The organism is Deltaproteobacteria bacterium HGW-Deltaproteobacteria-6 (genome assembly GCA_002840435.1).
Taxonomy (GTDB): Bacteria; Desulfobacterota; Syntrophia; order Syntrophales; family Smithellaceae; genus UBA8904.
Map to the genome: position 1 here is coordinate 1 of PHAT01000001.1, position 115,343 is coordinate 115,343.

A 115,343-nucleotide genomic window follows, 5' to 3' on the forward strand; every position below is an offset into this window, starting at 1 on the left:
TACGATCAGGCATCCCAGTTGAAAATACGGGAAATTCGCCGCTCCCGCCGCCGCGTATTCCGCAAAACCGAATGTTGCTGTTAAAAGTACTACTGCCGCTGCCGCTACGATGGTTCCTAATGTCTTTTTCATGATCTGTTGCCTCCTGTGTTTGTTTAGGGTTTGCACCCGTTGTATGCAATTGCCTTTATACTAATGAAAAGACCGTGCCATCTTTGAACGGCGTGCAAAAGATATTTGCAAATATCGGATACTCATCATTATTTAACGATTGCCCCACCGGACGCCTCATGCCATAAATCATTTATTTCCATCTTTCTTTCAATGAAATGTTCAATCGGCTTGAACGATATGTAGAAAAATTGGCGGATGATTCACCGTCACAAAAACCGGCTGGAATAAATTTTTCTGACAGGATTTACGATCAGGAATATGTATTTTTGAATGACAGGGATAAACGTTATTGACGCAATACACTAATGCGTCCTGGCCATGACGTCTCTCACTTTACCGGAAAGAGACTTGATGGTGAAAGGTTTCTGTAAGAATTGCACACCTTCCTCCAGCACGCCGTGGCGGGCGATGACGTCAGCCGTATATCCGGACATGAAGAGCACTCTGATATCCGGTCGTATCGCAACCAGTCTTTCTCTCAAGTCTTTTCCGCTGAGACCGGGCATTACCACATCGGTAATCACCAGATCAAAAGCTTTGTCGGCGTTTTTGAAAAGCGATATGGCCTCCAGAGGGCTTGATATAGCCGTTACACCATAGCCGATGGATTCCAGCATTCCTTTGGTGATCTGGAGAACCATGGTATCATCTTCCACCAGCAGGATGTTTCCCTGGCCCGCGATTTCCGGTTCTTCTGCGGCTGCATCCCGGACATTTCCCGCCTCATTGGTATGCGGCAGGTAAAGACTGAAAGTTGTTCCACGTCCCGGTTCACTGTATACATTGATAAATCCGTTGTTTTGTTTGACAATGCCGTAAACGGTAGCCAGGCCCAGCCCCGTGCCTTTCCCCACCTCTTTGGTTGTAAAGAAAGGTTCAAAAATATATTGAACGGTTTCTTTATCCATGCCCATGCCGTTGTCGCTGAAAGACAGGCGGACGTAATGGCCGGGTGTAAAGCCTATGTGATTTCTGCAATAGAGGGCATCAAGAACGAGATTGGCGGTTTCAATGGTCAGTTTGCCTCCGTCAGGCATCGCGTCGCGGGCATTGACCGCCAGATTGATGAGAATCTGCTCAACCTGTGACGGATCGAACTTGATGGCCCAGAGATTCTCGGCCGGATGGAATTTCAACTCGATATCCTCGCCGATCAGGCGGATCAACGCCTTTTGCGTATGAACAATCAGATCATTCAAGTCGATGATTTTAGGTTCGATAATCTGTTTGCGGGAAAAAGCCAAAAGCTGAGTGGTGATGTCGCGGGAGCGGATGGCGGCTTTCTCGATTTCCTCAATATCCTTTAAAACCGGATGCTGTTTCGCCAGACGCAATTTTGCCAGATCCACATAACCCAGGATGACGCCGAGCATGTTGTTGAAATCATGCGCTACACCTCCGGCCAGACGTCCGACGACTTCCATTTTCTGGGCCTGTATCAGCTGAAGTTCCAGCTTGTCTTTTTCTTCTTCGGCCTTTTTCCGCGCCGTGATCTCCCGCCCGGCCATAAGCATGCCATCGGGCCGGCCTTTTTCGTCGCGGGTAAAGGTGGCCGTGACCTCCAGCCAGACTGTGCCGCCGTTTTTATGATACAATTCCTGTTCGATCGTTCTGGATCGATAAGGGTCAACGGGTTCGCCGCTGAATTCACGGGTTATTTCTTCCGCCACTGTGGTCTGAGCCAGCAAAGCGGATTCCGGTGTCAGGATCTGTTCCATGGGAAAGCCTGCAATTTCTTCGGGTGTGTAGCCCAAAACCCACAAACAGGAGGGACTGATATAGGTGTAGTGGAAATTCAAGTCAGTGGTCCAGATAATCTCGTGCATGTTTTCAATAATCATCCGGTAACGCTGCTCGCTTTTTTTCAACTCTTCCTGGGCTTTTCTTTTTTCCGTAATGTTGCGGCTGCTGACCATCACTCCCACCGGTTGGCCGCTTTCATTCCGGTTGAAGGTGGCCGTTAACTCCATCAGGACCGAGCCGCCGTTTTTGTGAATGACTTCCAGCTCCAGCGTCCGGGAGCGGCTGGGATCGATCGGTTTGCCGCTTGCTTCGAGCTCCAATTCTTCCGCCAGGGCTTTTTCCAGCATGGCATAAGATGCAGGTGTCATCCGATCCTTAACCGGCAATTTCATGATTTCTTCCGGCGTATATCCTGTGATCCTGATTTCCGACGGACTGACATAGATGTATTCAAAGTTTAAATCAAAAAGCGAAATGCTGTCGTGGACGTTTTCGACAATCATTCGATACCGCTTTTCGCTTTCGCGCAGAGCCTCTTCAATCTTTTTGCGCGCCACAATGTCTCTGGCGGCCAGCAGGATTTCAACGGCCTCGCCTTTTTCATTCCGGTTAAAAGTGGCCGTGACCTCGATCCAGGCAATCCCCCCGTCTTTCCGGTAAATTTCCAGCTCCATTGTTCTGGCCCGGCGGTGATCTAATGCCAGACCGCTTTGCTCATTGGCCAGTTCTTCCAGAAGTATTTTTTCGGCCCGGGCGTAGGATTCCGGTGTCATGATATCTTTAGGCGGAATGGCCATCATTTCATCCACCGTATAGCCGGTGATGTGCATACTGGAGGGGCTGCGGTATTTGTATTGGAGATTGAAATCCATGATCCAGATGACGTCTTGCATATTCTCGACAATCATCCGGTAGAGTTTTTCACTTTCGGCCAACGCCTGTTCGGCTTTTTTGCGCTGGGTAAAGTTTCTGCCCATGATCAGGATTTCCGTAATTTCGCCTTTATCGTTCCGGTTGAATGTGCCGGTGATTTCCAGCCAGAGGATGCTGCCGTCTTTATGCATGGCCTCAACCTCCAGCGTGATAGCCCTGTTGCGGTCAAATGGTCGACTGCTTCTTTCCAGAGCCAGTTCATCCGCCAGTCTCTGTGATGCGCGAATATAAGATTCTGGTGTGAGCAGTCGGCTCAAGGGAGTTCGTTTCGCTTCTTCCGGCGTATAACCGGTCACCTGGGTGCTGGATTCACTGACGTAGGTAAACTGCATGTCCATATCAATGGTCCAGATGACGTCGTTGACGTTTTCGGCCATGAGCCGGTAGCGTCTTTCATTTTCCGCCAGTGCCATTTCCGCTTTTTTGCGGGCGGTAATATCCCTGCTGGTCGCGATTAAACCGATGGGCTTTCCGTTTTCATCCCGTTGGAAGGTCGTCGTCGATTCTTCCCAGATGGTGCCGCCGTTTTTGTGATAAGCTTCCAGTTCCATAGTTACTGAGCGGTGAGGATCAACGGGTTTGCCGCTTTCTTCCAGTTCAAGCTCCCGGATCAGAGTTTTTTCGGCCAGTTCGTAGGATGCAGGCGTCATCTGATCCTTGAGCGGGATGCGCATAATTTCTTCCGGCGTAAACCCTGTGAGCCTGACTTCCGAAGGGCTTTGATAGGTGTATTGAAAATTTATATCCATGATCGAGATACTGTCGTGCATGTTCTCGACAATCATCCGGTAGCGCGCTTCGCTTTCAGCCAGCGCTTTTTCCATTTGTCTGCGTTCGGTAATATTTCTGCCGACGGCGAGAATTTCCGTCGGTTTGCCGCTTACGTCGCGGTTGAATGTGGTTATGACATCGAATAATAATGTTTTGCCGTCTTTGGTAAAGATTTCCATTTCCAGTTCGCGGGACCGGTTGAGATCGACAGGTTGGCCGCTTTCTTCCGCCAGCAGTTCTTCGGCCAGAATTTGCGCGGCCCGGTTGTAAGAGTCTTTAGACATGAAGTCGCCAAGCGACATGGCCATGATTTCTTCCGTTGTGTAACTGGAAAGACGATCATTGGAGGGACTGACATAGAGAATGCTTAAATCCAGACCAATTCTCCAGACGACATCGTTGGAGTTCTCCACCATGAGCCGGTAGCGTCTTTCGCTTTCCTTCAAAGCGTCTTCGGCCAGCTTCCTTGTCGTAATATCCTGCATGAAATTGAGCAGGGCCGGTTTCCCGCGATAGACAATATCTACGGATGTTACATGGAGATACATCATCGTTTGATCCGGTTTGATGACGCGTATCTCGTGTTTACCGGGCGTCGGTTCTCCCCGGAGCCTCTTTGCGTAATAATATTTTAACATTTTGCTGTCGTCGGGATGCACAAAAACGCCCAGCTCATTTTCTACAAGTTGATTGTCCGGGATGTTCATGGTCCGCAAAAACTGCGGGTTAATATAAACATATTTGCCGTCCTGGACGATGGAGACGCCGTCGCTGGTTGTTTCCAGCGCTTTGCGGTACAAGGTTTCACTTTCCCGCAGGGCTTCTTCAGCTTTCCTGCGTTCGGAAATATCCCGCGTGACCCCGACGATTTCCAGCGGTTTGCCGTTTTCATCCCGGGTGAAGCTGGCGCTGACTTCAACCCAGACCGGCTTTCCCGTTTTGTGCATCATCTGCAGTTCAAGCGTTCTGACATTTGGACCGGAAGGGGCGTCTCCTCTTGCTTCTCTGGCCAGTTCATTAGCCAGCCGGCTTTCAATCTCTTTGAATATATGGGGCGGCAAAATGGCTTTGAGCGGCATGGACATAACTTCTTCCGCTGTGAAACCGGTTAGATGGAAAACGGACGGGCTCAGGTAGGTATAGTTCCAGTTGAAGTCCAGCGTCCAGATGACGTCGCGAATATTGTCCGTGATCAGGCGAAGATGCAGTTCGTTTTCTTTTATTATTCTGCTTGCCATGACCCTTTCGGTTACGTCCCTGCCGAAACCGCCGAAGCCTGTCGGGGTTCCGTCGGATGAACATAGCCGCGAAAAGGTCATATCGAGATAGATGATGGAACCGTCTTTCCTGATCATCTTATGTTCATTGAAATATTGAGTCTTGCCCGTACGGTAGATTTCCTTAAAGGCTTTAACTTGCCAGTTTTCCTGCGGGGAGAGCAGTTTGAAACTGACTCCCTGCAGCTCATCGCGGGAATAGCCAAGCACACGACACAGCGAATCATTAAAGAAGATAAAATTTCCCCGGATATCCATTTCCAGGTAGGTTTCTTCCATGTTTTCAAGAATGTTACGGTATTTCTCTTCACTCTTGCGCAGGGCGGCCTCCGCCTTTTTAAGCTCGGTTACGTCTCTGACGAGCGTGTGAAATCCTTTTGGCCGGCCCGATTCATCATGCATCAGCGCGACATTTTGCTGATGGACCCGGATCGATCCATTCTTCTGAATTACCTCATAGTCAAACATAAACACAGGCGTGTCATTTTTGAGGATGTTGCGATAAATCTCGACCACGCGCTTGGCCGTTTCGGGGGATGAGTAGTGGCTATAATTTCTATTGATGATCTCCTCGCGCGGATAGCCCACAAGTTTACAACCGGCATCGTTCACAAACGTAAGGATGCCGCTGAGGTTTGTTTCAAAATAACCTTCCTGCATGATCTCCAGGATGGTGCGATACTTCTCTTCGCTTAAACGTTTTTCTTCTTCCGCTTTCTTGCGCAAAGAGACATCTCTGATCAGAACCAGGAAGCCGCAGGGTTTTTCCGAGGCGTCGCGTTTCAGGGCGACATTGATCTCATAGGTGATGACTGTTCCGTTCGGGCGCACAAGATTATAATCGACAAGGCGGTCTGGAAGGCCTGTGCGATAGACTCCGCCGAAGACATCCTTCATTTTTTGAGCGACTGCCGGCGTGAGATAATCATTGTAATGCATGCCGATCAACTGTTCGCGCGGATAGCCCATCAGCCGGCAGGCTGCATCGTTGGCAAAGGTTAGGCTGCCTTTCAGGTCCTGCTCGATGTAGCCTTCATCCATGATGTCCAGAATCGTGTGATACTTCTCCTCACTCTGCTGCAGGTCTTTCCGGGCCTTTACGCGCTGCGAGATATCCCGGACTACGCCTCGAAAACCGACAGGTTTGCCTGTGCGGTCGCGCAGCAGGGCAACTGATGATTCCACATCGATTTTCCCTTTATTTTTTTTCAGAATTTCCCAATCAAAGACTTTGACGGATTGTCCGGTCAGAAACACCTGGTGGAAAACTTCGTAGAGCTTTTTAGCATTGGTTTCATCAACAAGATTATGAAAATTAATTCCGCGGAGTTCTTCCTGAGAATAGCCCAGATCCCGGATGACCGTGTCATTTACGAAGTTGATATTACCCTTGAGGTCAACTTCAAAATAGGATTCTTCAATGTTGTCAAGGATATGACGGTAACGCCCGGCATCTTCAGTCAGCCCGGGAGTTGTTTGCAGAGAGGATAGAAGACTTTTTTCTGTTTTTTGCAGAAGCTTATTGACGGCGGCCGCGATGAGGCCGAGATCGTCGTTTTCCGAGGCAAAATCAAGTTTTGCGGAATAATCACCGGCGGCGGCATTTTCAAGGGAATCAAGAATTTTTGCAACGCGATCAGCTTTGCGTTTCGAAGTCATCGTTTGGTCACCTGTTCAACTGTGTTTCAACATTAACTGATTTTCGCCGCCGGACGCAAGCTTTAATTATAATGTGTATCGGCTGAACAAGGCCAAAACATAAACGGCCGATTGCATCCCTTGGCCGGCTGTGGTAAGGCTCCCGCTCCACTTAAAACCGCAAAGGGAAGAATATGATTTCGCTTCGATACGAAAAGATTGCACAGGAACTCGATATTACTGCAAAACAAGTCGCTGATACCGCTCTGATGATTGCCGAAGGAGCTACGGTTCCCTTCATTGCACGCTACCGCAAGGAAGTGACCGGAATGTTGGATGAAGTTGTTATCACAGCCATTCGTGACCGGCTTACCGAACTGGAAGAACTGGAGAACCGGCGTTCAGCCATTGTGAAGTCGCTTACGGAACGCAATTTACTGACGGAAGAACTGGAAGCCAAAATTGTCTCCGCTGAAACAATGTCCGTTTTGGAAGATATTTATTTGCCGTTTCGTCCCAAACGCCGGACGCGCGCGACCATTGCCCGGGAGAAGGGGCTGGAAGAACTTGCTGCTAAAATATTTGCGCAGGAAGACCTTGATGTGGCCGCGGAAGCCGCTTTGTTTGTAAGTGAAGACAAGGGCGTGGCAACGGTGGATGACGCTCTCGCCTACGCCCGCGATATCATTGCGGAGTGGGTGAATGAAGATACAGGCGCCCGGGCTAAAATGCGCGACCTTTTCTGGAATAAAGGTATGATCCGGTCGAAGGTCCTGCCCGATAAATTGGAATCAGGCATTAAGTACAAAGACTATTACGACTGGGAAGAGCCGGTTGCCACCGCGCCTTCCCACCGGGTGCTGGCGATGCGCCGGGGTGAGCGAGAGGAATTTCTGACGCTCTCGATCATGCCGCCGGATGAAGAGGCTCTGCTGATACTGGAAGAGCTGTTTATCCGCGGCGCCAACGAAGCTGCAAATCAGGTGAAACTGGCGGTACGCGACAGTTATAAACGACTGCTTTCACTTTCCATGGAAACAGAGACCCGGATGGAAACGAAGAAACGCGCTGATGAAACCGCCATCCGGGTGTTTGCCGATAACCTGCGTCAGTTGCTCCTGGCACCGCCGATGGGGCAAAAGGCCATCCTGGCGATCGATCCCGGTTTCCGCACCGGATGCAAGACGGTCTGTCTTTCCGCTCAGGGAAAGCTGCTTCATCATGAAACCATCTTTCCGCTCATGTCGGAGAAAACGCGTGACGAAGCGGGGCGGACCGTCGTGGCTTTGTGCAAAAAATTTGAAATTGAAGCCATTGCCGTAGGCAACGGCACAGCCGGGCGCGAGACGGAAAGTTTTTTACGGAGTCTGGATCTGCCCAAAGAAATTCTGGTGGTCATGGTCAATGAAAGCGGAGCGTCGGTTTATTCCGCATCGGATGCGGCAAGGGCCGAATTTCCCGATCAGGATATCACCGTGCGCGGGGCGGTTTCCATTGGCCGCCGTCTGATGGATCCACTGGCGGAGTTGGTGAAAATCGAGCCGAAAGCCATTGGCGTGGGCCAGTATCAGCATGATGTGGATCAGGGTTTGCTGCAGCAGTGCCTGGATGACGTAGTCGTGAGTTGTGTTAATGCGGTGGGTGTAGAAGTGAATACGGCCAGCGTTCAGCTTCTTTCCTATGTGTCCGGTCTGGGTGCAACGCTTGCGGAAAACATCGTCAGTCATCGCAACGAAAACGGTCCGTTTCCGACACGTGATGCGCTCAAAAGCGTGAAGCGCCTTGGTCCGAAGGCCTTTGAACAATCCGCCGGTTTTTTGCGTATTCGTGAAAGCGTGAACCCCCTGGATGCCGCGGCTGTTCATCCGGAGAGTTACGCGATTGTCGAAAAAATGGCAGCGGATCAGGGTTGCTCCGTCGTGGATTTGATGGCGGATGAGGCAAGACGGCAAAAGATAGTTTTGTCCAACTATGTAACCGATAAGGTCGGATTGCCCACTTTAAAAGACATTATGTCGGAGTTGGCCAAGCCGGGGCGCGACCCCCGGCGTCAATTTGAAAATGTTGTTTTCGCCGAAGGCATCAACAAAATAACGGATTTAATTTCCGGCATGAAGCTGACCGGCGTGGTCACGAACATCACGGCATTTGGTGCATTTGTGGATATCGGGGTTCATCAGGACGGTCTGGTTCATTTAAGTGAGATGGCCGACCGGTATGTCAAGACCCCTGCGGATGTGGTGAAGGTCGGCCAGAAAATTGAGGTGACGGTTCTGGCCGTGGATGCACAACGGAAGCGGATTTCCCTTTCTATGAAAAAAGCGCCGGGAGAGAAGAATAAGCCGGAGCATAGCGGCGAGGCGGCAGCCGCCGGAGATCGAAAAATCACGTCCGGACGGCAGGAAAAGAGGCCGGAAAAAAAGAAAGGCAGGGAAGCCCCCAAGCCTTTCAACAATCCTTTTGCCGAAGCGCTGAAAAAGAAGTAATGCTTGTTCTGTCAGTAAAGCCCGGCTCATGCCGGGTTTTGACCCTCTGAATTAAAATTGGTTCATCCGGTTGATGCGTCCTTTTATCTCTTTCACGTACAAACAAATGACTTTCAAAAATCCTGATATTGATGATTTCCATTCGAAAGATCAACGTCGAAGTGAGCCGGAGCAGCGCTCCCGGCGCTGCGATCGGCTTGAGCGACTTTTTTGCCCGATTTATTTGCTTTTTAAGTAGCTTTTGAGATCACTATAATAATTTTCATGAGAGCCGACCATGACAAGTTCTAAATCTTTGTCGGCTTTCCGATATGCCAACAAATATAAATTTGCTTTAAGTTTGAATTTATGGACAAATACGCCCCTCAAATCTCCTTTTTTCTCTTCGCTAATATTCGGCTTCTCGGCAATATTCTTTACCTCACGGTCTAAAGCTTCTTTTTCGGCTTTAGTCATCTTCTTAACTTTTTTCTCAAATAATTTTGATTGATAGATTTTCATTTTAACCTATCCAAACTTGTATTCTGTTTTCTCACCCTGATCCAATTCATCCAGTCCGAACAAGATTTCTTTAATAAGAGAATACGGCAAGTCTGGATTTTCTTCAGCACACTTTCCCAAACGTGCCCAGTGTTCGATTTGACCTGCAAGCGACCTGTGATCGATGCGACTAAATCTCTTCGCCTCATTAACTAGTTCTTCTGAAATTCTAACCGCTGTAGGCATATATTTCCTCCAGAATTCTTTTATGGTGCATAATATATCATAATGCAACATATTGCAATATATTGTTTCACGGGTAATGAAGAAATCAGCCGGAGCGCCGGTAGCGGCGATCGGGTTGAGAGATCTATTTGCTCTTATGGTCGGATTTCCACAAGCGTGCCACTTGGAACCAACTTATATACTTCTTTAATTCCTTTATTTGTAACGGCTATGCAGCCTTTTGTCCAGTCTAACCAAGCGTGAATCAAACCAAACCAACCTAACCCATTTTTAATGCCATGAATCATGATATTTCCACCTGGAGAAACGCCAAGCTCTTTTGCGCGTTTTTATCTTTTTCTGACATTCTGTTTCAGGAAGTATGCAATAACCGGATGAATCTTAAAATTTCATCCCTGCTCCTGAGAAAAGTTAAAATTTATCTTGACACATCATGGCTATTTGGCTATATGGCCAAATACGACAAGGGAGGACGTGCAATGAAAAGTTCCATCAAGCCTCAGTATGAGGCGCGGGCGGCAATCATCAAGGCGATGGCTCACCCCAGCCGTTTATTGATTATCGAAGAACTGAACAAAAACGAGCGTTGCGTTGGTGAATTGACGGATATGATCGGCGCGGACACGTCCACGGTCTCCAAGCACTTGAGCGTGCTGAAAAACGCCGGTCTGGTGACGGATGAAAAAAGGGCCAATTGCATTTACTATTCGCTGCGATGTCCCTGCATCATGAATTTCATCGGCTGTGTGGAAGATGTGTTGACCGCAAAAGCTGAAGATCACAAAATAATTATGAAATCCTGCAGAAAATAGGAGGTTCAAATTGAAAATAGAAATATTGGGAACGGGCTGTGCAAAATGTCATAAGTTGGAAGAGATGGTCAGGGAAGCCGTCAAAGCGGAAGGGATTTCAGCGGACATATCCAAGGTTGACGATATTAAAAAAATCATGGGGTACGGTGTTATGACAACGCCGGCGCTGGTCATTGACGGGAATGTAAAGGTTGCGGGCAAACTCCCATCTTCTGCGGAAATCAAACAACTGCTGGGCAGTAACTGAAAGGATCAATCAAAATGGCTGAGTGTTGCGTCGCGCCTGATAATGACAAGTCCAATAAACGGACGTATATTCCCTTTCTGCTGATACCGCTGGCGATTATCATTTATATCTTTTTGGATCCAGGGGTCGATTATCTGGTTTATAATATTTTGGGTTTGGATAAATCATCGCACTTGACTCAAGCGATTCGGTTTTTCCTTTACGACACGCCCAAAGTCATGATTCTGCTGACGGTCATCGTTTTTGTTGTGGGAATTATCCGGTCTTATTTCTCGCCGGAAAAAACCAGAAAAGCGCTGGAAGGAAAACCGCTTTTTATCGGTAACATCATGGCTGCCTCACTGGGTGTAGTAACGCCCTTTTGCAGCTGTTCTGCCATTCCCCTCTTCATTGGATTTGTAGAAAGCGGCATTCCCCTGGGTGTTACGTTTTCTTTTCTGGTCGCCGCTCCCATGATCAACGAAGTCGCGCTGGTTTTGCTCTTCGGACTTTTCGGCTGGAAAACGGCCCTGCTTTATGCAGGTACCGGTTTGATTATCGCGATTGTTTCCGGCTGGGTGATCGGCAAGCTTAAGGTAGAGCGCTTCGTCGAGGAATGGGTTTATGAAATAAAAGCCGGTGATTTTCAGCTGGCGGAAGAAACAGTCACCTTTCACGACAGAATCCAGGCGGGCTATACGGCTGTGGTGGATATTGTTTCCAAGGTCTGGATTTACATTGTGGCGGGTATTGCGGTCGGCGCTGCTGTTCACGGGTACGTGCCGGAAAACTTCATGGCCTCCTTCATGGGCAAAGACGCCTGGTGGTCGGTTCCTCTGGCCGTCCTCATCGGCGTACCGCTCTATTCCAACGCAGCCGGCATTATCCCGATTCTTCAGGCATTGCTCGGAAAGGGCGCCGCTCTCGGTACCGCGCTGGCCTTTATGATGTCAACCATTGGTCTTTCGCTGCCCGAAATGATTATATTGAAGAAAGTTATCAAACTGCCGCTTATTATTATTTTTGTCAGTGTCGTTGCCACAGGCATTATGATTGTAGGATTTCTGTTTAACTGGATTTATTAGCAAAAATAATCAGCAGGCAGTCTTGCATCATGTTGCCTGGTGAACGTAAAAATAAAAAATGGGGGAGAAAAGATGGGCGGAAAACTTGATATGAAAGATCTATCAGTCGGTTTTATCGGCGGTGGCCGGATCACGCAATTGTTCATGGAAGCATGGAATAATCAGGGTAAACTCCCGAAAAAGGTATGGGTCAGCGACAATAATGCAGCAGTGTTAGAAAGTCTAAAAAAGAAATATTCACATATCGAAACAGCCCTTGCGGATAACAGCAAGCCGTCATCCTGCGATCTGGTGTTTCTGGCGCTGCATCCGCCGGCCATTGCCGCCGTCCTTGATGAAATAAAGGGTAAACTGAAATCCTCCGCTTTTTTTATATCCCTTGCGCCGAAAATATCCATGGAAAAAATGTCATCGGCATTGGGCGGCTTTACCAGAATTGTCCGGATGATTCCCAATGCGCCGTCTGTTATCCATGAGGGGTATAACCCTGTTTGCTTCGCTCCGGCTTTAAGCGAGAATGAGCGAAGCAGTCTTTTACACCTTTTCAAAATATGGGGTGAAAGCCCGGAAGTGGACGAAGAAAAACTCGAAGCCTACGCGATTCTTTCCGCGATGGGGCCGACCTATTTCTGGTTCCAGTTGCAGCAACTACGCACACTTGGCGGTTCTTTCGGTCTGACGCAAAAAGAAACGGATCAGGCGTTGTATGAAATGATCAAAGGGGCTGCAAAGACATTGCTCAAAAGCGGACGTGAGTATGACGAGGTAGTCAATCTTATTCCCGTCAAGCCGCTGGGTGAAGAAGAGCAGGGTATCCGGCAGATTTATGAAACACGCCTGAAGGGTCTGTATTCGAAACTCAAAAGCTGATGGTTGTTGCGGTTTATGGAACGGGTTTGAACCAGCATGATAGAAATGGACTGAAAAAACTTAAGGAGATGATGGATGACTTTGCGTTCAAAAATAATGGGGATCCTGGCGTTGCTGACAATAGCGGCCTTCACTTTCACTGCGCTGGATTACAGCCGGGCTTTTGCTCAGAATAGAACCGGAAAGTCGGCGGCGGCAAAAGCGAGTAATCAGACAGGAGTAAAGGCGGGCAAAGTTTTGGTCACGTTTGTCGAAATCGGAGCCGCCAGGTGCATTCCCTGCAAGGCCATGCAGCCGATTATGAAAGCCGTGGAAGAAGAATATCAAGGGCAGGTTAAGGTTGTTTTTCACGATGTCTGGACGCAGCAAGGGCGGATGGACGCTGAAAAATATCATATTCGCATGATTCCCACGCAGGTTTTTCTGGACAAGGACGGCAAGGAATATTTCCGTCATGAAGGATACTTTCCGAAGGATGATCTCGTCTCGGTTTTGAAAAAGCAGGGAGTCAAGTAAATGATTGTTGATCTTTTCACCTGGTTGTCGCAGGCTTTGACGCAATCACCTGAAATCGCCATCGGTGCGGCTTTTGTATGGGGGGTGCTTTCGGTCATTTTGTCGCCCTGTCATATCGCATGCATTCCCCTGATTGTCGGTTTCATCGACGGGCAGGGCAACATCACCACGCGGCGGGCCTTTGTTCTTTCGCTGCTCTTCGGATTGGGTATTCTGATCACGATTGGCGTTATCGGACTCATTACCGGATTGTTGGGACGAATGATGGGTGATATCGGCGGCTACGGCAATTATTTTGTAGCTGTTATTTTTTTTGCCATTGGTCTTAATTTGCTGGGCATCCTGCCACTTCCTTTTATGGAAGGCGGAGCGAACCCGAAATATCAGCGCAAAGGATTGCTGGCCGCTTTTGCGCTGGGACTTTTATTCGGCATTGCTCTGGGGCCCTGTACATTTGCCTACATGGCCACTATGTTGGGAGTTGTTTTCAGCATGGCGTCCACAAAAATTGTTTTTGCCCTGTCCCTGCTACTGGCCTATGGCATCGGGCACTGCGCGGTTCTGGTTTTTGCCGGAACCTTTACAGAGGCAGTTCAGCACTATCTCCACTGGACGGAAAAATCAAGAGGTGCGGTTATCCTGAAAAAGATTTGCGGTGTTCTTGTGATATTGGGCGGTGTTTATCTGGCTGCACTGAATTGGATTTAAGCGTTAAAGGGGAACATGATGAAAAAAAGGGTCTTGTTTTTATGCAGCGCCAACTCCTGCCGTTCACAAATGGCAGAGGGCATTGCCAACTATTTTTTCGGCGATCGCGTTGAGGCATTTTCCGCGGGTACGCAGGCCTCTTTTGTCAACCCGACGGCGATAGAAGTGCTTAAAGAAATCGGGGTTGATATTTCAAAACATCAATCGAAGAATCTTTCGGTATTCGATGGACATCATTTTGATGACGTGATCACGCTTTGCGGCAGCGCAAATGAAGTCTGCCCGCTGTATATCGGCGGGGCGAAAAAGACGCATATTGGCTTTGACGATCCGGCGAAGGCCTGCGGAACGAAGGAGGAAATCGAAGGTGAGTTCCGTCGTGTCCGCGATGAAATAAAAGATAAGTTGAAGGTCTTATTTTCCGACCAGGCGTGACGCATCTTTTCTACAGGAGTTTGACCATGCAGGCAAAAATTCGACAAATCAGCGTAGGCGGCCGTCTCACGGGTGTCATCGGTCTTGATGAAGCCATCAGCGAAGCGGCCGGGTCCGTAAGGAAGGATGCCGACGAGACCGAAATTGCCCAAGAGATCATCCGGCGCATTGCCGGGAAGAATTATATCCCCGACAAGCTGCTGCCGGCCTATAGCACAGCGGTCATCAGGGAATACAAAAAATATCTGGGGCAGGATGTCGAAGAAGAACACTCCGATGAGTTGCGGGTTGTTATTTTAGGCCCCGGCTGTTACCAGTGCACGTCTCTGGAAAACACTGTGCGGGATATCATGTCCGAGATGAATCTCGCCTGCGACCTGGAGCACATAACCGATGTGCAGGAGATCGCCCGGTACGGCGTCATGGGGCTTCCGGCTCTTGTGATCAACAGGAAAATCGTTTCCACGGGCGTTGTTCCGGACAGGAAAATAATCCGCGAGTGGCTGGCTTTTGCGGCTCAAACTGCAGGGATAAAATAGCAGCCTCATGAGAAAAGAGGCATGGTTTTTTTCTATGCATTGTATTTAAGAAAATATATCATACAGGAAAGGAGAATCAGCAAAAATGAAGCAGCAGAAAATACCCCGATCGGAGCCGAAGCGGTTAAACGTCTTCGAACGATATCTTACCCTGTGGGTGTTGATTTGTATGGTGGTTGGCGTTGCAGTGGGCAAATTAATGCCCGATCTGGTGGGGGCGCTGAGCAAGCTGGAATTCGGCGAAGGATCTCAGGTTAACGTGCCCATTGCCATCCTCATCTGGCTCATGATTTTCCCCATGATGCTGAAGATCGACTTCGGGTCCCTGGGTGGCATCGCGAAAAAGCCCAAAGGACTGCTCGTTACTTTATTTGTTAACTGGCTGGTCAAACCCTTCAGCATGGCCTTGCTGGCTTGGATATTTTTTCATTATGTATTTGCCGCCTGGGTTGATCCGGAAACGGCCAAGAGTTACACCGCCGGTCTCATTATCCTTGCTGCTGCGCCCTGCACGGCCATGGTTTTTGTCTGGTCGTATCTGACCGACGGCGACCCCGCTTACACGCTGGTGCAGGTTGCGGTAAACGATCTGATTATGCTGGTCGCATTTGCGCCGATTGTCATGTTTCTCCTCGGAGTAGCCGATGTTATTGTACCCTCAAAAGTACTGATCACTTCGGTTGTTGTATTTATTGTCATCCCTCTGGCAGCCGGTTATATAACACGCACCGCTTTATTAAAGATCTATGGCAAAGAATGGTTTGAAAATCGATTTCTGCCTTTTTTTCATCCGGTAACCGTTGTTGCGTTGCTCCTGACGCTTTTGCTCATATTTGCATTTCAGGCGGAAAACCTCACGACCAAATGGGTCGCTGTGATCCTGATTGCCATACCCATTATCATTCAGGTCTATTTTAATTCCAGTCTGACTTACCTGCTCATGCGCTTTTTCAAAGTACCCCATAATGTGGCGTCGCCCGGCGCGCTCATTGGGGCGAGCAACTTTTTTGAACTGGCTGTGGCGGTGGCCATCACACTCTTCGGGCCAAGTTCCGGTGCCGCCCTGGCCTGCGTGGTAGGCGTTCTGGTGGAAGTGCCGGTGATGCTCTCGGTCTGTAACATCTGCAACCGTTCACAGGGTTGGTATAATCGGCTGCTGCCCGGAGCATCAGCAAGCGCGTGTGAAAAGTAATAATAAGGAAAGGTGGTTGGCCTGATGAAGAAAAATGAATTGATCATTTATGAGGGAGCCATGTGCTGTTCGACAGGCGTCTGCGGTCCGGAACCGGACCAGACCCTGATAGCGTTCAATGAAACACTGAAACGTCTGCAAACCGAGTATGGCGATCAATTAACGATCATGCGGGCCAGTTTGACGTTCAATAGTCTCATTTTCCTGTCACATCCGGAAATTGCCCGGCTGGTCAAGGAAAGCGGCCCGGAAATTCTGCCGATTACAACTATTAACGGCGACCTCATCGCCAGGCGAAAATACCTGACCTATGCGGAATTGAAAGCGGCTATCGAAGAAAAAATGAACCGCGCAAATTGAGGATTGATAAACAGAAATGATTAAGGATTTAATTAAACCTGACAAAAATCAGGTTAAGTATATATTTTTTAGCGGCAAGGGCGGTGTCGGCAAAAGTACGATGAGCTGTGCCACGGCAGTCTGGCTTGCGAAAGTGGGATATAAAACGCTGCTGGTCACAACCGATCCGGCGCCTAATTTGTCGGATATCTTCAGCCAGCCGATCGGCCATAAGATTTCGCCTGTTCAGGGGATAGACAACCTGCATGCCATGGAGATCAATCCTGATACGGCATCGGAGGAATACCGCGAAAGGATCGTTGCCCCCCTGAAGGAATTGCTGGATGAAAAAAACATGAATGTCATCCGGGAGCAATTGAAGAGTCCCTGCGTGGAGGAAGTTGCGGCCTTCGACAAGTTTATCGAATTTATGGACGATCCCGGCTACGACGTGGTTGTTTTCGACACGGCGCCGACGGGGCATACCATTCGCCTGCTGGAGCTGCCGAGCGGTTGGACAGAGACACTGAACGAAAACGCTGCCACATGCATCGGACCAGGAGCGTCTCTCCAGAGCCAGAAAGCCAAGTACGAAAAGGCGATTTCTTACCTTCAGGATCGCCAACGGACGTCCTTTATATTTGTTCTTAAACCCGAAAATTCATCTCTTCTGGAAACCAAAAGGAGCACGGAAGAACTATCCAAGCTGGACATTGCCACGAGTTTTCTGATTATCAACGGCATCCTGCCTGCGGAAGCCTGCACAGATGACTTTTTCCGGAAGAAAAAGGCGGACGAGGAAGGAATCATCGTGCGGATCGCTGCGGAGTTTCCTGCATTGGAGAAGGTCTTATATCCACTGCGTGACGCCGAGGTGTCGGGAATCGCACTCCTTCACAACGTGGGAAACTTTATTTACGACGGGAAACAGGATGGAAGTCAAAGCCAGGAATCGGTTGTGACAACAAACATGGGGGTCACGCAGTCGTTCTATCGCAAGGCGAATGGCCTTGATTTATTAAAGTCGTTAAACGGTCGGCGGTATATCTTCTTTACCGGCAAAGGCGGTGTGGGCAAGAGCACCATTGCCAGCACGTCCGCCCTGTATCTGGCCGACCACGGGTATAAGACGCTCATTGTCACCACGGACCCGGCGTCCCATTTGCACGATATCTTCGGTCAGGCCATCAACCATGAGCCCTCGAAGATCAATGGCGTGGAAAATCTTTATGCGGCACGGATTGATCAGCGGCAGGCGTTGGAAGAATACAAAGTAAGAATTCTGGAAGCCGTCAAGGGCCAGAGCGAGGAAACAAAAAAATCCATCGAGGAGGATTTGAATTCCCCCTGCGCCGAAGAGATGGCGGCCTTCGAGAAATTCATGAGTTACTTCGAGGCCGGCGGTTACGACATCACTGTTTTCGATACGGCGCCAACGGGACACACCCTGCGTCTCCTCGAGCTTCCCACCGACTGGAAGGGATTTATCGACCTGGGAACGCTCACGAAGCAGACCTCGGAGGCCACGCAGAACAAATATGCCGACGTCATTGAAAAAATGCGCAACCCGAACAAGAGCGCCTTTGTCTTTGTCATGTATCCCGAATACACGCCCATGGTCGAGGCCTGGCGGGCAGCCGAAGATCTGAAAATGCAGGTAGGCATAGATACGGCGGCGTTGGCCGTCAACTATATTCTGCCGAACGACGCAGGACACAATGACTTTTTCGATAAAAGGCGAAAGCAGCAGGAGAGGTATCTTGCCGAGATTGAAGCCCGGTTCCACAAACTGATGATCTTCGTTCCTCTTTTAGATCACGAGCCGAAAGGTGTTGAAAGTCTGAGAAGTCTCGGACGGGATATCTTTCTGCAGATGACAGGAAGTAATGATGACGGATAAAATCATTATCCATGGAGCCGGCAATCGTCCTATCCGCCATCAGGCTCGCGCGGCTGACGGGGACAGAGCTGCTTTTATCAGCGTGGGGAGATATCCGGAAAAACTCAATGAAACGAGAAACAGCCGCAAAGGCAGACGATATTAATCATGAGATTCCATTTGCACGGTGTGAAAACCGGCGAGAAATATGACTCTATTTATTCGGGGAGGTAAATTTATCTGTGGTGAAGATTAAAAAGCTGCCATTATTGATAATCGCTGTTTTGGGATGTTTTGCTGTTTTGCTGACTTTGTCAGGTTCTGTAACAACGGCCTATGGACAAGAGACATTACGCGTGGTTCCGTCTCTGGGGTCGGGCCCCTATGACGTGCTCATGTTTTCCGACTACTTCTGCCCGCCCTGCAAACGCATTGATGCAAAGGCCGAACCGCTGTTTAAAGAGCTGCTTTCCACGGGCAAAGTCAGAATTACATTTATTGACGTGCCGTTTTCACGGGCGACGCCGCTGTATGCCAGGTATTACCTTTATGCGGCGGGCGCCAACGGCGGAGCAAACAATATTTTGTCCGTGAGAAGAAAACTTTTTGAAGCGGCGCAGGTTTCACGCATCCAAACGGAAGAAGCCCTGCTGGGTTATCTCCAGCGGGAAAAGATTGCTCTCAAAATGCTGGATGAAAAAAAAATTTTCCCCCTCATGAACGCGCTCATCAAGGAAAATAAAATAGATGAGACGCCGACCTGTGTCATTACGTATTCCGCGACGGACATGAGAAAATTTGCGGGGGCAGATGAAATCTGGGTCGGATTGAACGCGCTCAAAGCGCATCTGGGTAAGGTGAAAAAATAGCCGGGAGTAGGCACGAGTGGGTTTCCCGTATCATCAAAAAGAATATTCTCGGGTCTTCCATCGCCTCTTCATGGCATGGCAATATAGGTTGACGGGATGATCCTGTCCTTCGAAAAGATTCCGATCCTGCCTTAAATGACGTAATCTTGACCGTGCAAACGGGAATAAAATGTTATAGGATTACAATATCAGTCAAGCAATACCCGCAGACAGGCAATTGCCGGTTTAAGTGATGTGCGGGATGCTTGTTTTATGAACATCATGAAGGAGCGCAGGCATGAAGAGATCATACATCTTAGCACTTGATCAGGGCACAACCAGTTCCCGTGCCATCATTTATGATGACGAAGGGCAAGTCGTCAAGGTTGCGCAGAAGGAGTTTACGCAGATTTACCCCAAGGCCGGCTGGGTGGAACACGACCCGATGGAGATATGGGGATCGCAAAGCGGCGTGGTGAGTGAAATTCTGGCCATGACCGGCATTGCGCCCGAAGAGATAGCCGCCATCGGCATCACCAACCAGCGCGAAACCACCGTTGTGTGGGAAAAGCAAACCGGAAAGCCGGTTTATAATGCGATCGTCTGGCAGTGCCGGCGTACGTCGGCTATCTGCGACGACCTCAAGGCCCGCGGTCTGGAAAGTTATATTCGCGAGAATACGGGATTGGTGCTGGACGCCTATTTTTCGGCAACCAAAGTAAAATGGATCCTGGATCATGTGGAAGGCGCGAGGCAGAAAGCCTCGCAGGGCGAGCTTCTCTTCGGGACGATCGATACCTGGCTGATCTGGAACCTGACCCGGGGCAGGGTGCATGTCACTGATTACAGCAATGCTTCCCGCACCATGCTTTATAATATCAAAGAACTGAAATGGGATGAAAAAATATTAAAGGAACTGGACATTCCGGTATCGATGCTGCCCTGCGTGAAGCCGTCCAGTGCGGTCTATGGCAATACGGATGCCCGGCTCTTTGGAGCGGAGATACCCATTGCCGGGGATGCGGGCGATCAGCAGGCGGCTCTGTTCGGCCAGGCCTGCTATGCGCCGGGGATGGTTAAAAACACGTACGGCACCGGCTGCTTCATGCTGATGCTGACCGGGGAAAAGCTGGTTCATTCGGAAAACGGCCTTTTGACCACGATTGCCTGGGGTGTGAACAATAAAGTGGAATACGCTCTGGAAGGCAGCATTTTTATTGCCGGTGCGGCCGTCCAGTGGCTGCGCGACAGCCTGAAAATTATTTATGACGCCAAAGACAGCGAATATTTTGCAACGAAAGTTGAAGATTCCATGGGCGTGTACGTTGTTCCCGCTTTTGTGGGATTGGGCGCCCCCTACTGGGATATGTATGCCCGCGGCGCCATTCTGGGGCTGACCCGGGGAACGACGAGAAACCACATCATTCGCGCGACGCTGGAATCCATTGCCTACCAGACCCGGGATGTTCTGGAACTGATGCGCAGCGAAGGCGGCATTGACCTGCGTGAACTGCGCGTGGACGGCGGAGCGTGCGCCAATGATTTTCTCATGCAGTTCCAGTCGGATATCATGGGTGTGCCGGTTGAGCGTCCGGAAATTATCGAAACAACGGCTCTGGGAGCTGCCTATCTGGCCGGACTGGCCGTGGGTTTCTGGAAAGATGAATCCATGATCGCCGAACGGCGGAAGGTCGATCGAAGATTCAAACCCGTCATGAGCGATGATAAAAGAGAAAAGCTTTATGCCAAATGGAAAAAGGCGGTGCGCTGCGCCATGCATTGGGAGGGTGAATAAAGCAGGAGCAGATGCACAGAGACACAAAGCGGCAAAGGACAAGAAATAAATGATTAAAACGGACGTGATCATAATCGGCGGCGGGTCCACCGGCTGCGGCATTGCCAGAGATCTGGCGCTGCGCGGCATCCCCCATTGCCTGATTGAAAAGGGCGATTATGCCGCGGGAGCCACCGGCGCCTGCCACGGCCTTTTGCACAGCGGGGGGCGCTATGCGGTTTCCGATCCCATTGCCGCCAGGGAATGCTTTGACGAAAATATGATCCTGCGTAAAATCGGGGAAAAATGCGTGGAACAAACCGGCGGGCTTTTTGTGCGTCTGCCCGGTGATTCCAAACGGTATCGCGATTTATTCCTCAGAAAATGTGATGAAGTCGGCATTCCCACGGAAGTTCTGTCTTCCAGCAAAGCGCTCGAACTTGTGCCGAATCTCAATCCGGAGATTGAAGAAGCGATTAAAGTTCCGGATGCTTCCATTGATCCGTTCCGTTTGTGTATGCTCAACATGATGACCTCCCGGCTCCACGATAACCTCATCCTGACGCGTCACAGGGTGACGGAAATTATTAAATCGCATGGCCGCTGTATCGGGGTCAGGACGATGCATACGGTTACGGGTGAGATCAAAGAAATTTACGGCAACATCATTGTCAATGCCGCAGGCGCGTGGAGCAATCTGGTAGCACGGCTTGCCGGCTGTGAAGTCCCGATCACTTTGTCCAAGGGGTCGCTGGTCATCACCAATCACCGCTTAAGCGATATGGTGCTTAACCGGCTGCGGCCGTCTTCGGACGGCGATATTATCGTGCCGAATGAGGCGGTCTGTCTGGCCGGTACGACATCGTTTGCCGTGGAAGATCCGGATAAGATCAGTGTGCGGGCCGCAGAGGTCGATACCATTATCAGCGAAGCGGGCCGCATGGTGCCGCATTTCAACCAGACCCGCATTATTCGCGCGTTTTCCGGCGTCCGTCCCCTGATCAAGTCAGGGAAAATGGACAGCCGGGAAATATCCCGCGGGTTTCAGATTATCAACCATGAAAACGGCCTGTACAGTATTGTGGGAGGCAAACTGACGACCTACCGGTTGATGGCTGAAAAAATGGTGGATGTCATCATGGAGGCGTTTAATCTCAAAAAGGAATGCGAGACCGCTGAAAAGCCTCTGGACGGACAGGAAGAGCTCAGCGGCTATCCTCTCTCCAAACGCCTGGCGGATATGCAAAACATTATCTGCGAATGCGAGCTTGTCAACAAAAAAGACGTTACACGGACCATCCTGCAAACCGGTACAAAGCATGTCGGCGACATTCAGCACCGGACGCGCCTGGGTATGGGACCCTGTCAGGGCGGGTTCTGCACGTTTCGCGCTCTGGGGATGATGCATGATATGAGCGTTTTGACGCCGGAGGAATCTCTGCAGGGCCTGCGCGAATTTCTTCAGCGGCGGTTTCGCGGCATCCGCGGCGTTCTCTGGGGGGATCAACTGCGGGAAGAGCAGCTCATCGAATATATTTATCTGGGCATTTTCGCCATGGAGAAAAAACCATGAGCGGGATGAAATACGAGCACTGCATCCGCTGCACGATTTGTGTGGAAAATTGTCCCGTATTTCGTGTGAACCCGGCGTTTCCCGGGCCGAAGCAATCGGGGCCGGATGCCCAGCGCTTCCGGTCGGACAGGGAAAAAGCCGGGGATGAGTGGGTGCTTTTGTGCAGCCAGTGCAAGCGCTGCGAAATGGCCTGCCCCTGCGGCGTGGAACCCGCTCAGATTATCCTCCGGGCGCAGCAGCGATACGGGCGGGAACATCCGCATTCGCCGGCGCACCTGCTGTTTGCCAACAACTATTATTTGAGTATGCTGGGTTCTCTCACCGCGCCGCTTGCCAATTGGATTGCCTCCATGAAAGCCGGAAAAAAGATATTCAATGCCCTGGGGATCAGCACGGCTCTTCCTTTCCCGAAATTTCGTTTCCGCGCCTTGCGTCGGGAGAAAAAAATCCGCGGCCGAAGCGTCCGGAAGGTTGCTCTTTTTTACGGTTGCTTTATTAATTTTTACCGTCCGGATATCGGCAGAAAAATTATCGATTTGCTCAGGTCATTTAATCTGGATGTTGTTTTGCCGCCTCAGTGGTGTTGCGGACTGCCGGCGCTGGGCAACGGGAATATTGCACTTGCCAGGCGTTTTGCCGTGAAAAATGCCGCGTCCCTGTCCAACTATATCGATGCCGGATACGATATTCTGTATTCCTGCACATCGTGCGGTCTGTGTCTGCTCAATGATTATCAGGAAATCATGCAAATACCACAGGCCAAAAAAATTGCCGAAAATACCTATGATGTTCATGAATACATTTTAAGGCTCATGGATGACGGTTACATTAAACCGCAGTTTCAGGACGTGAACCGCAAACTGGCTTATCACATTCCCTGTCACCTCCGGGCGTTGGGTATCGGTTATCCGGCGGCAAAGTTGATGGCGTTGATTCCCGGGTTGGAATGTCAAATACTGGATGATGCCTGTTGCGGACTTTCCGGCAGTTATGGTTTTAAAAGGAGCAATGAAAGTACGTCCATGCAACTGGGAAGCAAAGCCGTGTCGTTGATCCGGAAGACAGCCGCGGATGCCATCGTTGCTGATTGCGGTTCCTGCCGCATGCAGTTGGGGAGCCTTTCCGGCATGCCGTCGTTTGACCCGGTGGAGATTCTTTGCGAGTCACTGGGGGTAAATGGCCAGAAAAACGCTAATGCCGATAAACGATAAGGCCTTCTGAACGGTTATCGGGGTTTTTGAAATAACGGGATGTGCATGGAAATCACCCGACAGGCAGTGCGGATGGGTCAAAATAAAACAGCCGGAGCAGTTATCTTTTTGCTCCGGCTGTTTTTTATTCAAAATCCGCTGAAGATATTATTTCTTCTTTGCGGTCTTCTTTACTGCGGGTTTTTTAGCAGCGGCCTTTTTCGGCGCGGCTTTCTTTACGGCAACTTTCTTAACTACCGTCTTTTTGGGTGCTGCTTTCTTTGCTACAATTTTTTTAACCGGTTTTTTGACAGCCGCTTTTTTCGGTGCTGCTTTTTTCACCACGACCTTCTTGGTGACCGATTTGGCTTTGGGTTTGGCAACCGCTGCTTTCTTTACTGCTTTGGCCACAGCCTTTACTGCTTTAACGGCGGCTTTCTTTGCCGGCGCTGCATTTCTTAATGCCGCCTGCGCTGCGGCGAGCCTCGCGATCGGCACCCGGAAGGGTGAGCAGCTGACATAGTTCAAACCGGTCAGATGGCAGAACTCAATGGAGCTCGGATCTCCGCCATGTTCGCCGCAGATGCCGACTTTCAGTTTTGGGTTGACGCCCCGGCCTTTGGCTACGGCCATCTGAACCAGCTGGCCCACGCCGCCGCGGTCCAGGACTCGGAAGGGATCGACCGGCAGGATCTTCTTTGCGATATAGTCGGGCAGGAATTTGCCGGCGTCGTCGCGGCTGTAGCCGAAGGTCATCTGGGTCAGATCGTTGGTGCCGAAGGAGAAGAAAGCCGCTTCGGTCGCGATTTCATCGGCGGTGACGGCTGCGCGCGGCACTTCAATCATGGTGCCGACGGAATAATCGACTTTCACACCGGTTTCTTCCATGACCTTTTTGGCGGTGGCGACGATGATTTCCTTCTGCGAGGCAAGTTCCTTCACGGTGCCGACAAGCGGTACCATGACCTCCGGACGCGCGTCCACGCCTTCTTTGGTCAACTGACAGGCGGCTTCAAAAATGGCGCGCGCCTGCATTTCGGTGATTTCCGGATAGGTGATGCCCAGGCGGCAGCCGCGATGCCCCAGCATCGGGTTAAATTCATGAAGCGCATTGACTTTGGCCTTGACCGCTTCCACGGAGATGCCCATTTCCTCAGCCATTTCGCGCTGGCTTTCTTCTTCATGCGGGACGAATTCGTGCAGCGGCGGATCGAGCAGACGGATGGTGACGCCGTATCCTTCCATGGCTTTGAGAATGCCGTAGAAGTCTTCGCGCTGCATCGGCAGCAGTTTGGCCAGAGCGACTTTGCGGCCTTCCAGATTATCGGCCAGAATCATTTCGCGCACGGCCTTGATGCGGTCGCCTTCAAAAAACATATGTTCGGTGCGGCAAAGGCCGATGCCCTGCGCGCCGAAATTCCGGGCGACCGCCGCATCGTGAGGCGTATCGGCGTTGGTGCGAATGCCCAGTTTTTTGGCTTCGTCAGCCCACTGCATGATGATGCCGAAATTGCCGGAGAGTTCCGCCGGACGTGTTTTCACTTCGCCCAGCATGACTTCGCCGGTGGAACCGTCGATAGAGATGTAGTCTCCTTCTTTGACGAGAGCGGTTTTAAACTTGATTTCCTTCCTGGCATAGCTGATTTCAATGTCACCGCAGCCGGAGACGCAGCATTTGCCCATGCCGCGCGCGACAACGGCCGCGTGTGAGGTCATACCGCCGCGCTGCGTGAGGATGCCCTGCGCCGCCGACATGCCTTTGAGGTCTTCCGGTGAGGTTTCAATACGGACCAGAACGACTTTTTCACCGCGTTTATTCCAGTCATCCGCGTCATCCGCGTTGAAAACCACGCGTCCTGTTCCTGCGCCGGGGGAGGCGGGAAGCCCCTTGGTGATGACGTTGCGGACTGCCTGAGGATCAAAGGTCGGATGGAGCAGCTGGTCGAGCGACGTCGGATCAATGCGTAAGAGAGCCGTCTTCTTGTCGATCAATTTTTCGTTAACCATATCCACCGCGATGGTGACGGCGGCTGCTGCCGTGCGTTTGCCGGTGCGGGTCTGGAGCATCCAGAGTTTATGATCCTGGATGGTGAATTCGATATCCTGCATTTCCTTATAATGATGTTCAAGTTTTGTGTAAGTATAGACCAGGTCTTTATAGGCGGCAGGCATGTATTCTTCGAGAGACGGGAATGATTTTGTCCGATCCTCTTCGCTTATGTTGTTGTCTTTGGCCCAGCGGCGGGATCCTTCCACCGTGACCTGCTGCGGGGTGCGGATACCGGCGACGACATCTTCACCCTGGGCGTTGATCAGGTATTCACCATAGAACAGATTTTCACCCGTAGCCGGATCGCGGGTAAAGGCAACGCCGGTGGCACAGCTTTCACCCCGGTTGCCGAAGACCATCGCCTGAACGTTCACGGCGGTGCCCCATTTATCGTCAAAACCGTTCATCTTACGATAAAGGACGGCGCGCGGTGTGTTCCAGGACATAAATACCGCACCGATGGCGCCCCAGAGCTGTTCTTTGGGATCAGAGGGGAATTCCTTGCCCAGTTTTTCCACGATGAGCTTTTTGAAACGGGCGACCAGTTCCTTTAAATCACCAACCGTCATGTCCAGATCGGCTTTGACGCCCTTTTCGGCTTTGAGCGCGTCCATAACTTCCTCGAAGGGGTCATGCGCGTCTTTGTCTTCCGGTTTGAGCCCCATAACGACGTCGCCGTACATCTGAACAAAGCGCCGGTAGGAATCCCAGCCGAATCGTTCGTTGCCGGATATGCGGATGATGCCTTCGACGGTTTCGTCATTGAGGCCGAGGTTCAGAACGGTGTCCATCATACCCGGCATGGAGACGCGCGCGCCGGAGCGGACGGATAGTAAAAGAGGATTGGACGGATCTCCGAATTGAGCCCCCATGGATTTTTCGACTTTTTTCAGCGCCGCTTCTACGTCTTTTTCGAGTCCTGCGGGGAAGTGCTTATTGTTCTCGTAAAATTCAACGCAGACATCCGCTGTGATTGTGAATCCCGCAGGTACGGGAATTCCCAGATTCGCCATTTCGGCCAGGTTTGCCCCTTTGCCGCCGAGAAGGTTTTTCATGCTGGCAGTGCCTTCATTAATTCCCTTCCCGAATGTGTAAACACGTTTAGCCATATACTTATCTCCTTTAGAAAGAATTTTATAAGTGAGACTCAAATTTCAAAAGCGCCCCGACCTGCTCTGACAAGGTAACACCCTGAAATCATTAAGTCGAACCATGCCGTAAAGCGGAGGGTATTAAAAACACCCGTGGCTGTCATTGAAACAAATAAAGCCTGAAGTTAATAATTGAAATACTGGATGCTGTAAAGTATTTTTTCTCCTCAAAAGCAAAAAAACCCCCGCCGGGGTGGGGCGGGGGCTTTTTACTGCTGGAACTATCTATAGAGGGAAGGGTTTAGCTGATCAGGGTTTTCAGAGCATCGACAACCGGCGCCGTGAAAAGAGCAATCAGAAGCGTATAAAGAGCAAAAGATCCAATTGCTTCACTCAGATATAGTTTGTCATATTTGCGCTTCAAAGAAACAATAATGAGTCCGCCGATAACCAGGCAGCCAAAATGGAAGAAGGGGAAAGCGGCATCTCCGGTAGCGCTGAATTGAGCAAAGCTGAAAGTTGCTGTTGTCAAAACAATAAAGCCAACTAAAAGAGCTGTCTGCATAATTTTTTTCATAATCAAATCCTCCTCAAATTCTGGAAAGACTGTTTGCTTGTCTTTGATTAGATTACAATGAAAAAAATGTGCCAGATATCAAAGCAAAAATAATAATTCTTTAAATAATTAATATTATTAAAATAATAACCATGGTTATCCCGGCCGCTTCCGGATAAGTGTTGTCTAAAACGATAATTGATTGAAAGAAACGTTCAATGCCGATCAGAAAAAGAATAAAACATTTAATCCCGCTAATGCGGGGCAAGTGTCAATTTGCCTCAGCTTGCTGCGAAACGGTTGGCAGAAGGGCTGTATGGAATTGACTGTTTTGTGCCGGATGTTTAGTTTTCGACAAGTGATTGCGGCGATTCATGTGACAGTCGGAGCAACAACAAGGATTCTTCGAAAAAATTTGTAATGGTTTGATATATTAAAAAATATGACCAGGGTGGAGACAATGCGTCAGCCGTAATATGTTTATCAGCTGTTCTTTGTCGAAGCTTTACCATTAATCGGCATTGTGCTAGAAACATGTATAATGAAAGATAAAACGACCTGCAGGAAAATACCACTACGACATAAGCACATGTTATCCGGACGAAAAACAAAACGCCCGGAGTCGTTTTCTTTTATGAAACCGGACATTGCCCAGCCGCTTCGGAGCATTCTGGCGCGGATCGGCAAGCCTGAAGCCGCGCCTTTTGTGCCGGATGAATTTCAGGTGCAGGCGCTTTCCGCCATCAGGCAAAATGATTGTCTGGTGATTGCCCCGACCGGTTCCGGTAAAACCTGGATCGCGCGCGAAGCCATTTTGTCGGTGATGGAAAAAGGCGGACGCGCCTGGTACGCGTCGCCGCTCAAAGCCCTGTCCAATTCCAAATGGGTGGAGTTCGGCCTGCATTTTGATCCCGAAAATGTCGGCATCATCACCGGCGACACCAAAGAAAATACCGAAGCGCCGATCATTGTCGGTACGACGGAAATCCTGCGCAATCAGCTTTATGACGTTATGCATGAGGGACTGGACCTGGATTGCGATCTGGTCATTCTGGACGAAGCACATTTTCTGGGCGACGTTGACCGCGGTGTCGTATGGGAAGAAATTATGATTTACCTGCCGGTACGGGTAAATCTGCTGTTGCTTTCGGCCACCATCGGCAATGGCGATGAGATTGCGTCTTGGCTTTCATCCATCCGCAATAAAACCTGCACGGTGATCCGTGAGGAAAAACGCCCCGTGCCGCTGTATCCGATGTTCCTGCATCCGTCCGGCTGCCTGCATCCTTTTCTGGACGGCAAAAAAGCCGGGCATGCTGTTTGTGAGTTTTTGAAAAAAGAAAAATTCCGGCACCGGGGAAGCCGCCGTCCGCCGGATTACGCCGGTATTATACGGGTGCTGGAGCATTTCAACCTTCTGCCGGCCATCTTCTTTTTAAAATCGCGCGCGGAATGCGACGCGGCGCTTTCCTGCCGGTCGGGACTTGCGCCTCTGAAAGAGAATGACGCGTTCAACGATGATTTATACGATCTTTTAGATCGGTTTCCTTCTCTCGGCTCTCACCGGCAGATCAAGGCGCTCCGGGCCGCAGGACTGGCCGCGCATCACGGCGGGCAGTTGCCGTCCTGGAAACTGCTGGTTGAGGAAATGATGAACCGCGGGCGCCTGCGGGTGATTTTTGCCACCTCCACTATTGCCGCCGGTGTAAATTTCCCCGCGCGAACGATTGTGCTGTTTAATTCCGATCAGTTTAACGGGCATGATTTTGCGGAACTGTCGGCAACGGAGTTTCGCCAGATGACGGGAAGGGCAGGAAGGCGCGGTCAGGACAACATCGGCTTTATGCTGGCGGTTTCCGGCCGGTTTATGGATTTGGGACATATCAGGAAAATGCTGGGAGCTGCTCCGGAAGATATCTTCAGTCAGTTGAAGAATGACTTTGGGATGGTTCTGAATCTGCTTTTGTCACAGACACCGCATGATGTGAAAAAAATATTTGAAAGATCGTTTGCGGCCTGGCAGCAAACGAAAGCGGAAAATCATGGAGCGTCTGCCGCCGATCTGCTGTGGAAGGATTTTTCCCTGCACCTGAATTTTCTTCGTGAAGAGGGATTTGTCGATGCGGCAGGCAGGCTCACCGATGATGGGCACTGGGCGTCACGTCTGAGGCTGGACCATCCGCTTTTGGTTGCCGAATGTCTGCGAAAAGGCGGCTTCCCGGGGGATAATGAAAAACTGCTGGCGGCGGTGGTTGCGGTGTTTGCCTACGACCGTGACGATGAGATACAAATGGTCACCAAAGAACTGCCGCATAAACTGACAGCCGTGCTGCGCAAAATGCTGCTGGTTGTCCGGCCGCTTTCTCGCCGGCTGGAGGAGGCCGGATTTGTCGGCGCCAGGTTGTTTGCCTCGGCCGGGGTGGCGATGTATTACTGGGCGCAGGGGAGGGACTGGGATTTGATGATCAGGATGACCGGCATTGCCGAGGGCGACATGGCCTCGTTGATCCTGCGCACGGCGGACAATCTGCGGCAGATCGCTTCCCTCAAAGATACGCATCCGGAAATAGCGGCATGCGCGGTTCGGGCAAGGGAGGCGATACTGCGCGAACCGGTCCTCTTCCTGTGAGGTTTGGGCCGTTGAAAACCGCCCACCTGCGGCGTTTCCCTCACCCTTCGTCGTTGCGGCGTATGAAAATACGCCTCACTCCTCAGGGCTCGGGGGCCTTGCATCTGGACGGTTTTGAACGGCCCTGAAAAACAATGGTGTATGAATACAAAATTTAGTGAAAATAAAAATTTATAAGGAAATAAATAATTTATTAATCATATGCTGAAAAAGTTATTGATCATTCTATCGCTGATATTTTGTTTTTTGACATCCAATCCGGTTTTGGCAGCCGACACGCGGGTGACGGAGCTTCGCACCGGCAGCTTCCATACCAATCTGCTGCAGGGGATCAGTAAAACTTTCAATATGGATAACGCCGCCGCAGATGCTTATTTCAAGAAGGCCATAGAATTGGAGCCCGAAAATCCGACCGGATATGCCCTGTCCGCGATGCTGCATTTATTCGCTTATGAAATGTGCTATACCCTTGAGCAACGGCAGAAAGAGAAAGAAGCCATTTTGTACTATTCGGAAGAAGCGCTGGCGCGGGGTGAAAAAAGGATTGCCCGGTATCCTAAAGACAGCCGTGCCTATCTGGCCATGGCTCTGGCTAAAATTGCCAAAGTTAACTGGGCCATCAAAGAGAAGAAATATCTGGTCATGGCCCAGGAAACATCCAGTATCTGGGATTATCTGGAAGCCGCCAAATCCGCTGATCCCAATAATTATGATGTTGATTTTTTAATGGGATGGCTCCACTACCATATTGATCATTTTCAGGGGATGACCGGTTTCCTGTCTTCATGGCTGATCGTGGATGGAAACCGGCAAAAGGGGCTGCAGGAAATAAAAACAGCGGCGCAAAAGGGGTATCTTCTTCGTGATATCGCTCAATCCGAGCTGATTTCGGTTTATCTCAACTATGAAAAACAACCATCCAAAGCCCTGCCCATTCTTCAGGATTTAAAAAATAAATTTCCAAATAACTATAACTATTACTTTACACTGGGTATGGCCATGGTGGAGTTGCGCCGGTTTGACGAAGCCGAGGCCATCGCCGCACAAATTGAAAAAAACATCAGCTCCGGGGCGTCGCCCTTTGTTCCGCAGCTTCAGCCGCGCTATAATCAGTTGATGGGACGGATTCATTTTAAACGCGGTGAATACGGAAGAGCCGAATCGTTTTTTCAGAAAGTTGTTCAGGACAAATCTTTCTATAATGCCCGCACGCGGGCCCGGTCTCTGGTCTATCTGGGCATGATTCATGATATTCGTCAGGAACGCAGATATGCAGGGGATTACTACAAGCGGGCGCTGCAAGTTGAAGGCGCCGAGGGATCTGCGAAGATTGATGCGAAAGAATATCTTAAAACGCCTTACCGGGTGAATGGGAAGTGAACAGCAAAAAAGGCGCAAAGCCGCCAAGGGATAAAGATAAATAAAGGAATCATTGAAAAGATGTAAATATTGTTTTGCCTCAGCGCGCTTTTTTCAATACATGCAGCCTCACCCATTTTTCCAAACCGATAATGCAGTAAACGGCAAGGGCAACACCGACAATCAGAAGCCAGTCGTTTGCGCCGATCGGGGCGCTGTGAAACACTTTATTCATAAACGGCGCATAGGTGAAGAGGAGCTGCAGGACGATCATCAGACCGCTGCCCGCCAGCACCCAGGGATTGGACAATAGCCCGATTTTAAACATGGAACGCGTCAGCGACCGGCAGTTGAACAGGTAGGTGAGTTCGATCAGGACAAACATGTTCACCGCAACTGTCCGGGCCGTTTCCGGCGTATAACCGGCGGCTTTCTGCCAGTTGAAGACGGAAAAGACCGCCGCAAGCATCAGCAGGGAAACCAGTAAAATACGTCCGATCAGAATGCCGGACAAGATGGGGCTGTCGGGCTTGCGGGGCGGATACGTCATTAAATCCGTTTCGCCCGGCTCGAAGGCCAGCATCAATCCCAAAAGCACCGCCGTGGTCATGTTGATCCAGAGAATCTGCACCGGGAGAATGGGCAGCGCCACACCGCTCATGACGGCGGCCAGAATCACGAGGCCTTCGCCGCCGTTGGTGGGAAGCGTCCAGGTGATGAATTTGATCAGATTGTCAAAAATGCGGCGTCCTTCATCAACGGCGGCGGTGATGCTGGCGAAATTATCATCGGTGAGCACCATGTCGGCGGCTTCCTTGGAGACGTCCGTACCGGTGATGCCCATGGCAATGCCGATATTGGCCTGCTTGAGGGCGGGGGCGTCATTGACACCGTCGCCGGTCATCGCGACAATGTGATTGCGGGCCTGCAGCGCTTTGACCAGCCGCAGTTTCTGCTCGGGCGCGACGCGCGCGAACACGGATGTCGTTTCCGCTTTTTCAATCATCTCTGCGTCCGAGAGGCTTTCCAGCTGCCTGCCGGTGAGGGTCGCGGGTTTTTCATTTTCCCGGCCGGGAACCAGGCCAATGCCCAGCTGTCTGGCGATTTCCGTCGCGGTGACGGCATGATCGCCCGTGATCATTTTCACGGCAATGCCGGCCTTGCGGCAGACGCCGACGGCGGCAATAGCTTCGGTGCGCGGCGGGTCAATCATGCCCTGCAAGCCCAGGAAGGTCAGGCCCGACAGGCAGTCGTCAACATCCAGCTTGTTTTTATCGATGGTCTTGCTTGCCAGCGCCAGCACGCGCAAACCGCCCGCCGCAAACTCGTCCGACTTTTTGAAGATATCGCCCTTGTCCAGCGGCGCCGGTATTCCGTCCGTCGACAGACTCTCCGAACAGGCCTCCAGAACCTTTTCAATTGCGCCTTTCAGATAGAGTCGGTTGCCCTGCCCGGTTTTGTGCAGGGTGGCCATAAACTGGCGTTCCGATTCAAAGGGAACGATATCCAGGCGGGGCATTGTTTCCAGAGCCTGCCCGGGAAAAAACCCGGCCTTGGCGGCGGCCGTAATCAACGAGCCTTCCGTCGGGTCTCCCTCGACGCGCCAGAGCGAATCCGATTCGACCAGGCGCGAATCGTTGCACAGAAGACCGGCGATGAGCGTCTCGGAAAGCGGCGTGGACAGTTGGCCGGTTACGGACGCGCCATTGGCGAGAATCCGGCCCTCCGGCGCATAGCCGTTGCCTTCCACGTCAAAAAAAACGTTTCCCGCAAAAATGCGGCGGACGGTCATCTGATTTTCGGTTAGTGTGCCGGTTTTATCCGAGCAGATCACGGTCGTGCTGCCCAGGGTTTCCACGGCGGGGAGCTTGCGGATGATGGCCTTGCGTCTGGCCATGCGGCTAACGCCGATGGCCAGTGTAATGGTCACGGCGGCGGGCAGCCCCTCCGGTATGGCGCCCACGGCCAGCGCGACGGCGGCCATGAACATATCGACCGCGCCTTCACCGCGCCAAAGCCCCACGGCAAAGGTCAGCGCCGCCAGCGCCAGGATGGCGATCAACAGCACCTTGCTGAAGGAAGCGATCTTGATGGTAAGGGGTGTGGAAAGGTCCGTCGCCTCGGAGATCATTTCAGAGATGCGCCCCGTTTCGGTTTTGTTGCCGGTGGCGACAACCACCGCCTGCGCCTGTCCGTAAGTGACCAGTGTTCCCGCGTAAGCCATGTTGCGCCGGTCGGCCAGAATCGTTTCGGGGTCCAGCACCTCTTCCTTTTTGATGACGGGTACGGATTCTCCGGTGAGCGCGGATTCGTCCACCTGCAAGTCGCGGCAAGACAGCAGACGGACATCGGCGGGAACCTTATCGCCGGACTGGATGCGGATGATGTCCCCGGCGACCAGATGGATCGAGTCGATCTGCATCCACTTGCCGTCGCGCAAAACCGTAGCCTGCGTGGTCATCATCCGCTTGAGGGATTCAATGGCCTTTTCTGCCTTCGATTCCTGAACAAACCCGATGACGGCGTTGACGATGACGACGCCGAAAATAACGGACGAATCCGCCCATTCCCGCAAAAGCAGTGTGATGAGGGCGGCGGCCAGCAAAATATAGACCAGCGGTTGGCGAAATTGCAGCAGAAACCGGGCGAGCGGCCCTTTCTGCTTTTTGGCCGTGACCATATTGAGGCCGAAACGTTCGATGCGATGTTTTGCTTCAAACAGCGAAAGCCCGCGATCCGGATGCGTGGTTAAAAGTGTTGTGACTTCTTCGGCCGGACAGTGATGCCAGTGTTTGCAGATTAACGACTCCATCGCGTTGACTCCTGAAAAAAAGCAGCTTAAAAAACGAAACGCCCGAATAAACTTTGCTATGTTGAAGAACTTCGAGAGTACTGATGAAAACGATCCATGCCAATGACCTGGACGCCATTGACGGCCTTAATATAAACGAGATAAATGAATTGTCAAACGGAATCGGATCGGCATCAGGCCATCCGTTCATAGAGCGGCGGCGATGCGGATGTCATCCGATGATGCCCGGCAAGACTGTCAACAAGGTCATCCATAAAGCTTCCCGCATTTTGCGCCTAAAATCTTTTTGACACACAAGAGGTCTTCTAATATTATTTCGTGCCACGAAGCAGGTGGAAACAGGAAGATGTTGAAATCAGGTGTATTTCGGCGGGCATTTGGTGTTGCGCTTTACCCGTCAAAGAAGTTGTTGCTTTTTTTGCAACATGCAGGCTTATTGACAGCAATAGAGCTATGGAAACTTTTTCTTTAATTACAGATTTTATCCCGTCGGGCGATCAGCCGCAGGCTATTGATGCATTAACGCAGGGGCTGGCTGACGGCAAAGAACATCAGGTGCTGCTGGGCGTTACCGGCTCCGGAAAAACCTTCACGATTGCCAATGTCATTTTGCGTGCGCAGCGGACGGCGCTGATTATCGCACATAACAAAACACTGGCCGCGCAGCTGTATGAAGAATTCAAAGGCCTCTTTCCCGATAATGCCGTGGAATACTTTGTCAGTTATTATGACTACTACCAGCCCGAAGCTTATCTGCCCACAACGGATACCTATATCGAAAAAGATTCGGCCATCAATGAGGAAATCGACAAACTGCGCCATGCGGCGACTCACGCGCTCCTGACGCGCCGTGACGTCATCATTGTAGCCAGCGTTTCCTGCATTTACGGTCTGGGGTCGCCGGAAGCCTATCTGGGCATGATTGTGCAGCTGGAGGTGGGGAAGGATGTTTCCCGCGAGGACATGCTGCACCGGCTGATTGAAATCCAGTATGAACGAAACGACATTGATTTTCACCGCGGCACATTTCGCGTGCGCGGCGATGTCGTGGAAATCTTTCCGCCTTATGAAGACGAACAGGCCATCCGCGTGGAATTCTTCGGCGATACGATTGAAGCGATTTATCTGATTGACCCGTTGCGCGGGAAGAAGCTTGGCTCGCTTACCAGGACAGCCGTCTATCCGGGCAGCCATTACGTCACCACGCGCGAGAATCTCAAACGGGCGACCGCCGACATCCGCGCGGAACTGGCGCAGACCCTGTCCAGATATAAAGAACAGAATATGCTGCTGGAAGCACAACGGCTGGAACAGCGCACAAATTTTGATCTGGAAATGATGGAAGAGATGGGCTACTGCCAGGGCATTGAAAATTATTCCCGCCATCTGACCGGCCGCAAACCCGGCGAACCGCCGCCGACGCTCATGGAATATCTGCCGAAAGACGCCCTGATTATTATTGATGAGAGCCACGCCACGCTGCCGCAGGTGGCCGGTATGTATCGCGGCGACCGGTCGCGCAAGGAAACGCTTGTGAAATACGGCTTCCGTCTGCCTTCGGCATTGGATAACCGCCCGCTGCGGTTTGAAGAATACGAAGCGCTGCCCAATCAGCGGATTTATATCTCGGCGACGCCGGCCGCCTTTGAAATGGAAAAAGCGCATGGCATCCGCGTGGAACAAATTATCCGTCCGACAGGTCTGATGGATCCGGAAATAGAAATCAAACCCGCCGTGCATCAAGTGGACGACCTGCTGGAAGAAATCCGTCTCCGCGTTAAGAAAGAGGAAAGAATTCTGGTGACCACGCTGACCAAACGCATGGCGGAGAATTTAACAGACTATTACACCGGCCTGGGCATCCGCGTGCGTTATCTGCATTCCGATATTCATACGCTGGAGCGCGTCAGCATCATCCGTGATCTACGCCTGGGAGAGTTCGATGTGCTGGTCGGCGTCAATCTCTTAAGAGAAGGTCTGGATATCCCCGAAGTGTCGCTGGTGGCGATTCTTGACGCGGACAAGGAAGGGTTTTTGCGTTCCGAACGATCACTGATTCAAACCAGCGGCCGCGCCGCGCGCAACGTCGGCGGCAAGGTCATCATGTATGCCGACAAAATAACAAAATCTATTCAGGCCTGTCTTGACGAAACCAGACGCCGCCGGATTATTCAGGCCAAATATAATGAAGAAAACAACATCACCCCCGAAACCATCAAAAAATCGATCAGTAATATCCTGGGTTCAATTTACGAAGCCGACTACATGACCGTACCGATAGATGCCGGAGGCCGGGCCATTCCGGCGAAAGAGGAAGATCTGCCCGCTCTCATTAAAAATCTGACGGCGGAAATGAAGCAGGCCGCGAAAAATCTGGAATTCGAAAAAGCCGCAGCCCTGCGTGATGAAATCAAAGAGCTGAACAAAATTCTCCTGGAGATGGGATAGCAATCAGGCCAGGATGGTTTTTGTTTTGATCACGCAAACCTGCTGCGTCTGATTGGCGGGAAAGCCCAGGATGTGCTGGATAATATCGATGGGACGGACGGAGCCGGTCTGGGCATGGCGCAGGGTCATGGAGACTTTTTTCTCTTCGGCGTTTAACGTCAGCGCCTCGACAAAGGGGCGAATGTCGCGGGTGACGGTCTTTCCTTTGGCTTGCCGGGAAATCGGAAACGAGCTTGCGGCCCAAAAATTTTCCATGTTTTCTTTGATGCTCTTTAGTTTGTCTTCATTCACATCAGGCGGTAGAAGCAGGTCGTAGGCAAAGCCAAAAAGCGCCTGGGCCAACTCTTTTGCGACATAGGAAAGCAATTTGATATCTGTAATCTCCATGCCCGCGGGCAGGGCGGCGTTGATTTCTTTCTTCAGGCGGGGCAGGTCCTGCGGATACTCCAGGGCGGTGACATCCAGATATTCCTCAAGGCTGGCCATTCCCACCGATGTGGCGGTGGCAAACGAAATTTTCGGATGCGGATGAAAGCCTGCCGAGTAGCAAAGTGCAAGAGAACTCCGGCGCAGGGCGCGGGTTAAGGCCATGGCCAGTTCCAGATGGGATAAAAAGCGGGCGCGGCCGGTCTTGGTGAAGCTCAGGCGGTAAACTTTTTCACGGGCTGTCGTTGGTCCGGGTTTTACCGCCTCTGCCGCGTCTCCTGCATCCTTGTCCGAAAAAATATTTCTGGTGTCTGAAAAATCGCAGACCCCGCAGTCCTGACAGGCGTCGTACCGGCAATCCGGTGTGGCCGAATAATGATCGGCCTTTTCTTTTTCCGAAAGCAGGAAGTCACGGCTCACGCCGCAATCGATGTTGTCCCAGGGCAGGGGGTCGGCCGCTGCGCGTTCACGCAGGTAATCGTCGACGTTGATCCCTGTATCCTTTATGGCCTCCTGCCACAGATCAAAGCGGAATAATTCATTCCAGCCGTCAAAGCGGCAGCCTTTTTGATAGGCGCACAAAAGCAGGTCCCCGATTTTGTCATCGCCCCGGGAAAACAGGCCTTCCAGCAGAGACATCCGGGCGTCATGCCATTTGACGGTGATATTACGGTTTTTCATTCTGTCACGGATAAAATGCTGCCTGTCGTAGGTTTCCTCAAGCGACAGCTGCTTTTCCCACTGAAAGGGTGTGTGCGGCTTGGGAACAAAAGTCGAAAGGCTGATGGTGACCTGACCACGGTGGCGGGCCGCTCGCAGCGCCTGATAGCCCAGGTCAATGATGCCCGTAAGATCGCTTTCTTCTTCATGCGGCAGACCGATCATGAAATACAGTTTGATGGCTTTCCAGCCGGCGGCAAAGACTTTATCCACCGACTGAAGCAAATCGTCGGCGGTGTTGCCTTTGTTGATTACCTGACGCATTTTATCCGTCCCCGCTTCCGGCGCCAGGGTAAAACTGGTTTTGCGCGTGCGCTTGATTTCCTCGATCAGCGTCTCGCTCAGCGATTCGACGCGCAGGGACGGCAGGGCGAGGGCGACTCTTTCGGTATAATGTTTCTGCATCAGGTTCCGGATAAGCGGTTCAATACAACTGTAATCTCCTGAACTGAGTGATAAAAGTGATATTTCATCATGGCCTGTGGCATGCAGGGCCTGATTGGCCATGTCTGCAATCAATTGCGCATTTCTCTCCCGGTAAGGACGCCAGAGCATGCCCGCCTGACAAAACCGGCAGCCTCTAGTGCAGCCCCGGGCGATTTCCAGCACAATGCGGTCATGGATGGTTTGCATCAGCGGTACGACCGGTGCAACAGGATGGGGCCACGCGTTCAGATCAATGACTTTTCGTTTTTTGATGATCGTGCTTTTGCCGTGCACAGCGGGGACATAAATGCCTTCGATATTGGCGAGCTTCCCGAGCATGGCGTCTCTGGTAATTTTCTGTTTTTTGCTGTCCCTGACGGCGGCGGTGATTTCCGCGACCACTTCCTCGCCTTCGCCGATGACAAAGGCGTCGATGAAAGCGGCAAGCGGCGCGGGATTAAACGCGCAGGGGCCGCCTGCGATGATCAGCGGATGGTGGTTAAGACGATCACTTGATTTCAGCGGAATTCCGCCCATGTCCAGCATACCCAGCATATTGGTGTAGGACAATTCATATTGCAGCGAAAAACCGATGATGTCAAAATCAGTCATGAGGCTTGCGGATTCAAGCGATGTCAGAGGGAGACGGCGCAGGCGCAACTGGTTTTCCCGATCCGGCCAGGGGGCAAAACAGCGTTCGGCCGCCACATCCGGAAGCGCGTTTAAGACGGCATACAGAATTTGTAATCCCAGATGCGACATGCCTACTTCATAGGTATCGGGAAAGGCCAGGAGAAAGCGCACGCCGGCATCGGCCTTGTGAATGGAGTTGACTTCCGCGCCGATGTAGCGGCTGGGTTTTTCGGCGCCGGCTAACAGCGCATCAAGAATGTCCTGTGTCATTATTTACTTTCCGTGTGGTTTGTGCCGCCCGATATTATTCTGCCCGGTCCGGGTAAGGATAAGCCTTGTACTTGAAGGGATTGAGTTTGATGTCTTTCAGCTGCGACAATGCCATTTTTTTTGCGAAATTGGGTGAGGACAGATAACCGAGAGAGTTGTTTTTGAACGTGTCCAAAAGCTCGTTGCGGACGGATTCTTCATCTTTGTCGTTGACAAAAGATCTTTCCATTTTGTGTTCGTAAGTCAATTCATCGCCCGATGCATTCTTTACCTGCAGATAGTCGTCGGACGAGGCGAAAAAGGATTCCAAAACCCCGATTTTTACCTGAAAAGTCAATTCGACTTTTATCGTATCTGCGGCAATGCGCCGGGAGGAATCGGTAATCGTCAATGTCAGGCCGTTGGGTAGATTGATTGCTTCAATTAATTCCATCGATTTTCTATTTCCCGCTTTTTTAATTTGCTGGAGTGGTGCTTAGCATTTTTATTCTTGACCTGCAATCTTAATCCTTCTATAAACGACGCGGTAGTTTCTATAACCGGAAAAGAGTGGTTATTATGGAAGAATCCAACGCAATTTTGCTGCTATCGTGTCCCGACGGCAAAGGGCTGGTGGCGAGGCTTTCCAACTTTATTTTTCAGAACGGCGGCAATATTGTCGATGCCGACCAATACACCTCGAAGCAGGGAAAAATATTTTTCATGCGCATCGAGTGGGAACTGGAAGGTTTCGCGCTCAGCCGCGAGGAAATTCCCGTCGTTTTTGCGCCCCTGGCCCGTCAATACGGCATGAAATGGACATTGCACTTTACCGATTATGTGCCGCGAACGGCAATTTTTGTTTCCCGTCATCTGCATTGTCTGCATGATCTGATCCTGCGCCGGCACATGGGAGAGCTGGATGCCAGCGTGGAGGCCGTGATCAGCAATCATCCCGACGCGAAGGATCTGGTCGAACAGTTTGGAATCAAATTTTTCCATTTCCCCATCACGCCCGGTAATAAACGGGAGCAGGAAAAGAGGCAAGCGGCGCTTTTGCGGGAAATGAAAATTGATCTGGTGGTGCTGGCGCGTTATATGCAGATTCTGTCGGGCGGATTTATCGAACCGTACGCCGGCAGGATTATCAATATCCACCATTCATTTTTACCCGCGTTTTCAGGAAGCAATCCCTATCAACAGGCGTATGACCGGGGTGTAAAAATTATCGGGGCGACGGCGCATTATGCTACCGAACAGTTGGATGACGGTCCCATCATCGCCCAGGACGTCGTTAAAATCAGCCACCGGGATACCATTGCTGATATCCAGACCAAGAGCAAGGATCTGGAAAGAATTGTGCTGGCGCGTGCTCTGCGTCTGCACCTGGACAATAAGATCATCGTGCATGGGGCTAAGACGGTGGTGTTTGAATGATGCCTGTGTCAGGCAGATCTTAGTTCGATTTATTCGGAGTATGTAGAAGGTGTTTAAATGTCAATAGAGTCTTCCCTTATGGTATTATGTCAGCCGGACATCCGCAAATCCTGTGGTGCCTGCTGCGGTCTTTACAATTATGTGGACAGTTCGCGCGAGTCACTGACCCGAAGATTGCGCGCCCGTACGAAACGCTTCCGTGAAATGGTGAAGTTGCCGGGTGATATCGACAGCTATGCCGAAGCAACCTTTGCCGCTGAAGATTTCCGGAAAAGGTACGAGGTCATTTACTGCTGCGAGTATCTCGGTTTCCTGGATGCCGGCGAAAAGAAAGTCGGGTGCCTTGTCCATCCCATGCAGAATGACGGCATTGATATGCGGACGGGATCATTTTACGGTCAGGAAGTCTGCGCGGGGCATCTGTGTCCCAGCCATTATTTTATTCCCCGTTCCCAGCAGCTCATCCTGCTGAAAATTATTGATGACTGGTATCTTTACGGCCTGTGTCTGACGGATATTGACCTGGTTGTCACGTATTTTCGTTTGATTGCCGACCGGATCGGACAGGAGTTGAAACCGGACGTTTTTGACCGGCAGGATCTGAAGGAGATTGTGCTGGAATTTTTCAATTGGAAAACCACGTGGCCTTTCCGTTCCGATGAAGCCAATCGGCTGGGCAAATATTATTTTGACGGATCCCAGTATATGATCAGCCATATCGACTATGAAAAATTCGGCAGGGATATTTCGCCGCTCAATCCGATATTGCTCAGTTTGTCATCTGAATTTCGCAACGCGGATGAACTTGCCGCTGCGGAAAAAATGGTTTGGACCAACATCGAAAAATTCGTGTCATTGTATCGCAGCATTTTTTGATTTCTATTGACAGGCAAGCGGAAACTTGAGTAAAGTCAGGGACCGTTAAGAAACAAGGGGTTGCATTTCTGCCCGTTTCGCTACGGCCTTATGCCGGTTGTGATATTACAATGTTAGAGTTATTATTGAACAACGGCTTAAACATCAGCCATATGAAAACAAGGAACGCCGTGATGCCCACTATATCAAAGGAAATTATTCTTCACCGGTCTGAAATAGCCAGGCGCGTACAGGAAATGGCTGATGAGATTTCCCGTGACTACGCCGGTGAGGAAATCCTGATGATCGGCGTTCTCAAGGGCTCTTTTATTTTTATGGCGGATCTGGTCCGGGCGATGACCATTTCCTGCCAGACGGATTTTATCAGGGCGGCAAGCTATGGCGCCGGAATGGAAAGTTCGGGCAGCATTGTGATTACCAAGGATGTGGAACTGAATGTTGCCGGTCGGAATGTTCTGATCATTGAAGATATTGTAGACACCGGTTTGACGCTCCGGCATATTGTTGATACGTTAAAACTCAGAAATCCGAAATCCATTAAAGTCTGCACTTTTCTGGACAAGCGACAAAGAAGAAAAGTCCCGTTTGAAGCGGATTATATCGGTTTTACGATGGATGACGGTTTTATTGTTGGTTATGGGTTGGATTTCAACGAACAACACCGGTTTTTGCCGGATGTTTATGTGATCCGGACCGCAGTTGACAAGGATTAAGAGGGAGACCAATGATCATACAATGTAAACAGTGCCGCACAAAATTCCGCTTTGATGACGCTCAAATTGTTGGTGATGGTTTGTGGGTGCGCTGCAGCCGCTGCCAGCATGTATTTTTCCAGGATAATCTGAAGAGAATGAATGTGACGGATGATCTGCCGCAAACGAACCCGGCTTCGCCGCAAAATGTTGCAGCCGGAAGAACCGGCGGCAAATTGGCCTTTGAACCGGTACGCAATGATGTCGGTAAAAGCGCTCCGGATGAAGATGTTGCCAGCTTTCTGAATGCCGTAATGGAACCGGAAAAAACCGCAGGTGATAATTTGAAACGGGAATCACGGCAGGCGGACAGGCAAAGTTCGGGCCTGGCGGATATCGAGTTTTCACCGGGCTTTGAAAACCTCGAAGAGATGCACGAATCCGAAGATGCATCCGAAGAAACGACGCCTCCCCCGGTTCGTAAAAAGAGCGGGTTATGGAAAGTTGCGCTCTGGACGATTCTGGTCATTGCCGTTATACCGGCTATCGTCTATTTTGTTGTTTTCCCGCAGCTGGGTGAACGCTATATGAAACTGGGTGAACATTTTGTAAATATCGCTCTCAATGCCGTCGGCGTTTCGCAGCCGACACAAGGTCAGTTTGTAACAGGCCAGGTCAAGCTCCAGGATATCCGGCAGCGGGTGATTAATAATTATATCCTGGGCAATATCCGGGTCGTGGAAGGAACCGCGGTTAACCAGGCCGAATTTTCCATGGCCCGTATCCTTGTTAAAGGAGAGGTCCTGGATGCTTATGCCGTTGTTCTGGGTGAGCGGGTGAGCTACGCGGGAAATGTTTTGACGGAAGAGGAGCTTACCAATCTCTCCGAAGAAGAAATTTTAAAAAGGCTGTCCGTCCCGGCAGGCCTCAATAATTCCAACGACCGGGTCATACCCAACGGACGGATTCCTTTTATGATTATTTTTACCAGGGATGTGCCGGGCATCATCAAGACAACGGTTATGATTGCCGGCGCGGAGCGGCTGCTTTGATTCCATTGCTAAACGAATAAATGATCAGCAAAAGCAAAACCGGTTTTGGGAAGGATTAACAGGTATAATCATTTGAGATACGAAGGTAATATTTTCAGGCCATTCAGCGAGGCCAACAGTTATTTGCTGCAATGCACCGTTGGTTGTTCCCACAATCAATGTACTTTCTGCGGCATGTATAAAGGCGTGAAGTATCGTGTGAGAGAGACCGCCGAGATTATGGAAGACATTCGCATGGCCAAAGATTACTACGGCGATGTGGAAAAAGTATTCCTGTGTGACGGCGACGCGATTGCCATTGAGACGGACACCCTGCTTGCCATCATTAAAACACTCTACTCAACGTTTCCGTCGCTTCGGCATGTCGGCAGCTATGTGGGGCCGCAAAGCACACTTGCAAAATCGCAGGAAGAATTGCGTGCGCTCAGGCTTGCCGGTCTGACCAAGGCCTATATCGGTGTGGAAACAGGCGATGATGAGTTGCTTGCGAAAGTTAAGAAAGGTGTCGGGTATGATGAGATGCTTCAGGCGGGCCGCAATCTGATCGAAGCGGACATCAATCTTTCCGTCATGGTTCTCCTGGGTCTGGCGGGTCCGGGTGAGGCATCTGTCCGGCATGCACTGGCTACGGCCGGAATATGTAATGAAATGAAGCCCCAGTATCTGGCCGCTCTCACCGTCACACCCGTGCCGGGAACGGTCCTTCACCGTCAGGTGCAGAAAGGCGAATTCCAGCTGCTGGATCCTTTTGAAACCCTGGCCGAGATGAAACAGATTTTTGAAAACATAACCATGGATAATCTGAAATTTGTCGGTACACACGCCTCCAACTACCTGCCGATAACCGGTACGCTTCAGAAAGATAAACAAAAAATGATCGCTCTGGTGGACGAAACACTCAAAAACCGCGACGAGCGGCTATTGAGGCCGGACCATTTGCGGGGCCTTTAAACGGATACTTTAGTTAACGTTCCATAGTCAGCGCTGCAACCATGTCATTGGAATCATCGCACCCTGGCTCTGATTTCCGGCAGGGAAGAAACTTTTCCTGTGATGCGCCCCTATGGGATGCACTTCCGATCTCATCCCGATGTTTCGGGATGAGAAATCCTTGTCCCGAAACGCAGTGAGGGATCTTCAGGCTTTTTCCCCGGCATGCGCCGGGTTGTCACCTCTGGTCGATATGACAATGTTTTATTGCAACACCGCAGGATTACCCGTATCAAAAGATTTTCGGGAAGCAGAAATCCACAGGATCATATTTGAATAATAAAATTATCGGGAAGATCGGGTACAGAGGACATTAAGTTCAAAAAGAAGGCGCGTTTTGGGAACGCGCCTTCTTTTATTGCTGTTTAGGGAAAAGTGGCGATGTCTCTTACTTGGCAATACCCGCAGCCGTACCGCTGAACGTGCCGGCTGTTCCACCGCTGGTGCTTCCCGCGGCACCGCCTTTGAAAACAATATTGGTGGACGGGGCTGTCATGGTAGCTGCACCCGCCACCTGGGCGCCCCATTTACCGTTCGTAAAATTTGTTGTCGGCGTGAAGGCCGCGGAGACTCCGGACATGTTGACCATGCTGGTGGGGGTCAGAGCCACGCCGACCGGGGTGGCACCGGACAGACTGCTGACATCATAACTGCCCGTTACGTTATTGGTAGCAAAGAGTCTGGGGGCCTGACCCGTGGAGTAGGCATAGAAGTTAACTCCGGTCATCGTCACACTCAGCGCGTTTCCCGCACCACCGCGTGAACCGGTGAGATCTACCGAACCAACATTAACACACGGGATCTTCATCGCCGCCATAAAGGCGTTCTTTTCCGCATCGGTTGAGAGACTGTTAACCAGGTTCACGAAAGCCGCCGTGCTGATGATGGTTCCATTGCTGGCAACCTGCCAGGTGCTGGCGGCGGGCACGGTGTTGTTGGGGTTGAAAAGGCCTTTCAGGTCGCCGCCCTGAATAGATGTTGTTCCCGCCGTATAATCGGCCTTTGTGGAAAGGTAGCCGGTAGCGGTTGCCGGATTGAAAACACCGTTATGCAGCACTGATCCGCTGCGAACATTGTTCACTGCTGCACTATCCCAGTGGTTGCTGGTGTAAGTGGCTGATGAGTTGGATAATACGCCGGATGCGTAGGATTCATTGGCAGCCATATCCTTGTTGTAAGTGCCGCCGGCAATGAAGCTGTAAACACCGAAATATCCACCATAGGCAGGGCTTAAGAATGTGGATTCAGAGACAGCGTATGACTGAACATAGGGTGTGCCGCCAAAGAAGGGATCGGACGTGCCGGTATAGCCGGAAGAAGTGGATGTCACTAAATTTGAGGCAAAATTAGCCGGCGTCAGGCCGCCTGTCGCGGATGCCAGAAGCTGGTAACCACTGACAGTCCCCGAACCTTTCCAGTAGCCGCTGTCCGTCTGGTTGTTGCCGGCAATTGTTCCATAGAGAACACCCGCCGATCCGTCGGGTTTCAGATAGAGACCCGATATCATGCCGTCAATTGTATCGAACGCAGTCGTCTGTGTGCCGAATGCTCCCCCCAGATAGGCGAAATAAGCTCCGCCAATGGGGGCCGTGGAATTAGTATAGGGAGTCAGGCTGACCAGCGGATTAAAGCTCACGACCGTTGCGGCAAAGAGCTGCCGGGACTTATTGTTGTCAAACGAATCGATATCTCCCATCAGATAGATCGGCGTGGAAGAGTGATTGCCGATATTGGTCCACAGATTTTCCGTGCCGGCCATTATGCCATTGAAATCCGAGTAGTGGTAGCCCAGTTGATCGGTTGGCGTGAGTGTGTTCGTTGTATACGGGTCCACGACCAGGTCAGAGGCCATGGCGGCATTATATTCACCCACTGTGCCGTAGTCGGTGCGGGAATATGTGAAGGTGTCGTCAGCCGTGCCCAGTGTCAGGTCAGCGCCGTAGTCTTGCACCCAGATGTCTTTCTGGTAGGTCACAGCATCCGGCGGGCCCATAATGTTGAAGCGGGTAAACGTTCTGGAATTCAGGCTGCTGCCGCTGTATGTGTAGTAGGTGCTGTTGCCGTAATTAGATGAACTTGACGGATTGTTGTCATACCAGAAGTTATAAGAGTAGGTTAAGGGAACCGAACTGAACCCTGTTTTTGCGGAGGTCATCGCATATCCTTTTCCCTGGATCTCGCTGCTGAAGCTGACATCCTGCGTTTTTACATAAGTGCCCGCTGCCGTGGCCTGCCAGATGCCGGATGTGGTGCCGTCGTAGGTTCCGAGAAGCGATCCTTCCAGGGTGCCGATCTTCTTGTGGGTGATAAAGTCGCCGTTAAATGTTCCCGTCATCTTTCCGCCCGACCATGTGCCGGAGGTGAGTTCGGCATTCCAGTAACCCAGGTCGGCGTATTGAACATTTCCTGCTCCGTAATTGGCCGGGTATTGTCCGAACATGCCCGAACCGAAGAGGCTGGAAGTCCAGGTGGTGGCGCTTGTCGGGTTTTCATAGGCATCGGCCATACCGATCTTCATGGTAAAGATACCCCAGTCCGGCTGACTGGCAATGGAAAACGTTGACCCCATGATGCCGATTGGTGAATAAATTTTGCCGTTTCCACCAAAAGTGCCGTTAAATGTCGAATTGATATTGGCGCCAATATTGCCCCAGAAGATATAGCCGTCCGTCAAGAGGTCGGAAGCGCTAAGTCCCGAAACCTGTGTAGAATAGCGATAGAGAGTTGCCGCGCCTGCTTGATCGGTTGATTCCCACAGATTGATTCCCGTGTAGGAGGCGCCTGTGAAGTTGCCCTTCAAAACCCCGGCGTTTCCTTCGGGATCGACATAGAGACCGATAATCAGGCCGGTGAGCGGATTTTCACTGTAAGTTGTTGCGGTATTGGTGTCCTGAATGACTCCGGTCAGCTTGCCCAAGAAGGCGCCGTTGCCCGCGCCACTGCCATCATAGGACGTCGTTGTATCGAAGATTTGCGAACCGTTATATGGATCGTGGCTGCCCATCAAAATGATATCCATCTTGTTGCCGGAATTGGAACTCCACAGGGATACGTTGTTCAAGGCGCCAAGGATGCCGGTAAAAGCGCCGTTTTGCGTAAGGGCATTGGTTGCCCATGCGGAGTAGGAAGCATAAACGTAGTTGCCGTCGCTTGTAAAGGGTGTCGCGGGATCTGCGACGATCGTTCCGGCAAAATTGGGGGATGTGGCAGGATCGGAAAAATCCAATCCTGTTATGTCGGATGTGTTTCCCGAACCTGCCGCGAAGGTGATTCCCTGACCTTTCGAAATCTTGACCCATTTCCCGTTCGCGTAGTATTGGTAATCGTCAGAGTTAATATAATTGCCGCTTTTACTGCGTACTGATTCAAAGGCGATTGTTTTGGTAACATCGTAGGTGCCTTCTGCCGGCACGAAATAGTGTGTTTCGTATCTCAGGGGTTCGAACCAGGAAGATAAGACGTTCCAGTTCGGCTGCTGGTATTCCCTGCTGTGCACGGTGCCGGAAACGACCCGATACAGGTTGCCGGTGAGTGCGCTGCTGAAAGCGAGCGTTCCGGTTTGTTCGATTTTGCCCATGGCTACCGCCTGCCAGTTGCCGCTGCCGTACACGCCCAGGATATCGCCCGATGTCCTGCCCCACTCAGTCATGCTCAGGAAACGGCCGCTGGTTGTTCCTGCTATCTGTCCGTCAGTCCAGCTTGTGCCGGTGAGACGCGAGATGGAGTAACTCTGGACTTGCCCAAGTACGGTCTCTACCTCACCGGTGGCGCCCGACCAGCCCGCTGCCGGTGTTTCCGCATAAGTACCGCCGGTTTCCGAACGCCACACACCCCAGGCGCCGCCCGTCTGCGTAAAATACATGTCATACGTGTTGGCAACGCCGCTGATGCCGTAAGCGCCGGAAATGGCGGCGACGCGCGGAGTAGACGTTGCCGTAATTTCCGGTGTGACATTTCCTGCTCCGGACGTGTCAATGGCGCTTTTCGCGGATGATGTCATTGCGCCTGCGGTGATTTCCCACATGCCGACCTCGGGATAGAGATTTCCCGTTACCGCCTGTCCGGCTACCGGCCCGGTCGTCAGATAGCCTGCGTCATAATTACCATTCGCGCTGTTCCAGTTGGCATACAGCCCCATCATCTTTCCTTTGAAACTGTTTGTATTCTTGATGCCGCCGAACCAGAGGCTGAGAGAATCGGCAAGGTTCGGAGCATTGAGGTTTCTGGAAATGTTCATCTCAAACAACGGGTAGGTGCTGGCGGCGTAATATTTTCCGATGCCGCTCAGCGGGGCCGCGGCGCCGATGAAGGATGTCGTGCTGCCGATGATGCCGCGCAGAGACAATCCGGTAGGATCGCCATAAACCATCACTGGAATTTCAATACTCGTATCAAAATAACCGCAGCTTCCCCAATCAATAGCGGCGCCGAAGGCAAGAGGTTGGCCCTGATAGGTACCGGCGCTCTGGCCGATCCAGGTGCCGTCGGAGAACCAGCCCGTTTCACCGGCATATACGCTATTGTCCGTATACAATCCATAGAAAGGTCCGTTCATGTCGCCCATATGGGTGGCGGTTATGTACTTGCCGCTCAGGGCGCCTTTGATGGTGCCGTGGGCTGCTTCCGCGGCGTATTCTTTCCAGGAGCCGGTGATGTCCGCAAGCCAGAAGCCATAGTCAGTTCCATTGGTATTGACGCCGAAATATCCATCGGACCCTGTCTTGGCGTTCCAAGTGACGGAGGCGGCCTGAGGCTTGCCTTCGAAGTAGTTAATGCTCCCCCCCTGTCCCAGTTGCAGGCTGTAGATCCCGAAGGGGAGGCTCTTGTAGGTGGTAGAGTCATCGGTGGACAGGTAGGTGATAAACCGGGTCTCGCCGAAAGAGAATCCACCCTTAACGATCCCGACCTTCTGTGACGGGTTGGCGGGATCGGCAAAACTTCCCGCTGCGGATGCATCGATGGTGTTGCTGTTTATACTGGCTGTTACCAGGTCAAAATCAGCAGGCAGGGTCTTTTCAATGGCCGTCAGGCCGGTAGCCGCGTTGCTTTGAACCTGCCACATGCCGTTGTAGCCCCCATAGCCGTCATAAGACATCTCGTAAAAATTACCCGTGAGGTCGCCCGTGATCAGGCCGGTTTTTACAACAGGCACCTCGTTGAGAACTTCTTTTGTGAGGTAAACCGCTGCGACAGTTCCGCCAATAGAACCAGATGCATCATCGGGATTAGCCTTCTCCCAGATTCCGCCGGTGAAAGCATTGAGGTACCGGCCTTCAGAGCTATATACGTCATGAGACATGGAATTGTTCCAGAGGTAGGGGCCCCCGAAACCTCCCGCTCCGTATCCGGAATCGTAATATTGCCCGATGGCCAGAAAATCGTATTTTTGATCCGGACGCACCAGAAAGCCGAAAGCGCCGGAGGCACTGTCATAATACCCGTAGTAGCCGAGGTCATTGTAAAAGAGGCTTTTGTTCAACTGTCCGCCGAAATCGGTGGGTGTGCCCTCGTAAATGCCGACGCTCTGGCCGATCCATGTGCCGGATTCAGTCCCCGTATACAATCCGTAGAAAGGCCCATAGAGGTTGCCGATATGGGTAGGTGTGACATATTTGCCGCTGACTGTTCCGGTGATCTGTCCGCCTGTTAACCATTTGCCTGTTGAAGCGGCGATATTGGCAAGCCAGTAGCCCATATCATAGCTATCATAATTTGAAGAGTTCCATCCAAATTGTCCCGGTCCTCCCAGCTTTGCCGACCAGACGGCCTCGCCTGCTGGCTTTCCGTAAAAGACGTTGGGGCTGGGTCCATTGTTGCCAAAGAGGGCCAGATTATAAACACCCCAGGAAGGGCCACCGTAAGGGTAAGGCTCTGCGTATTGATCGATCAGAAACATGGTCGCAAAAGAGCCGTTTCCCATCATGGAGCCGGTGCCGTTGAAAGACCCTTTCAACATCATGTTCTCTGTAAGCTCGTTATAACCAATCATCCAGTTGGAATTGATCGGATCCCCCGTATAGGTGAGACCGCTGTATGGTCCGAGGGTGCCATTGGCTTTCCACATGCCGATTTCCGGATACAGATCAAGGGAAATGTCGTCGCTGGCCAGTATGCCGGCGGTGGCTGTATATTGATTGCCGCTGACATAGACGCTGGGGGTCATGTAGATTGCCCGGATGGAGCCTTTGCCTTTTTGAATGCTTTCTCCCCAGATACCGGCGGTGGCGCCTTCAAAATATCCCTCTGAAATATCCGTTGAGTTGATTGGTCCTCCCGACAGACTGGTGTTCCAAAGATAATAGGGATAGCCGCCCGTATCATAGTAGTACGTACCCATAGCTTTGAAATCGGTATTCCCCGCCCAGGGCGCCTGCGAGATACCGCCGATCAGGGCTTCATCATGACCGGCCCAGGCCATCTGGCCGTTATTATCGTAATACAAACTTCCTATATCTCCCCAGCGACCGCTGTACTTGAGCGAATCGAGGATGTATGTGCCGGCGGCTATTTCGTTGTAATAATAATGCCCGTAGCCGTCTGAAGAGGTGAGAACGCCCAGCGTGTTCATGCTCATGGTGCCGTAATACCTGTCGTTCATGAAATACATGTAGTTGCTGGTGATCCCGAAATGCCCTGTTTCGGCGTTAAATGTCTGCGTGCTCTGGCCCAGGTAGGCAGACGGCGATGCTGAAAATGGAGAGTGATATTCCATGTAGTATAGCGAATATTCTCCCGTTGCCGTCGGGAAATTACCCAGGCCGCCCGCTCTGGAAAGCGCCCAGGTGGCAAGCAGGCCGCCCGTGGATGTTTCATAGCCCTGGCCGGAGTAACTGGTGGAGCCGGTACTGAAGTATGCAGGGACGGGTAGTGTGCTGCCACCGTATATATCCGGGATTGCGGTGCTGGCGCTGTAACCGGTCTGGCGCGTGATGGTGCCGCTTGCGTTAAGAACGCTTGTGCTTCCGTTGTCCGTGAAATTCGGATCGGAGAGGATACCCTTGATAATGGAAACAGTTCCTCCCTTGTACGTCAGACCCGTGAGCAATCCCGACCAGGAGCCGGGAACGCCCGCAAGATATGCATTATAGCTGCTGCCGTCGCTGAGTGTTCCGGTCAGTGCCGCAGCTTCGGTTGATGCCTGGCCAGTGGCAGTCAGACTCAGGGTGCCGGTATTGGTCGTATCGCCAATGGATCCGGTCATGGTTCCCGACATATTTCCAAGAGTAACCGCTTGCGTGAATGTCGAAAACGTTTCCGTTGCTATTGTTGTCAGTATAATCACCGGTACTATCACCGTGGGAGGGGGCGTGGGAGTAGTCGTTGTCAGCGTCGGGTTTGGTACCGAACCGCCTAATGGCGCGTCACCGCCCAACGGTGTTCCGCCGCCCAACGGTGTCCCGCCGCCCAACGGTGTTCCGCCGCTGCCGGAGTCACCGGTGCTTCCTGTTGTGGAACCGCCTGAACCGGTACCGCCTGTACCGCCGGTGCTGCCCGTTGTCGAATCACCACTGCCGGTGCCGGAGCCACCGGTGCCGCCCGTTGTGGAATCACCGCTGCCCGTACCGGAGCCACCGGTGCTGCCTGAATCACCACTGCCGGAGCCGGAAGAGCTCCCGGATGAAGCGGTTGATCCACTACCGCCCGAGCCGCTGCCTGATCCGGAAGACCCTGCTCCGCCCTTATCCTTGTCATCCCCGTCTTTTTTGGTATCTTTTTTCTTTTCCGACGGAGTTGTATCTTTAAAGAACTTGTTGGTGTCCCCTGATGTTGCAGGTTTTTGTGTCGGAGGTGTGTTGGCGCTGGTGACGACCATCATCTGGCCTGCGGTAATCGGTTTGACGGCATCAGGCCGGCCTTTGCTGTACATATAGCCCGATCCTTCAGCGAATAAGGCGCCGGATACGCCGTTCTGATGGTAACTGTAGAATGTGGTGCCGCGAACACCGCAGACAGCTGTTGGCGTGTGAACTTCATATTTAGAAGCTTCTTTCTGTCCGAACAGCTTGGAAGAAGCGGTGACGACATTCTGTACTTTTCCTCTGAACAGACTGAGAATGGTTGTTCTGCTTGTTTTTCCTAGATTGTATTCTGTCACTTTCAGACGGCTGTTCTCGGCAAGCCTGATGATGCTGCCGTCGGTAAATGTCACTTCGCATTTTGATGCGCTTTTGGTTCGGATGATATCCCCCGCATTGACTGCATCACCGATGGACAACACTTTTGCGGGCTTTCCGGTTACGGTAATATCCACCCGGCCGTCGAGATTGGTTACTTTGCCTGCCGGCGCAGCCTGTCCGATGGCCGCAAAGGTCATCACGATGAATAGAATCATCATCAAGGATGTCAGTTTTGTTTTCATAAATTACTCCTTAAAAAATTGAACCATTAAAAACGGGTTAATACCGGAACTCAAAACCTGCCATATAGATGTCACGGCTGTATGAATTTACGGGCATATTGGAATCAACCTCTGTTGCACTATACTGGCAGATGAGGCTGCCGTGCTTCCAGAATGCCCAGTTCAAACCGACGGAACCATTGTAAGTAGCATCTTTTCTTTTTCTTTTACCAACTGGTGTGGTGCCGTCCGCTTCCTGATAAGACTGCTCATATGAATAAGTCTGGAGATAAACACCCCCGGTCACCTGGAGACTCAGAAGACCATATTTATTTGCCGTTTCCTGAGAAAAAAGCGGAATGCTGATGTTGCCGGTCAGTCTTGTGCCCGTGTTATCCCACAGCATTCCATCAGCGTGATCTATATTATATTCAGCGCGCAGATTGAAAAAGCCGTTCGGCATATACAGCCAGATCCAGCTCAGGTAAGTTTTAGGTCCTTCCGCATCTCTCACATTGTCGGGACCCGTATATTTCTGGTTGTCGTAATCTTTCTTTTCATAGCCGATGTACCATTCAACGATGTTTGTTTCATTCACCAGAAACTTTATCGACGGGCCGTAAGTGTAATAGTGCATATATTGCCTGTAACCCGGAGAGGAATCGGCCGTCGGGACAAGGGCTGAATCCGTCCGAAGCAGGAAATTTGTATAACTGGCATTGAAATTGACGGCCCAACGGCCGAAATTATACCCCGGCGCTATCGAAACGGAATTGGCCAGAGAATCATGGGAATGGGTGTGTTGCGAGTTTACAAAGGATGCCAACGTATAGGAGGCGTTAAAAAGCCAGGGACCTTCTATTCTCGGCGTAAAGTCAACCCGGACAGACGAGTTCAGAGTGGTGCCTTTCTCGCCGTCGAGACCTACAGAGAGGGCGTCACTTTTGGGTTTGGAAATAATGTTCGTATCGTAGCCGACCAGAGCGCTGAGCGTCAGATGCAGCGGCCGGTGCGTTTTGATGGCGCTGTCAATAATGTCCTGGTATTGCCTGGCGAAGCCGGCCAGGTCCGAAACGGGATTCTGGGTAATGGATAAATTGAGGCTTTCCTTGGCCTTGCTGAGCATTCCTTCCTTCATATAAGCTACCGCGATTTGGAAATCAGCCGCTTGAGCAAATGTGGCGTCGAGCCGCTTTGCTTTTTCAAAAGACGCAACGGCATCATTATTTTTGTTTTCTTTCAGTAAGATTAGTCCCTTGAGAAAGGCAATTTTGGCCGGAATAATAGTTTCGCCTTCGGCTATCGCAAGATATTGCCTGGCTTCAGCAAGTTTATTCAACTGGTACAAAACATCAATCAGCTCCACGTAGGCTTCTTTGATTTTGGGGGTCAGGGTGACGGCATCCCGCAGGTGTTTTTCCGCGTTCGGTAAATCGTTGGTTCGTTTATAAGCCATGCCCAGAACGAAGGCCGCCATGGATGAACCGGCATCGGCGGCTCTGGCTTTTGTTAAGGTCTCTATGGCTTCTTCGAGATTTTCCTCCTGATACTGCTTGATGCCTTCTTCCAGGAGGGGGTTTGGAGTTTGACAAAAAGCCGGATAATGACAGATAATCGATAAGAGAAATATACTGATTATTAAAACAATTTTTTTCATCGAACCCTCCGCTTCGCAAATGAAATAATCACCATAAATTTATTTATCGAATATTAGTAAATTCGTTTCTAATTTATTGCTCCAAAAAACAATGAATGTCAATAAAAAAATATTATTACGAAATGGAATTTAGTAAGTGAAATAAAATAGTTAATGATGGAGAGAAGAGAAATTACAGGAAATTTCCATACGTAGCCAGACAGGGACGGCTGATGACCCCTTCACGCAGGATTTGCGGAGGATCAGAGGTGACGTCGATTATGGTGGAGCCTTTGCCCCCGGCCGTCTTTCCCCAATCAACAACCGCGTCAATTTTATTGCCGATTTGTCCGATAACTTCGAAGGCCGTGGAGCACTCCGGCGCACCGGATAAATTAGCGCTGGTTGCGGTTAGCGGGTGGCCCAGGTTCCGCGCCATGTTCATTGCGCAGGCGTTGCTGGAAACACGCACTCCGATTTTGCCGGTTTGCGCGGTCAGAAGCGGTGATGTTTCAGCGGCAGCTTTAAAAACGATGGTCAACGGGCCCGGCCAGAATGACTGCATCAGCTTTAAGGCGCGGGCAGGCACTTCTTCAACAAGCGGGAAGAGATTTTTTTCGCAGTCGATGATCACGGAAATCGGATTGGTGAAATTCCTGCCTTTGATGTCGTATATTTTCCGGATGGCTTTTTCGTTTGCCGCATCAACGCCCAGTCCATAAAAAGTTTCCGTAGGATAGGCGATGACGCCTCCGGCCGTTAAAATTTCCACAGCGCGGGATAAGACGGCTTCTTCGGAATTATCTCCGTCGATTTTCAGGATTTCCGGCATGAAAGGGTTGCCTGCTTTTTTTCCACATCCAGCGCCATTTTTTTAATGTAGGCGGACAGCTTCGAGCTGATCTTCTTATCTTCCAGCGCCAGAATGCGCACGGCGTACAGAGCGGCGTTTTTCGCGCCGGCTTTGCCTATGGCCATTGTGGCAACCGGTATGCCGCCCGGCATCTGCACGGTGGAAAGCAAGGCGTCCAGACCATGAACGGCCGTTGCATCAATCGGCACCCCGATCACCGGCAGCTGTGTTTGTGAGGCGATTACACCGGCCAGATGTGCGGCGGCGCCCGCCCCGACAATGATGATTTTCACGCCGCGTTTGGCAGCAGCTTCAGCAAACTTTGCCGTTCTTTCCGGCGTCCGGTGGGCCGAAGTTAAAAAAAGCTCGTGAGAAATACCGAACTCTTCCAGAATTTTTGTTGCTTCGGTCATGACGGACAGATCCGAGTCGCTGCCCATGACCACACTGACGACTATGTTTTTCCGGATGGGGCTTTTTGCCTTCATGCAGGCTCCTTAATGTTTGGAATATTGCACACCGGTTACGATCATGGCCGTGCCTGGTTCATGGACCGGATTTACGCGATCGGCATACAGACATGAAATTAATGCGCAATTTTGGCATTCCTTAACGCACTTAAGTGAGTTTTGCAAGATGGTTTTTGCCTTGACATATCCGGCGATAATATCTAAAGTTTCAGCACCTATCTTAAAAGGAGATGATCATGAAAAGTAAACTCATAGCCGTTATTGAAACAGATAAAGGCACCATCCGCCTGAAGTTATTTACGGATCAGGCGCCTGTGACCGTGGGCAATTTTGTAAATCTGGCGCGGCGCGGATATTACAACAATTTAAACTTCCACCGGGTGATTCCCGATTTTATGATTCAGGGCGGATGCCCGGCGGGCGACGGCCGCGGCGGGCCCGGTTATAAATTCGGGGATGAATTTGTCAAGGAACTGCGCCACAGCAAACCGGGCATTTTGTCCATGGCCAATGCGGGCCCCCAGACCAACGGCAGCCAGTTTTTTATCACACACGTGCCCACTCCCTGGCTTGACGGCAAGCATACCGTGTTTGGCGAGGTGGTGAGCGACATCGATCAGGAAATTGTCAATGCGATCGCGCAGGGCGATAAAATCCGTTCCATCACGATCGAGGGCGATATCACGGAGCTGATGGAAAGTGTCAAACCGATGGTTGATAAATGGAATGCCGCGCTGGATGCGAATTTCCCCAAATTGCCTAAAGTTCCGTCATAGAACTTTCCAGTGCGGTTGAAAACCGGAGAGGCGATTGTGAGACATATTCAAACGACCCCCGCCCGGATGGTGGAGGAAGACGGATCGATTAACTTCGGTACTTTCCGCATGCCGTTTCGGAATGCCAATCTTCCTTCTGCGCCATTGTATTCTTTTCCTGCGCCCGGCTTCTGGAAGAATTTTCGCCTGAAGGAATGGCAGCATTACGGCATCATCACCCCGACGCATTATTTCGGCATGGTGATCTTTGATGCCAAGTTCACGGGCGTTTCCTTTTTCTATGTCTATGATCGATTAAAGAATACCCGGTTTGAACATACCCGGCAGGCATGCAAAAAAAACGCGGTGCATACAGCCTCGCAGTTGTATGATGATGCCTGCTGGTTTGATGCCAAAGGCTATCGTCTGCGCTTTGAAAACAAGTTGGATCAGGGGGTCCACCGGATATTGATCGATATCGATCGATATAAAAACCGTCCGGCTGTCCAAGGCGAAATAACCGTTCATGAAGATTTGAAGGTTGTTGAGCCATTGGTTCAGGTTTCCCCGATCACCCGAACCCGCCCGTTTTATACTCATAAAGCGGCCGTTCCCGCGTCCGGCAGTATGGTGGTGGACTCTGAAGAAATTATTCTGAACCGGAATTCAACCATTGCGCTCATCGATGATCAAAAAACCTATTATCCTTATGTCAGCTTTTGGAAATGGGCTACAGCCGCAGGTTTCAGTGATGAAGGGAAGCTGCTGGCCTTCAATCTCTGCCAGAATATGATTGCCGATGATGAAGAATTCAATGAAAACTGCTTCTGGATGGATGGCAGGATTTCCTGTCTGACGGCCGCGCGCTTCGACTTCGGCGATGTCATGAAGCCCTGGAAAATAAAAACCACGGACGGAAAACTGGATCTGTCTTTTGTCCCGTCAGGCGAGCGGGCTGAAAAAATCAACACTGCCGGTATCATCCGTTCCGATTTTCATCAGCCCTTCGGCCTTTACAGCGGCAGTTTTAAAGACGATCAGGGCATAATCCATCCCATCAAAGATTTGTTCGGCCTGACGGAGCATCACATTACCCGATACTAGGCGGATAACGTTTCAATCCGTAATAACCGCCGTTTAAGTCCGGATAAAATCATCAACATATCGCTTTTTATTGTGAAAATTAATATTTTACCCAAATCCAGTTGACATACGAATCTTCTCTTCATATACTCCCGCAACCAAAAATTGATACCTTATCCATAACCAAGGAGAGAAATAAAAAATGAAAGAGAATTTATACGAGTATCTGGCCTCAAACGATTATCCGGGCCGTGGCATCTGCATCGGGCTTACGCCGGGCGGCAAAGTGATGATTGCCTACTTTATCATGGGCCGGAGCGTCAACAGCCGCAACCGCGTGTTTGATCCCATTGACGGCGGCATCCGCACCAAGGCTGCCGATCCTTCCAAAATGACGGACCCGCATCTGATTATTTACAACCCCGTTCTGACGCCGGACGATATGACTATTGTAACCAACGGCGACCAGACTGATACCATCCGTCATTTTATCGTCCGTAATGATTATCCCGGCTTCGGCTTTGAAGCCGCGCTTTTGACCCGGACCTTTGAAGATGACGGACCCAACTGGACGCCCCGCATCTCCGGCGTGGTGGATATGAGAACAGGCGGCTACAAGCTCAGTATTTTGAAAAGCTGCGGTGGAAATGAAAAAAGCGTCCAGCGCTTTATATTTGATTATTCGCACCCGCTGGAAGGCGAGGGACACTTTATCAGCACTTACAAGTGTAACGGCACGCCGATTCCCAGCTTTGCGGGCGAGCCGTTGCGCGTCGCCATTGACGAGGAAGATCCCAATGAATACGCAGGCAAGCTGTGGGAGGCCCTGAACGAAGACAACAAGGTGAGCCTGTTTGTTCGCGCCATCGACGTTGCGACGGGGACATACGAAGACGTCATCATCAACAAATACAAAACAGTGGAGGGATAGTCCATGAACGAATTAGCGCTTAAATACGGCTGCAACCCCAATCAGAAGCCTGCCCGGATCTTCATGGCGGACGGCAGCGAGCTGCCGGTTACCGTGTTAAACGGCAAGCCCGGCTACATCAACTTTCTGGATGCATTAAACAGCTGGCAGCTGGTGAAAGAACTGAAAGAGAATACCGGTATGGTTGCCGCAGCTTCTTTTAAACATGTTTCTCCCGCCGGCGCCGCTCTGGGTTACCCCTTGAACAATGTCCTGCGCAAAATGTATCACATCGATCTCAAAATGAAGCTGTCTGACCTGGCCTGTGCCTATGCGCGCGCCCGCGGCGCGGACCGCATGAGCAGCTTCGGTGACTGGATCGCGCTCTCCGATGTGTGCGACGTGCCTACGGCGAAGATCATCAAAACCGAGGTCACCGACGGCATCATCGCCCCCGGCTATGAACCCGAAGCACTGGAAATTCTGAAGTCCAAGAAGGGCGGCAATTACAATGTGGTGACCATTGATTTAAACTATGTCCCCACTCCTCTGGAGCACAAGCAGGTATACGGCATTACCTTTGAGCAGGGCCGCAATGATCTGAAGATCGACAACCGCATGCTGGAAAACATGGTGACGGAAAACAAGACGCTGACCGATGCGCAGAAGCGCGATCTGGTGCTGAGCCTGATCGTTCTGAAATACACGCAGTCCAATAGTGTCTGCTACGTGCAGGATGGCCAGGTCATCGGCGTGGGCGCGGGCCAGCAGAGCCGCATTCACTGCACGCGGCTGGCCGGCCAGAAGGCCGACAACTGGCAGCTCAGGCACATGCCCAAAGTGCTGAATCTGCCTTTCCGCGACGATGTTGCCAAACCCAATCGCGACAATGCCACCGATGTTTACCTGGGCGAGACCCCGGAAGACGTCATCGGTGACGATGTCTGGGCCGAAACCTTTACCCGCCAGCCGAAACCTCTGACCAGAACGGAAAGGAAAAAATGGCTGGCGAAAGTCACCGGTGTTTGTCTGGGCAGCGACGCCTTTTTCCCCTTCGGCGACAACATCGAGCGCGCCCACCGCAGCGGTGTGACGGCCATTGTCGAGGCGGGCGGTTCCATCCGCGACCAGCAGGTGATTGACACCTGCAACAAATACGGCATTGCCATGGCATTTTGCGGCCTGCGTCTGTTCCACCACTAGGCTGTTCTCAAGGGTTTTCAAAAAGCCGGGCGAGTCCGAAAGACTCGCTCCGGCTGTTCCTCAGGCTGCTTACGGCCTGTTTGCCTTTCATGCGGGCTCATGATTCCTGCACTTCACAACGCAAAAGGAAGTTCTCAGCCATTTCCGGGCAATCAATACCTCATGCCGGTCTGAATCAGCCCGAATAATTATATTTTAATAGTCGCTTGAATATGTTATCAGAACCCCTCTTGAAAAGGAGTTCAACGTAAATTCAATATGAATATTTTAGGCATATCGGCATTTTATCATGACAGTGCTGCCTGTTTGGTACGTGATGGCGAAATTATTGCGGCGGCACAGGAAGAACGTTTTACCAGAAAAAAACATGATTCTTCTTTTCCGCTGAAGGCGATCAATTATTGTCTGGAAGCGGGAAATATCAAGAGTGAATCCATCGATTATATTGCATTCTATGATAAGCCTTTTATAAAATTCGAGCGCATTCTGGAGACTTATCTGGCCTTTGCTCCGGTAGGCATTCAATCGTTTATCATGGCCATTCCTCTCTGGATCAAGCAGAAGCTGTGGATGAAGGAATTCATCAAAGAGCAGCTGGGGTATGAAGGGAAAATCATCTTCCCTGAACATCATGAATCCCACGCGGCTTCAGCCTTCTTTGCATCGCCTTTTCCCGAAGCTGCCTTTCTGACCATTGACGGCGTCGGCGAATGGACGACCACCAGCTACGGCGTCGGTAAAAATAATCAAATCAATATTCTTTCTGAAATTCATTTTCCTCATTCGCTGGGGCTGCTCTATTCGGCCTTTACTTACTACACCGGGTTTAAAGTCAATTCCGGCGAATATAAAGTGATGGGTCTGGCGCCTTATGGCCGGCCCGTATATAAGGATTTAATCCTCTCGGAGTTGATGGATTTAAAGGAAGACGGGTCATTCAAACTGAACATGCAGTATTTCAACTATTGCGCGGGGCTGACCATGACCAGCAGGAAGTTTGACAAACTTTTCGGCGGGCCGCCGCGCAAACCGGAATCGCAGGTTACCCAGAGAGAAATGGATCTGGCCCGTTCCGTTCAGGATGTCACGGAAGAAGTGATGCTGCGGATGGCGCGTCACATCCATCAGGAAACAAAACAGAAGAACCTTTGTCTGGCGGGGGGGGTGGCGCTCAACTGCGTGGGAAACGGCAAGGTGCTCCGGGAGGGCCCCTTTGATAATATATGGATACAGCCCGCAGCCGGTGACGCGGGGGGAGCCTTGGGCGCAGCACTCTTTGCCTGGTATCAATATCTGGATCATGAGCGGAAAGCTGACGGTCAAACAGATTTTATGAAGTCGTCCTGCCTCGGTCCTGAGTATAGCGATGATCAGATTCTCCAGTACCTGGATGCCAAGAAAATCCCTTATGAAAAGTTGTCTCCCGATGAAATGCCCGCCGCCATTGCCGATTTGATCGCCTCGGAAAAAACAATCGGATGGTTCCAGGGAAGAATGGAGTTCGGGCCGCGCGCTCTGGGCGCCCGTTCCATTATCGGCGATGCCCGTTCCCCTAAGATGCAGGAGATTATGAATCTTAAAATAAAATTCCGGGAGAGCTTCCGTCCCTTCGCGCCCAGCGTCCTGCGGGAAAGAGCGGCCGAGTTCTTCGACATTGACACTGAAAGTCCCTATATGTTAATAGTCGCGCCGGTTAAAGAGACTATCCGCAGAGTAATGACCCGGCAGGAACAGGAGTATTTCGGACTGGATAAACTGCATGTCGTTCGTTCCAGCATCCCGGCGGTGACCCACGTGGACTACTCCGCCAGAGTGCAAACCGTAACCAGGGAAAGCAATCCGGTATACTACGACATGATGGCCAGATTTTCCGAGAAGTACGACTGTTCAGTCATTATTAATACCTCTTTCAATGTCCGGGGGGAACCGATCGTCTGTACGCCGGAAGATGCCTATTTGTGTTTTATGAGAACCAACATGGATTATCTCATTATGGGCAATTATCTGTTAAATAAAGAAAAACAAAAGCCGCTGGGCGAAGATATCAATTGGCAGAAAAAGTACGAAAATGACTAGGGACATTGCAATTTTCGAAGAAATTAAAAATATCAAAGGCGTTAAATCCGACTGGAAAAAATTCGGAATTACGATGGGCATCATTCTGGCGCTGATCGGATCTTACCTGCTCTGGAAGAAAAATAACTACTTCGAATATTTATTTTTTATTGCCGCCGCTTTTTTGATTTCCGGTTTAATGCTTCCCGTTGTGCTGAAGCCTGTTTATAAGGCATGGATGGCTCTGGCCGTGGTCATGGGTTTTATCATGACCAAAGTCATCATGGCTTTTATCTTCTTCCTGATCGTTACACCGATTGGTTTGATCGCCCGTCTGACCGGAAAAAAATTTCTGGATATGAAATTGGATAAGACCGCAAAAAGTTATTGGATGCCCAGAGCAAAAACGCAAATGGTGAAATCCGATTATGAAAGACAGTTTTAATTTAAATTAATTGTATCGAGGTATCAGCCGGCATGAGCAAATTATCAATAGTACTGGAGTTCTGGGATTTCTTAAAAGTCAGAAAAAAATGGTGGCTTGCTCCTATTGTCTTTTTCCTGCTGCTGATCGGCGTGCTCCTGGTGCTGGCTGAGGGATCGGCGGTGGCGCCTTTTATCTATACATTATTTTAAATTTTCAATGTGAACAGCCATGAATCGTTTAAAAAAGAATCTTCCCAACATCCTTCTGCTGCTGGCTTCTTTGATTATTTGCATTGCCGCCGGGGAAGTTCTTCTGAGGATTTACAATCCGTTCGAGTTCAGCGTGAAGGGTGAAAAGATCATCCTGAGAGCCTATAAGAAAAATACCATTTTTACCGAGCATGGTAATCTGTATAATAACAAACTCGATGCTAAAATAATTTATACAAAAAATTCTATCGGCTTTCGGGGGGATGAACCCCCAAAGGATCCTGAGAAATACCTGTCTATTATTGCGGTAGGCGGCAGTACGACGGAGTGTCTGCTGTTATCCGATGGAAAAGACTGGCCTGCCGTCCTGAAAACCATATCGAAGAAGGATATTCCGCTGGTGTGGGTCAATAATGCCGGGATTGACGGCCATTCCACTTACGGACATGCCATCCTGATGGAAGATTATATAACAAAAATAAGACCCAAAATGGTTCTTTTCCTCATGGGGCTCAACGATATCGGACTCGAAAAAATCAAGTCGTTTGATGAAAAAACCATGATCAAAAAGACAGGCCTGGTCAGCCTGAAGGATTATTTTGAGGCCATAACAGACCAGTCCGAAATTTTACAGTTCGGCAGAAACATCGACCGGTGGCGCAGAGCCAAAGCACGCCAGCTGGACCATCATCAGATTGATGTGGCAACGCTGGGATATATGGATTTGGAAGAAAGAAGTATGGTAGAAAAAAGATTATCGGATGAGAGTAAATTTCTGGTTCCTTTTGAAAAGCGGCTGGAAAATTTAGTAAAGATATCCAGAAAAGCAAACATTGTTCCGGTATTTATCACACAACCGGCTCTTTACGGTCACGGCATTGATCCGGTCACCGGAGTTGATCTGGGAAAAATAAAAATGCCGGGCGGTTCCAGCGGTTCTCTCAACTGGCAAATTCTTGAATTATACAATCAGAAAACCAGGCAGGTTGGAAAGAAACATGATGTGCCGGTTGTCGATCTTGCGGCCAGGATGCCTAAAAATTCGAATTTGTACTATGATCTGTTTCACTTTACCAATCAGGGAGCGGAAGCTGTGGCCAGCATCATTTTTAATGACTTAAAGCCGCATATCCAAAAAAACTTCCCGCAGTATATCCAAAAATGACATCTTATCGCCCCGGGCAATTAATTGATGCTGATCGCAATAGTTATCGGGGCAGCCGTGCTTCTTATTTTTGTGAGGTTGCTTTCATCCGGATCCGGTTGTAGACTCTGCCATTACAGTATAGCGAGGCGCCATGAAGTTCGATAAATATCATATTTCAGAAGACATCAAACACAACCTTGAAAAGCTCGGCTTCAAGAGGCCGACGGATATCCAGTTCAAATCCATTCCATCCATTCTGAACGGAGAAGACGTTCTGGCCATCGCCCAGACGGGAACCGGTAAAACGGCGGCTTTTGCCATTCCTCTGATTGACAGGATTCACCGGGGGAAAAGCAGCAAGCGCGATACGGGGATCAAAGGCCTTGTCATGGTTCCGACCCGTGAACTGGCCATGCAGATCGGCGAGGTCTTTACCAGCATCGCGAAGCATACCAAGGTCAAGACGTTTGCCCTGATTGGCGGTGTCGAACAAAATGCGCAGCTGGCCAGGCTGCAGGAAGGCATCGACATTCTGATTACCACCCCCGGGCGAATGTTTGATCTCATCCATCAGGGTTATATCGATCTGACGCGCATCGAGACGCTGGTTCTGGATGAAGCCGATCATATGCTGGATCTGGGTTTCATCAAGGACATTCAATACGTCAAAAAAATGCTCTCCCGGAGGCATCAGACGCTTTTCTTCTCGGCGACCATTAATCCGGAAATTAAGAAGCTGGCTTTTTCTCAGATTAAGAGCACGGCCATCCGCATTCAGATATCCCCCGATGATCCGGTCTCGGCCAATGTTTCGCATGCGGTCGTGTTTGTAGAAATGGATGATAAACGATTCTTTCTGGAGAGCTTCATCCGGGAAAATCCTGACAGCAAAATCATCATTTTTGTTCGAACCCGTGTCCGCGCGGAGCGGGTTGCCAAAGCCATGGAGCGTGTCTCGATTTCCTCGATCACGATCCACGGCGAGAAGGATCAGGGTGAAAGATCCGAGGCCATGAACATGTTCAAGGGGGGTGGCTGCCGGATTCTCATTGCCACGGATGTCAGCGCGCGCGGCATTGACATTCCGGATGTCGATTATGTGATCAACTATGATCTGCCCGACAAAGTGGAGAATTATGTTCACCGGGTCGGCAGAACGGGACGGGGTGTCAAGAAAGGCATAGCGCTTTCCTTTTGCAGTGAAGAGGAAAAAGAGCTTCTCGCCGGAATCCAGCAGTTTCTGAACAAAGAAATCGAAGTGATCAAAGTTGGCAAAAAAGATTATGCGAGGACCCTGGAGATTACCCAAAAGAAGACAGACACCGGCGTGATGGCGCTGATCGAGGACCATGAGGCCTGGCTCACGGCAAAGAAGAAAAAAACCTCCCGGAAAAAGTAAGGGAAGGGGCGGCGTTTGCGCTGGAAATGGAGTAAACCGACACGCATGCGAAGGACGCAATATGGTGGACGATCAAAGCCCGTGTCCCGTGGCGCCGGTTCCCAGATTACTGATCCGTTTAATATCCTCCGCTTGCATGGTGCTTTTTTCCCCTCTTATTCGGGTGAGATGATTATCCTGCGATGATTATTTCAGCGAATGGTTTCCAGAATGACTTTCATTTCTTTCGGGGTAAGAAGGGCCGGGCTGTTTTTGCTGTCCGCCACGGAAATGATTTTTTCAATGTCCGAAGACGTTACGCCGAAAAAGGAAAGCTGCGGCAGCTTTAAAGCCTGTGTCCACAGGTGAAGCGCATCCAGAAAATGCCTGCAGTAAAAGGCATCATCATCGCCTCCGTGACCCGCGAATAATCTTCCGATGTCGGCAAACCGCTTCTGTGCGGCTATATTGTTTTCATCAATAATTTTTTTGATCACAAAAGTCATGACCGGAAACAGAAGCTTCCCGCAGGCCACACCATGCGGCACCGGGCATAGTCCGCCCAGCGGTCCGGCTATGCCGTGCACGGCGCCCAGTCCGGCCCGGTTGAGTGTAATCCCCGAAACCAGCGCCGCATAAGACATCTTCTCGCGCAGCGCAGGATCGTTGCCGCGGTCAAGGCAAAGCGGCGGCAGGCTTTCCAACGCAAGGGCAAGCGCCTTTAACGCCAGCGAATCGGTGGAAACGTCCGCCCTGACTGATGTGTAAGCTTCAATCAATTGCGAGATGGCATCCAGTCCGCAGGTGATGGTAATCGACCGCGGCATCGTCAGCGTCAATCTGGGATCGACCACCGCGGCATCCGGCATATAGGCGTCATGACGGAGTGATTTTTTATAGCCCGCTTTCCGGTCACAGATGACGGCGTTATTGGTAGCTTCACTTCCCGTGCCGGCGGTTGTCGGAACGGCAATAAAAGGAATTTTGACGCCGGACGGTTTTTGGGTTCCGACACCTTCCAGATAGTCCTTGACGGAACCTGTCTCGGCCAGCATGGCGGCAACCGCTTTGCCGCAGTCGATGACGCTGCCGCCGCCGATGGCCACAACGACATTAACGGGCGCTTTGCGATATTCACCGGCAATCGCATCAATCGCTTCCGCGGTGGGTTCACCTCGGACGGAGATTGCTTTGAATCTGATTTGAGCCCGGTTAAGCTGCATCGTAAGCGCTCCCCAGCGGCCGGACGCCTTCAACGATTCGCCGCCGGTGATGATGAGCGCCTGACGGCCATAGGAGGAGATGATTTCAGGAAGCCGGGAAAATGTATCAGCGCCAAAAAAAATTTTGGGGAGCGAGGCGAGATTTAAGGTGTTTATCGATTCCATGCGGATTTTTCCAGGGGCGCCAGAACATTATGGGCGAAACCTTCACGGGGTTTGGCCATCCAGGTTTCAACCGTATCGCGCCACTTGCAGTAATGTGCGGTTTTTTTATGCGCGGCGGCCGCCTCGTCTGTCTCATAGGCCTCATACAAAGTGAATGCCGCAGGGTTATCCCGGTGTTGTAAGACGTCAAACCGCAGATTTCCTTTTTCTTTGATCGAATGCCGATGATTCTCAAGGGTTGCTAGAATAAACTGATCAACATTTTCCGGCTGAACGACAATATTAACAACGGTAACAATCATGAAATTTCTCCTGTCCGGGGATTTTCATATCAGAATAATTCATGCCGTCCAAGCAAAAACCGGCGCTTTTTCACGGGTCGCTGTTTAAGAAACAGGTCAACGCGCCGGATGGGCATTTTTCAACGGTTTTAATGATCTCTTCTGTCGTTGAATTCAGAGGTTTTACCCAGGGTCTTTCCTTCGGTCTGAAAACAGCGGGGTTGTGTTTTATGCAATTTCCGGAATGCTGGCACTTTTGCGCGTCCCAGATGATGGTTACCTCACCGTTGGTATAAGATCTTTTGGCGTTATTTATTGTTTTATCATCGGTGCTGGCGGACATGATCAAATCTACGGCATTCCCTGTTTTTTTAAAAACTGCGGGTAAAACTAGCACATTATGATTTGATTGTTAAATAAATTATCGGAGTCGGGAATGGATACGGTTCATCAGCCGGTGTGTTCCATCCGCTTGTCATTCGTAATGGTAGATATAACCTACCGATAACCTGACACTCAACCCGTCTTGCATCCTGATCAGCCATCCATATACTTTAGCCTGAAATGCAGTGCGCAGTGTCGATAAAAAACAGGAAGAAAGGAGAAACAACATGGTATCGAACAATCTCATCAAAGGCGTTGTTGTCGGCAGTTTGATCGGTGCGGGGTTGGGGATTCTTTATGCTCCCAAAAGCGGAAAAGAAACCAGGGAGCAAATAGGCAACTCAGCCCGGGACGTCCTGGAAAAAGCAAAGGCGCAATATGAAGAAGCGGCCCAAAAGCTTGAGGCGTTGACGACGCACAATAGGGCAATATTTGCCGACAAGAAAGATCGGCTGAAAAAGGCTCTGGATGCGGGCCTGGAGGCCTACCATCAGGAGAATGCCAAGCAGCAGTGTGAATGCAGAACGGGCCTCTACGGGGATGATGCTCTGCTTTAGCAGGGTGCAGGCAGGTAATACCGGATACGGACGGGCGGCAGATCTGATGCGGGAATCTATCGATGCGCCGAAGGATGGCGGTGCGCCTGTTGCACAACCACGGCAAAAGCAAAGTCTGTGAGACGCTCTGTTGCAGGCGGGGATGTTGTGCGGCAAAGCGTGTCCTGCAGGCCATTTTTATCATAAGAAGGGGGACAGGATGGAAGACGGATTCAAGCAGGGTCAATTCAACTGGTGTGAATTGATGACCACGGATGTCGATGCGGCAAAAAAGTTCTATGCCGGGTTGTTCGGATGGGAAATGCAGGAAATGTCCATACCCGGAATAACCTACACCGTGGTAAAAGTTGACGGTGAAGGGATTGGCGGAATCATGGAAATTCCTGAAAGCGCCAAGGGAATGCCGCCGATGTGGGGCACTTACGTGACGGTTGATGATGTGGACAAAACGGCGAAGGCCGCTTTGGCACTTGGCGGCAAACTACACATGCCGCCGACCGATATCCCCACGGTCGGACGATTCTGCGTCATCGAAGATCCGCAGGGCGCCTTCATTAACGCCATCACCTACCTGAAAAGATAATACCGGCCTGCCGGAATCCGCATTCGGGCGCATGGCAATTAATGATCCTGAACCGACAGGCTTATGCCGGAAGTGATGTCCCCCCTGATGAACCGGGGCGTTGTCCCCGATGATTAAAAACGGGAAGGAGGTTCAGTTTTTCTCTCAGCATGCCTCTGTCCGGGCGCCATCCCATCTTTTGTTCCATATAAAATCCTGCCTGTTATTCTGAGAATCTCCTTGACTCAGAAATTTGCTCTTCATATACTGCCGTTGCCGTCGCGTCATAAAGATAAAAAATTAAATTGATTTTCTCATAAGGTAATCCATGACGATTCCTTCCGCCGTTTTCAACTGGTTAAAAGCGTCAGTTCCTCAAGACCGCTATTCTACGGGTGAGTCAAAAAGAAAACTTCATGGTCATAATGAATCCCTTCATGACCCTTGTCTGCCGGCTACGATTCAATCCGCGAGGAGCAGCTAAAATGATTCAGAACATCAACGACAGGATATCAATTTTTTTCACCGAAGAGGGATTCAGTAAATCAAACGCCGTGCTCATTGATGATGATGTGCGCATCATGATCGACAGCGGCGCGGGAAAGATTACCGGCGAAGCCCGGCCGCAGGGTGTTGATATCCTCATCAACTCCCACTGCCACCTTGATCATGTCTGGGACAATGACCTCTTCGTCAATGCCCGGATCATCACCCATCCTCTGGAACGGGAGAACTTCAAAGACCAGAAAAAGATCGGGTCTATTGATAACTGGGAAAAATACATGACGGAAGATCCCCAGCAGTTTGTTCACCTCATCGGCGCCATGAAACCTTCATTTTTCGAAAAGTGGCGCGTTGACGGAACCATTGATGAAGGGGACATCATCGACGCCGGAAGAACAAAGATTCATGTGATGCACATGCCCGGTCATACGTCAGGTCACCTGACGTTCTTTTTTCCGGAAGAAGGGCTCCTCTTCTGCGGAGATATCTGCCTGACGAAGGTCGGCCCCTGGTACGGTGACGGCTCTACACCCGTGGATGATTTCATCGCTTCCATCAACAGGATAATCGAGATGAAACCCGACAGGGTCGTTTCGGGGCATAACAAGGAGGTTCTGACATCCCCATTCATCCTCAGAGCTTTCGAGGAATACAGGGGGCGGATTTACAAACGCGACGAAAGGATTCTTGCGGCGCTCGGTGAAAAGCCCTGCACGCTTGATGAGCTGGCGGAGCAAAAGCTCATCTACCCCGCGCATCCTACCATCTTTGTTGTCTACTGGGAGAAGGCCATGATCGTGAAGCATTTGAACAGGCTGATGAAAAACGGCGCGGCTGCCGTTGATGAAGAAGAAAGGTATTATGCGAGGTAAAAGATAACGGGGTCATTTTGTTTCTGTTGAACATCGTTAATCGAAGCAGGAGATATCAAATGCACGATCTGTCAAAAGCCTGTCAGGATCTGGTCGAGGAAAACGCCATCCTCCAAAAGAAAATCAGTGAACTGGAACAATCGGATATAAAATATCAGCAGGCCCAGGAAGCGCTGCGGAAGCGGGACATCGATTTTACAAAGCTTTCCTCCTGGGTGCCCGGAATGATTTATCAGTTCACGAGGAGGCCTGACGGAACATATTTCGTGCCGTTCACCACAGACGCTATCCGGGAAATTTTCGGGTGTTCACCGCAGGATGTGCGCGAGGATCTTTCTCCGATAACCGGAGCAATATTGCCCGAAGACCTTGATAAAGTCATGGCCTCCATTGAACGCTCCGCCAGAGATTTGACAATCTGGACGTGCGAATACCGGGTGCAGCTTCCCGGTCAATCCGTCAGATGGATTTCGGGAACTTCAACACCCGAGAAAATGACTGACGGCAGTGTCACCTGGTATGGCTTCAATACCGATGTCACCGAACGCAAGCGGGCGGAAGAAATGATGCGCGAAAGCGAGGATAAATTCAAGTATGTGTTCGATAACTCCGTGGTCGGCAAATCAATTACTTTTCCGGACGGCCGGGTAAACGTGAACAAAGCTTTTTCTGAAATGGTCGGTTATTCGCAGCGGGAGATTAATGAACGCGGCTGGCGGGCGATCACCCATCCTGATGACATAGCGCAGACTCAGGCGGAGATGGATTCCATCGTTTCCGGTCAAAAGGATTCGGCGCGTTTTATCAAAAGATTCATCCACAAAAATGGATCGGTTGTCTGGACGGATATCGCCTCGACCCTGCGCAGGGACAAAGAAGGCAATCCCCTCTATTTTATTACGACCCTGGTTGATATTACCGAACGCAAACAGGTGCTCGAAGCCCTCAGGATCAGCGTTGAACAATATTCTAAAATATTTAATCTCAGCCCGATTAACATCTCTCTTTCCACCCTGGCCGATGGCCGGTATGTGGAAGCAAACGATTTATGGTTCAGAACCACCGAATACACCCGCGAAGAAGTGATCGGGCGCACCGCCACGGAACTCGGGATATGGGCCAATCCCGAGGATCGTCAAAGGATGGCGAAAACCATTATGGACGGCGGCGTCATTCGTAATCAGGAATATTATTTCCGGTCAAAATCCGGCAGGATGTATTTACTTTCGTTTACCGCCGCAGTGATTGAAATATCGGGGATCCCGCATATCATCAGTCTGGCTTTAGACATTACCGACCAGAAGCGGGCCGAAGACGCCTTGCGGCAGAGTGAAGAAAAATATCGAACCATCATTGAGCAGATGGAGGACGGCTATTTTGAAATCGACCTGGCCGGTAATTTTACCTTTGTCAATGATGCGGAGAACAAAATTCTCGGATATTCCGGCGATGAACTGATCGGAACGAATAACCGGCAGTATCAGGATAAAGCAAGCGCGCAAAGAACCTATCAGCTCTTCAGGAATGTTTACCGGACGGGTGAACCCATTAAAGCCCTGGATATTGAAATTATCAGAAAGAACGGGATGAAAGGCTTTCACGAAGTTTCGGTATCGCTCATGAGAAATGCCGAAGGCAATCCCGTCGGATTCCGGGGGTTAACCCGGGACATTACGGAGCGCAGGCAGGCGGAGGAAGAGAAGCGAAGACTGGAAGAGCGTCTGCAGCGTGCGGAGAAAATGGAGGCCCTGGGGCAGCTGGCCGGCGGCGTGGCCCATGATCTGAATAATGTTTTAGGCATCCTGTCCGGATATTCGGAACTGCTGTTGATGGAAATTCCCGAGGGGCACCGGGGCAGACGGCATGTTGAAAAGATCATGCAATCCACGGAGAAGGGAGCCGCAATCATTCAGGACCTTCTCACACTGGCCAGACGGGGGGTAACGTCGTCAGATGTGATCAATCTCAACAGCATTACCGGGGATTTTCTCAAGACACCGGTATTTGAGAATATCAGGAGCTATCACCCCCGCGTGAACTTCAAGACAGACTGCCAGACGGATTTGTTGAACATTAAAGGCTCTCCCGTTCATCTGGAAAAAACATTGATGAATTTGGTGTCCAACGCCGCGGAATCCATTTCCGGACCGGGGGAGGTCGCGATCCGGACGGAGAACAGGTATCTGGACAAGGCCGTTATGGGCTATGATGAGGTCAAGGAAGGTGATTACGCCGTCCTGATCGTTTCCGATACGGGGATGGGCATTCCCGCGGAGCATATCGAAAAGATATTTGAACCGTTTTATACCAAGAAAATCATGGGCAGGAGCGGGACCGGATTGGGGTTGGCGATTGTCTGGGGGACGGTCAAAGATCACAACGGATATATTGACGTGCAAACCAGGGTGGGAGAGGGAACAACCTTTACACTTTACTTTCCTGTCACGCGTGAGGAACCGGCCACACCGCAGCAGAAGTTGCCTGTGGAACGGTACATGGGAAAAGGGGAATCCATTCTGGTGGTGGATGATATCGCCGAACAGCGTGAGGTGGCGTCCGGACTGCTCAAAAAACTGGGGTATGATGTCCATGCCGTATCCGGCGGGGAAGAGGCCGTGGAATATCTCAAGAGCAGGAAGGCGGATATTCTGGTTCTGGACATGATCATGGCGCCCGGCATCGATGGCCTGGAGACCTATCAGAGGGTTCTCGAAGTCAACCCGCAACAGAAGGCTGTCCTGGTGAGCGGCTTTTCGGAAACCGTCCGGGTCAGGAAGGCTCAGCAACTGGGGGCGGGCGCTTATGTCAAGAAACCCTATGTGATGGAAAAAATCGGCGTAGCCATCCGGGATGAACTGGACCGGTAATCTGCCGCGTTACAAACGTCCATCCTTAACTTCAACCGGCAGAGCAGCAGATGGATCGGCCGATGAATGATGCGGGATGCGGCGGCCGCATAAGAAAAAATCAATGACGGCTTCAATTTTGGTCATGCCGTACAGGAACATTCCCGGCGAAATTTTAAAAGTAAAATTGATTTGAACATCAGGCCGCTTTTGTGTAGGATGCGGATCATTTTAAGAACAGATTTTGCGTCAGGCACGTATTTTTACCTATTACCTGTAAATGGTCCGGGGGCGGAAGATGAAGAACAAATCCGAAGAACAAAAAGAGACGCAATGGGACTGCTTTTCATTCCCATGCGGAGATTCCTGTTGCCAGCACGGTGTCGATGTATACGCGCACGAGCGGGATCGCCTGATCCTTGCCGGTAAAGCCACGGCATCTGATTTTTTGCAGCCGGAAACTGATCAGGCGGGGACAACCATGTACCGGACGCGGGTAGGGACGCGCGGCTGCGTTTTTCTGCTGGATGAACGCGGTTGCCGGTTGCATATTTCCGGTCACAAACCATCGGTATGCAGCGAGTGGCCGCGCACGTTTCAGGAAGCGAAGCGGGCAGCCAGTGATGATTATTTGCCATGTTTCCCGCTCCGCTACCCCGGGGATGCGAACCGTAAAAGCAAGACGCGTTAAACTGTTTGGTTGGAAACGGGAGTCAGCGTGAAAACAATCATTCCCTTTGAGGGCAAGGAACCCCTCGTGTCATCGGCGTTTATCGCTCCCAACTGCTGCCTGGTCGGTGATGTCGTTCTTAAAGAGGGAAGCAGTGTCTGGTTTGGCACGGTGATCCGCGGCGACAGGGCGCGATGCGAGATCGGGCGGGGAACCGTTGTGCTCGAGCAATGCTATGTCGAAAACTCGATCGTCGGCGACGAAACCATGCTGAGCCATGGGGTCATCGTGCATAAAGCTAAAATCGGCAATGACGTGCTGATCGGAATCGGGGCGCGGGTCATAAACGGAGCGGAGATCGGAGACCACTGCCTGATCGGCGCCGGGGCTTTTATCCTGCCCAACACAAAAATACCGCCGAACTCCATCGTTATCGGCAAGGGAATCATCATCAGGACGGCGACCGAAAAAGATATTCAATATATCCGGGACTCGGTCAAAGAAGTGCAGGACAAAGCGATCCTGTTCAACAAAACGATCGGAAACGCGATCTGCGAAGAATGAATTGATGAAGCGCGCAGACAAGGAGGCACAACCCATGAAGACGGAATTTGCTCTGGTCGCTGTGATGGCTGCGGCATTCATTGCTTTGGCCGCGGCACCCGTTCACGCCGGGAAGGTTATCATGGGCAACTTGCATAAGCAAAATGCCTATGCCATGAGGGTTACGTTCAGCTTGCTGGGTGAGAACACGGTTTTAAGCTGCGCGCCGGGGGGCGGGAATCACGCAAGCAATATCGAAGACGCCGTAAGGGCCGTCAGTAAAATTGTTGTTTACAAAACGGACAGCTGCCTGAATGCCACGCCCGGCAGTCAGACAGGACCCGTTCTGAAGGCATATCGTGTTCCTGAAAATCTGCTGAACATCAACAACAGCTTTGGCGTCCAGATCGAAGAAAACGGAAATATCGAAATCAGAGAATACCACTATTAGAGAATATTCATCCGGACCGCGGACGCTTTGATAAAAAACGCCGCTTCCGATCATTTCCGGTGCAGGGCTTCAGTAAAAGTTTTGCGCGGATGATCTTGTCATGTGACATGATAAGACACCGGACCGGATTGTTTTATGCAGGTGCATGTCCGGCTCATTTGGAGCCTTTTGAATTCCAATGTCAATCATAAAAAAAGATCCGCGATATTTGCGGGCCGGCAAGTGAAGTCCTTGTTTATACTGATTTTAAAATTTAAAAAACACAGCGCATCATGTCAGCTAAAAACGTCCTGTTGACCTTATTTTTCAAATTCCTGTTTTTATGCTAAGTGACAAAAAGTAATCCATGGGTTTCAAGGCATCTGAAATGAACGATAACAACAAGACAAAACAACAACTCATCCGGGAGCTGGCAGCCATGCGGCAGCAGGTTGCTCAAATCGAAGCGTTGGAAGCAAGACGCCGGCAGAGAGATGACGTGCTGCGGGAAAACGAGAGCCGGTATGGTAAAATAGCCAAATACACTCCTGACTTGATTTGGACGATGGATTTGTCAGGCCGCATCACTTACGTCAACAATGCCGTGAAGCGCATCCACGGCTGGACGATTGATGAGTGTCTGAATCTCACCATACAAGACCTGGTTTCGCCGCAACAGGCCGCTTTGTATACTGCAATTATCGAAGAAGAACTGAAAAAGGCGACCGAACCTCAGTACGACCGCAATACCATTCACTCTTTTGAATCGGAGGATTTGCGCAAGGACGGTTCGACATTTCTGGCTGAAATTACGGCCACCTTCCTGTGGTCGGATGATGGAAAGCCTGTCGGCATTATCGGCATTACGCGCGATATTACGGAAAGCAGGCGGATGGCTGCGGCGCTCAGGCAGAGTGAAGAAAAATACCGTCTGATCGCGGAAAATTCGGGAGAACTCATTACCGTTACGGATATGAATCTCCGCTTTACCTACATAAGCCCGTCCATTACGCGTACACATGGCTATACCGTGGAGGAAGCCATGAATATGGCCGTTGAAGATTTTGTAACCCCCGGATCCATGCAAACCCTGCTCAAGGTTCTTGAGGAAGAACTGAACCTGGAAGCCGCCGGGAATTCCGATCCCCGGAGAGTCCGTGTCCTTGAGGTGGAGGAATACAAAAAAGACGGAACGGTTATCTGGCTGGAAAGCAGCATATCCGGGCTGCGCGGCAAGGATAACAATATTGTCGGCATTCTCACGGTGAATCGCGACATTACCAAGCGCAAGCAGGCCCAGGAGGCTTCCAGAAAAGCCGAACAGCGGTTGACGGACGTTATTAATTTTCTTCCCGACGCCACTTTTGTTATCGACGCGTCGAAACGGGTTCAGATGTGGAACCTCGCCATGGAAGAACTGACCGGCGTCAGGGCCGACGCAATATTAGGCAGGACCGACTATGAATACTCCATCCCGTTTTATGGCGGAAAAAGGCCGATGCTCGTTGATCTTCTCGCGGAAGAGCCCCGGAACATAGAGAAGTACTATCCCGGGCATAAGAGGCAGGGCGACAGCATCATCGCGGAATTCTTCGCACCTGCCGTGAAAAATGAAGGCGCCTATATCTGGGGAATTGCCAAACCGTTGTATGATGATGGCGGTCATATGACCGGCGCCATAGAATCCCTGCGCATCACGACGGAACGCAGAAATGCAGAAGATCTGATCCACAGACAGAAGAAGGAGATCGAGGCGTCCGCCCTCACGATGGCCGCAACCCTCCGGAAGCTGGAAACGGCCAATCAGGAATACGGCCATGCCAATGCAAGGCTTGAAGAAGCACAGCGGCAAATGACGGCAACCAACGCCAAGCTGAGGCAGTCGGAAGAGAAATTCTCCAAGGCTTTCCACCTGGGTCCGGTCATCATTACAATCTCGACGCTGGCGGACGGTAAATATGTGGAGGTCAGTGATTATTTCGTCCGGCTGACGGGATATACCAAGGATGAAATTATCGGCCATACCGCCCTGGACCTGGGGATATGGGCTTACCAGGAAGATCGGGAAAAGGTGACAAGAATCCTGGAAAGCGGCGGCCGGGTGGTCGAAGAGGAACTTCTGTTTCAATCCAAATCCCGCAAACTATACAAAATGATCTTCTCCGCGGAGAGAGTATTGATTGACGAGACGCCGCATCTGGTCAGTGTGGCGATTGATATCACGGAGCGCAGACAGGTTGAAGAGGCGCTGCGGCAGAGTGAGGGGAGATACCGCACGATCATTGAGCAGATGGAGGACGGCTATTTCGAGTCTGACCTTGCCGGTAATTTTACCTTTGTCAATGAGGCGGAAAGCAGAATTCTCGGATATTCCAGAGATGAATTGATCGGAATGAATAACCGGCAGTACCAGGATGAAGCAAATGTCGACAAATTATATCAACTCTTCAGACAGGTCTACACGACAGGTGAACCCATCCGGTCGCTGGATGTCGAGATTATCAGAAAAAACGGGACAAAAGGTTTTCACGAAGTTTCAGTATCGCTGATAAGAAATGCCGAGGGCCGGCCAATCGGATTTCGCGGTATTTCCCGGGATGTCACGGATCGCAGACGCGCGGAGGAAGAGAAGCGCAGTCTGGAAGATCGTCTGAATCGCGCTGAAAAGATGGAAGTGCTCGGACGGCTGGCCGGCGGCGTCGCCCATGATCTGAATAATATCCTGGGGGCTCTTTCGGGCTACTCGGAACTGCTGTTGATGGAAATTCCCGAGAAGCAGAAGGCCAGAGGCCATGTTGAAAAAATCATGAGGTCCACGGAAAAAGGAGCCGCGATCATTCAGGATCTTCTCACGCTGGCCAGACGCGGTGTGACCACGTCGGATGTGATCAATCTCAACCAGGTGGTTTCGGGTTTTCTCAAGACCCCCGTGTTTGAAAATATCAGGGCCAATCACCCCCTGGTTATCTTCAAGACAGACTGTCAGGAGGAACTGTTGAACATCAAAGGCTCCCCCGTCCATCTGGAAAAGACATTGATGAACCTGGTGTCCAATGCCGCGGAGTCTATTGCAGGGAATGGAGAGGTCACGATTCAAACGGAGAACCGGTATCTGGATTCCGCCGTCAGAGGGTATGATGAGGTCAAAGAAGGGGATTATGTCATCCTGATCGTATCCGACACGGGAATGGGCATTCCTGCCGAGAACAGAGAGAAAATATTTGAACCCTTTTATACCCGGAAGACCATGGGCAGAAGCGGGACCGGCCTGGGACTGGCGATTGTCTGGGGGACGGTAAAAGATCTCAACGGATATATTGATGTGCAGACTGAAGTTGGAGCAGGAACCGCTTTTACGCTCTATTTCCCGGTAACCCGCGAGGAACTGATTGCGCCGCAGCAGAAAGAGCCGATCGAACGCTACATGGGTAGCGGTGAATCCATTCTGGTGATTGATGACATTGCCGAACAAAGAGATGTCGCTTCCGGATTGCTGAAAAAACTGGGGTATCAGGTTCACACCGTTTCCAGCGGAGAACAGGCGGTGGAATACCTCAAGGACCATAAGGCGGATATCCTTGTTCTGGACATGATTATGGTACCGGGCATGGATGGTTTGGAAACTTATCAGAGGATTCTTGATATCAACTCGCAGCAGAAGGCTATCCTGGTCAGCGGGTTTGCTGAGACAAACCGGGTCAGAGAGGCTCAGAGACTGGGGGCGGGCGCCTATGTCAAAAAGCCCTATGTCATGGAAAAAATCGGTTTGGCCGTCCGGGATGAACTGAACCGGTAAAATGCCGCATCACGAATGACGTCAGACCGCTTCTCCCGCCTTTGATGCTTCCGGATACAGATGCCGCTTTTCCGGGCTGGATTCTTTTGTTATTATTCCTCTTTACAATCGATAATGCATCCTGAATTACGTCTCATAGATGCCTCATCGTTGTCTCATTGAGACAGTAATGAATCATTTATTGATACAAAAATCCGCAATACTATAAATTGCCATATTAAATCAATAACATAAGAATATTTATTACTTGGCATGATGAATGCTATTGCTTTTCACCAAAATGGCTTTCCAACTGCTGAAAACGATTCCGTATCAATAATCGGTTCGCAAGCAACTACAGGAAATCATAAATTCATTGATCCTTTATTGACAAAGCATTTCCAGGATGATCGCTGATATCAACCGCGCAATGCTTCTCAAGCCCGCCGGCACCGGCGCTTACCGCCGGCGGATTCATGATCGGATCTGAGACATAACATCGTACCAGGAATTAGACGGATAGTGCTTCACAAACCTAAGGATGCAGGAAGCCTCGCCGTAATGGTGATCTTCCATGCAGGAGTTAATAAACGGGCATACTAAGGAGGATGTATGGATTTAAGAGATGCGTATTTTGTAGACGGTGTACGGACATGGTTCGGAAAGGCCAGGCAGGATGGTTTCTACTGGTATACACGGGCGGATGACATGGTTACCAAAGTCATGAAAGAGCTCGTCAGAAGAAATCCGACCGTTCCATGGGGAGAAGTGGATGATTGTATCATGGGCGCAACAACGCAGTCCGGAGATCAGGGCACCACGATGGGCAGAACCGTTGTGTTTACTTCGGGTATCCCGGAAACAGTTCCCGGATTTTCTGTGGACCGGATGTGTGCGGGCGGCATGACCTGCCAGAGCATCGGCTCGTCCTATATCAGAGCAGGTGTTGCCGATATGATCATAGCCGGCGGTGTCGAACACATGGCCCACCACCCCATGGGGGCGGGTGCCGATCCGAATCCCAGGATCGTTACCGAGAAGATGGTCGAGCCGAAATATTTTAACATGGGCAACACGGCGGAAAAACTCCACGACTGGATGCCTGAACATGGTGAACAGCCGGTGACCAAGGATGAGGCGGATGAATACGCCTTCCGCGTTCTGGAAAGATACTTCAAGGCTCTGGATGCCGGTTACTACGATAAGCACTGTGTCAATATGACGGTATTTTCCCCCACCGGGTGGCGGGTTGCCGACCGTGATGAACAGGCCAAACGGGGAACCACTCTGGAGAGCATCAAAAACCTCCGGAAATTCCCCTTCAAGGCGGAAGGCCATGTCACCGCGGCGAATGCCTCGGGATTGAATGACGGCGCATGCGTATCGCTTCTCATGTCCGGCCGGAAATGCAAAGAGCTGGGGATCAAACCCAAAATGAAGTTTGTCGGCGCCGCCTTTGTCGGCGTTGATCCGTCCGTCATGGGCTGGGGTCCGGTTCCCTCCACGGAAAAGGTTCTGAAGAACTACGGTATGAAATTTGAAGATCTCGATATCATTGAACTCAATGAAGCCTTCGCCGTACAGGCTGTCGGGTTTATGAAGCACTTCGGCATGAAGACTCCGGAAGATCCCAGACTCAATCCTTATGGTGGAACCATTGCCATGGGCCACCCGCTGGCCAGCTCCGGCGTGCGTCTGAGCATGCAGCTTGCGCAGGACTTCGAGTTGAATCCGAAAGCCAGATACGGACTCACCACTATGTGCGTGGGCCTGGGCATGGGCGGTTCGATCATTTGGGAAAACGTAGTCGGGAAAACAATCTAGGAGGCTCATACAATGGCTAAATACATAACAGAATGCAAATTAAACTTCTTTCAGTCAAAGAAGGCAGGCAAGATAGCGATCGTCACGATGGACAACGGGCAGTTTCCGAACATCCCCAATACCTGGGGAATTGAGGCCCTGGAGTCGCTCAACAAAGTCATCGACGTCGTCGAGAAGGATAAGGATGTTAAGGGCTGGTTCCTGACCGGCAAGCCTTTCATCTTCAACGTGGGCGCCGACATCATGAGCGCGGATCCGAATGCAACGAAGCAGGCGGCCCTGGAGATCGGCGCCGCAGGACATCAGGCCTTCAAACGCATTATGGGGCTCAAGGTTCCGACACTGGCCGCCTACAACGGTGCAAGCATGGGCGGCGGCGTCGAGGTCGGGCTTTATCACAACTACCGCACCATCTCGAAAAGCCCGGGCGGATGTGATCATTACGCGCTGCCCGAGTGTTTCCTGGGCCTCGTGCCGGGCTGGGGCGGTACGCAGCTGGTCACCAAACTGTGCGGCCCGGAAGCCGCCATCGAACTCGTCATTTCCAATCCCCTCAACATGAATAAAATGATCAATTCTATAAAGGCCTTTGAAATGGGTCTGGCGGACAGACTGATCGCACCGGCGGAGTTCGTGGACGAATCCCTGGCTTTGCTGGAACGCATCATCACCGGCGAAGAAAAGATCGAACGCAAAAAGGTTGATCCGAAGATGAGCGACGAGCTCTATAACAAGACCAAAGCCATGATTGTCGGCAGGGTTCATTCCGGTGCGTTGGCACCCTACCGGGCGCTCGATCTCATCCGCGGCGCAGGCGAATGGTCGCTGGATGAAGGGTTCCAGAAAGAAAACGAAGCGCTGGCCGACATGATCACTTCCGACCAGTTCAAATGCGGCATTTACTCGTTTGACCTCACCCAGCGCCGGGCCAAGAAGCTTCCCGGTCGGCCGCCCAAAGAAGTCAAAGGCAACAAGATTGCCAAGATCGGCGTCATCGGCGCAGGCCTCATGGCTTCTCAGATGGCCCTGTTATTTGCACAGCGCTACCAGTGTCCGGTCATCATGAAGGACATCAAACAGGAATTTGTGGACAAGGGTCTGGCTTATGTCAGGGATCAACTGGCCAAGACAGCCAAAAAGGGAAAACTGTCCGCGGCCGATGCCAAATGGATGGGCGAAGAACTCATCACCGGAACCATCTCCTATGATGAATTCAAGGATTGTGACTTCGTCATCGAGGCTGTTTTTGAAGAAATGTCCGTCAAGCAGAAGGTCTTTGGTGATCTGGAAGCCGCCTGCAAGCCGGAGTGCATGTTCCTGACCAACACGTCGTCTCTCGATGTTGCCGAGATGGGCAAATTCCTCAAAGATCCGTCCCGCGTGGTCGGATTCCATTTCTTCAACCCCATCGCCATGATGCCACTGGTCGAGATCATCAAAACCGACAAGACCAGCGATATCGTCCTGGCCACGGCATTCGACATTGCCAAGAAGATCAAGAAGACACCGGTTCTCGTGAAAAATGCTTCCGGATTCCTCGTCAACAGAGTCCTGACGGCCATGTCGGACGGCATCTTCCGTGTCCTCGACGAAGGCGCCGATTTCCTGCAGACGGACAAGGCCATTCACGAGCTGGGCTTCCCGATGTCGCCTTTCGTCCTGACCGCCCTGGTGGGCCCGGCCATTTCCCTGCACGTGCTGGAGACCCTCAACAAGGCGTGGCCTGATCGGTTCAAGGTCAATGAAGGCCTCAAAAACCTGGTAGCCAAGGGAAAGAAATCCATCCTGATCCCCGGGGACAAAGGCGCTGTTATTGTTGATCCCGAGATTTTGGCCGGTTGGCCGCAGGGCAACAAGAAGTTCACCGACGACGAAATCCGGCAGAGAGTACTGGAGCGGATTGCCGTGGAAGTCGACACGATCCTCAAAGAAGGCGTCGTGGCAAGCCCCAAAGACGTGGACACCGGTGTCATCATGGGCGCCGGCTGGCCGCTCTTCATGGGCGGGATTACCCCCTTCCTGGATCAGAAGGGCATTTCGAAAAAGGTGACGGGCGCGGACTTCCATCCGAATGGATTTCTGGCAATAGAAAAATAGCGCGCTGTCTGTCAGCGGGATTTGTTCTATTTGAGATCAATAGTATCGTGCCAATCCCGTACTGTCATTTCGTCCGAAGGGAGAAATCTAAGATTTCTCAGTCGTGAAGACTCCTTCGAAATGACAGCAGTAGTGTGACTTAACATTAGTACATGATAAATTTGCAGGGAACGGTCTTCCACCCGCAAAGGGTGGCCGCGGCCGTTCCCTGCTGCATGAAAACATGACTTCTATATAAAATTGACGAGGAGGTTTGTATGGCTAGTTTATGGGTTGATGAGAGAGATATCAAATTCCAACTGAATGAGGTTTTTAATATAGGAGAGACGGTTCTGGGCAAGGGCCGCTATGTCGATCACGATCTGGATATGTGCAACATGGTGCTTGATCAGGCGCAGAAATTCGCCGAGAACGAAATAGCCCCCACCTATCCGGATGAAGTTCATCGGAAGCCGGTTGAGGCGGTATTCAAGGACGGCAAGGTATTCGCGCCGGAAGCCTATCACCGCCTTTGGAAGCTTTACTGCGAGGGCGGCTGGATGTCCACATCCGATTCGCCCGAAGTCGGCGGTCAGTCCTTCCCGTTTATCATCGGGGGGGCTGTGGCCAACATGTTTCTGGCCTCCAATCAGGCTTTTGTCATGTACACCGGTCTGAGCCACGGCGCGGCGCGCCTGGTGGAAGACTTTTTTCAGCACCCTCTGCGCGACATCATTATTGAAAAAATGTACACCGGTGTCTGGGCCGGTACGATGTGTCTGACCGAGCCGGGGGCAGGCTCCGACGTGGGCATACTGAAAACCACGGCCAAAAAGAATGCGGATGGCACCTACTCCATCACCGGCACCAAGTGCTTCATTTCCGCAGGCGACCATGACCTGACGGAGAATATCATCCACCCGGTTCTGGCCCGCATTGAAGGCGATCCGGACGGAACGAAGGGCATCTCCATTTTTATCGTTCCCAAGATCCGCATCAACGAAAAGGGCGAACTGGGAGAACCCAATGACGTGCAGTGCGGCAACATCGAAAGCAAAATGGGCATCCATGGCAACTCCACCTGTACGTTGAACTTCGGCACGGACGGCAAGTGCATCGGCTATCTCATGGGCGAAGAGCGCGACGGCATGAAAATCATGTTCCAGATGATGAACGAAGAAAGACAGGGCGTGGGCATGATGGGCGTATCCCTGGCCATGTCCGCGTATCTGCATGCACTGGACTATGCCAAGCAGCGCATCCAGGGCTCGAACATTATTGCCGTGGCCCTGAAGGATCCCAATGCTAAAGCGGTTCCCATCATTCAGCATCCCGATGTGCGGCGCATGCTGATCAGACAGAAATCCATCACCGAAGGAATTCGTGCCTTAGCCCTGCTTTGCTACTATGCCATGGATCGTGAAGTCAATGCCGGCCTGGAACAAAATGAACAGGACAAAGAATACTGGCATGGCATGATCGAGATGCTCACCCCGATGGTCAAGTCCTACTGCACGGAGAGAGGCATGGAAGTATGTTCGGATGCCGTACAGACTTACGGCGGTTACGGCTACTGCCGTGAATATCCGGTCGAACAGATGATGCGCGACCAGAAAATCAACCTGATTTACGAAGGCACCAACGGTATTCAGGCCATGGATCTCCTGGGCCGCAAGCTGGGCATGAAAAAAGGTCTGTATTTCATGAATCTGCTGGGCCTGACCCAGGCGGCCGTTGCCGAAGCCAAGGGCAACGATGCGTTAAAGGCGGAGGCCCTCATTGTTGAAGGCGCGCTGAATGCCTGCGCGGGAACCGCCATGGAATTCGCCAAGATGATGAAAACCACGCCCTATGTTCCGTTGATCGGCGCCGCCGATTTCCTGAATTGTCTGTCCGACGCTCTGGTGGGCTGGCTGCATATCTGGATGGCCAATGTGGCAACCAAGGGCCTGGCCAATGCCGCAAACGATAAGGATAAAGCTTTCTATTCCGGCAAAATCCAGGGGGCGAAATTCTTCATCAACCGCATCACCGGACTCGTGCCGGCCAAACTGGATAATCTTAAGCAGGATGAGCAGAGCGCCATGAACATCAGTGAAGACGCCTTTGCCGTCTAAGCGTATTGCAACGTATCAAAACCTGAAGGAGGAACCGCACGGTTCCTCCTTTTTTTTCTCTCCGGGGCGATGGATAAACCGTAACTTACGCGACGTTTCCTGACGCGGCGACTGATCCCAACCGTTGCCAAAATAACAGACTTCAAGCCGTAATAATTAAATAGATGAACTTCAACCTGACATGTGGTACGAAAAACTAAAACAGGTCGTGGAGACTGTCGAAAGCTCAGGCTTGACCGGGTCAATTTCCCGGCAACCGGGAGGAGGAGCGCATGAGAAAAGTATTTCTGAAATCAGTCATCATTATCTTTGTTACGCTTTTGTTAACCGCAACGGTCTGGTCATCGGAGAACAATCGCTGTGTGCGCAATGTTTACGGGAAAATAGTTTGTCCTCCGCAGGATGTTACCTGTCTGGTTAATTCATTCAGCAACGTCATTGCCTGTTCACCGCCGAATGGCGGTATTGTAATGAATGCGACAGGCGAGATGCTTTGCGGTCCGGGAAAGTGCATGGTCCCCGCGTTCGGGCAGGCGTTCTGTTCCGCTTTGCAGGGCGGGTCGGTAACCATTGACAGCAAAGGCGAGCCTGTCTGCACGGGTGAATGCGTGCCGGCGTCCGCTTCAGCCTGCAGCCTCCCGTAGAACTTTCGAACCGGCAAGTCGACTTATAAGAGGCATCAGTCATGTCAAACAGCAAACATGCCTGCAAAGTACGGAAATGGAATTGCCAATATGCCAGGAAAACCTAAGCGGCCGCAGGCCGGATCAGCCCGTAAGTTAAAACCACAAAAAGCAAGCGACAAGGCGGCAGTTGCTCTTGAGGACGTTGATCCCCGGATGTGCGGGCTGAAAGACGCGGTGAGGCGGGGATGGTACCGGCTGGAAACAGGGGAGTTGTTCAGCGGCTTTAAGGTGACAAGTGACGATGTTGTTCTGGATGTGGGATGCGGTGAAGGAAACGCCATCCTGTTTTGCGCAAAGCAGGGCGCTCACATTGTTTTTTCCGATGTCGATGCGGCAAAAATTAAAGCACTGATCGAAAAAGCCAATGCGTCCCGTGCCAGGAAGGTTGAAGGCTTCGTCAGCGATGCAACACTTTTACCGCTGCCGGATGAGTATGCGACTAAGATCCTGTCGACGGAGATGCTGGAGCATACGTCCCATCCCGAAAAAATTATGGCGGAGCTGGTCAGAGTGGGTAAGCGAGGCGCAAGGTATTTGATTACAGTGCCTGATTCCCGGTCCGAGATGCTGCAAAAGCCCGTCGCCAATCCCGTCTACTTTGCACAGCCGAACCACATTCAGATTTTTAACAGGGAAAACTTTGTCCGGCTGGTGGAAAATTCGGGATTGACGGTGGAACGGTATGATACATGGGGCTTCTACTGGACGGTCTTTATGTCATTGTTCTGGATGGTTCATCAGCAGAAAAATTTCAACAGCCCCGTCCTGGACGAAATCAAACCGCCTTATCACCCCGTTTTGCAGGGCTGGGCAAATACGTGGGCGGGGTTGATGGAATTAAATGGTTCTGAAAAACTTTTAGAGTCCTTTGATCAATACCTGCCGAAAACCCAGGTCATCATTGCCAGGAAGGCGTAAATCAGTTTTCTGATATCGACGCGTAAGCTATCAGCCGTTTGCCTTGCTCATCGGCAACATCTGATTGCCATTTAGTTTTGCCTGAAGTATAATCAAAATCATAATTTTTTACAGAGGCGGGCATTCCATGCAAATCATAATGATGAGAATTTTCCTTGTTTTGACCATGCTCTCGTTGATCCATCCATCTGTATTACAGGCGGCGGCGGAGCGGCGCATTGCCCTCGTTATCGGTAACAGCGCATACAGCGCAGGTCCGCTTAAGAACCCCGTTAACGATGCGACGGATATGGCCGCCGTCCTCCGGAAACTTGGCTTCAAAGTGAATCTGAAGAAGAACGCTGATCTGGAAACAATGGAGGCAGCCATTGAAGACTTTGGAAACCAGTTGAAGAGAGGCGGTGTCGGCCTCTTCTATTACGCCGGACATGGCGTGCAGGTAAACGGCGTCAACTATCTCATTCCCGTAGGCGCGAAGATCAGCAAGGAATCGGATGTCCGGTTCAAAGCACTTGATGCCGGACGAATTCTGGCCGAAATGGAAAACGCCAACAACGGTATGAACATCGTGTTGTTGGATGCCTGCCGTGACAACCCCTTTGGCAAGAGTTTCCGCAGCGCCTCCCGCGGGCTGGCCATTGTGAGCAATTCTCCATCGGGAACCTTTATTTCCTATTCCACAAGTCCCGGGCAGGTGGCAAGGGATGGTGAAGGGCGAAACAGTCCTTACACCAGAGCGCTTCTGGATAATATGGGCAAACCCGGGCTGACGATAAACAGTGTTTTCATGAAAGTGCGCGGCAAGGTAAAAAAGGAAACAGGGCAGGTGCCCTGGGAGTTGTCTTCCCTGGAGGGGGATTTCTTTTTTGTGCCGGGTTCCGCAAAAGCAATAACAGCCCGGGATGAATCAGTCGCGGCCGGGACATCGCCGGCGGATGAACTGGAGGCGGAGAATAGAAAATTGGAAGAGGAACAAAGCCGCCTGGCAGAAGAGAGGGCATTACTGGCGAAACAGAAGGAAATAGCGGAAAAACGGCAGAAGATAGCGGATGAAAAGGATCGGCTGAAAACTGAAAAGGATGCGCTCAGTTTGGCATCAGAGGAAAAAAACGAAAAAGAAAAAATATTTAAAGGGATTTGGAGAAGCTCGGGGGGATGGGTCTATAAAGGCGATGGGGAGTATATCGTGGTCGTTGCCGTTGCTGATAGCAGTGATAAATTATTTGTTAATAAATTAATGTTTAAGAATATCAGGAAAGACGGCAATTTGTGGAGGGCTGATAACGCTTATTTAAATCCTCAGACCGGGGAAACTGAAAAATGGATTGATGCAACTTTTGAGTTAAAAGGGAAAACTTTAATCAGACGCAACAATTTCAATATCATTACTTTGGAAAGAATTGAATAGTAGCTGAAAAAGGCGGATGTCTCTCTATGGAAAATGTGGCTCCTCTTCCGGAAAGAACTTATCAGGAAATAAATGAGAACAGGCGCAGATTGCTCCGGGATGCTTACTCCTGCTATCCGGAGTACATCTACTGCGATCCCGACAAGTTTAACTGGCACACGCCTGACGGCCGGGTAAATATTTTTGACATCTTCTATCTGGGCGATTGCAATTATCTTAACCTGATCGGTTGTTCATCAGAAACGCACAGAAAGCCTGATTTTTTTATGCTGACCCCCAAAGGCGCCGACCTTCTGGAAGTGCCGGACAAACTGGACGAGATATTCCCCGTGGGGCGGGATCAGCATGATTGATCATCAGGCAAGGGGTAACCAACCCGCGCAACGAAGTTTTCCTGTCGCCGCCGGAGTACCATGCCGCTTAATATTTACCGGCAGCTGAATAACTTTTCAATAAATAACAGGTGGAGATAGATCCATGACGGAAATCAAAAGGGCTTCGCGCAAAGAACTGTTTGGCTGGGCAATGTTTGATTTTGCCAACTCATCCTACACGACGGTCATTATCACGGTTGTCTTCTGCATCATCTTTCCCAGACTCATTGTCGGAGACGGACCGGAATATCGTCTGGGAAATCTCCTCTGGAGCACGGCGCTCTCCATCAGTTACCTGATTGTGCTTCTCACTGCCCCTCTCTTCGGGGCCATCATGGATTATACGGGATCGAAAAAGAAATTCCTCTTTGGAAGCTGCATTCTTACCGCGGCGGCAACCGCCGCTCTTTATTTTGTCGGGCCGGGCGGCATCATTTTAGGCATGCTGCTCATTATTCTCTCCAATATCGGTTTTTCCTACAGCGAAGCTTTTGTCTCCAGTTTTCTTCCGGGGCTTGGTCCGTCCGGCGATCTGGGGAAGATCTCGGGTTATGCCTGGGGTCTGGGCTACATGGGCGGCCTGACCTCCACGGCCATCGTCATCTTCGGCCTGGGCGCGGGGGTTTACACGCTGGAAAATTATTCCAACCTGCGCTTGGTGGGACCGGCAACGGGTTTATTTTTCCTGATCGCCGCAATTCCGACGTTTCTCTGGGTGAAGGAACGCACAAGGCCCAGAGCGCTGCCTTCCGGTGAAAATTATTTTACCGTCGGATTCAAAAGATTAAAAAAGACCCTGCATGACATCCGGGATTACAAGGATTTGACGATTCTGCTGGCATCCTTCTTTTTTGCCTATGCCGGTCTTTCCATTGTGATCTCCTTTGCCTTTATTTACGGCGACCAGGTTGTCAAATGGTCCGGCGCCACTCAGATCTTCATGTTTGTCATTACGCAGTTTACGGCGGCGGCCGGCGCGTTTCTTTTCGGGATCATTCAGGACAAATGGGGCGCGAAACGGACATTCATCCTGACGCTGCTGATCTGGGTGATAGCCGTCAGCCTGATTTACGGGGTCGCTTCCGTGACCGTTTTCATCAACAGCCTGTCTGGCGCCTCGCTTAAAGAAGAACATGTTTTCCTGCTGATCGGTTCTATCGCCGGGCTGGGTCTGGGATCGACACAGTCCGCCTGCCGAGCCATGGTGGGTCTTTTCTCGCCGGACACCAAGGCCGGTGAGTTCTTCGGTTTGTGGAGTCTCACCAGCCGTCTGTCCGCCATCATGGGACTCATGGGGCTGGGAATATTGCAGACGCTCTTCGGCCTGCAAAAAGCGGTGCTTGTCTGTTCGGCCTTTTTCTTTATTGCCGTTGTCATCGTCCTGTTCATCGATGAAGAGCGAGGGAAGGCTGTAGCGCGTGAACACGCGGGAGAATAAGGTGCAAGCGCTGACCAATTGTTGATTGACATGCAGGGGGGCGCTTACTATACTTTAAAAGACAAAAGCACAGCGGTTTTTCGCCAATCAGGTTTACCGATGAATAATAAAGGAGTTACGATGAAGACGATAGCAATAATAGCGCATGACGGGAAGAAAGCGGAGATGGTTGCCTTTATCAAAGACCATCTGGAGATCCTCAGGAGATATAAATTAGTTGCCACCGGTTCTACCGGAGGCCATATCGAAAAAGCGGGGCTGGAAGTTGAAAAGAAAAAATCAGGGCCTCTGGGCGGCGATGCTCAGATCGCTTCGGATGTTGTTGACGGAAAAGTTCAGGCGGTGATCTTTCTGCGCGACCCGCTGGGAACTCACCCTCATGATCCCGATATTTTCATGCTGATGCGGATCTGCGATGTTCATAATATTCCATTGGCCACCAATACGGCCACTGCCTATTTGATTATCAAGTCTTTGGAAGAATGATTCCGCGAGACCCTGTGACACGGAGGCGTTATGAGTGAATTATTTCCCGCTCGAACCATTGCCCTTGAATACTTAAGCCTGGACGGCTCATTGCCCGAAAGCGGGTTTATGCAGTGGTACCGGGCCATTCACCTTTTGGAATTGCTGAAGACCGACGGCATTGCCGCCGTTACCCTCTACCGGAATCTCAAGGAAAATCTCAAAGACGGCCAGCCGCGTTACCTGGCTGTCTATCGGCTGGATGCGGATGATCCCCGGGCAATGATCAACACGGTTACGCAAACAACCCTGCCTGCCGGAGCGAAAAGCCTGCACACAGGCGTCTGGGATTTTCTGGCAATGAGAACCAGCGTCCGGGAACCGCTCAGACCTCAGGCCGGACTTCAAGACGGCATGCCTCACGCGCTGCTTGCCGTGCCGACCATCTGCACCGACCCGTCCCGGGAAAAAGAATTCAACAACTGGTACCTGTATACGCATTTTCACGACATCCTGGAAACGCCGGGATTGACCCAGGCGCACCGCTACAGGAACCTCAACCCGCAGCCGCAGGCGGACGAAGCAACCTATCTGGCTTTATATGAAATAGACGCCCAAGATCCCGCAGCCGTCGTGCGGCAGATTGAACAGGATGACCGGACCATACGCATCCCGCAGGGGAGGATGATTGACTGCATCCGCCTGGCCCGGGGCAGCGGCGCATTCCAGCACGTGACTTTGTAGCATCTCATTCATTGGTTTCGATGCTTACAACCTCAGATTTTCCGTTTTTGTATTCGATGATATGAATTTCTCCGCGCTCATCTTCCCGATCTTTAAACGTATACCGGAGAGTAAGAACATCATCCGGATACCGTTTGCTGAGTTCCGTAATCGCATTATGAAATCTTCTGTAAGTGTTTCGTGACCTACCGCCCCGTGGACCGATGTTGAAATATTCCGGGTCCGTGTTTCTGGTATAGGAAAGAAATAATTGCCGGCAATAATCTCTCACATCCGGCGTTGAACCACTGACACTGTTTAATTGCCATGTTTTCATTTTGCATTACCCGGCGGCTATGTGAAGTCACCTGCCTTCGGGTGACTGTTTATCTAGTGCCATGCAATATTTCACAATCACCCGCAGGCAGGGTGACCGGCACGAAAGGCTTTTGCGCTATCAGAAAATTACTATGGATTTTATAATTTAGCAATGAGGTAATGTGTGACCCTGATGATCCCTCGTGTATCATAGCCTTTCAGGTCAAGCGTTCTCGTTTGTGCCCTATAGGGTATGGACGCTAAAAACTAGTTCTTGTCATGTCGAACCGAAGGGAGACATCTTGCACTTTCCCATTTTTTCTAACAGTGAACTGCTTACCGATTTACCTTTAGTGGTACGCCGCATGCCCCGCAGGGGTGTGAACCACTAAATCTTCAACCTATTTATGTTTTTTCGACCATATATTATTTCTTGACAATTTTTAGCAAATTTCCGCATAATCTTTCCGAATATGGCACTTATCTGGTTCTTAACTGCTCAAACAACTTTTATCTGCATTTAGCCTATTTTCGTAAATCTGTTGTTTTTGTTCCAACTTGTATGAGTGGGGAATATTGACGATGAAATGCGCAAGATGCCAGACTGAAAATCGTGAGAGTCGAAAGTTTTGTGCGGAATGTGGCGCAAAGCTCATTTTAACTTGTTCCAAATGCAGTTTTGAGAACTTGCCTACAGAAAAGTTTTGTGGCGAATGTGGTCAATCATTATCCGTTGCAGAGGGAACATACTCTGTAACACTTCCCCGGGGACTTTCCTTCGATGTGAAACTTCAGAAAATCCAGAAATACCTTCCCGGCGGTTTGACGGAAAAGATTCTTTCACAGCGAGGGAAGATCGAAGGGGAGCACCGTCAGGTAACAGTTCTGTTTGTCGACATGGAGAATTTTACCCCCCTGGTGGAAAAGCTTGGTGCTGAAGAAGCATACTCGATTATGGATAACGTTTACGAAATCCTGATTCACAAGGTGCATGACTTCGAAGGGACGGTTAACGAGATGACCGGCGATGGGTTGATCGCCTTGTTTGGCGCACCCATCGCCTTAGAAGACGCTCCACAGAGGGCCATTCGATCCGCGCTGGCCATCCATCAGGAAATAGCCCGTTTCAGCGACAGGATGAAACAGGAAAAAAACATCTCACCGATCAAAATGAGAATCGGTATTCATACCGGTCCGGTCATCGTAGGCACACTGGGGAATGACTTGAGGGTCGAGTTCAAGGCTGTCGGAGATACGGTGAATCTTGCATCCCGGATTCAAAGTCTGGCTTCAGCCGGGACAACCTGTGTTTCCAATAATACCTTCAAGCTGACAGAAGGACTGTTCCGGTTTGAATCTCTGGGTCAGAAAGAGATCAGAGGGAAAGAGCACCCTGTCCATATTTATCAGGTCATTGCATCCAGTTCCATCCGCACGCGCTTCGACGTCAACGCAGAACGAGGTCTCACGGCCTTTGTCGGTCGAGCCCGGGAGCTGGAGAACCTTTTGGATGGATTGGATCGGGCCAAGACGGGCAGAGGCCAGGTATTTTCTCTCATTGGAGAGGCAGGGGTCGGTAAATCCAGACTTCTTTATGAATTTCGAAAAGCTCTCACCAGCGAAGACGTCACTTTTCTGGAAGGAAAATGCCTTTCCTATGGTCGTGGTTCAGCCTATCATCCTATCATCGACATTCTGAAAGCGACCTTTAACATTCAAACAGTGGATTTGGAGGCAAGTATCAGGGAGAAACTGACAGATGGACTCAGGACCTTGAATATCAATGTTGACTCCTCACTTCCTTTTCTGTTGGAGTTGCTGTCGGTTAAGGACAGCGGCATGGATAAAATTTCCATAAGCCCGGAAGGCAAGAAAGACCGTCTGATCGAAACCATTAAGCAGCTCATCATCAAATACTCTGAGCTTCAGCCTCTCGTCATTGCCATCGAGGACCTGCACTGGGTGGATATGAGTACGGAGGACGCACTGCAATATCTTTTGGAAGTTATTCCCGGTGCACGAATACTGTTGATTTTTACTCATCGGCCGGATTATGCGCATATCTGGGATAGAAAATCCTACCATAACCATTTGACGCTGAATCGTTTGTCCAATCGGGAAAGCCTGGCAATGACATGCAGCCTGCTGGAAACAGATCAATTGGATAAGAACATAGAGGAACTGATTCTTGCCAGAACCGAAGGAATTCCGTTTTTTATCGAGGAACACATCAAGTCTCTGAAAGACCTCAAGATTATCGAAAGACAAAACGGATCCTATAAACTCACCAAAGACGTCAAGACCATCACAATTCCCTCGACCATTCAGGATGTCATCATGGTCCGGGTGGATGCATTGCCCGAGGGGGCAAAAGAGATTATCCGCATCAGCTCCGTTATTGAAAGGGAGTTCAGTCATGAGCTGCTGAAAAGAGTAGCTAGTCTGCAAGAGCAGGAGCTGCTTTCCGGCCTTTCCATCCTCAAGGATTCAGAACTCATCTACGAAAGAGGAATCTATCCGGACCTGATTTACATCTTCAAGCATGCCCTGACTCGTGAGGTGGTCTACGATTCTCTGCTGGCTAAAAAGAAGAAAACTCTCCACGAGCAGATCGGAAGAGCCATTGAAGAAATGTACCAGAATAATCTGGAACCCTGTTTTGGCCTACTGGCTGCCCATTTCATGGAAGGAGAAGACTTTGTGAAAGGCGCGGAATATTCCAAAAAAGCCATGCGCAATGCCGAAAAAGCAGCTTCGCTAAACGATGCAATTGCCTATGCGAGAAAAAGGGTGGCTTGCATCGAAAAACTTCCGCAAACTGAACAAATGCAAAGAATGAGGGTCGATGCAAGGACAAGGCTGGGACTTTACATCGCTCAACTAAATTATGCTGCTGAAGCTAAAGAGGTTATTGACCCTGTTATCGAATTCACTCGGGCGTCGAATGATAAAAAACACCTCTGCAAGATATTAATGATTTTAGGATTATACTATCATTATGTTGAGGAAAATCCTGCTCAATCCTCCAGCGTATTCGAAGAGTCTTTGGATATTGCAGATGAGATCCAGGACGTTGTAACATTAGCTATCGGAAATTTTTTCTTTGGATTTCCGCTAGCTTTTGATTGCCAGTTTGAAAGAGCTGTACCTAAATTTCAAAAAGCAATCGATATTAATGCTTTTGTAAATAATTTATGGGGCGTTTCGGCGATGACAAGCAATCTTGCTATCTTCTGCCACTTTTATTCAGGAAAAATCAATGAGTGCATGAAGGCGGCAACTGAAGCGTTGAGCATTGCTGAAAAAAGCGCGGATATCTTTTCAAAAGGCATGGCTTACAATAGTTATGGGTTGGCTAACTTTGCTAAAGGATCGTTAGATCAGGCGGAGAAAAACCTCATGAAGGGTCTGCAACTCTGTGAGCGTATCAATTTCCCTACCTGGCTATGCGTAGCCCATATGGGTTTGGCTGAGACTTATTTTGAACTGGGTGAATTTGATAAATCAAATGAACATTATTCCAGATACAGCGAGATATTTGAACGCAATAGGCTGTTCCCCTCTCATGTATGTACTGGGAGAATAGGCGCAATAAAGTCACAGATAATGAGAGGGAGGGGCGTTGATCTAAAAATATTCAACGAACTAAATAGTAAAATTAAATTAACTTGTGCAAAGGGATGGGCGTCAAAGATGATTTCGGAAGGTTTCTCAAACGTCGATAATCAACATATAGCAGATGCTGAATCTTGGATTATGAAAGCTATTGACGCTGATCGAACAAACGGCATGAATTTTTATCTTGGAAGGGATTATATCCAATATTATAATATCCTCAAAAGAAATGGTGACCGCGTAAATGCAAGGGAAAAACTCGGCAAGGCCATCGCCGTCTTCCGCGAGTGCGGCGCCGATGGATGGGTAGAAAAGTACGAAAAGGAATTAAGCGTTTTGTGATAAACGCGCGCATTGCTTCTTATCCATGAATGAAGATGGCAACCCGTTGCCTCAACTTTCGGAAAAAGCTTATCTTGCATATTAATTTTTAGTCAGTACGATTAAAAAAGGAGGTAAATCATGAGCACGTATGTTTTGATTCATGGAGCTTGGCACGGAAGCTGGTGTTGGGACAGTGTTGTTTCTCTTTTGAAAAAGGAAGGACATACTGTAAAGGTTCCCAACCTGCCGGGTCATGGAGGAGACAAGACACCAATAACCGAGCTCTCACTACAGGCATATACTGATTGTGTCTGCCATATTTTGGATGCCCAGTCTGAACCAGTGATTCTTGTGGGACATAGTATGGGAGGTGTGGTCATCACCCAGGCTGCAGAGTTTCGGCCTGAAAAGATTAAAATATTAGTATATCTGGCTGCATTCCTTCCTCAAAATGGAGAGTCTTTGTTTGACTTGATTGGGATAGATTCGGCAACTTTAATTCTGCCAAATTTGATTATGGCCGACGACCAAAGTTGCACTATGATCAAAAATGAAGCGATAAAGGATGTCTTTTATGGCGATTGTTCTGATGACGATGTGAAGAGAGCCAAATCACTCTTAGTTCCTGAACCATTGGCCCCGTCGGCAGCTTCAGTGAACATCAGCGAGGAAAAGTTTGGCAAGACACGCCGAGTTTATATCTCATGTCTCCGGGACAAGGCCGTTAGCCCGGCATTACAGGAAAAGATGTACAAGGCTCTACCATGCGAGAAAGTTATCTTTATGGACACATGTCATTCACCCTTTTTCTCATCCCCAGAAGCGCTGGTGGGGCATCTACTCTCACTGTAACCGGATGCGGGGGGGCAAGTCTCTTCCTGGCTTAACTTATCATGGTTAAAAAAAATCCGGTTCGGTTGGGGTGAGGCGGATGTATTTTACCATATAGGCAGGCATGGGCATAAGCTACTCCTGTAAAAGGTTCATGAAATGAAATTGAAAGTATGGCAATATCTTTGTTAAATTGTAAATGGTGCTGACAATATGCAAAGATATATTGGTCGGAATGCAGCCCTGGAAATTCAACAATCTTAGCGACCAAGGGGACGCTCCTAAAATACTAAGTTACCAGGTGTAAATGAAAGAGAACTGCTTATGGTCTCTTGATCTTTCAAAATAATAGTGACCATCCCTATTATTTCACATCAGAAATATTTCACAAACAGCCAGCATAACATCATGCCGTGAATATTGATTAACCGGCAAATAATTGCTGGCATACCATCTGCTCATTATGTTAATAATTCATTCACAATAATCTGCAGCGGAGGATACGAAATTGAAAATGAGAAAATTGACGTTGATTGGAGCAGTGGTGGTCTGCTGCATATTGATCGGGGCCGCTGCCGTTTGGGCGCAGGGCAATGGCACCGTCATGGTGGGTGGCAAGGTGTGGCTGAAGGATGCGGGCTGCGTCGGATTATATCATTGGGCAGAGGCAAAAAACGCTGTAGCCGGTCTGGCCAGCGGACGTTGCGGTTTGACCGATAACTCCAAAGCAGGCGATTGGCGTCTGCCCACCAAAGATGAATTGCTGAACGTATTTTCATCAAAAAGTCTTTTTACGAATGTCCAGACCAACTACTACTGGACGGAGACCATGAGCGGAACAAGCAGCACGCCGATCGGATGCCATGTTACCAGCGGGACTTGCCTCCCCTTAGGCAGCGGGGTCTTGGACTATGTCTGGCCGGTGCGCAGATAAAAAACCGCAGGCCGTTTCCTGTTTTTTGTGGACAGGATGGCCTTGACAGACAAGGCCATGTTTCCTATGCTTCCCGCAAAGTTCTTCTCCAACAAGAGGGCAAAATGAAGGCAATCGACAGGCAGGACGCATTACTGGTGGTTGATGTACAAAATGATTTTATGCCCGGGGGCGCCCTGGCGATCGCGGATGGCGACCGGTTGCCGCTGGTCATCAACAGGATCTCCGGAATTTTTGAGACGCGGGTTTTTACGCGTGACTGGCATCCGGCCGATCACATCAGCTTTTCCGACAAACCGCAATTCGTGGATAAATCCTGGCCTCCCCATTGTGTTCAAAATACCCGGGGCGCACAGTTTCATTCAGACCTGAAAATATGCGCAGGCGATCGGATTGTCAGCAAAGGCGATAACCCCCGGCAGGAAAATTATTCAAGTTTTCACGGAACGGATCTGGAAGAGTGGCTCCGCCTGCGTGGCATCCGCCGGATTTACATTGCCGGTTTAGCCACGGATTATTGCGTTTTTAACACGGCCATGGACGGTCTTCGATCCGGTTTTCAGGTATGGGTTCTGGAAGATGCCGTTGCGGGCGTGGACGTGCCTGCCGGAAGCGCGGCCAGGGCGCTGCAAACGCTGCGGGAAAACGGCGTGCATATTATTGCAACCGCGGAGCTGCAGGACTGAGAGCGTCTGTTATATTACGAGCGTCCTGTTATCCGGTATCAGGTAATTTTGATGGACATCCGCACGTTTCAATAATAAGTAACGGAACATCATCTTGACGTTCCCGTGAGCAGGCCGCATATCTAAAAAAATACGGAGGTATTGAATGAAGAGAAATACAATATTCGGGTTATTTTTATTATTGTCCGTTGCGATATTGTCAGAGGCGCAAGCGGCCACAATTAATATATCCAATAATTGCAACCAGGATGTAACCGTGTCAGCCTATTCGATTCAAACAGCAAGCGCCGGCTATCTATTGGCACAGAAGCTTGCCTACGCACACAACTCCTACACGGTGACCACTTCTTTGCCTGTAAAGTGCATCAGAACCGAGTTTCCACAGCCTGGTCACTCGACGGAAGGAAAGGCCTTTTATTTTGGCGGAGCAAATAACCTTACTGTCCGCATCATCATGGACCCGCAGAACTCAAATTCATGCAGTATATCCGTTACCGAATAACAGGCTCCGATCTGCTTACATTTGGGAACGCGCCTGAGACCGTGAGTTACACAAACCGGCATGTGAATTAATGAAGCGGGTTGGAAAACTTGAAGTGGAGAAACCGGTCATGAAAACAAAATCTGTTGTCCTGATGATGCTCTGTTTGATGGTTTGCGGCGCAGTTCCGGCATTTGCCGGTTATGATCACAGCACGTGCGTCAGAAATCTCGAAGCACAGGGTCTGGGTGGCCCCGACAATATCTGTCTGCCCGGAACATTCACGGGCAGTTCGTCTGCTCACCAGTTTTGCGCGCCGCAGGGTCCGTACGTTCCCATTCAGGGCGCCCAATGCCTGAACAGACAAACCGGGGAACGGACAGTGATCAGAATGTCGAATCCTTCGGCCGACATGATGGCCTGCCAGATGAAGGGTCGGGATTGGACGTTCAGCTACTGCTATACCTGCTGCGCCGAAGCAAACTGAAGGCATGAGTCATCGGGCACAGCGCCCGGTCTTTTTGCAATGAATGCTTGAATAATTCAGTATGGGCCCTCATTTCTTAAAAAAATGGAGTGACGCATGAAAGATTACGGTATCGGTCTTAAGCGGCAAGGGCACATCGCCATCATCACCCTCAACCGGCCCGCAAAGCAAAATGCCTTCGACCGGCACATGTGGGATTGTCTGGATCAGGTGACGGCCGAGCTTGCCTTAAGCCTGCCGCGGGTGATTATCCTTACCGGCGCAGGAAACAAGGCTTTCTCAGCCGGATTCGACGTGAACCCGGAAAATCCTTTACTTCGACCATTAATAGCCGCAATAGAGGGGCATGACAAAGGTCCGGCGGATGATCTTGTCCGCCGCATCAGAACAAGCGTCGACCGCCTTGTGGCGCTGCCGGTTCCGATCATCGCCGCTGTTAACGGACTGGCTTACGGCGGCGGAGCCGAGATTGCCTCCCGCTGTGACCTGCGGGTGATGGACCCGGACGCTGTGATTTGTTTCTCCGAGGTGAGGCTCGGCCTCATGCCGGACCAGGGCGGCGTGGTGGGGCTCACCCGTCTGGTGGGAGCGTCAAGAGCTGCCGACCTCATCCTCACGGCCCGGAAGGTCAGCGCCCGCGAGGCCCTGGCGCTTGGTTTGACCAACCGCATCAGCGCGCCGGGAAAGGCCCTTGAGGAAGTATTGTCCCTTGCCCTGGCCATTGCAGAAAACGGCCCTCGCGCCGTCCGCCATGCCCTGGCCGTGATCAGGAAAACCTGTGACCTGACCACGGAGGAGGCTCTGGAACTGGAGACCCGGGAAGCGGTTACCCTCATCGCAAGCGGAGAAAGCATCCACGGGGTTTCGGCTTTTCTCACGCGGCAAAAGCCCGAGTTCCCGGAACCGGACTGAGTCGCATTGAAAAAAATGTCATTCCGAATCCCGATGCGTCGGGATGAGAAATCTTAATATCCCGCGTAATACTCGGGGACAATGACAACGCCGCGCTTTATTGTCTCTTGATCTTTTTTGCCGATCAATGTTATCAATAAGCCGGACCAAGAGTGCCGGAACTGCCACCGCTGGTTTTTCTCACCATGTTACGCAACGTATTCATCACCGCCGGCATGTGTTAAATCGTAAAACGACTTAAGAAAGCATTATCCCGCTTCAAAGCATATCCGGAAATAGACACTGATCAACAGAGGTTGCGTGAACATGAATTTACAATCTCTCATTGTCCATCTGATTTCCAGCCGAAAGAGGCAGCTTTATCTGATCGGCATTATTACCGTGCTTTCCCAGCTTATTACGGTTGTCATGAACATTGCCAATAGTCTGATCTGGTGGGGGCGCATCGACCCGGACCTCCTTTTGATCGGCTGCATCGATTCCTTCATCGCCACAAGCATCCTGGCTCCCTTATTCATCTATTTGATTAAGAAGTCTTTCAATCTCGACGAGATGAATCATCAGCTTCAAAAGGAAGCAAACGATCGGGGCCTGCTGGAAGAGGCGCTCAAGAAGAGCGAAGATAAATACCGGACGCTGATTGAAACAACGGATACCGGTTTTGTCATCATTGATCAGGACGGCCGTGTGCAGGACGCCAATCCCGAATATGTGCGCCTTTCCGGACACGCTGCTTTAAGCGAAATAATGGGCAGAAGCGTTATTGAGTGGACTGCCGATTACGAAAAAGAAAAAAACGCGGCCGCCGTGAAAGCATGTTTTGATAAAGGATACATCAGAAACTTTGAAATTGACTATGTGGACGCCAAAGGCGCCGTTACCCCGATTGAGCTCAATGCCACATGCCTGGAAGTCGGCGGGAAGACGCACACGCTAACGATCTGCCGTGACATTTCCGAGCGCAGAAAAATTGAAAATGAATTGCAAAATCTGGCATCCATCGTCCGGCACTCGAGCGATCTCATTAATCTGGCGGCCGGTGACGGGAAGATGATCTTTCTTAACGAAGCGGGCTGCGAGATGGTCGGGATTGAGCAGGAAATGGTAAACGAGCACAATATCATGGATATTGTTCCGGATCACCTGATCGGGCTTGTCAAAACGGAACTCTTGCCCGCGCTCCGGAGAGGTGCTGCCTGGGAAGGTGAGCTTCAATACAAAAATCTGAAAACCGGCAGTATTGTTGATGTGTATGCAACAACATTTATCATCACAAATCCCGTCAGCAAGGCGGCGCTTTGTTATGCCAATGTTTCCCGCAATATCACTGACCGCAAGCGGGCGGATATGCAGCTTAAAGAGGCGGAGCATAAATTCCGCACCATCGCGGACCTGACCTATGATTGGGAGAACTGGGTCGGCGCCGACGGCAAGCTCATCTGGGTAAGTCCATCCGTCTTGCGTGTGACGGGTTACTCGGTTTCCGAATGCATGTCCATGCCGGACTTCCCGTTTCCGATGATTCATCCGGATTATGGCGTCAGGACCCTGGAAAAAATGCGGTCGGCCGACAAGCAGCCGCAGAACGATCTCGAATTCCGCATCATCCGGAAAGACGGAGCGGTCCGCTGGGTAGCGGCCTCCACCAATCCGGTTTTCACCGAGGAGGGTCAAAGCGCGGGGCATCGTACCAGCATCAGGGACGTCACGGACCGTAAGCTCTCGGAAGATGCGGTGCGCCGGAGTGAAGAAAAATATCGAACCATTCTGGAAAGCATCGACGAAGGCTATTTCGAACAAAACCTTGCCGGCGACTTTATTTTTTTAAGCGATTCCATGTATAAAATATACGGGTATCCCCGGCAAGAATTAATGGGCATGAATTACAAACTGTACACGGATAAGGAGAGCGGGAAAAAGTGCCTCCAGGTTTACCGGAAAATCCTGGAGACAGGAAAACCCGATAAGGTTGTCGATTTTGACATTATCAGGAAAGACGCGACCAGAAGACATATTGAGTCATCGGTATCCCTGCAGAAAGATTCCGCGGGCAATCCCATAGCGTTTCGGGGTGTCGTCCGGGACGTCACCGACCGCAGGAAAGCCGATAAGGAAAAACGGGATCTGGAAGAACGCCTGCAGCGGGCGGAGAAAATGGAGGCGCTGGGAACACTGGCCGGCGGCGTTGCCCACGATCTCAACAATGTCCTCGGCGTTATCGTCGGCTATGCGGAACTGCTGCTTGCCGAGGTTAATCCGGTAAGCCCGGTCACGCCGCGCCTGACGAAAATTATGAGCGGCAGCGAAAAAGCCGCCGCGATCGTGCAGGATCTGCTGACGCTGGCGAGAAGAGGGGTTCCCGGCCGGAAAGTGCTGAACCTGAACAGGATCATTTACGATTATCAACATTCACCGGAGCTGGAAAAACAATCTTCATATCATTCCGGCGTGCGCATCAAACTCGATCTGGATGCCGGCCTGCTGAACATTTCCGGCTCCGCCGTTCATCTGGGCAAGGTGATAGCCAATCTTGCCGCAAACGCCTTTGAGGCCATGCCCCTAGGCGGGACGCTGACCATCAAAACAGCCAATCAATATCTGGATAAACCGCTTTACGGTTATGACGCGGTCCGCGAAGGGGATTATGTTGTCCTGAGCGTGACGGATACGGGGGAAGGCATCGCGCCTGCGGATCTGCAACGCATCTTCGAGCCGTTTTACACCAAGAAAGTTATGGGAAGAAGCGGGACGGGATTGGGCCTGGCGGTTGTCTGGGGAACGATGAAAGATCATCAGGGCTACATTAACGTCCGGAGCGAAGAAGGAAAGGGCAGCACTTTCACCCTGTATTTTCCCGTGACAAGGGAAGCACTGTCCGCGGAAGATGTGTCGGCATCTCTTGCCGAATACATGGGAAAGGGTGAAACCATTCTGGTCGTGGATGATGTGAAGGAGCAGCGCGATCTGGCGTCCGAGATGCTGGGGAAATTGAATTACCGGGTATCCAGCGTCGGCAGCGGTGAGGAAGCGGTAGCCTACATCAATAAGCATCAAACGGATTTGATGGTTCTGGATATGATTATGGAACCGGGGATGGACGGGTTGGATACCTACAAAAAGGTTCTGGAAATCAGGCCCGGTCAAAAGGCGATTATTGTCAGCGGTTTTTCGGAAACCGAGCGGGTGAATGAGGCCCACGCTCTGGGCGCGGGGGCCTACCTGAGAAAACCCTATATCACGGAAAAACTGGGTCTGGCTGTAAGAAAGGAACTGGATAAATAGCCGGGCAGGGGAAGGGGGCAAATCTGTGTCAATATCCGGGGTGTCGCAGTGCGGAGATTGAACGCTCTTTCAGACTCCGGGTTCATCTTCATTCCGGCGGATCATCATTATCTTCACCTGCGATCCGCCGCCCTGCTGTTTGCGGGATTTGGTGGCAATATCAGGAAAAATATTCTAGCATCTCATCCATGGAACAATCAGAACGATACATGGCCCTTGATGTATTGAGGGGAATAACGGTTGCGCTCATGATTCTGGTGAATACGCCGGGAAGCTGGCAACATGTTTATCCGTTGCTCACGCATTCCAAATGGCACGGTTGCACACTGACGGACCTGGTGTTTCCTTTTTTCCTTTTTGCTGTCGGCGTATCTCTGTTTTTTTCGCTGGCCGGATATCAAAACAAATCGGGCAAGGAAGCCCTCCGGCGTGTCGGACGCCGAACGCTTTTGATTTTTGCTCTGGGAATCTTTATCAACTCCTATCCCCAATGGATGACGGATTATTCGCAATTGAGAATCATGGGTGTGCTGCAGAGAATTGCCGTGGCATACGGCATTGCCGCGCTGATCGTCCTTGCCTGGCCGCGCAGATGGCTGCCCGGCATCGGCGCTTTTATTCTGCTGTCCTGCTGGGGCATCCTTTATTTTTTCGGCGGTTCAGACCCTTACAGTCTTTCCGGAAATGCCGCCATCCCGCTGGACCGGGCCATCCTGGGTGAAAACCATCTTTATCGCGGCTTTGGAATACCCTTCGACCCGGAGGGAATACTCGGTTCCCTGCCGTCGGCCGTCACCGTTCTCACAGGTTATCTGGCAGGAATGATGATCAGGGAAACAGGGGGAAATCAAGCGCTCTCCAGGCTGGTTTTATCCGGCAGCGCCTTGACTGTCGCCGGATGCCTCTGGGGGGTGGTGCTGCCCATCAACAAGCCTTTATGGACCGGTTCATACGTGCTCTATACGGCGGGTCTTGCCACCCTCTTGTTTGCCCTGCTCATTTATATCATTGACGTGAAGAAATATAAAAAATGGAGTCTGCTCTTTTCGGTTTTCGGCATGAATCCTCTCCTGCTTTTTATTCTGTCGGTTGTCTGGGGCAAAACGCTGCGCCTCCTGATCCTTATTCCCGACGGCTTTGGCCATCCGATGCCCGGAAACGCCTGGCTGTATCAAAATATCTTTGTGCCGCTGGCCGGCAGCATGAACGGCTCACTCGCGTTTGCGCTGGCGCACATCGTATTCTTCTGGCTGGTCGGATATGTTTTTTACAGACGCCGGTTTTTTGTCAAAATATGATGAATGATGATAAAAGACAGACGCAGGGACACCCGAAAATTCCAGCGGCGATTCATTCCGGTTGTTAATCATCCATTTGCTTAGGCGATTGTAAGGTAATTCCCATCGACTTTTCAGGAATGGTCAGCTGTGGTATTGAAGGACCAATGATGCTAAAATGGCTTCTATACAAATGAGAAAACGGTGCACAAGATAACAAGGAGGCTGTCTATGTTCCAGATTGTAAGAACTGAAACGTTCGAGGACAAGCAGATAATATTTAAAGAGGGAACCTTTGGCGACTGGATGTATATCATCGAAGAAGGAGGCGTGGAGATTTCCCGGACCGTCGGAGGCAAGAAGGTTATTCTTGCCAATCTGGAAGAAGGAGAAATCATCGGCGAAGTGGCTTATATTTCCAGGAACGGGCGTTCGGCTACGGCAATAGCGATTGGTAAAACCAAACTTGGAACAATCGATCGCCAGCATTTTGACAACGAGTTCAATGAACTCTCCCATGAATTTCAAGCGATTTTGAAAACGATGGCCCTGCGCCTGGGAAGGACAACCGAATTTCTGATGGAATGTCATGAAAAACTCAATAAGCAATCAGCCTCTAAAAACGATAAATAAATCCGCCGTGCACTTTCCGATCGAAGCCCCGCACGCGTGACCTCGCGTGCCTTCAGCGTATCACGTCATCAGGTTATTCGCGGGGTCATACTCGGCGAATAACCTTGTTTTTAATAATTCAAGGTATTAAGATTCCTCATCCCGAGGTATCGGGATTCGGAATGACAATCTTTCCTGTTGCAACACAGTCTGTCTGCAGGATAACAGGTTGGTAAATTTCCGTCGCAGGTATGGTTTAGAAAGCAGATCATGATCAGTCCCGCAAAAAAATTATTTTACCTTATCGAATTAATCAATTGCTATGCCGCCGTCTACTATTCCAATTTCATCTTTTTTTATCTGCGGCGCACCTTCGGTTTCGGTGAACTGGAAAATCTGCTGACGGCCGCCCTTGGCGGCTTTATCTATATTTTCGCCGCCTGGCAGGGCGGCAAACTGGCCCAGCGCTACGGTTGTATCCGGATGCTTGCCCTGGGTTCCTGCGTGGTTATTTTGTCCCTGGCCCTGGGGATGGCATTTACTACCGCAACGGCTCAGGTCATGGTGTTTTGCCTGTGGACATCAGGCGTCTGCTTTATCTGGCCTGCCCTGGAAATACTGATCAGCGACCGGGCGGGTGCGGATCTTGCGAAGATGGTCGGCATCTATAATGTCACCTGGGCCGGCGGCGCCGCGGTGGCATATTTTACAACCGGTCTGCTGATTGAAAAACTGGGCATGTCGAGTCTGTTCTGGCTGCCGCTGGGGCTTACTGCAATCGAACTTGCCCTACTGCCTTTCGCTGCAAAATGGCTGAAAAAAGAGGACGATCTTCCCCGTCAGGAGGAGCCCGTCACCTCGGCGATCCATCTGCCGGACACCGGGCGGTTTCTGCGGATGGCCTGGATAGCCAATCCCTTTTCCTATGTGGCGATCAACACCGTCATCCCGCTGATTCCTTCCATTGCGGAAAAACTTGACCTTTCCACAGGCATGGCGGGCATTGTCTGCTCCTTCTGGATGTTTGCCAGGCTGGCTGCATTTGCGATCTTCTGGCACTGGACGGGCTGGCACTACCGTTTCCGCTGGCTGGCCGGCTCATGTCTTTTGATGATCGTCTGTTTCTTTGTGATGCTCATGACGCAATCGCTCGGATTGCTGATGCTTGCGCAATTAGGCTTCGGCCTGTCGATCGGACTGATCTATTACTCATCCCTCTATTATTCCATGAACGTGCCGGAAAATCAGGGGTTAAACGCGGGTCTTCATGAGGCGATGATCGGAACGGGTTTGTTTATCGGTCCGGCTTTCGGCGCCGCCACCCTCTATCTTTTTCCTGCCGCTGTCGGCGCCTGGTCCGTGGGCGGCCTGCTGTGTCTGGGCTTTTCCGGCCTGCTGTTTGTCAGGCATTACCGGAAAAAGTAGTCAGCGGTTGTGCAACACGTCCTGGTTTGATCAGGTTCCCCGTATTTTCTTCATGTGATCGATGCGCTTCCGGATGAGCGCGTCTGTGCCGATGTCTTCCCGGTAGGCGACCGGGCCTTTCACGGCCTTGACGCCTTCTTCGGCAATTTTGCGGGCTTCGTCCAGTGTATCGGCGATGCCGACAATGCCGATGGCGCGCGATGAACTCAAATACAGTCCGTCTTCTTTTTTGTCGACGGATGAATAGTACAGCCTTGCTTTTCCCACGTCGCCCACTTCAATCTTCGCGCGGGATGATGCCGCGTCGGGATGATCGGCGGGCAGGCCGTAGCCTTTGGGCACAACGTATTTGCACACGGTTGCCTTGGGGGCGAATTCAATCTTCAGGGTATCCAGTGTTCCGGCGATGATGTGGCGGCATACTTCAAGAAAGTCCGTTTGCAGAAGCGGCAGAATGTTCATGGCCTCGGGATCGCCGAACCGCGCGTTGTATTCCAGTAGCTTCGCGCCGTTTCGGGTGGCGATGAAGCCGCCGTACATGACGCCTTTGTAGGGGCTGCCTGTTTCAGCCAGGAGAGCCGCCGCGACCTGTCTGGTAATCTCCAGGCCTTCCTCGATATCCGACGGCTTCACAAAAGGCATAGAATGATCGGGCATCGAGTAAGAGCCCATACCGCCGGTGTTCGGGCCGCGGTCGCCGTCAAACCGTCTTTTGTGATCCTGCACCAGCGGAGTCCCCACAACGGTTTTGCCGTCGCACAGGCATTGCAGCGAAAATTCCTCCCCGTCGAATTTTTCTTCAACGATGACGGATGAGCTTTCTTTCAGAATCTGCCGGCATAAACTCAGCGCTTCTTCTTTTGTGGCAAAATGATCCCCCTGAACCAGCACGCCTTTGCCGCCGGTCAATCCGTCCGGTTTGAGGACGATGCCTTCGAGCTCATTCAGAAAAGCCTCTATGCCGTCGTCGGTCGTAAATACTTTGAACTGCGGATTGCCGGGAATATTGTATTTGCTAACGAGATTGCGGGTGAACGACTTGGATGTCTCCAGCCGCGCCAGGCTTTTATTGGGGCCGACGGCCGGAATGCCGCACGCGGCCAGCGCATCGACGACGCCGTTTCCCAGCGGGTCTTCCGGGCCGATCACGGCGAGTTCTACTTTGTTTTCCGTTGCAAAGCCGGTAATTGCCGCAAGGTCCGAATAATTGCCGAGCAGCGTTTTTTCCGACAGCGACGCTATCCCCGGGTTATTGGCTTTCATAAACGAAAACAGACGGGGATGCAGGCTGGATCGTGAAATGGCTTCGGCCATCGCGTGTTCGCGCGCGCCGTTTCCGACAAGTAGTATATTGGGCATGGTTAACATCCTCCATGGGTTTATGTCATAATGGTTGTCTAGATAGCGGAAAAAAACTTTTAAGTCAAATGGCAGGAACAGGATAATAAATGGGTAAAATAAAATTGCTTGACTGTTTTAGTCAAGAACATGATAATCGCGGCCCTTCAATAGACAGGGTATATTTTTTAAGAGGTGCGGCTATGAAAAAGTCATGTTTTATATTTGGATTGTTTGTTATTTTTGCAATGGGTTGCAGTCAGCCGGTTCTCAGGCAGGATGTTCCTGTCTCGACTAATCCGATGGGCGCCAAAATATATGCCAATGGCCGGTTGGTGGGAACGACGCCTGCGTCCGTTTCTCTGGAGCGGGATCGCAATCACATCCTGACGCTCGTCAAGGACAAATACCGTCAGGAAGACGTGATGATCCAAAAAAAGTACCAGAAGGAAAAAGTCTATCTCAATGCGATATCGTCGGGCGTCAATTCCGGACTTTTCTTCAAAGACCCCAGGATGGGCCTTGGCTCTACCATGAGTTCAATTTCTTCACAGGAAGATACAGGCGCGGCTTTTGTTCTTGAGCCTGCGGTGGTGAGGATCACCCTGACGCCAATTGCGGGCTCTGCCGCGGATGTTCCCGGTCAACCGCAGGGGCGGCAATCGAAATCTTCGGAGACGATGGCTGCATCATCGGATGACGCTGATGTCGATAAGATGCAAATGGCCAGGGGGCTTGCCAAAATCGGAGCCGCTGCGGCTCTTTCGCAGGCTAATCCGCTGGAAAAGAAGGTGGAAACATCCTCTTCATCCAAAAGCTATGTCCAATCCGACGGGACAAGGGTTACGGAAAAATCAGGCACCTCGGTCGGCATGAGCGTCAATCCGGCGGCAATTATTAACGTCATCGATGTTTTGTTTAAATAAAATATTAGTGGCTATGAGGGCTTTTTAATTTTGCAGGAGAGATTTGATATGAAAAGATTTATACCGTTGTTTGTGTTTGTTCTGATTCTTTCTGCCGCAGTCCATGTCGTTGCCGCTGATATTGCCGCTGTGGATAAAATAAGCATCCTGATGCCGAGGGCAAAAGTATTGTCTATTCTGGGCTCTCCCCGGGAGACGGTAACGCTGGACAAAGGATTAAAAATTGAAGTCTATCCGGTGGAATCCGCGCTTCCGCTCACGCATTCCGGTTGTATCTATGGAAATGACGGGCTCCTGATGGGACAGTCGTTTGTGTTTCAGGGCCACGAAACTGCCGGAATTGTCGAACGTTTGAAAAAGCATGGTTTCAAACCATTGCCTGCACAAGAAGATTCCCTGCGTTTGACCGGTGTTGATGATGATACCGGACGGCCTCTGGTGGCGGTTATTGCGGAGCATGACCATTTGACGACCATTACAACATTTGAAAAGGCTTTTTACGAGGCTCACGTCAGGTAATCGGCAAATTTCAATCAGACAGCAGGAGATCCTTTGTTTTTACTTAAAAACTTCTTTGAGCAGACTGGTTACTCTTGCTTTTGGATTTGTGCGGATGCTGGTTTCTTCCTGGGCCAGCGTGTAAAATAATCCGTCCAGCGCCTTCGCGGCAACGTACCGGTTGACGTCGGGATCAATGGCTTTGCCGACTAACGGCAGGCTCTGTACTTTGCCGCTGATGGCTTCGTATTGCTGCGTCACCTGATACGAATTCATCGTTTTACGCACCGCCGGTTGAAAAAGTTCCAGCAGCTTATCATAGGTTTTCGTCTTGAGATAATCAGTCGCCGCCGTATTGCCGCCCTTCAGAATCCTGCTGGCGTCGTCAAACGGCATATCCGTGATCGCGGTTAGAAAAATATCCCGGGCCAGGGGCGCGGCCTTCTCCGCGGCCCGGTTCATGCTGAGCGTGAATTCATCCAGCTCCGGCCCGAAACCAATGCTTCTCAAAACGGGTTCCGCCTTCCGGACTTCTTCGGGCAGCAGAATTTTAACGGCTGCATTGGTGAAATACCCGTTGTTTTTTCCTAAATAACGGGTCGCGTTTTTGATGCCTACGTTCAGGGCTTCTTTAAGCCCCTGATCGATTTTACCATTGCTGATTCCGCCGGTACCTGCCTGGCCGAGCTTGTCCTGAAGCACATCAAGGAAAGACGCCTGGTTGTATTGACAGAACAAAAACACGAAAAAGACGCTCCATATTATTTTTCTTTTCATGATGCTTTCTCCATGCCCCTGCTTTCAATACGAAAACATATCGTGCCGATTTAAAATATTGATGCTTCGATCCGCCCGCCGCACCGGAAGTATAGGAAGGATGCTTTTTGATGTCAATGGAATAATAACAATTTGATTCATTTCATCCCGATGATGTTTCCCGGAAAGCGCTGTATCTTTTTTATTTGTAATCTGATAAATTAATGCATCAACAACAGCGGCGAGGTTTAAGTCATTGGTTTTGAGTTCTGATATCATCATACTGGTTGTTCTTTTTTTGTTTTCCGGATTCTTCTCTTCGGCGGAGGCGGCGCTGCTTTCGCTTTCGGATCTGCATCTGCATAAAATGAAGTCGGACAATTACCCCTTTTTCAATTCCGTGGTGAAACTGCTGGATAATCCGCGGCGTCTGCTCATCACGGTGGTCACCAGTAATGAAGCCGTTAATATCAGCATTTCCATTCTGGCCGCCTCTCTGTTCATTAGTCTTTTGGGAGTTAACGGACAATGGGTTTCGATCATCGTGACATCGGTGGTCCTTTTTCTAGCTGGTGAGGCCATCCCCAAAACGTTCGGCGTGACTTACCCGATGCAGGTTGCATCCGCCGTGTCGCCGCTTTTGCTGCTGATTTCCCGTCTGGAATTCCCGATCGTTGCCGCTTTGGAAAAAACCCCGGGTTTGATCTTAAAGCGGCTGGATAAGCGCAAGATCCGGGACATGGATGTATTGATGGAAGACGAGTTCAAGCATCTGATTGACGCGGGGAGCAAAGAAGGCGTTGTGGACGAGTCGCAAAAAGAACTCATCAAAACCATTTTTGAATCGGGCGACCAGCCGGTGACGGATATTATGATTCCCCGCGTGGACATGTTCTGCCTCTCTCTGGATATGGAGGCGTCCGAGATTGTCCGGGAAGTTGTGCACAACCGCTACGAACGGGTTCCGGTTTATCGGGATGACCGCGATGACATTATCGGCATCCTCTTTGCCCGCGATCTGCTTAATGACACCCTGCGTTCCGGGCCGTCGACCGCTATTGAAAAATTGATGGCGAAACCCTATTTTGTTCCGGAGAGCAAAACCATTAACGGCCTGCTTCATGATTTCCAGGAAAAGTCGATCCAGATTGCCATCGTGGTGGATGAGTACGGCGGCGTATCAGGGCTGGTGACGCTGGAAGACATTCTGGAGCATTTGTTTGAAGAGGCTTACGGCGATGACGAACCGGCCAACTTCGGGTGCGATATTGTGGACCAAAACACGATGATTGTTCCCGGCAAGATGCCGATGGAGCAGGTCAACGATCTGCTCTTGGCCTCTTTGCCGCAGGATGAATTCGATACCATCGGCGGCTTCGTTCTGCATTTGTTCGGGAAGATGCCGGAGCGCGGCGAATGCATTGATTTTGAAAGCTATCACTTCCGCATCGAGAGCATCGGCAAAACCAGGATACTCAAGATCCGGATTGAAAAACGGACACCGGCGGAGGCGGACGAATGAGCCTCTATCTGATTCTTGCCCTCATCTTGATCTGTCTGATTCTGGAAGCCCTTTATTCCGGCGGGGAGGTCGCCTTATTTTCCTCCGACATCAACAAAATAAAATATTACGCGCGCCGGGGATCCCGCGCCGCCATGCAGGCCGTCAAGTTAAAGGAACATCCCGAATGGTTTATCTCCACTGCGCTCATCGGTACGAATCTGGCGATTATTGTCGCCTCCACACTGGCCACGGGTCTTTTGATTAAATATTTCGGCGCGGATAAGGGCGAGCAGATTGCTTTCGCCGTTATGCTGCCGATCCTGTTTGTCATCATCATTGTCCGCAGTATTTTCCAGCATTACCCGGAGGTCATGGCCATCAAGGTTGCCCATTTCATCCGTCTGTCGTCCTTTGTCTTTTATCCGCTGGCTTATTTTGTCGCGGCGATATCCAGAGGCGCGGTCAACATTTCCTTCAATCAGCAAGAGACGCAATCCTCCTACATCACCAAAGAAGGATTGAAATATATTTTAGGCGAAAAGACGGAGGGCAGTGATATTCTGACGACGGAAAAAGAGATGGTCAGCCGTGTTTTTGATTTTTCGGAACTGACGGCGGAAAAGATTATGGTGCCTGTTTCCGCGTTGACGGCTCTGCCGCAAACGATGAAGATCGAAGAAGCGGCGAAAGTGGTCGCGGCAAAAAAATATATGCGCATTCCCGTCTATTCGGAAACGGCTTATAATATTGTCGGCATTCTGCATTATTTCGATCTTCTGGATATGCTGCTGAAACAGAAGCAGACGCCGATGGCCGCATCGGATATGGTCACGGTGGCCGACTGCATGCGGACGGATGTGTTTTACGTTCCGGAAACGAAAAAGGCCGGTCCGCTGTTGATGGATATGCAGCAAAAACGCGAGCACATGGCCGTGGTTGTTGATGAGTACGGCGGCGCGGTCGGCATTGTCACGATGGAAGATATCGGAGAGGAAATTGTCGGCAGCATCGATGAGGAATATAACAAGGGTGAGAAACTGTACAAAAAAATCGCCGCCGGACGATATTTGATCAACGGCCGGATGAAAATAGACGATCTGAATCAAATTTTGTTGACAAGACTGCCCGAAGGCAATTATGAGACCCTCGGCGGGTTCCTGATCCAGCAGGCGGGCAGAATTCCCCTGCGCCGGGAAAGGTTTGAATTCGACGGCATGATCTTTATCGTCGAAAACGCCGATCAGAAAGCCATCAGGGAAGTCCTGGTGATTTTTCCGCCGCCGTTGGAAGGGCCGCGGACACAAACGGTATGAGGTGAAAGCAATTGATGCAAAGCAGTGAATTTTGCGCGCTTATTTTAGCGGCGGGGAAGGGCACCCGCATGAAATCGGATATGGCCAAGGTGCTTCATGTGCTCAACGGCAAACCGCTGTTGCATTACGCAATCAAGGCGGCGCGGGATGCGGGGGCGCAAAAAATTGTTGTGATTGTCGGCCATCAGTCGGACAAGGTCAGGGAAGCGTTTCCTGATCCGGATTTGGTTTTTGTGGAGCAGATGCCGCAGCTGGGAACCGGACATGCCGTGATGCAGGCCGGCGGCGTTCTCAGCGGTTACAAAGGGTTGACGGTTATCCTCTGCGGTGATGTGCCGCTTCTGAAACCGGAGACGATCCGGTTGCTGATTAATAATCATCTGAAGGCCTCTGCCTGTGTGACCGTGCTGACCACCGAGCCGCCCGGCCCCCATGCCTACGGACGCATTGTGAAAAATAATCAGGGCGATATTCTGAAAATTGTCGAGCATCGGGATGCAACCGACGCGGAAAGAGAAATCCTGGAAATCAATACGGGGATTTATTGTGTTGATACGCCCTTTTTGTTTGCCGCGCTTAGCCAGGTCAAAAACGATAATCAGCAAAAGGAATATTATCTGACCGATATCGTGGAAATCGCCCGCCGGGAGGGCCGGAAGGCCTGTGCCTGTCTGACGGCGGATTATGTCGAAGTCATGGGGATCAATACCCTCGAAGAGCTTGCAAAGGCGGGTGAGTATCTCCGGAAGTCATCATCCGGTCGGGTTTGATTTGTGTCTTCTGTAATCCATCTCCTCAAGAATAAAGCGATTCTCGCGCCGCTGGCGGGCATTACGAATTTGCCGTTTCGGCTGGTTGCCCGCAGTTTCGGCTGCGGATTGTGTCTGACCGAGATGATCAGCGCCAACGGCCTGATTCGTGAATCAGCAAAAACAATAGAATATTTAAAAACCTCTCCTCAAGATCAGCCGCTGGGGGTTCAGATTTTCGGCGCCGACCCCGCCCTGATGGCCGAGGCGGCCAAGGTTGTTGCCGGGCATCATCCTGATTTAATAGACATTAATATGGGTTGTCCGGTCCGGAAAGTCGTCAAAACCGGCGCCGGCGCCATGCTGATGAAAGACCCCGCCCTGGCCGGGAAAATCATTGCGGCAGTCGCTGGAGCGTCAGACATCCCCGTGACGGTCAAGATTCGTTCCGGATGGAGCCCGGGGTCCATCAATGCAGTGGAGATGAGCAGGATCGCCGCGGATGCAGGCGCGGCGGCCATCATCGTTCATGGCCGGACGGCCGATCAGGGATTTTCCGGCCATGCCGACTGGGAGGTCATCCGTCAGGTCAAAAATACCGTCAAGATTCCGGTCATTGGCAACGGCGATATCCGCGAGCCCGCGGACGCGCTTCGCATGTGCCGGGAAACCGGCTGCGACGCGGTGATGGTCGGCCGGGCCGCTCTGGGAAATCCATGGATATTCAAAGGAATTGATCAATTATTGAATGGTGTTTCGGGCGATTACCATCCTTCCTTGCCTGAGCGTCAGGCTCTCATTAAAAAGCATTGGGAAATGGAGACGCAGATTTACGGCCGGCGAATTGCGGGCAGAACGTTCCGTAAACATTTACTCTGGTACACGAAAGGATTAACCGGTTCGGGGCGTTTCAGGGAAAAAGTGGGAAAAATGACGGACAGTAGCGAAATATTGTCGGAACTGGACCGGTATTTCGAGGTGCTGGCAGAGTCGCAAACCGAATTAATGACTTGACATTTCAGGTATGAATTGGCATAAATGAAACCGAATTTAAAGTGGAATTACAGATAGCAGATTCTAAAAAAAAGGACTGAAACGAACGTGGAAATTAGCAAATTTACCGAACTTGAAGATAAAATTAAGAATATTGTTAGTGAACAGGTTTTTTTGAAGAAACAGATTTCAATATTGGAGGAAGCACTAAAAAATAAAGAATCGGAGATAGAAGAATACAAAAGTAAACTTAATGTATTAGATGAGGAAAGGAACAGCGTACGCACAAGGGTGGATTCACTGCTTGATTTACTTGCAGATATAGAGGTGGTAAAATAAGCTTCCAGGGCGTGGATTTTGAAAAAGCGTTACGAAATTAAAATTTTAGGGCGGGAACTTGCGGTTTTGAGTGATGCGGAAGATGAACAAGTGGCCAATGTTGTTCGATTTGTTAATGAGAAGATGGAAGATGTCATGCAGTCGAACGATGAACTCCGGACAGTGGATGTGGCTATCCTGGCAGCTTTGAACATTTCAGAAGATTATTTAAAATTAAAGGGAGTCAATCAGGACTTATGTGAGCAACTGACGCATCGGTCCGAAAAGCTTATTCAGTTAATAGAAAACGCAAGTTGATTAAGAAATTTATTCACCCCTGCGATGTGCGTGATTGTCATTTGTTTTTGAGCCAACACTTTGAACCTGGGGCCTATACTTGTTTGCGGTGAGCATGTCCGCCTTGTTCCGCTGGTCGGGTGGCAGAAAGCCTGAAACAAACAACACCGGGCGCCCACTTTTATAAAAGGTTCAAAATCGTGATTTACACGGCATAGGCGGGGGTTTTTTACTGCCTTCCTTTTTCCTTTTCCATCGACGTACACAGCACTAAAAAATACCATGAATCCTTCGGCAGGGTTTTTGATCAAAGCCTGTCGGAAGGTTTAAATATAATCCTGTTGAAGCGGGCGGTCTGATTTTCGGGTTAAAACATTGTTCAGACAGTTATTTCACCAGGATAAAAGAGGAGGTAATAACTATGTTGGAGGGCGGTTTGTTTGTCCTGTTTATAGTAGTAGCGGTTTTGGCGGGTGCCATAGTCGGTTATGTTCTGAAACAGATATTTACAGCAAAGAAAATCAAGGCATCGGAAAGTCTGGCGGCGCGTATTGTCGAGGAATCCAAAAAAGAAGCCGAGACACTCAAAAAAGAAGCGATTCTGCAGGCTAAGGAAAATCTGCTGAAGATGAAGGCGGATTTTGACCGGGAAACGAAAGATATTAAAAGTGATCTGGAAGGCCTGGAAAAACGTATCCGGATCAAAGAAGAAAATGTGGACAAGCGTATCGATTCCTTGACACAAAAGGAATCAAACCTTGAGGGGCGTGATAAAAATTTAACCCAGAAAGAACACGCTCTGGAGGAAAAACACAAGCGGATGGACGCGCTGGTGGAAGAGCAAAAAGACAAACTGGAGAAGATTGCCGGCATTACGCCTGAAGAAGCAAAAAATATTCTGATTCAATCGATGGAATCGGACGCCAAACGTGACGCGGCAGTCCTTGTCCGTAAAATTGAAGAAGAAGCCAAGCTCACGGGCGATCGGAAGGCCCGCGAAATCATCGCTTATTCCATTCAAAGGTATGCGGGAGATTATGTAGCGGAGCATACGGTGTCCGTTGTTAATCTGCCCAGTGAAGAAATGAAAGGCCGCATCATCGGGCGCGAAGGCCGTAATATCCGGGCGATTGAAGCGGCTACCGGCATTGATCTGATTGTGGATGATACGCCGGAAGCGGTGGTGCTTTCCAGTTTCGACCCGGTCCGAAGGGAAGTTGCCCGCATATCGCTGGAACGGCTTATTCAGGACGGCCGCATTCATCCGGGCCGGATTGAGGAAATTGTCAAAAAAGTACGGACGGAAGTCGAACAGATTATCCGCGAAACCGGTGAAAAAGCGTCTTTCGACTGCGGCGTCCACGATATTCATCCGGAAATTATCAATATGCTGGGCGCGCTTAAATACCGCACCAGCTACTCTCAAAACGTTCTGCAACATTCCATTGATGTGGCTTATCTGACGGGGCTTATGGCTGCTGAACTGAAAATGAACATCAAGGAGGCCAAGCGCGCCGGTTTGCTGCATGATATCGGCAAGGCGGTGGACCATAAAATTGAAGGAACGCACGCGGCCATCGGCGCCGACTTTGCCAAGCGCTTCGGTGAAAATCCGCGTATCGTTCAGGCAATTGCCACCCATCACGACGACGGACGCAACAACACGCTGCTGGGAGTTCTGGTGCAGGCGGCAGATACCCTGTCGGCAGCCCGTCCCGGAGCGCGCCGTGAAATGCTGGAAACCTACGTTCATCGTCTGGAGGAACTGGAAAAGATTGCTCATTCCTTCAACGGCGTCGATAAGTGCTTCGCGATTCAGGCAGGCCGTGAAATCCGCATCATGGTGGAAAACGAAAAAATTTCCGACAATGACACCGTGATGCTGTGCAACGACATCATTAAGAAGATTGAAAACGAAATGACCTACCCGGGACAGATCAAGGTCACGGTTATCCGGGAAACACGCGTGTCTAATTTTGCCA

The 115,343-nt window shown here is 50.7% G+C and carries 92 protein-coding genes and 1 other RNA gene (1 of these 93 running past the window's edge); 73 read left to right on the plus strand and 20 right to left on the minus strand.

Features of this window, described 5'->3' with window-relative positions; translation table 11 throughout:
• Nucleotides 1-476 precede the first annotated feature (476 nt).
• Entirely contained in the window at nucleotides 477-6,557 is a 6,081-nt protein-coding gene (locus CVU71_00005) for a hypothetical protein (GenBank protein PKN20220.1), read from the minus strand.
• A 173-nt stretch (nucleotides 6,558-6,730) separates the two neighbouring features.
• Here CVU71_00005 and CVU71_00010 point away from each other — a divergent pair, with 173 nt between their 5' ends.
• Nucleotides 6,731-9,022: an RNA-binding transcriptional accessory protein gene (locus tag CVU71_00010; protein PKN20221.1), complete on the plus strand. Its 2,292-nt coding sequence runs from the start codon at nucleotides 6,731-6,733 to the stop codon at nucleotides 9,020-9,022.
• A 219-nt stretch (nucleotides 9,023-9,241) separates the two neighbouring features.
• Here CVU71_00010 and CVU71_00015 read toward each other — a convergent pair whose 3' ends face one another.
• The 3 genes from CVU71_00015 to CVU71_00025 all read right to left on the minus strand — a co-directional run bounded on the left by CVU71_00015 (nucleotide 9,242) and on the right by CVU71_00025 (nucleotide 10,035).
• On the minus strand, nucleotides 9,242-9,523 hold the full coding sequence (locus tag CVU71_00015; GenBank protein PKN20222.1) for an addiction module toxin RelE: 282 nt from the start codon (nucleotides 9,521-9,523) through the stop codon (nucleotides 9,242-9,244).
• A 6-nt stretch (nucleotides 9,524-9,529) separates the two neighbouring features.
• Nucleotides 9,530-9,748 carry a hypothetical protein gene (locus tag CVU71_00020; GenBank protein PKN20223.1) on the minus strand — a complete coding sequence of 73 codons (219 nt, stop codon included), beginning with the start codon at nucleotides 9,746-9,748 and terminating at the stop codon, nucleotides 9,530-9,532.
• A 134-nt stretch (nucleotides 9,749-9,882) separates the two neighbouring features.
• A complete protein-coding gene (locus CVU71_00025; GenBank protein ID PKN20224.1) occupies nucleotides 9,883-10,035 on the minus strand; it encodes a hypothetical protein in 153 nt (50 codons plus the stop codon).
• 192 nt (nucleotides 10,036-10,227) lie between these two features.
• Between CVU71_00025 and CVU71_00030 the strand changes: the two genes are divergently transcribed.
• The 15 genes from CVU71_00030 (at nucleotide 10,228) to CVU71_00100 (ending at nucleotide 23,755) form a co-directional block, all read left to right on the plus strand.
• A complete protein-coding gene (locus CVU71_00030) occupies nucleotides 10,228-10,560 on the plus strand; it encodes a transcriptional regulator (protein PKN21012.1) in 333 nt (110 codons plus the stop codon).
• A gap of 10 nt (nucleotides 10,561-10,570) precedes the next feature.
• Nucleotides 10,571-10,807 (plus strand): thioredoxin family protein, encoded by a 237-nt coding sequence (locus CVU71_00035; GenBank protein PKN20225.1) that lies wholly within the window; start codon nucleotides 10,571-10,573, stop codon nucleotides 10,805-10,807.
• Nucleotides 10,808-10,821: 14 nt separating this feature from the next.
• Nucleotides 10,822-11,871 carry a hypothetical protein gene (locus CVU71_00040; GenBank protein ID PKN20226.1) on the plus strand — a complete coding sequence of 350 codons (1,050 nt, stop codon included), beginning with the start codon at nucleotides 10,822-10,824 and terminating at the stop codon, nucleotides 11,869-11,871.
• 72 nt (nucleotides 11,872-11,943) lie between these two features.
• Complete coding sequence (locus CVU71_00045; protein PKN20227.1) at nucleotides 11,944-12,741, plus strand: pyrroline-5-carboxylate reductase; 798 nt, start codon at nucleotides 11,944-11,946, stop codon at nucleotides 12,739-12,741.
• Nucleotides 12,742-12,837: 96 nt separating this feature from the next.
• Nucleotides 12,838-13,257 carry a thioredoxin gene (locus CVU71_00050; protein ID PKN21013.1) on the plus strand — a complete coding sequence of 140 codons (420 nt, stop codon included), beginning with the start codon at nucleotides 12,838-12,840 and terminating at the stop codon, nucleotides 13,255-13,257.
• Nucleotides 13,258-13,965 (plus strand): cytochrome C biogenesis protein, encoded by a 708-nt coding sequence (locus tag CVU71_00055; GenBank protein ID PKN20228.1) that lies wholly within the window; start codon nucleotides 13,258-13,260, stop codon nucleotides 13,963-13,965.
• Nucleotides 13,966-13,983: 18 nt separating this feature from the next.
• Entirely contained in the window at nucleotides 13,984-14,400 is a 417-nt protein-coding gene (locus CVU71_00060) for an arsenate reductase (GenBank protein PKN20229.1), read from the plus strand.
• 26 nt (nucleotides 14,401-14,426) lie between these two features.
• Nucleotides 14,427-14,939: a hypothetical protein gene (locus tag CVU71_00065; protein ID PKN20230.1), complete on the plus strand. Its 513-nt coding sequence runs from the start codon at nucleotides 14,427-14,429 to the stop codon at nucleotides 14,937-14,939.
• An 85-nt stretch (nucleotides 14,940-15,024) separates the two neighbouring features.
• Complete coding sequence (gene arsB / locus CVU71_00070; GenBank protein ID PKN20231.1) at nucleotides 15,025-16,131, plus strand: arsenical-resistance protein; 1,107 nt, start codon at nucleotides 15,025-15,027, stop codon at nucleotides 16,129-16,131.
• A gap of 24 nt (nucleotides 16,132-16,155) precedes the next feature.
• Nucleotides 16,156-16,491, plus strand: coding sequence for an arsenical resistance operon transcriptional repressor ArsD (locus CVU71_00075; GenBank protein PKN20232.1), 336 nt, complete (start codon nucleotides 16,156-16,158; stop codon nucleotides 16,489-16,491).
• Nucleotides 16,492-16,507: 16 nt separating this feature from the next.
• Nucleotides 16,508-18,370 (plus strand): arsenic-transporting ATPase, encoded by a 1,863-nt coding sequence (locus CVU71_00080; GenBank protein PKN20233.1) that lies wholly within the window; start codon nucleotides 16,508-16,510, stop codon nucleotides 18,368-18,370.
• Nucleotides 18,371-18,591: 221 nt separating this feature from the next.
• Nucleotides 18,592-19,218 (plus strand): hypothetical protein, encoded by a 627-nt coding sequence (locus tag CVU71_00085; protein PKN20234.1) that lies wholly within the window; start codon nucleotides 18,592-18,594, stop codon nucleotides 19,216-19,218.
• 277 nt (nucleotides 19,219-19,495) lie between these two features.
• Nucleotides 19,496-20,992 (plus strand): glycerol kinase, encoded by a 1,497-nt coding sequence (gene glpK / locus CVU71_00090; GenBank protein ID PKN20235.1) that lies wholly within the window; start codon nucleotides 19,496-19,498, stop codon nucleotides 20,990-20,992.
• Nucleotides 20,993-21,041: 49 nt separating this feature from the next.
• Nucleotides 21,042-22,544, plus strand: coding sequence for an anaerobic glycerol-3-phosphate dehydrogenase subunit A (locus CVU71_00095; protein ID PKN20236.1), 1,503 nt, complete (start codon nucleotides 21,042-21,044; stop codon nucleotides 22,542-22,544).
• Nucleotides 22,541-23,755 (plus strand): anaerobic glycerol-3-phosphate dehydrogenase subunit C, encoded by a 1,215-nt coding sequence (locus CVU71_00100; GenBank protein PKN20237.1) that lies wholly within the window; start codon nucleotides 22,541-22,543, stop codon nucleotides 23,753-23,755. The genes CVU71_00095 and CVU71_00100 overlap by 4 nt, the downstream gene beginning before the upstream one ends.
• Nucleotides 23,756-23,902: 147 nt before the next feature.
• Here the strand turns inward: CVU71_00100 and CVU71_00105 are convergent, their stop codons facing one another.
• Both CVU71_00105 and CVU71_00110 read right to left on the minus strand, forming a co-directional pair.
• Complete coding sequence (locus CVU71_00105) at nucleotides 23,903-26,893, minus strand: pyruvate, phosphate dikinase (GenBank protein ID PKN20238.1); 2,991 nt, start codon at nucleotides 26,891-26,893, stop codon at nucleotides 23,903-23,905.
• A 283-nt stretch (nucleotides 26,894-27,176) separates the two neighbouring features.
• Entirely contained in the window at nucleotides 27,177-27,452 is a 276-nt protein-coding gene (locus CVU71_00110) for a hypothetical protein (GenBank protein ID PKN20239.1), read from the minus strand.
• Between the two features lie 613 nt (nucleotides 27,453-28,065).
• Between CVU71_00110 and CVU71_00115 the strand changes: the two genes are divergently transcribed.
• Nucleotides 28,066-30,060, plus strand: coding sequence for an ATP-dependent DNA helicase (locus CVU71_00115; GenBank protein ID PKN21014.1), 1,995 nt, complete (start codon nucleotides 28,066-28,068; stop codon nucleotides 30,058-30,060).
• A gap of 201 nt (nucleotides 30,061-30,261) precedes the next feature.
• Entirely contained in the window at nucleotides 30,262-31,440 is a 1,179-nt protein-coding gene (locus CVU71_00120) for a hypothetical protein (GenBank protein ID PKN20240.1), read from the plus strand.
• A 79-nt stretch (nucleotides 31,441-31,519) separates the two neighbouring features.
• Here CVU71_00120 and CVU71_00125 read toward each other — a convergent pair whose 3' ends face one another.
• Nucleotides 31,520-34,231, minus strand: coding sequence for a carbonate dehydratase (locus CVU71_00125; protein ID PKN20241.1), 2,712 nt, complete (start codon nucleotides 34,229-34,231; stop codon nucleotides 31,520-31,522).
• A gap of 83 nt (nucleotides 34,232-34,314) precedes the next feature.
• On the opposite strand from CVU71_00125, the gene CVU71_00130 reads away from it, so the two are divergent.
• On the plus strand, nucleotides 34,315-34,521 hold the full coding sequence (locus CVU71_00130) for a hypothetical protein (protein PKN20242.1): 207 nt from the start codon (nucleotides 34,315-34,317) through the stop codon (nucleotides 34,519-34,521).
• Nucleotides 34,522-34,684: 163 nt separating this feature from the next.
• Entirely contained in the window at nucleotides 34,685-36,679 is a 1,995-nt protein-coding gene (locus CVU71_00135) for an excinuclease ABC subunit B (GenBank protein PKN20243.1), read from the plus strand.
• Nucleotides 36,680-36,682: 3 nt separating this feature from the next.
• On the opposite strand, the gene CVU71_00140 is transcribed toward CVU71_00135, so the two are convergent.
• Both CVU71_00140 and CVU71_00145 read right to left on the minus strand, forming a co-directional pair.
• Nucleotides 36,683-39,154 (minus strand): B12-binding domain-containing radical SAM protein, encoded by a 2,472-nt coding sequence (locus CVU71_00140; protein PKN20244.1) that lies wholly within the window; start codon nucleotides 39,152-39,154, stop codon nucleotides 36,683-36,685.
• 34 nt (nucleotides 39,155-39,188) lie between these two features.
• Entirely contained in the window at nucleotides 39,189-39,587 is a 399-nt protein-coding gene (locus CVU71_00145; protein ID PKN20245.1) for a hypothetical protein, read from the minus strand.
• Between the two features lie 125 nt (nucleotides 39,588-39,712).
• Between CVU71_00145 and purU the strand changes: the two genes are divergently transcribed.
• From purU to CVU71_00175, 6 genes are all read left to right on the plus strand, one after another.
• Entirely contained in the window at nucleotides 39,713-40,570 is an 858-nt protein-coding gene (gene purU / locus CVU71_00150) for a formyltetrahydrofolate deformylase (protein PKN20246.1), read from the plus strand.
• Between the two features lie 78 nt (nucleotides 40,571-40,648).
• Nucleotides 40,649-41,446: a hypothetical protein gene (locus CVU71_00155; protein PKN20247.1), complete on the plus strand. Its 798-nt coding sequence runs from the start codon at nucleotides 40,649-40,651 to the stop codon at nucleotides 41,444-41,446.
• A gap of 173 nt (nucleotides 41,447-41,619) precedes the next feature.
• Nucleotides 41,620-42,159 carry a hypoxanthine phosphoribosyltransferase gene (hpt, locus tag CVU71_00160; protein ID PKN20248.1) on the plus strand — a complete coding sequence of 180 codons (540 nt, stop codon included), beginning with the start codon at nucleotides 41,620-41,622 and terminating at the stop codon, nucleotides 42,157-42,159.
• Nucleotides 42,160-42,170: 11 nt separating this feature from the next.
• Nucleotides 42,171-43,190, plus strand: coding sequence for a hypothetical protein (locus tag CVU71_00165; protein ID PKN21015.1), 1,020 nt, complete (start codon nucleotides 42,171-42,173; stop codon nucleotides 43,188-43,190).
• A 72-nt stretch (nucleotides 43,191-43,262) separates the two neighbouring features.
• Entirely contained in the window at nucleotides 43,263-44,141 is an 879-nt protein-coding gene (locus CVU71_00170; GenBank protein ID PKN20249.1) for a radical SAM protein, read from the plus strand.
• A gap of 112 nt (nucleotides 44,142-44,253) precedes the next feature.
• Entirely contained in the window at nucleotides 44,254-44,460 is a 207-nt protein-coding gene (locus CVU71_00175; protein ID PKN20250.1) for a hypothetical protein, read from the plus strand.
• A gap of 108 nt (nucleotides 44,461-44,568) precedes the next feature.
• Here the strand turns inward: CVU71_00175 and CVU71_00180 are convergent, their stop codons facing one another.
• The 4 genes from CVU71_00180 to purE form a co-directional block, all read right to left on the minus strand.
• Nucleotides 44,569-52,539, minus strand: coding sequence for a hypothetical protein (locus CVU71_00180; GenBank protein PKN20251.1), 7,971 nt, complete (start codon nucleotides 52,537-52,539; stop codon nucleotides 44,569-44,571).
• Between the two features lie 37 nt (nucleotides 52,540-52,576).
• A complete protein-coding gene (locus CVU71_00185; protein ID PKN20252.1) occupies nucleotides 52,577-54,175 on the minus strand; it encodes a hypothetical protein in 1,599 nt (532 codons plus the stop codon).
• Between the two features lie 172 nt (nucleotides 54,176-54,347).
• Nucleotides 54,348-54,986, minus strand: coding sequence for a threonylcarbamoyl-AMP synthase (locus CVU71_00190; GenBank protein ID PKN20253.1), 639 nt, complete (start codon nucleotides 54,984-54,986; stop codon nucleotides 54,348-54,350).
• Nucleotides 54,971-55,495, minus strand: a complete 525-nt coding sequence (gene purE, locus CVU71_00195) for a 5-(carboxyamino)imidazole ribonucleotide mutase (GenBank protein PKN20254.1) — start codon at nucleotides 55,493-55,495, stop codon at nucleotides 54,971-54,973. Before purE ends, CVU71_00190 begins: the two co-directional genes overlap by 16 nt.
• A gap of 212 nt (nucleotides 55,496-55,707) precedes the next feature.
• Between purE and CVU71_00200 the strand changes: the two genes are divergently transcribed.
• From CVU71_00200 to CVU71_00235, 8 genes are all read left to right on the plus strand, one after another.
• Entirely contained in the window at nucleotides 55,708-56,253 is a 546-nt protein-coding gene (locus CVU71_00200; protein PKN20255.1) for a peptidylprolyl isomerase, read from the plus strand.
• A 36-nt stretch (nucleotides 56,254-56,289) separates the two neighbouring features.
• A complete protein-coding gene (locus CVU71_00205) occupies nucleotides 56,290-57,336 on the plus strand; it encodes a hypothetical protein (GenBank protein PKN20256.1) in 1,047 nt (348 codons plus the stop codon).
• Nucleotides 57,337-57,517: 181 nt separating this feature from the next.
• On the plus strand, nucleotides 57,518-58,246 hold the full coding sequence (locus tag CVU71_00210) for an inosine monophosphate cyclohydrolase (protein ID PKN20257.1): 729 nt from the start codon (nucleotides 57,518-57,520) through the stop codon (nucleotides 58,244-58,246).
• A gap of 3 nt (nucleotides 58,247-58,249) precedes the next feature.
• The gene (locus CVU71_00215) at nucleotides 58,250-59,428 is read left to right on the plus strand and encodes a 5-aminoimidazole-4-carboxamide ribonucleotide transformylase (protein PKN20258.1); all 1,179 of its coding nucleotides are present in this window, start codon (nucleotides 58,250-58,252) and stop codon (nucleotides 59,426-59,428) included.
• Between the two features lie 258 nt (nucleotides 59,429-59,686).
• The gene (locus tag CVU71_00220; GenBank protein PKN20259.1) at nucleotides 59,687-61,504 is read left to right on the plus strand and encodes a hypothetical protein; all 1,818 of its coding nucleotides are present in this window, start codon (nucleotides 59,687-59,689) and stop codon (nucleotides 61,502-61,504) included.
• Complete coding sequence (locus CVU71_00225) at nucleotides 61,497-61,928, plus strand: hypothetical protein (GenBank protein ID PKN20260.1); 432 nt, start codon at nucleotides 61,497-61,499, stop codon at nucleotides 61,926-61,928. The genes CVU71_00220 and CVU71_00225 overlap by 8 nt, the downstream gene beginning before the upstream one ends.
• Before the next feature lie 210 nt (nucleotides 61,929-62,138).
• Nucleotides 62,139-63,284: a hypothetical protein gene (locus tag CVU71_00230; GenBank protein ID PKN20261.1), complete on the plus strand. Its 1,146-nt coding sequence runs from the start codon at nucleotides 62,139-62,141 to the stop codon at nucleotides 63,282-63,284.
• 133 nt (nucleotides 63,285-63,417) lie between these two features.
• On the plus strand, nucleotides 63,418-64,665 hold the full coding sequence (locus CVU71_00235) for a hypothetical protein (protein PKN20262.1): 1,248 nt from the start codon (nucleotides 63,418-63,420) through the stop codon (nucleotides 64,663-64,665).
• 191 nt (nucleotides 64,666-64,856) lie between these two features.
• Here the strand turns inward: CVU71_00235 and CVU71_00240 are convergent, their stop codons facing one another.
• The 3 genes from CVU71_00240 to CVU71_00250 form a co-directional block, all read right to left on the minus strand.
• Nucleotides 64,857-66,032, minus strand: coding sequence for an alcohol dehydrogenase (locus CVU71_00240; GenBank protein PKN20263.1), 1,176 nt, complete (start codon nucleotides 66,030-66,032; stop codon nucleotides 64,857-64,859).
• Nucleotides 66,020-66,334, minus strand: coding sequence for an antibiotic biosynthesis monooxygenase (locus tag CVU71_00245; GenBank protein PKN20264.1), 315 nt, complete (start codon nucleotides 66,332-66,334; stop codon nucleotides 66,020-66,022). Before CVU71_00245 ends, CVU71_00240 begins: the two co-directional genes overlap by 13 nt.
• A gap of 70 nt (nucleotides 66,335-66,404) precedes the next feature.
• Nucleotides 66,405-66,656 carry a (4Fe-4S)-binding protein gene (locus CVU71_00250; GenBank protein PKN20265.1) on the minus strand — a complete coding sequence of 84 codons (252 nt, stop codon included), beginning with the start codon at nucleotides 66,654-66,656 and terminating at the stop codon, nucleotides 66,405-66,407.
• Between the two features lie 268 nt (nucleotides 66,657-66,924).
• On the opposite strand from CVU71_00250, the gene CVU71_00255 reads away from it, so the two are divergent.
• From CVU71_00255 to CVU71_00340, 18 genes are all read left to right on the plus strand, one after another.
• A complete protein-coding gene (locus CVU71_00255; protein PKN20266.1) occupies nucleotides 66,925-67,254 on the plus strand; it encodes a hypothetical protein in 330 nt (109 codons plus the stop codon).
• 199 nt (nucleotides 67,255-67,453) lie between these two features.
• Nucleotides 67,454-67,837, plus strand: coding sequence for a VOC family protein (locus CVU71_00260; protein ID PKN20267.1), 384 nt, complete (start codon nucleotides 67,454-67,456; stop codon nucleotides 67,835-67,837).
• Nucleotides 67,838-68,232: 395 nt separating this feature from the next.
• The gene (locus CVU71_00265) at nucleotides 68,233-69,192 is read left to right on the plus strand and encodes a hypothetical protein (GenBank protein ID PKN20268.1); all 960 of its coding nucleotides are present in this window, start codon (nucleotides 68,233-68,235) and stop codon (nucleotides 69,190-69,192) included.
• 59 nt (nucleotides 69,193-69,251) lie between these two features.
• Nucleotides 69,252-72,059 carry a hypothetical protein gene (locus tag CVU71_00270; protein PKN20269.1) on the plus strand — a complete coding sequence of 936 codons (2,808 nt, stop codon included), beginning with the start codon at nucleotides 69,252-69,254 and terminating at the stop codon, nucleotides 72,057-72,059.
• Between the two features lie 259 nt (nucleotides 72,060-72,318).
• The gene (locus tag CVU71_00275) at nucleotides 72,319-72,729 is read left to right on the plus strand and encodes a hypothetical protein (GenBank protein PKN20270.1); all 411 of its coding nucleotides are present in this window, start codon (nucleotides 72,319-72,321) and stop codon (nucleotides 72,727-72,729) included.
• Between the two features lie 27 nt (nucleotides 72,730-72,756).
• Nucleotides 72,757-73,272, plus strand: coding sequence for a gamma carbonic anhydrase family protein (locus tag CVU71_00280; protein ID PKN20271.1), 516 nt, complete (start codon nucleotides 72,757-72,759; stop codon nucleotides 73,270-73,272).
• Nucleotides 73,273-73,306: 34 nt separating this feature from the next.
• Nucleotides 73,307-73,702, plus strand: a complete 396-nt coding sequence (locus CVU71_00285) for a hypothetical protein (GenBank protein ID PKN20272.1) — start codon at nucleotides 73,307-73,309, stop codon at nucleotides 73,700-73,702.
• Nucleotides 73,703-74,048: 346 nt separating this feature from the next.
• The gene (locus tag CVU71_00290) at nucleotides 74,049-77,477 is read left to right on the plus strand and encodes a hypothetical protein (protein ID PKN20273.1); all 3,429 of its coding nucleotides are present in this window, start codon (nucleotides 74,049-74,051) and stop codon (nucleotides 77,475-77,477) included.
• Between the two features lie 591 nt (nucleotides 77,478-78,068).
• Nucleotides 78,069-79,280: an acetyl-CoA C-acyltransferase gene (locus CVU71_00295; GenBank protein ID PKN20274.1), complete on the plus strand. Its 1,212-nt coding sequence runs from the start codon at nucleotides 78,069-78,071 to the stop codon at nucleotides 79,278-79,280.
• Nucleotides 79,281-79,292: 12 nt separating this feature from the next.
• Nucleotides 79,293-81,377 carry a 3-hydroxyacyl-CoA dehydrogenase gene (locus CVU71_00300; protein PKN20275.1) on the plus strand — a complete coding sequence of 695 codons (2,085 nt, stop codon included), beginning with the start codon at nucleotides 79,293-79,295 and terminating at the stop codon, nucleotides 81,375-81,377.
• Nucleotides 81,378-81,634: 257 nt separating this feature from the next.
• Nucleotides 81,635-83,473 (plus strand): acyl-CoA dehydrogenase, encoded by a 1,839-nt coding sequence (locus tag CVU71_00305; protein ID PKN20276.1) that lies wholly within the window; start codon nucleotides 81,635-81,637, stop codon nucleotides 83,471-83,473.
• A gap of 272 nt (nucleotides 83,474-83,745) precedes the next feature.
• Nucleotides 83,746-84,117, plus strand: a complete 372-nt coding sequence (locus CVU71_00310; GenBank protein ID PKN20277.1) for a hypothetical protein — start codon at nucleotides 83,746-83,748, stop codon at nucleotides 84,115-84,117.
• A 57-nt stretch (nucleotides 84,118-84,174) separates the two neighbouring features.
• Nucleotides 84,175-85,077: an SAM-dependent methyltransferase gene (locus tag CVU71_00315; protein PKN20278.1), complete on the plus strand. Its 903-nt coding sequence runs from the start codon at nucleotides 84,175-84,177 to the stop codon at nucleotides 85,075-85,077.
• A 127-nt stretch (nucleotides 85,078-85,204) separates the two neighbouring features.
• Complete coding sequence (locus tag CVU71_00320; GenBank protein ID PKN20279.1) at nucleotides 85,205-86,485, plus strand: hypothetical protein; 1,281 nt, start codon at nucleotides 85,205-85,207, stop codon at nucleotides 86,483-86,485.
• Between the two features lie 26 nt (nucleotides 86,486-86,511).
• Nucleotides 86,512-86,838: a hypothetical protein gene (locus tag CVU71_00325; GenBank protein PKN20280.1), complete on the plus strand. Its 327-nt coding sequence runs from the start codon at nucleotides 86,512-86,514 to the stop codon at nucleotides 86,836-86,838.
• Nucleotides 86,839-86,971: 133 nt separating this feature from the next.
• On the plus strand, nucleotides 86,972-88,297 hold the full coding sequence (locus CVU71_00330; protein ID PKN21016.1) for an MFS transporter: 1,326 nt from the start codon (nucleotides 86,972-86,974) through the stop codon (nucleotides 88,295-88,297).
• A gap of 120 nt (nucleotides 88,298-88,417) precedes the next feature.
• Nucleotides 88,418-88,783: a methylglyoxal synthase gene (locus CVU71_00335; protein PKN20281.1), complete on the plus strand. Its 366-nt coding sequence runs from the start codon at nucleotides 88,418-88,420 to the stop codon at nucleotides 88,781-88,783.
• 30 nt (nucleotides 88,784-88,813) lie between these two features.
• Nucleotides 88,814-89,506 carry a hypothetical protein gene (locus tag CVU71_00340; protein PKN20282.1) on the plus strand — a complete coding sequence of 231 codons (693 nt, stop codon included), beginning with the start codon at nucleotides 88,814-88,816 and terminating at the stop codon, nucleotides 89,504-89,506.
• 4 nt (nucleotides 89,507-89,510) lie between these two features.
• On the opposite strand, the gene CVU71_00345 is transcribed toward CVU71_00340, so the two are convergent.
• Entirely contained in the window at nucleotides 89,511-89,822 is a 312-nt protein-coding gene (locus CVU71_00345) for a hypothetical protein (GenBank protein ID PKN20283.1), read from the minus strand.
• A gap of 563 nt (nucleotides 89,823-90,385) precedes the next feature.
• Here CVU71_00345 and CVU71_00350 point away from each other — a divergent pair.
• The 11 genes from CVU71_00350 to CVU71_00400 all read left to right on the plus strand — a co-directional run bounded on the left by CVU71_00350 (nucleotide 90,386) and on the right by CVU71_00400 (nucleotide 104,669).
• The gene (locus CVU71_00350) at nucleotides 90,386-93,760 is read left to right on the plus strand and encodes a hypothetical protein (GenBank protein ID PKN20284.1); all 3,375 of its coding nucleotides are present in this window, start codon (nucleotides 90,386-90,388) and stop codon (nucleotides 93,758-93,760) included.
• A 120-nt stretch (nucleotides 93,761-93,880) separates the two neighbouring features.
• Nucleotides 93,881-94,594, plus strand: coding sequence for a hypothetical protein (locus CVU71_00355; protein ID PKN20285.1), 714 nt, complete (start codon nucleotides 93,881-93,883; stop codon nucleotides 94,592-94,594).
• Between the two features lie 493 nt (nucleotides 94,595-95,087).
• Nucleotides 95,088-95,507: a hypothetical protein gene (locus CVU71_00360; GenBank protein PKN20286.1), complete on the plus strand. Its 420-nt coding sequence runs from the start codon at nucleotides 95,088-95,090 to the stop codon at nucleotides 95,505-95,507.
• 104 nt (nucleotides 95,508-95,611) lie between these two features.
• Nucleotides 95,612-96,193, plus strand: coding sequence for a nicotinamidase (locus CVU71_00365; protein ID PKN20287.1), 582 nt, complete (start codon nucleotides 95,612-95,614; stop codon nucleotides 96,191-96,193).
• A 145-nt stretch (nucleotides 96,194-96,338) separates the two neighbouring features.
• Complete coding sequence (locus CVU71_00370; protein PKN20288.1) at nucleotides 96,339-96,695, plus strand: hypothetical protein; 357 nt, start codon at nucleotides 96,339-96,341, stop codon at nucleotides 96,693-96,695.
• Between the two features lie 70 nt (nucleotides 96,696-96,765).
• Nucleotides 96,766-97,161: a hypothetical protein gene (locus tag CVU71_00375; GenBank protein ID PKN20289.1), complete on the plus strand. Its 396-nt coding sequence runs from the start codon at nucleotides 96,766-96,768 to the stop codon at nucleotides 97,159-97,161.
• 96 nt (nucleotides 97,162-97,257) lie between these two features.
• Entirely contained in the window at nucleotides 97,258-98,073 is an 816-nt protein-coding gene (locus tag CVU71_00380) for a hypothetical protein (protein ID PKN20290.1), read from the plus strand.
• 306 nt (nucleotides 98,074-98,379) lie between these two features.
• Nucleotides 98,380-101,355 (plus strand): hypothetical protein, encoded by a 2,976-nt coding sequence (locus tag CVU71_00385; protein PKN20291.1) that lies wholly within the window; start codon nucleotides 98,380-98,382, stop codon nucleotides 101,353-101,355.
• A 188-nt stretch (nucleotides 101,356-101,543) separates the two neighbouring features.
• Nucleotides 101,544-102,653, plus strand: a complete 1,110-nt coding sequence (locus CVU71_00390) for a hypothetical protein (protein PKN20292.1) — start codon at nucleotides 101,544-101,546, stop codon at nucleotides 102,651-102,653.
• Nucleotides 102,654-102,863: 210 nt separating this feature from the next.
• Nucleotides 102,864-103,265, plus strand: a complete 402-nt coding sequence (locus CVU71_00395) for a cyclic nucleotide-binding protein (protein ID PKN20293.1) — start codon at nucleotides 102,864-102,866, stop codon at nucleotides 103,263-103,265.
• A 249-nt stretch (nucleotides 103,266-103,514) separates the two neighbouring features.
• A complete protein-coding gene (locus tag CVU71_00400) occupies nucleotides 103,515-104,669 on the plus strand; it encodes a hypothetical protein (GenBank protein PKN20294.1) in 1,155 nt (384 codons plus the stop codon).
• Between the two features lie 30 nt (nucleotides 104,670-104,699).
• On the opposite strand, the gene purD is transcribed toward CVU71_00400, so the two are convergent.
• Entirely contained in the window at nucleotides 104,700-106,037 is a 1,338-nt protein-coding gene (purD, locus tag CVU71_00405; protein ID PKN20295.1) for a phosphoribosylamine--glycine ligase, read from the minus strand.
• Between the two features lie 80 nt (nucleotides 106,038-106,117).
• Between purD and CVU71_00410 the strand changes: the two genes are divergently transcribed.
• The gene (locus tag CVU71_00410) at nucleotides 106,118-106,933 is read left to right on the plus strand and encodes a hypothetical protein (GenBank protein ID PKN20296.1); all 816 of its coding nucleotides are present in this window, start codon (nucleotides 106,118-106,120) and stop codon (nucleotides 106,931-106,933) included.
• A gap of 48 nt (nucleotides 106,934-106,981) precedes the next feature.
• Nucleotides 106,982-107,452: a hypothetical protein gene (locus tag CVU71_00415; protein PKN20297.1), complete on the plus strand. Its 471-nt coding sequence runs from the start codon at nucleotides 106,982-106,984 to the stop codon at nucleotides 107,450-107,452.
• A gap of 39 nt (nucleotides 107,453-107,491) precedes the next feature.
• Here CVU71_00415 and CVU71_00420 read toward each other — a convergent pair whose 3' ends face one another.
• Nucleotides 107,492-108,208, minus strand: a complete 717-nt coding sequence (locus CVU71_00420) for a DUF4197 domain-containing protein (GenBank protein ID PKN20298.1) — start codon at nucleotides 108,206-108,208, stop codon at nucleotides 107,492-107,494.
• 24 nt (nucleotides 108,209-108,232) lie between these two features.
• Nucleotides 108,233-108,466, minus strand: coding sequence for a hypothetical protein (locus CVU71_00425; protein ID PKN20299.1), 234 nt, complete (start codon nucleotides 108,464-108,466; stop codon nucleotides 108,233-108,235).
• Between CVU71_00425 and CVU71_00430 the strand changes: the two genes are divergently transcribed.
• The 8 genes from CVU71_00430 to rny all read left to right on the plus strand — a co-directional run.
• Complete coding sequence (locus CVU71_00430; protein PKN20300.1) at nucleotides 108,444-109,709, plus strand: hypothetical protein; 1,266 nt, start codon at nucleotides 108,444-108,446, stop codon at nucleotides 109,707-109,709. The genes CVU71_00425 and CVU71_00430 overlap by 23 nt on opposite strands.
• Entirely contained in the window at nucleotides 109,706-111,004 is a 1,299-nt protein-coding gene (locus CVU71_00435; protein ID PKN20301.1) for a hypothetical protein, read from the plus strand. The genes CVU71_00430 and CVU71_00435 overlap by 4 nt, the downstream gene beginning before the upstream one ends.
• A gap of 14 nt (nucleotides 111,005-111,018) precedes the next feature.
• Complete coding sequence (locus tag CVU71_00440; protein ID PKN20302.1) at nucleotides 111,019-111,774, plus strand: hypothetical protein; 756 nt, start codon at nucleotides 111,019-111,021, stop codon at nucleotides 111,772-111,774.
• Nucleotides 111,775-111,777: 3 nt separating this feature from the next.
• Nucleotides 111,778-112,767, plus strand: coding sequence for a tRNA dihydrouridine synthase DusB (locus tag CVU71_00445; GenBank protein ID PKN20303.1), 990 nt, complete (start codon nucleotides 111,778-111,780; stop codon nucleotides 112,765-112,767).
• An 87-nt stretch (nucleotides 112,768-112,854) separates the two neighbouring features.
• Nucleotides 112,855-113,085 carry a hypothetical protein gene (locus CVU71_00450; GenBank protein ID PKN20304.1) on the plus strand — a complete coding sequence of 77 codons (231 nt, stop codon included), beginning with the start codon at nucleotides 112,855-112,857 and terminating at the stop codon, nucleotides 113,083-113,085.
• A 15-nt stretch (nucleotides 113,086-113,100) separates the two neighbouring features.
• A complete protein-coding gene (locus tag CVU71_00455) occupies nucleotides 113,101-113,382 on the plus strand; it encodes a cell division protein ZapA (protein ID PKN20305.1) in 282 nt (93 codons plus the stop codon).
• A gap of 13 nt (nucleotides 113,383-113,395) precedes the next feature.
• A non-coding RNA gene (ssrS, locus tag CVU71_00460) (6S RNA) lies at nucleotides 113,396-113,590 on the plus strand.
• A gap of 192 nt (nucleotides 113,591-113,782) precedes the next feature.
• Nucleotides 113,783-115,343 carry the 5' portion of a ribonuclease Y gene (gene rny / locus CVU71_00465; protein PKN20306.1) on the plus strand. Its footprint extends 5 nt past the window's final position, so 1,561 of the gene's 1,566 nt are visible here — the first part of the coding sequence; it begins with the start codon at nucleotides 113,783-113,785; the stop codon falls past the right edge of the window.

Bases quoted from the DNA above. Each gene is read 5' to 3' on its own strand.
- CVU71_00105 (PKN20238.1), bottom strand. From the start codon at position 26,893: ATGGCTAAACGTGTTTACACATTCGGGAAGGGAATTAATGAAGGCACT.
- CVU71_00250 (PKN20265.1), bottom strand. From the start codon at position 66,656: ATGTCCGCCAGCACCGATGATAAAACAATAAATAACGCCAAAAGATCT.
- CVU71_00245 (PKN20264.1), bottom strand. From the start codon at position 66,334: ATGATTGTTACCGTTGTTAATATTGTCGTTCAGCCGGAAAATGTTGAT.
- CVU71_00355 (PKN20285.1), top strand. From the start codon at position 93,881: ATGAGCACGTATGTTTTGATTCATGGAGCTTGGCACGGAAGCTGGTGT.
- CVU71_00095 (PKN20236.1), top strand. From the start codon at position 21,042: ATGATTAAAACGGACGTGATCATAATCGGCGGCGGGTCCACCGGCTGC.
- CVU71_00060 (PKN20229.1), top strand. From the start codon at position 13,984: ATGAAAAAAAGGGTCTTGTTTTTATGCAGCGCCAACTCCTGCCGTTCA.
- CVU71_00045 (PKN20227.1), top strand. From the start codon at position 11,944: ATGGGCGGAAAACTTGATATGAAAGATCTATCAGTCGGTTTTATCGGC.
- CVU71_00300 (PKN20275.1), top strand. From the start codon at position 79,293: ATGGCTAAATACATAACAGAATGCAAATTAAACTTCTTTCAGTCAAAG.
- CVU71_00305 (PKN20276.1), top strand. From the start codon at position 81,635: ATGGCTAGTTTATGGGTTGATGAGAGAGATATCAAATTCCAACTGAAT.
- CVU71_00210 (PKN20257.1), top strand. From the start codon at position 57,518: ATGAAAGAGAATTTATACGAGTATCTGGCCTCAAACGATTATCCGGGC.
- CVU71_00040 (PKN20226.1), top strand. From the start codon at position 10,822: ATGGCTGAGTGTTGCGTCGCGCCTGATAATGACAAGTCCAATAAACGG.
- CVU71_00375 (PKN20289.1), top strand. From the start codon at position 96,766: ATGAAGCGGGTTGGAAAACTTGAAGTGGAGAAACCGGTCATGAAAACA.
- CVU71_00080 (PKN20233.1), top strand. From the start codon at position 16,508: ATGATTAAGGATTTAATTAAACCTGACAAAAATCAGGTTAAGTATATA.
- CVU71_00005 (PKN20220.1), bottom strand. From the start codon at position 6,557: ATGACTTCGAAACGCAAAGCTGATCGCGTTGCAAAAATTCTTGATTCC.
- CVU71_00340 (PKN20282.1), top strand. From the start codon at position 88,814: ATGAGTGAATTATTTCCCGCTCGAACCATTGCCCTTGAATACTTAAGC.
- CVU71_00135 (PKN20243.1), top strand. From the start codon at position 34,685: ATGGAAACTTTTTCTTTAATTACAGATTTTATCCCGTCGGGCGATCAG.
- CVU71_00220 (PKN20259.1), top strand. From the start codon at position 59,687: ATGAATATTTTAGGCATATCGGCATTTTATCATGACAGTGCTGCCTGT.
- CVU71_00215 (PKN20258.1), top strand. From the start codon at position 58,250: ATGAACGAATTAGCGCTTAAATACGGCTGCAACCCCAATCAGAAGCCT.
- CVU71_00425 (PKN20299.1), bottom strand. From the start codon at position 108,466: ATGATATCAGAACTCAAAACCAATGACTTAAACCTCGCCGCTGTTGTT.
- CVU71_00435 (PKN20301.1), top strand. From the start codon at position 109,706: ATGAGCCTCTATCTGATTCTTGCCCTCATCTTGATCTGTCTGATTCTG.
- CVU71_00260 (PKN20267.1), top strand. From the start codon at position 67,454: ATGGAAGACGGATTCAAGCAGGGTCAATTCAACTGGTGTGAATTGATG.
- purE (PKN20254.1), bottom strand. From the start codon at position 55,495: ATGAAGGCAAAAAGCCCCATCCGGAAAAACATAGTCGTCAGTGTGGTC.
- purU (PKN20246.1), top strand. From the start codon at position 39,713: ATGGAAGAATCCAACGCAATTTTGCTGCTATCGTGTCCCGACGGCAAA.
- CVU71_00410 (PKN20296.1), top strand. From the start codon at position 106,118: ATGGGTAAAATAAAATTGCTTGACTGTTTTAGTCAAGAACATGATAAT.
- CVU71_00015 (PKN20222.1), bottom strand. From the start codon at position 9,523: ATGAAAATCTATCAATCAAAATTATTTGAGAAAAAAGTTAAGAAGATG.
- CVU71_00275 (PKN20270.1), top strand. From the start codon at position 72,319: ATGGTCCGGGGGCGGAAGATGAAGAACAAATCCGAAGAACAAAAAGAG.
- CVU71_00055 (PKN20228.1), top strand. From the start codon at position 13,258: ATGATTGTTGATCTTTTCACCTGGTTGTCGCAGGCTTTGACGCAATCA.
- CVU71_00310 (PKN20277.1), top strand. From the start codon at position 83,746: ATGAGAAAAGTATTTCTGAAATCAGTCATCATTATCTTTGTTACGCTT.
- CVU71_00140 (PKN20244.1), bottom strand. From the start codon at position 39,154: ATGACACAGGACATTCTTGATGCGCTGTTAGCCGGCGCCGAAAAACCC.
- CVU71_00165 (PKN21015.1), top strand. From the start codon at position 42,171: ATGATCATACAATGTAAACAGTGCCGCACAAAATTCCGCTTTGATGAC.
- CVU71_00130 (PKN20242.1), top strand. From the start codon at position 34,315: ATGAAAACGATCCATGCCAATGACCTGGACGCCATTGACGGCCTTAAT.
- CVU71_00020 (PKN20223.1), bottom strand. From the start codon at position 9,748: ATGCCTACAGCGGTTAGAATTTCAGAAGAACTAGTTAATGAGGCGAAG.
- CVU71_00335 (PKN20281.1), top strand. From the start codon at position 88,418: ATGAAGACGATAGCAATAATAGCGCATGACGGGAAGAAAGCGGAGATG.
- CVU71_00235 (PKN20262.1), top strand. From the start codon at position 63,418: ATGAAGTTCGATAAATATCATATTTCAGAAGACATCAAACACAACCTT.
- CVU71_00420 (PKN20298.1), bottom strand. From the start codon at position 108,208: ATGAAAAGAAAAATAATATGGAGCGTCTTTTTCGTGTTTTTGTTCTGT.
- CVU71_00225 (PKN20260.1), top strand. From the start codon at position 61,497: ATGACTAGGGACATTGCAATTTTCGAAGAAATTAAAAATATCAAAGGC.
- CVU71_00325 (PKN20280.1), top strand. From the start codon at position 86,512: ATGGAAAATGTGGCTCCTCTTCCGGAAAGAACTTATCAGGAAATAAAT.
- CVU71_00190 (PKN20253.1), bottom strand. From the start codon at position 54,986: ATGCCGGAAATCCTGAAAATCGACGGAGATAATTCCGAAGAAGCCGTC.
- CVU71_00360 (PKN20286.1), top strand. From the start codon at position 95,088: ATGAGAAAATTGACGTTGATTGGAGCAGTGGTGGTCTGCTGCATATTG.
- CVU71_00395 (PKN20293.1), top strand. From the start codon at position 102,864: ATGTTCCAGATTGTAAGAACTGAAACGTTCGAGGACAAGCAGATAATA.
- CVU71_00075 (PKN20232.1), top strand. From the start codon at position 16,156: ATGAAGAAAAATGAATTGATCATTTATGAGGGAGCCATGTGCTGTTCG.
- CVU71_00145 (PKN20245.1), bottom strand. From the start codon at position 39,587: ATGGAATTAATTGAAGCAATCAATCTACCCAACGGCCTGACATTGACG.
- CVU71_00230 (PKN20261.1), top strand. From the start codon at position 62,139: ATGAATCGTTTAAAAAAGAATCTTCCCAACATCCTTCTGCTGCTGGCT.
- CVU71_00385 (PKN20291.1), top strand. From the start codon at position 98,380: ATGAATTTACAATCTCTCATTGTCCATCTGATTTCCAGCCGAAAGAGG.
- CVU71_00390 (PKN20292.1), top strand. From the start codon at position 101,544: ATGGAACAATCAGAACGATACATGGCCCTTGATGTATTGAGGGGAATA.
- CVU71_00415 (PKN20297.1), top strand. From the start codon at position 106,982: ATGAAAAGATTTATACCGTTGTTTGTGTTTGTTCTGATTCTTTCTGCC.
- CVU71_00315 (PKN20278.1), top strand. From the start codon at position 84,175: ATGCCTGCAAAGTACGGAAATGGAATTGCCAATATGCCAGGAAAACCT.
- CVU71_00115 (PKN21014.1), top strand. From the start codon at position 28,066: ATGAAACCGGACATTGCCCAGCCGCTTCGGAGCATTCTGGCGCGGATC.
- CVU71_00265 (PKN20268.1), top strand. From the start codon at position 68,233: ATGGTCATAATGAATCCCTTCATGACCCTTGTCTGCCGGCTACGATTC.
- CVU71_00200 (PKN20255.1), top strand. From the start codon at position 55,708: ATGATCATGAAAAGTAAACTCATAGCCGTTATTGAAACAGATAAAGGC.
- CVU71_00285 (PKN20272.1), top strand. From the start codon at position 73,307: ATGAAGACGGAATTTGCTCTGGTCGCTGTGATGGCTGCGGCATTCATT.
- CVU71_00175 (PKN20250.1), top strand. From the start codon at position 44,254: ATGGGATGCACTTCCGATCTCATCCCGATGTTTCGGGATGAGAAATCC.
- CVU71_00255 (PKN20266.1), top strand. From the start codon at position 66,925: ATGGTATCGAACAATCTCATCAAAGGCGTTGTTGTCGGCAGTTTGATC.
- CVU71_00290 (PKN20273.1), top strand. From the start codon at position 74,049: ATGGGTTTCAAGGCATCTGAAATGAACGATAACAACAAGACAAAACAA.
- CVU71_00050 (PKN21013.1), top strand. From the start codon at position 12,838: ATGGGGATCCTGGCGTTGCTGACAATAGCGGCCTTCACTTTCACTGCG.
- CVU71_00110 (PKN20239.1), bottom strand. From the start codon at position 27,452: ATGAAAAAAATTATGCAGACAGCTCTTTTAGTTGGCTTTATTGTTTTG.
- CVU71_00320 (PKN20279.1), top strand. From the start codon at position 85,205: ATGCAAATCATAATGATGAGAATTTTCCTTGTTTTGACCATGCTCTCG.
- arsB (PKN20231.1), top strand. From the start codon at position 15,025: ATGAAGCAGCAGAAAATACCCCGATCGGAGCCGAAGCGGTTAAACGTC.
- CVU71_00350 (PKN20284.1), top strand. From the start codon at position 90,386: ATGAAATGCGCAAGATGCCAGACTGAAAATCGTGAGAGTCGAAAGTTT.
- CVU71_00380 (PKN20290.1), top strand. From the start codon at position 97,258: ATGAAAGATTACGGTATCGGTCTTAAGCGGCAAGGGCACATCGCCATC.
- CVU71_00400 (PKN20294.1), top strand. From the start codon at position 103,515: ATGATCAGTCCCGCAAAAAAATTATTTTACCTTATCGAATTAATCAAT.
- CVU71_00025 (PKN20224.1), bottom strand. From the start codon at position 10,035: ATGATTCATGGCATTAAAAATGGGTTAGGTTGGTTTGGTTTGATTCAC.
- CVU71_00240 (PKN20263.1), bottom strand. From the start codon at position 66,032: ATGGAATCGATAAACACCTTAAATCTCGCCTCGCTCCCCAAAATTTTT.
- CVU71_00030 (PKN21012.1), top strand. From the start codon at position 10,228: ATGAAAAGTTCCATCAAGCCTCAGTATGAGGCGCGGGCGGCAATCATC.
- CVU71_00345 (PKN20283.1), bottom strand. From the start codon at position 89,822: ATGAAAACATGGCAATTAAACAGTGTCAGTGGTTCAACGCCGGATGTG.
- CVU71_00155 (PKN20247.1), top strand. From the start codon at position 40,649: ATGGTATTATGTCAGCCGGACATCCGCAAATCCTGTGGTGCCTGCTGC.
- CVU71_00185 (PKN20252.1), bottom strand. From the start codon at position 54,175: ATGAAAAAAATTGTTTTAATAATCAGTATATTTCTCTTATCGATTATC.
- purD (PKN20295.1), bottom strand. From the start codon at position 106,037: ATGTTAACCATGCCCAATATACTACTTGTCGGAAACGGCGCGCGCGAA.
- CVU71_00270 (PKN20269.1), top strand. From the start codon at position 69,252: ATGCACGATCTGTCAAAAGCCTGTCAGGATCTGGTCGAGGAAAACGCC.
- CVU71_00440 (PKN20302.1), top strand. From the start codon at position 111,019: ATGCAAAGCAGTGAATTTTGCGCGCTTATTTTAGCGGCGGGGAAGGGC.
- CVU71_00100 (PKN20237.1), top strand. From the start codon at position 22,541: ATGAGCGGGATGAAATACGAGCACTGCATCCGCTGCACGATTTGTGTG.
- hpt (PKN20248.1), top strand. From the start codon at position 41,620: ATGCCCACTATATCAAAGGAAATTATTCTTCACCGGTCTGAAATAGCC.
- glpK (PKN20235.1), top strand. From the start codon at position 19,496: ATGAAGAGATCATACATCTTAGCACTTGATCAGGGCACAACCAGTTCC.
- CVU71_00065 (PKN20230.1), top strand. From the start codon at position 14,427: ATGCAGGCAAAAATTCGACAAATCAGCGTAGGCGGCCGTCTCACGGGT.
- CVU71_00180 (PKN20251.1), bottom strand. From the start codon at position 52,539: ATGAAAACAAAACTGACATCCTTGATGATGATTCTATTCATCGTGATG.
- CVU71_00295 (PKN20274.1), top strand. From the start codon at position 78,069: ATGGATTTAAGAGATGCGTATTTTGTAGACGGTGTACGGACATGGTTC.
- CVU71_00010 (PKN20221.1), top strand. From the start codon at position 6,731: ATGATTTCGCTTCGATACGAAAAGATTGCACAGGAACTCGATATTACT.
- CVU71_00370 (PKN20288.1), top strand. From the start codon at position 96,339: ATGAAGAGAAATACAATATTCGGGTTATTTTTATTATTGTCCGTTGCG.
- CVU71_00125 (PKN20241.1), bottom strand. From the start codon at position 34,231: ATGGAGTCGTTAATCTGCAAACACTGGCATCACTGTCCGGCCGAAGAA.
- CVU71_00365 (PKN20287.1), top strand. From the start codon at position 95,612: ATGAAGGCAATCGACAGGCAGGACGCATTACTGGTGGTTGATGTACAA.
- CVU71_00120 (PKN20240.1), top strand. From the start codon at position 30,262: ATGCTGAAAAAGTTATTGATCATTCTATCGCTGATATTTTGTTTTTTG.